Source organism: Mucilaginibacter sp. JRF (assembly GCF_015223065.1).
Lineage (GTDB): Bacteria > Bacteroidota > Bacteroidia > Sphingobacteriales > Sphingobacteriaceae > Mucilaginibacter.
In genome coordinates this window covers 57,672-173,014 of the sequence record NZ_JADFBY010000007.1, presented here as the reverse complement: position 1 = coordinate 173,014, position 115,343 = coordinate 57,672, and the positions used below count along the sequence as shown (strand labels likewise).

Annotated in this window: 94 protein-coding genes and 1 tRNA gene (2 of these 95 cut by a window edge); 32 read left to right on the top strand and 63 right to left on the bottom strand. The window is 44.2% G+C overall.

Annotated elements, in window-relative coordinates; all coding sequences use genetic code 11:
* Positions 1–1,345, bottom strand: the 5' portion of a protein-coding gene (locus tag IM792_RS16660) for a DNA mismatch repair protein MutS (RefSeq protein ID WP_194103030.1). The gene continues 458 nt to the left of window position 1, outside the view; 1,345 of the gene's 1,803 nt are visible here — the first part of the coding sequence; it begins with the start codon at positions 1,343–1,345; the stop codon falls past the left edge of the window.
* A gap of 64 nt (positions 1,346–1,409) precedes the next feature.
* On the opposite strand from IM792_RS16660, the gene rlmH reads away from it, so the two are divergent.
* Complete coding sequence (gene rlmH, locus IM792_RS16655; protein ID WP_194103029.1) at positions 1,410–1,883, top strand: 23S rRNA (pseudouridine(1915)-N(3))-methyltransferase RlmH; 474 nt, start codon at positions 1,410–1,412, stop codon at positions 1,881–1,883.
* Positions 1,884–1,964: 81 nt separating this feature from the next.
* Complete coding sequence (locus IM792_RS16650; RefSeq protein ID WP_194103028.1) at positions 1,965–2,885, top strand: cation diffusion facilitator family transporter; 921 nt, start codon at positions 1,965–1,967, stop codon at positions 2,883–2,885.
* 59 nt (positions 2,886–2,944) lie between these two features.
* Here the strand turns inward: IM792_RS16650 and IM792_RS16645 are convergent, their stop codons facing one another.
* The 3 genes from IM792_RS16645 to IM792_RS16635 form a co-directional block, all read right to left on the bottom strand.
* On the bottom strand, positions 2,945–3,457 hold the full coding sequence (locus tag IM792_RS16645; protein ID WP_194103027.1) for a DUF5606 domain-containing protein: 513 nt from the start codon (positions 3,455–3,457) through the stop codon (positions 2,945–2,947).
* Between the two features lie 129 nt (positions 3,458–3,586).
* The gene (locus tag IM792_RS16640) at positions 3,587–4,048 is read right to left on the bottom strand and encodes a peptidylprolyl isomerase (RefSeq protein WP_194103026.1); all 462 of its coding nucleotides are present in this window, start codon (positions 4,046–4,048) and stop codon (positions 3,587–3,589) included.
* 136 nt (positions 4,049–4,184) lie between these two features.
* On the bottom strand, positions 4,185–4,802 hold the full coding sequence (locus IM792_RS16635; RefSeq protein ID WP_194103025.1) for a hypothetical protein: 618 nt from the start codon (positions 4,800–4,802) through the stop codon (positions 4,185–4,187).
* A 218-nt stretch (positions 4,803–5,020) separates the two neighbouring features.
* On the opposite strand from IM792_RS16635, the gene IM792_RS16630 reads away from it, so the two are divergent.
* Positions 5,021–6,202: an asparagine synthetase B gene (locus tag IM792_RS16630; RefSeq protein WP_228085201.1), complete on the top strand. Its 1,182-nt coding sequence runs from the start codon at positions 5,021–5,023 to the stop codon at positions 6,200–6,202.
* 191 nt (positions 6,203–6,393) lie between these two features.
* Here IM792_RS16630 and IM792_RS16625 read toward each other — a convergent pair whose 3' ends face one another.
* Genes IM792_RS16625 through lpxK form a run of 3 tightly spaced genes read right to left on the bottom strand, consistent with a single transcriptional unit; the run spans position 6,394 to position 10,341 of the window.
* Complete coding sequence (locus IM792_RS16625; RefSeq protein WP_194103024.1) at positions 6,394–8,502, bottom strand: putative porin; 2,109 nt, start codon at positions 8,500–8,502, stop codon at positions 6,394–6,396.
* The gene (locus IM792_RS16620; protein ID WP_194103023.1) at positions 8,502–9,317 is read right to left on the bottom strand and encodes a purine-nucleoside phosphorylase; all 816 of its coding nucleotides are present in this window, start codon (positions 9,315–9,317) and stop codon (positions 8,502–8,504) included. The genes IM792_RS16625 and IM792_RS16620 overlap by 1 nt, the downstream gene beginning before the upstream one ends.
* On the bottom strand, positions 9,280–10,341 hold the full coding sequence (gene lpxK / locus IM792_RS16615) for a tetraacyldisaccharide 4'-kinase (RefSeq protein WP_194103022.1): 1,062 nt from the start codon (positions 10,339–10,341) through the stop codon (positions 9,280–9,282). The genes IM792_RS16620 and lpxK overlap by 38 nt, the downstream gene beginning before the upstream one ends.
* A gap of 171 nt (positions 10,342–10,512) precedes the next feature.
* On the opposite strand from lpxK, the gene IM792_RS16610 reads away from it, so the two are divergent.
* The 4 genes from IM792_RS16610 to IM792_RS16595 all read left to right on the top strand — a co-directional run bounded on the left by IM792_RS16610 (position 10,513) and on the right by IM792_RS16595 (position 14,098).
* Positions 10,513–10,842 carry a hypothetical protein gene (locus IM792_RS16610; protein WP_194103021.1) on the top strand — a complete coding sequence of 110 codons (330 nt, stop codon included), beginning with the start codon at positions 10,513–10,515 and terminating at the stop codon, positions 10,840–10,842.
* Positions 10,843–10,925: 83 nt separating this feature from the next.
* On the top strand, positions 10,926–12,533 hold the full coding sequence (locus IM792_RS16605) for a SulP family inorganic anion transporter (RefSeq protein WP_194103020.1): 1,608 nt from the start codon (positions 10,926–10,928) through the stop codon (positions 12,531–12,533).
* 116 nt (positions 12,534–12,649) lie between these two features.
* Positions 12,650–13,405 (top strand): YoaK family protein, encoded by a 756-nt coding sequence (locus tag IM792_RS16600; RefSeq protein ID WP_194103019.1) that lies wholly within the window; start codon positions 12,650–12,652, stop codon positions 13,403–13,405.
* A 21-nt stretch (positions 13,406–13,426) separates the two neighbouring features.
* Complete coding sequence (locus IM792_RS16595) at positions 13,427–14,098, top strand: carbonic anhydrase (RefSeq protein WP_194103018.1); 672 nt, start codon at positions 13,427–13,429, stop codon at positions 14,096–14,098.
* A gap of 342 nt (positions 14,099–14,440) precedes the next feature.
* On the opposite strand, the gene bshA is transcribed toward IM792_RS16595, so the two are convergent.
* From bshA to IM792_RS16580, 3 genes are all read right to left on the bottom strand, one after another.
* Positions 14,441–15,574 carry an N-acetyl-alpha-D-glucosaminyl L-malate synthase BshA gene (gene bshA, locus IM792_RS16590; protein ID WP_194103017.1) on the bottom strand — a complete coding sequence of 378 codons (1,134 nt, stop codon included), beginning with the start codon at positions 15,572–15,574 and terminating at the stop codon, positions 14,441–14,443.
* A gap of 116 nt (positions 15,575–15,690) precedes the next feature.
* Positions 15,691–16,866 carry a hypothetical protein gene (locus tag IM792_RS16585; RefSeq protein WP_194103016.1) on the bottom strand — a complete coding sequence of 392 codons (1,176 nt, stop codon included), beginning with the start codon at positions 16,864–16,866 and terminating at the stop codon, positions 15,691–15,693.
* A gap of 11 nt (positions 16,867–16,877) precedes the next feature.
* A complete protein-coding gene (locus IM792_RS16580; RefSeq protein WP_194103015.1) occupies positions 16,878–17,090 on the bottom strand; it encodes a DUF2442 domain-containing protein in 213 nt (70 codons plus the stop codon).
* Positions 17,091–17,347: 257 nt separating this feature from the next.
* Here IM792_RS16580 and IM792_RS16575 point away from each other — a divergent pair, with 257 nt between their 5' ends.
* Positions 17,348–19,618, top strand: a complete 2,271-nt coding sequence (locus IM792_RS16575; protein ID WP_194103014.1) for an aconitate hydratase — start codon at positions 17,348–17,350, stop codon at positions 19,616–19,618.
* A gap of 94 nt (positions 19,619–19,712) precedes the next feature.
* Here IM792_RS16575 and IM792_RS16570 read toward each other — a convergent pair whose 3' ends face one another.
* Together IM792_RS16570 and IM792_RS16565 are read right to left on the bottom strand one after the other, a co-directional pair.
* Entirely contained in the window at positions 19,713–19,997 is a 285-nt protein-coding gene (locus IM792_RS16570; protein ID WP_194103013.1) for a hypothetical protein, read from the bottom strand.
* A 58-nt stretch (positions 19,998–20,055) separates the two neighbouring features.
* Positions 20,056–20,937: an NAD(P)H-binding protein gene (locus tag IM792_RS16565; protein WP_194103012.1), complete on the bottom strand. Its 882-nt coding sequence runs from the start codon at positions 20,935–20,937 to the stop codon at positions 20,056–20,058.
* Positions 20,938–21,022: 85 nt separating this feature from the next.
* Between IM792_RS16565 and IM792_RS16560 the strand changes: the two genes are divergently transcribed.
* Together IM792_RS16560 and IM792_RS16555 are read left to right on the top strand one after the other, a co-directional pair.
* Complete coding sequence (locus IM792_RS16560; protein WP_194103011.1) at positions 21,023–21,421, top strand: helix-turn-helix domain-containing protein; 399 nt, start codon at positions 21,023–21,025, stop codon at positions 21,419–21,421.
* Between the two features lie 138 nt (positions 21,422–21,559).
* Positions 21,560–22,471, top strand: coding sequence for an NAD(P)/FAD-dependent oxidoreductase (locus IM792_RS16555; RefSeq protein WP_194103010.1), 912 nt, complete (start codon positions 21,560–21,562; stop codon positions 22,469–22,471).
* Positions 22,472–22,539: 68 nt separating this feature from the next.
* On the opposite strand, the gene IM792_RS16550 is transcribed toward IM792_RS16555, so the two are convergent.
* Positions 22,540–23,277, bottom strand: a complete 738-nt coding sequence (locus tag IM792_RS16550; protein WP_228085180.1) for a lytic transglycosylase domain-containing protein — start codon at positions 23,275–23,277, stop codon at positions 22,540–22,542.
* Positions 23,278–23,543: 266 nt separating this feature from the next.
* Between IM792_RS16550 and IM792_RS16545 the strand changes: the two genes are divergently transcribed.
* Both IM792_RS16545 and IM792_RS16540 read left to right on the top strand, forming a co-directional pair.
* The gene (locus IM792_RS16545) at positions 23,544–24,884 is read left to right on the top strand and encodes a pseudouridine synthase (RefSeq protein WP_194103008.1); all 1,341 of its coding nucleotides are present in this window, start codon (positions 23,544–23,546) and stop codon (positions 24,882–24,884) included.
* 70 nt (positions 24,885–24,954) lie between these two features.
* Complete coding sequence (locus IM792_RS16540; RefSeq protein WP_194103007.1) at positions 24,955–26,088, top strand: lactonase family protein; 1,134 nt, start codon at positions 24,955–24,957, stop codon at positions 26,086–26,088.
* A gap of 645 nt (positions 26,089–26,733) precedes the next feature.
* Here IM792_RS16540 and IM792_RS16535 read toward each other — a convergent pair.
* The 8 genes from IM792_RS16535 to IM792_RS16500 all read right to left on the bottom strand — a co-directional run bounded on the left by IM792_RS16535 (position 26,734) and on the right by IM792_RS16500 (position 40,427).
* Complete coding sequence (locus tag IM792_RS16535; RefSeq protein ID WP_194103006.1) at positions 26,734–28,419, bottom strand: arylsulfatase; 1,686 nt, start codon at positions 28,417–28,419, stop codon at positions 26,734–26,736.
* Between the two features lie 33 nt (positions 28,420–28,452).
* Positions 28,453–29,598 (bottom strand): formylglycine-generating enzyme family protein, encoded by a 1,146-nt coding sequence (locus tag IM792_RS16530; RefSeq protein ID WP_228085178.1) that lies wholly within the window; start codon positions 29,596–29,598, stop codon positions 28,453–28,455.
* Positions 29,599–29,735: 137 nt separating this feature from the next.
* On the bottom strand, positions 29,736–31,745 hold the full coding sequence (locus IM792_RS16525) for a beta-L-arabinofuranosidase domain-containing protein (RefSeq protein ID WP_194103005.1): 2,010 nt from the start codon (positions 31,743–31,745) through the stop codon (positions 29,736–29,738).
* A gap of 14 nt (positions 31,746–31,759) precedes the next feature.
* The gene (locus IM792_RS16520; RefSeq protein ID WP_194103004.1) at positions 31,760–32,776 is read right to left on the bottom strand and encodes a family 43 glycosylhydrolase; all 1,017 of its coding nucleotides are present in this window, start codon (positions 32,774–32,776) and stop codon (positions 31,760–31,762) included.
* A gap of 10 nt (positions 32,777–32,786) precedes the next feature.
* Positions 32,787–34,628 (bottom strand): sugar-binding domain-containing protein, encoded by a 1,842-nt coding sequence (locus tag IM792_RS16515; protein ID WP_194103003.1) that lies wholly within the window; start codon positions 34,626–34,628, stop codon positions 32,787–32,789.
* A gap of 59 nt (positions 34,629–34,687) precedes the next feature.
* Positions 34,688–35,395: a DUF3823 domain-containing protein gene (locus IM792_RS16510; protein ID WP_194103002.1), complete on the bottom strand. Its 708-nt coding sequence runs from the start codon at positions 35,393–35,395 to the stop codon at positions 34,688–34,690.
* A gap of 20 nt (positions 35,396–35,415) precedes the next feature.
* On the bottom strand, positions 35,416–37,278 hold the full coding sequence (locus IM792_RS16505) for a RagB/SusD family nutrient uptake outer membrane protein (RefSeq protein WP_194103001.1): 1,863 nt from the start codon (positions 37,276–37,278) through the stop codon (positions 35,416–35,418).
* 20 nt (positions 37,279–37,298) lie between these two features.
* The gene (locus tag IM792_RS16500) at positions 37,299–40,427 is read right to left on the bottom strand and encodes a TonB-dependent receptor (RefSeq protein ID WP_228085176.1); all 3,129 of its coding nucleotides are present in this window, start codon (positions 40,425–40,427) and stop codon (positions 37,299–37,301) included.
* 258 nt (positions 40,428–40,685) lie between these two features.
* Between IM792_RS16500 and IM792_RS16495 the strand changes: the two genes are divergently transcribed.
* Complete coding sequence (locus IM792_RS16495) at positions 40,686–41,213, top strand: SRPBCC family protein (protein ID WP_347343823.1); 528 nt, start codon at positions 40,686–40,688, stop codon at positions 41,211–41,213.
* Positions 41,214–41,306: 93 nt separating this feature from the next.
* Here IM792_RS16495 and IM792_RS16490 read toward each other — a convergent pair whose 3' ends face one another.
* Positions 41,307–42,596 carry an MFS transporter gene (locus IM792_RS16490; RefSeq protein WP_347343822.1) on the bottom strand — a complete coding sequence of 430 codons (1,290 nt, stop codon included), beginning with the start codon at positions 42,594–42,596 and terminating at the stop codon, positions 41,307–41,309.
* A gap of 95 nt (positions 42,597–42,691) precedes the next feature.
* On the bottom strand, positions 42,692–44,071 hold the full coding sequence (locus IM792_RS16485; RefSeq protein ID WP_194102999.1) for a M20/M25/M40 family metallo-hydrolase: 1,380 nt from the start codon (positions 44,069–44,071) through the stop codon (positions 42,692–42,694).
* A gap of 812 nt (positions 44,072–44,883) precedes the next feature.
* Here IM792_RS16485 and IM792_RS16480 point away from each other — a divergent pair.
* Positions 44,884–48,051: an ATP-dependent DNA helicase gene (locus tag IM792_RS16480; protein ID WP_194102998.1), complete on the top strand. Its 3,168-nt coding sequence runs from the start codon at positions 44,884–44,886 to the stop codon at positions 48,049–48,051.
* 49 nt (positions 48,052–48,100) lie between these two features.
* On the opposite strand, the gene IM792_RS16475 is transcribed toward IM792_RS16480, so the two are convergent.
* The 3 genes from IM792_RS16475 to IM792_RS16465 form a co-directional block, all read right to left on the bottom strand.
* The gene (locus IM792_RS16475; protein ID WP_194102997.1) at positions 48,101–49,462 is read right to left on the bottom strand and encodes a hypothetical protein; all 1,362 of its coding nucleotides are present in this window, start codon (positions 49,460–49,462) and stop codon (positions 48,101–48,103) included.
* A 77-nt stretch (positions 49,463–49,539) separates the two neighbouring features.
* Positions 49,540–49,830, bottom strand: a complete 291-nt coding sequence (locus IM792_RS16470) for a DUF721 domain-containing protein (RefSeq protein ID WP_194102996.1) — start codon at positions 49,828–49,830, stop codon at positions 49,540–49,542.
* Positions 49,814–50,923 carry a DNA replication/repair protein RecF gene (locus IM792_RS16465; protein ID WP_194102995.1) on the bottom strand — a complete coding sequence of 370 codons (1,110 nt, stop codon included), beginning with the start codon at positions 50,921–50,923 and terminating at the stop codon, positions 49,814–49,816. The genes IM792_RS16470 and IM792_RS16465 overlap by 17 nt, the downstream gene beginning before the upstream one ends.
* A gap of 142 nt (positions 50,924–51,065) precedes the next feature.
* Between IM792_RS16465 and IM792_RS16460 the strand changes: the two genes are divergently transcribed.
* From IM792_RS16460 to ytxJ, 3 genes are all read left to right on the top strand, one after another.
* A complete protein-coding gene (locus IM792_RS16460) occupies positions 51,066–51,740 on the top strand; it encodes a tetratricopeptide repeat protein (protein WP_194102994.1) in 675 nt (224 codons plus the stop codon).
* Between the two features lie 103 nt (positions 51,741–51,843).
* Positions 51,844–52,341 (top strand): 6,7-dimethyl-8-ribityllumazine synthase, encoded by a 498-nt coding sequence (gene ribH / locus IM792_RS16455; RefSeq protein ID WP_194102993.1) that lies wholly within the window; start codon positions 51,844–51,846, stop codon positions 52,339–52,341.
* 238 nt (positions 52,342–52,579) lie between these two features.
* Positions 52,580–52,909 carry a bacillithiol system redox-active protein YtxJ gene (ytxJ, locus tag IM792_RS16450; RefSeq protein ID WP_194102992.1) on the top strand — a complete coding sequence of 110 codons (330 nt, stop codon included), beginning with the start codon at positions 52,580–52,582 and terminating at the stop codon, positions 52,907–52,909.
* Between the two features lie 204 nt (positions 52,910–53,113).
* On the opposite strand, the gene IM792_RS16445 is transcribed toward ytxJ, so the two are convergent.
* On the bottom strand, positions 53,114–53,515 hold the full coding sequence (locus IM792_RS16445) for an OsmC family protein (protein WP_194102991.1): 402 nt from the start codon (positions 53,513–53,515) through the stop codon (positions 53,114–53,116).
* A 113-nt stretch (positions 53,516–53,628) separates the two neighbouring features.
* Between IM792_RS16445 and lipA the strand changes: the two genes are divergently transcribed.
* From lipA to IM792_RS16430, 3 genes are read left to right on the top strand one after another with little or no spacing between them, the layout of a single operon-like run.
* Positions 53,629–54,507 (top strand): lipoyl synthase, encoded by an 879-nt coding sequence (gene lipA, locus IM792_RS16440; protein ID WP_194102990.1) that lies wholly within the window; start codon positions 53,629–53,631, stop codon positions 54,505–54,507.
* A 23-nt stretch (positions 54,508–54,530) separates the two neighbouring features.
* A complete protein-coding gene (locus IM792_RS16435; protein WP_194102989.1) occupies positions 54,531–55,079 on the top strand; it encodes a sigma-70 family RNA polymerase sigma factor in 549 nt (182 codons plus the stop codon).
* Positions 55,080–55,087: 8 nt separating this feature from the next.
* Positions 55,088–55,921, top strand: coding sequence for an anti-sigma factor (locus IM792_RS16430; protein ID WP_194102988.1), 834 nt, complete (start codon positions 55,088–55,090; stop codon positions 55,919–55,921).
* Here IM792_RS16430 and IM792_RS16425 read toward each other — a convergent pair.
* The 11 genes from IM792_RS16425 to IM792_RS16375 all read right to left on the bottom strand — a co-directional run bounded on the left by IM792_RS16425 (position 55,918) and on the right by IM792_RS16375 (position 64,706).
* Positions 55,918–56,430, bottom strand: a complete 513-nt coding sequence (locus tag IM792_RS16425) for a hypothetical protein (protein WP_194102987.1) — start codon at positions 56,428–56,430, stop codon at positions 55,918–55,920. The two genes, IM792_RS16430 and IM792_RS16425, sit on opposite strands and share 4 nt — an antisense overlap.
* Before the next feature lie 18 nt (positions 56,431–56,448).
* Positions 56,449–57,414: a hypothetical protein gene (locus tag IM792_RS16420; RefSeq protein ID WP_194102986.1), complete on the bottom strand. Its 966-nt coding sequence runs from the start codon at positions 57,412–57,414 to the stop codon at positions 56,449–56,451.
* A 25-nt stretch (positions 57,415–57,439) separates the two neighbouring features.
* Positions 57,440–58,354 (bottom strand): TIGR01777 family oxidoreductase, encoded by a 915-nt coding sequence (locus IM792_RS16415; protein WP_194102985.1) that lies wholly within the window; start codon positions 58,352–58,354, stop codon positions 57,440–57,442.
* A gap of 12 nt (positions 58,355–58,366) precedes the next feature.
* A complete protein-coding gene (locus IM792_RS16410; protein ID WP_194102984.1) occupies positions 58,367–59,176 on the bottom strand; it encodes a DUF393 domain-containing protein in 810 nt (269 codons plus the stop codon).
* Positions 59,177–59,210: 34 nt separating this feature from the next.
* On the bottom strand, positions 59,211–59,597 hold the full coding sequence (locus tag IM792_RS16405) for a hypothetical protein (protein WP_194102983.1): 387 nt from the start codon (positions 59,595–59,597) through the stop codon (positions 59,211–59,213).
* Positions 59,598–59,668: 71 nt separating this feature from the next.
* The gene (locus IM792_RS16400; protein WP_194102982.1) at positions 59,669–60,175 is read right to left on the bottom strand and encodes a MarR family transcriptional regulator; all 507 of its coding nucleotides are present in this window, start codon (positions 60,173–60,175) and stop codon (positions 59,669–59,671) included.
* Between the two features lie 209 nt (positions 60,176–60,384).
* Positions 60,385–61,890: an NAD(P)H-hydrate dehydratase gene (locus IM792_RS16395; RefSeq protein WP_194102981.1), complete on the bottom strand. Its 1,506-nt coding sequence runs from the start codon at positions 61,888–61,890 to the stop codon at positions 60,385–60,387.
* A 61-nt stretch (positions 61,891–61,951) separates the two neighbouring features.
* Positions 61,952–62,536 carry a sigma-70 family RNA polymerase sigma factor gene (locus IM792_RS16390; protein ID WP_194102980.1) on the bottom strand — a complete coding sequence of 195 codons (585 nt, stop codon included), beginning with the start codon at positions 62,534–62,536 and terminating at the stop codon, positions 61,952–61,954.
* 242 nt (positions 62,537–62,778) lie between these two features.
* Entirely contained in the window at positions 62,779–63,582 is an 804-nt protein-coding gene (locus tag IM792_RS16385) for an ABC transporter permease (protein WP_194102979.1), read from the bottom strand.
* An 18-nt stretch (positions 63,583–63,600) separates the two neighbouring features.
* Positions 63,601–64,500, bottom strand: coding sequence for an ABC transporter ATP-binding protein (locus tag IM792_RS16380; RefSeq protein ID WP_194102978.1), 900 nt, complete (start codon positions 64,498–64,500; stop codon positions 63,601–63,603).
* Positions 64,494–64,706 (bottom strand): hypothetical protein, encoded by a 213-nt coding sequence (locus IM792_RS16375; protein ID WP_194102977.1) that lies wholly within the window; start codon positions 64,704–64,706, stop codon positions 64,494–64,496. The genes IM792_RS16380 and IM792_RS16375 overlap by 7 nt, the downstream gene beginning before the upstream one ends.
* 243 nt (positions 64,707–64,949) lie before the next feature.
* Here IM792_RS16375 and IM792_RS16370 point away from each other — a divergent pair, with 243 nt between their 5' ends.
* A complete protein-coding gene (locus IM792_RS16370; RefSeq protein ID WP_194102976.1) occupies positions 64,950–65,963 on the top strand; it encodes a sensor histidine kinase in 1,014 nt (337 codons plus the stop codon).
* Between the two features lie 38 nt (positions 65,964–66,001).
* On the opposite strand, the gene IM792_RS16365 is transcribed toward IM792_RS16370, so the two are convergent.
* Positions 66,002–66,283, bottom strand: coding sequence for a hypothetical protein (locus IM792_RS16365; protein ID WP_194102975.1), 282 nt, complete (start codon positions 66,281–66,283; stop codon positions 66,002–66,004).
* Between the two features lie 153 nt (positions 66,284–66,436).
* Between IM792_RS16365 and IM792_RS16360 the strand changes: the two genes are divergently transcribed.
* Positions 66,437–67,174, top strand: coding sequence for a LytTR family DNA-binding domain-containing protein (locus IM792_RS16360; protein ID WP_194102974.1), 738 nt, complete (start codon positions 66,437–66,439; stop codon positions 67,172–67,174).
* A 59-nt stretch (positions 67,175–67,233) separates the two neighbouring features.
* Here the strand turns inward: IM792_RS16360 and IM792_RS16355 are convergent, their stop codons facing one another.
* Both IM792_RS16355 and IM792_RS16350 read right to left on the bottom strand, forming a co-directional pair.
* Positions 67,234–67,965 carry a lysophospholipid acyltransferase family protein gene (locus tag IM792_RS16355; RefSeq protein ID WP_194102973.1) on the bottom strand — a complete coding sequence of 244 codons (732 nt, stop codon included), beginning with the start codon at positions 67,963–67,965 and terminating at the stop codon, positions 67,234–67,236.
* A 128-nt stretch (positions 67,966–68,093) separates the two neighbouring features.
* The gene (locus tag IM792_RS16350) at positions 68,094–68,576 is read right to left on the bottom strand and encodes a hypothetical protein (protein WP_194102972.1); all 483 of its coding nucleotides are present in this window, start codon (positions 68,574–68,576) and stop codon (positions 68,094–68,096) included.
* Positions 68,577–68,714: 138 nt separating this feature from the next.
* Between IM792_RS16350 and IM792_RS16345 the strand changes: the two genes are divergently transcribed.
* From IM792_RS16345 to recA, 6 genes are all read left to right on the top strand, one after another.
* Positions 68,715–70,385, top strand: coding sequence for an ABC transporter substrate-binding protein (locus tag IM792_RS16345; protein WP_347343821.1), 1,671 nt, complete (start codon positions 68,715–68,717; stop codon positions 70,383–70,385).
* Between the two features lie 123 nt (positions 70,386–70,508).
* Positions 70,509–71,057, top strand: a complete 549-nt coding sequence (locus IM792_RS16340; RefSeq protein ID WP_194102971.1) for a hypothetical protein — start codon at positions 70,509–70,511, stop codon at positions 71,055–71,057.
* Between the two features lie 196 nt (positions 71,058–71,253).
* Positions 71,254–74,100 carry an excinuclease ABC subunit UvrA gene (gene uvrA, locus IM792_RS16335; protein ID WP_194102970.1) on the top strand — a complete coding sequence of 949 codons (2,847 nt, stop codon included), beginning with the start codon at positions 71,254–71,256 and terminating at the stop codon, positions 74,098–74,100.
* A 220-nt stretch (positions 74,101–74,320) separates the two neighbouring features.
* Positions 74,321–74,518, top strand: a complete 198-nt coding sequence (locus tag IM792_RS16330) for a hypothetical protein (RefSeq protein WP_194102969.1) — start codon at positions 74,321–74,323, stop codon at positions 74,516–74,518.
* A 215-nt stretch (positions 74,519–74,733) separates the two neighbouring features.
* Positions 74,734–75,495 carry an endonuclease III gene (gene nth, locus IM792_RS16325; protein ID WP_194102968.1) on the top strand — a complete coding sequence of 254 codons (762 nt, stop codon included), beginning with the start codon at positions 74,734–74,736 and terminating at the stop codon, positions 75,493–75,495.
* A 109-nt stretch (positions 75,496–75,604) separates the two neighbouring features.
* On the top strand, positions 75,605–76,612 hold the full coding sequence (gene recA / locus IM792_RS16320; RefSeq protein ID WP_194102967.1) for a recombinase RecA: 1,008 nt from the start codon (positions 75,605–75,607) through the stop codon (positions 76,610–76,612).
* Positions 76,613–76,691: 79 nt separating this feature from the next.
* Here recA and IM792_RS16315 read toward each other — a convergent pair whose 3' ends face one another.
* Positions 76,692–77,987 (bottom strand): alpha-L-fucosidase, encoded by a 1,296-nt coding sequence (locus tag IM792_RS16315; protein WP_194102966.1) that lies wholly within the window; start codon positions 77,985–77,987, stop codon positions 76,692–76,694.
* Positions 77,988–78,089: 102 nt separating this feature from the next.
* On the bottom strand, positions 78,090–78,776 hold the full coding sequence (locus IM792_RS16310) for a hypothetical protein (protein WP_194102965.1): 687 nt from the start codon (positions 78,774–78,776) through the stop codon (positions 78,090–78,092).
* Positions 78,777–78,938: 162 nt separating this feature from the next.
* Here IM792_RS16310 and IM792_RS16305 point away from each other — a divergent pair, with 162 nt between their 5' ends.
* Positions 78,939–80,039, top strand: coding sequence for a carbohydrate-binding family 9-like protein (locus IM792_RS16305; protein WP_194102964.1), 1,101 nt, complete (start codon positions 78,939–78,941; stop codon positions 80,037–80,039).
* 58 nt (positions 80,040–80,097) lie between these two features.
* On the top strand, positions 80,098–81,348 hold the full coding sequence (bioA, locus tag IM792_RS16300) for an adenosylmethionine--8-amino-7-oxononanoate transaminase (RefSeq protein WP_194102963.1): 1,251 nt from the start codon (positions 80,098–80,100) through the stop codon (positions 81,346–81,348).
* Positions 81,349–81,538: 190 nt separating this feature from the next.
* Here the strand turns inward: bioA and IM792_RS16295 are convergent, their stop codons facing one another.
* The 12 genes from IM792_RS16295 to IM792_RS16240 form a co-directional block, all read right to left on the bottom strand.
* Positions 81,539–81,847: a hypothetical protein gene (locus tag IM792_RS16295; RefSeq protein ID WP_194102962.1), complete on the bottom strand. Its 309-nt coding sequence runs from the start codon at positions 81,845–81,847 to the stop codon at positions 81,539–81,541.
* 648 nt (positions 81,848–82,495) lie between these two features.
* The gene (locus tag IM792_RS16290) at positions 82,496–82,963 is read right to left on the bottom strand and encodes a hypothetical protein (RefSeq protein ID WP_194102961.1); all 468 of its coding nucleotides are present in this window, start codon (positions 82,961–82,963) and stop codon (positions 82,496–82,498) included.
* A 261-nt stretch (positions 82,964–83,224) separates the two neighbouring features.
* Positions 83,225–84,877, bottom strand: a complete 1,653-nt coding sequence (locus tag IM792_RS16285) for a hypothetical protein (protein ID WP_194102960.1) — start codon at positions 84,875–84,877, stop codon at positions 83,225–83,227.
* 61 nt (positions 84,878–84,938) lie between these two features.
* Positions 84,939–86,297, bottom strand: coding sequence for a DUF3863 domain-containing protein (locus IM792_RS16280; RefSeq protein ID WP_194102959.1), 1,359 nt, complete (start codon positions 86,295–86,297; stop codon positions 84,939–84,941).
* A gap of 70 nt (positions 86,298–86,367) precedes the next feature.
* On the bottom strand, positions 86,368–88,065 hold the full coding sequence (locus IM792_RS16275; RefSeq protein ID WP_194102958.1) for a RagB/SusD family nutrient uptake outer membrane protein: 1,698 nt from the start codon (positions 88,063–88,065) through the stop codon (positions 86,368–86,370).
* Positions 88,066–88,078: 13 nt separating this feature from the next.
* The gene (locus IM792_RS16270; RefSeq protein WP_194102957.1) at positions 88,079–91,480 is read right to left on the bottom strand and encodes a TonB-dependent receptor; all 3,402 of its coding nucleotides are present in this window, start codon (positions 91,478–91,480) and stop codon (positions 88,079–88,081) included.
* A 296-nt stretch (positions 91,481–91,776) separates the two neighbouring features.
* Positions 91,777–92,955 carry a FecR family protein gene (locus IM792_RS16265; protein WP_194102956.1) on the bottom strand — a complete coding sequence of 393 codons (1,179 nt, stop codon included), beginning with the start codon at positions 92,953–92,955 and terminating at the stop codon, positions 91,777–91,779.
* A 124-nt stretch (positions 92,956–93,079) separates the two neighbouring features.
* Positions 93,080–93,700, bottom strand: coding sequence for a sigma-70 family RNA polymerase sigma factor (locus IM792_RS16260; RefSeq protein WP_194102955.1), 621 nt, complete (start codon positions 93,698–93,700; stop codon positions 93,080–93,082).
* Between the two features lie 214 nt (positions 93,701–93,914).
* Positions 93,915–94,178, bottom strand: coding sequence for a hypothetical protein (locus IM792_RS16255; protein WP_194102954.1), 264 nt, complete (start codon positions 94,176–94,178; stop codon positions 93,915–93,917).
* On the bottom strand, positions 94,141–94,710 hold the full coding sequence (locus IM792_RS16250; RefSeq protein ID WP_194102953.1) for a hypothetical protein: 570 nt from the start codon (positions 94,708–94,710) through the stop codon (positions 94,141–94,143). The genes IM792_RS16255 and IM792_RS16250 overlap by 38 nt, the downstream gene beginning before the upstream one ends.
* A 167-nt stretch (positions 94,711–94,877) precedes the next feature.
* Positions 94,878–94,951, bottom strand: a tRNA-Met gene (locus IM792_RS16245).
* 211 nt (positions 94,952–95,162) lie between these two features.
* Positions 95,163–95,549 carry a hypothetical protein gene (locus IM792_RS16240; RefSeq protein WP_194102952.1) on the bottom strand — a complete coding sequence of 129 codons (387 nt, stop codon included), beginning with the start codon at positions 95,547–95,549 and terminating at the stop codon, positions 95,163–95,165.
* A gap of 107 nt (positions 95,550–95,656) precedes the next feature.
* On the opposite strand from IM792_RS16240, the gene IM792_RS16235 reads away from it, so the two are divergent.
* Both IM792_RS16235 and IM792_RS16230 read left to right on the top strand, forming a co-directional pair.
* Positions 95,657–95,860: a hypothetical protein gene (locus IM792_RS16235; protein ID WP_228085173.1), complete on the top strand. Its 204-nt coding sequence runs from the start codon at positions 95,657–95,659 to the stop codon at positions 95,858–95,860.
* A 196-nt stretch (positions 95,861–96,056) separates the two neighbouring features.
* Positions 96,057–96,320 carry a transposase gene (locus IM792_RS16230; protein WP_194102951.1) on the top strand — a complete coding sequence of 88 codons (264 nt, stop codon included), beginning with the start codon at positions 96,057–96,059 and terminating at the stop codon, positions 96,318–96,320.
* 1,143 nt (positions 96,321–97,463) lie between these two features.
* On the opposite strand, the gene IM792_RS16225 is transcribed toward IM792_RS16230, so the two are convergent.
* The 8 genes from IM792_RS16225 to IM792_RS16190 all read right to left on the bottom strand — a co-directional run.
* Complete coding sequence (locus IM792_RS16225) at positions 97,464–98,039, bottom strand: HEAT repeat domain-containing protein (RefSeq protein WP_194102950.1); 576 nt, start codon at positions 98,037–98,039, stop codon at positions 97,464–97,466.
* A gap of 2 nt (positions 98,040–98,041) precedes the next feature.
* Entirely contained in the window at positions 98,042–99,505 is a 1,464-nt protein-coding gene (locus IM792_RS16220) for a putative toxin (protein WP_194102949.1), read from the bottom strand.
* Between the two features lie 720 nt (positions 99,506–100,225).
* Positions 100,226–101,656 (bottom strand): RHS repeat-associated core domain-containing protein, encoded by a 1,431-nt coding sequence (locus IM792_RS16215; RefSeq protein WP_194102948.1) that lies wholly within the window; start codon positions 101,654–101,656, stop codon positions 100,226–100,228.
* A 720-nt stretch (positions 101,657–102,376) separates the two neighbouring features.
* Positions 102,377–107,710, bottom strand: coding sequence for an RHS repeat-associated core domain-containing protein (locus tag IM792_RS16210; protein WP_194102947.1), 5,334 nt, complete (start codon positions 107,708–107,710; stop codon positions 102,377–102,379).
* Between the two features lie 24 nt (positions 107,711–107,734).
* On the bottom strand, positions 107,735–113,158 hold the full coding sequence (locus IM792_RS16205) for a hypothetical protein (RefSeq protein ID WP_194102946.1): 5,424 nt from the start codon (positions 113,156–113,158) through the stop codon (positions 107,735–107,737).
* A 15-nt stretch (positions 113,159–113,173) separates the two neighbouring features.
* Positions 113,174–113,776, bottom strand: coding sequence for a hypothetical protein (locus IM792_RS16200; protein WP_194102945.1), 603 nt, complete (start codon positions 113,774–113,776; stop codon positions 113,174–113,176).
* Positions 113,748–114,320 carry an OmpH family outer membrane protein gene (locus IM792_RS16195; protein WP_194102944.1) on the bottom strand — a complete coding sequence of 191 codons (573 nt, stop codon included), beginning with the start codon at positions 114,318–114,320 and terminating at the stop codon, positions 113,748–113,750. The genes IM792_RS16200 and IM792_RS16195 overlap by 29 nt, the downstream gene beginning before the upstream one ends.
* A 314-nt stretch (positions 114,321–114,634) precedes the next feature.
* Positions 114,635–115,343 carry the final stretch of an acyltransferase family protein gene (locus tag IM792_RS16190; protein WP_194102943.1) on the bottom strand. It continues 1,169 nt past the right edge of the window, so only the last 709 of its 1,878 coding nucleotides appear in the window; the start codon falls outside the window, past its right edge; its stop codon occupies positions 114,635–114,637.

Here is a 115,343-nt window from a genome sequence, read left to right as displayed (position 1 = left end):
GGGCCAGTACGGTGTTGATACCTATGGTTCGCAAAAAGGTACTCTTGCCCGCCATGTTCGACCCGGTGATGATATCAACCTGGAATGTATCGCGCAGCTCATAGCTGTTCACCACCCTTTTATACGGCTGTATAAGCGGGTGACCGATGTTTTGCGCCGCCAGGGTATATCCCTCGCCATCTGCAATTTGTGGTATGGCCCAGTTGGGATAATTGGTATGCAGGCTTGCCAGGCTAATAAGCGCTTCATATTCGGCCAGTACATCAAAGGCATCCTCCAGGTTTTGTTTGTTGGCGCGCTTCCACTCCTCAATGGCAATGATCTGTTTCAGATCCCAAAGAAAAAAGATGTTCAGCACCGAGCCTACCAATAAGTTAAGCCTGCTGTTGAATTTATTGATCAGGCGCGATAATTCCTTTATTTCTTCGGAGGTTTGCTTCTCCTTTAACTGGCTCGACAGGCCTGCGCAATACGCCGACTGCCATTTTTCGTCCTCCGCTTTTTTAAAGGCCTGCGCGTACTTGCCCAGCGTGTCGCCTATTTTGCCAATAACCAGATCGGCTTTTTTAATTTGCGCCGCTCTTGATGCCACCAATCCCAAATGCGCTACCGCCACAAGTACCGGCAATGCCTTCGCATCAAAAAAAGCCGATAATAAAATAGCTGCTACAGTTACAAAAGGCGCCACATGGCAATACTTTTTTATCCAGCCCTCGCCGGGTAGGTTAAGCGGGAGGCCAAGGTATTTTATCAGGTTGCTTAGTTGTAACAGATCGGCCGTTTTGGCGAACAACAGTAAGGCCTGTAACTCAAGCTTCCAGTTGCTTTTAACGGCTAATTCGCGTACGGCTTCCTGCCTTTGTAAAATGGTTGGCTTATCAGTCGGGGCGCTTAACCATGCGGCCAGTTTATTATTGCCCGGCACGGTAGCTGCACGGTTGATCAGGTTAAACAAGGATGCCTTACCGAATATATCCAGATCAGAAGTATAAAAATGTTTATCGTTACTGTATCGATCGCCGTTATAGTACAGGTTTTCGTAGTATTCAATACTGTCTATCTCGTTTTTATTGATGCTTACCAGGTCGGTATAATAATCGCGCTCGCGCTCAAATTCGCTTTGGCGTTTTACCAATGCTACAAATATTAAAACTAACAAAATGGTAGTTATGGCTATCACGGCAAAGTTGTTGGATGCCACCCCAACACTCACCCCGGCTATAAATAAGGCGAATATGCCCAACCGCATCAGCGAATAATTGTTAGCCTGCTTTTTAAAACGGTCGGCCTCGGCCTGGGCTACGTCGGCATTTTTGCGATAGGTGTTCAGTATATCCTGCTTCATCAGTTAAAAACAAAAGGGTAAAGTAAGGGCTTTATTTTAAAATTAACGTTATTTGTGCTGTTTTATGAAGATAACGCTTTTAACCGTTGGCAAAACTGAAGATTCGTACCTGCGCGAGGGTATCGAAAAATATGTGAAGCGCCTTAAGCATTACATTAAGCTTGAACTGCTTGATCTTGCCGAGTTAAAGAACACCAAAGCCCTCTCGCAAGATCAGCAAAAGGCGCGTGAGGCCGAGATGATCCTCAAAAAGATCACCCCGCTTGACCATGTGATATTGCTGGATGAAAAAGGCAGCGAACTCACCTCAACCCAGTTCGCTAACACCATTAATAAACACATGGTAGGCACGGCAAGTCATTTAGTGTTTATTGTTGGCGGGCCTTATGGTTTTGATGCCTCGGTATACCAGCGGGCTAATGATAAGCTTTCGCTTTCGCGGATGACGTTTTCGCACCAAATGGTACGCCTGTTTTTTATTGAGCAGTTATACAGGGCTTTCACCATTATTAAAGGCGAGCCGTATCACCACGAGTGATCAGGCAATATAATATCAGGTAACGGTCATACGAGTTGATCATCTGCCGTTAGTAGGTATAAAATTTGCTACATTGCAGGCATGGGAGCAGGACACGATCATTCTCATCATCACCACGATCACGGCGTAAAGCTTGATCATCTGAATAAGGCCTTTATTTGGGGCATTGCCCTCAACATTACCTTTGTTGTGGTTGAGGCCGCGGCAGGTTTGTACAGCGGCTCGTTAGCCTTACTTACCGATGCCGGCCATAACCTGAGCGATGTAGCCAGTTTGGCTTTAGCCTTATTGGCCTATAAACTCACCAAGGTTACCAGCAATAAGGTATACACTTATGGCTATAAACGATCGACCATATTAGTTTCCTTTTTTAACGCGGTGATATTGTTCGCGGCCATTGGCGTTATTGTTTATGAGGCTATTGAGCGCCTTACCCAACCGCAGGCCGTTCCCGGTGATACCATTATTTGGGTAGCGCTTACCGGTATAGCCATTAACGGGTTTACCGCCTGGCTGTTTATGAAGGATAAGGAAAAAGACCTGAATGTTAAGGGCGCCTACCTGCACATGGCGGTTGATGCCATAGTATCATTAGGGGTAGTAATATCGGGCGTTATTATTGCCTATACCGGCTGGTTTTGGCTGGATAGCGCAGTGAGCATAATTATAGCCATTGTTATTTTAATTGGCACCTGGGGACTGTTTAAGGATAGCCTGCGCCTGGAGATGGACGGCGTACCAAAAGACATGGACATTGCCGCCATAAAAGCCGAACTGTTAAAAGCCAACGGCGTGCTTGATATACACCACATGCACGTATGGGCGTTAAGCACTACCGAGAATGCCCTCACCGCGCATTTGGTTATAGCTCCCGAATCTATCGACAATTTTGACAAGATAAAGCACGACCTGCGCCACCGCCTGGAGCATTTGGACATAAACCACAGCACCTTTGAGCCCGAGTTTAGCGAGAAAAAGTGCGACGACCCGGTTTGCTGTTAAATAAAAACGCCATTGCAGATGACCGCAATGGCGTATTTTATTTTTAAAGCTCGCTGAAATTACTCAGCTTTTTTAGCTCTTGGCTTTTTTGCCTTTGGTTTTTCTTCGGCTGGGGCTTCGGTTACTTCAGCCTCGGCAGCGGGTGCGGCCGGTGCTTCTTCGGCTACCGGTTCGGCAGCAGGAGCGGTTGGCTCAGCCTCGTTAAACTGTGGCAGATCTTTCAGGATGTTGAACCATGAAACGATCTTCTTCATATCCGAAGCATAAACCTTATCCTCGTCATGATCCGGCGCTACTTCTCTGAAGTATTCGCGCAGTTTTTTGCCGTCGGCTTTTGCATCCGGTGGGGTTGATGTTTTCATGCGCTCAAAAATATCTTTAAGCTTAATGTCATCATCCAAACCAAAAACGGTTATTTCCTCTAATGCCGCCAGTTTAGCGGTTGACAGGTTTGCAACCAACTTTGTTTTTTGCGCGTCAAGGCTTTCCAGTATAAAACCGGTTTTGTTTTGCGCCAGGGCTTTCCATAAACCCGGCTTGCCCGATACCGCTACTATTCCGTATAAATTCATATAGTGAGTTGTGAGTGGTTAGTAGTGAGTGGTGAATAGTGAATGGTGAGTTAAATAAATAGAAAAGTTATAAGATTTACTATTTAATTTTTGCTTCATTCACTACTCACAATTCACCACTCACCAAAATTATTCCTCAATTACTTCGATGGTAGTTATTTTATCGCCCTGGCGAATGTCGTCAACCACGTCAACATTTTCAACAACCTTACCAAAGCAGGTGTGGTTACGGTCAAGGTGAGCGGTGTTGGCACGGCTGTGGCAAATGAAAAACTGTGAGCTACCGGTGTTACGACCAGCATGCGCCATTGAAAGTACGCCACGATCGTGGTATTGGTTTTCGCCGGTTAATTCGCAATCAATGTGATAGCCTGCACCGCCAGAACCTGCTTTGTAAGCCGTTGCCGGATCTTTTGAGAACGGACAACCACCCTGTACCACAAAGTTAGGGATAACACGGTGAAAGGCTATACCATCGTAAAAGCCCTCTTTGGCCAGCTTTTTAAAATTAGCTACTGTATTAGGTGCATCATTATCGTAAAATTCTACGGTCATGTTGCCCTTTTCTGTTTTTATGATCGCTTTACTCATCTCTTTACTAAATAGTTTGCAAAGGTAGTAAAAAAGAGTTAAGCCGAAAGGTTAAAGCGAAAAGCGGAAAGGTGGTTAACTATGCTGATAATTTACTGCTAATCGTCCAACCAATCTTCCAGTATTCCCTCTGCTTTTATTTTGAACAAATCATCAACATAAGCACCTTTAGAGGTTTTGCTCGCTTTTTATCTTTTACATCAAAATATGGAGCTAAGTATTTGTCAAAAGCTTTTTGATTGAAAGCTGAAAGATCAATCATAACTGATTCTTTGAACTTTATATCTTGAATTTTAACATCTCTTTCATCCTCTTTAAACCGACTTTCATCAAATCTATATGGGTCACCGGGGCTTGCCCATTGCCCATCTGATGTAGGGTAAACATCGAAGTATTGATATTTAAAGTGATAGAGCTTTCCATCAGCCTCAAGTATCACAAAAAGCAGAACATTTTTGTAAGCAGCAAAACTGGGTTTACCCATGTGATCGTATACGTCAAACTCAATAGTATCTTTATCAAATTTGTTATGTACGTTTTTAATTATCTTGTATTTCGCCTTAAATGCATAATCTGAGATAATAGGTGACAAAAAATCGCCGGGCGGCAAATCAGGGGGACGTGTTGTATCTAATACCGGTTTAAATTCTTCTACGCTGATCTTTTCTCCCACAAAAACATACAGGCTGTCATTTTGAGCAGAGCAAACATGAGTTGTTAATAAGAAACAAATCAGGAAAAACAATCTGTGCATAAGATGAATTGGTTTACATTGAAGATAGCAATTACTCAGCACATTTATCGTTACATTTGGATATGAACGCACACCAAAAAAAGCTTTCACCTTTCCGCTTTCGCCTTTCAGCTTTCACCTCTCGCCTTTCGCCTTTCACCTTTCAGCTTTCGGCTATAATTATTCTGCTTTTAGCTTTCGGCTTAAACGTGGCCAGAGCATCATCGTTGCTTATACCGATGGATGAGGAGCAAAAGGATCACCTGAAATCGTACGGAATTGCTTTTTGGATATTGCAGAATGGTGGCGAGGTTAACTGGCTGCTTAATTACCGTGGAGGTAGCTTTATGATGGCCTACAGCCAAAAAACCGAGGCGGAGTGCAAAATACGTGGCGTAAGCTACCAGGTTATTGCAGATGCCGCCGCTACCGGCATACTAACCGAGGTGAGCGATCCATCAGTAAATATGGATGTGGTTAAGCTGCAAAAAGCACCTAAGATTGCCGTGTATTCACCCAAAAGTAAATTACCCTGGGATGATGCCGTTACCATGGTGCTTAAGTATGCCGAGATACCTTATACCGTTATTTACGATGAGGAGGTAATAAAAGGCGAGCTGCCCAAGTACGATTGGCTGCACCTGCACCACGAGGATTTTACCGGCCAGTTCAGCAAATTTTATGGCGCTTACCGTTACGAGCAATGGTATGTTAACGATGTAAATACGCAGCAGGCCACGGCCAAAAAGCTGGGCTTTAACAAGGTATCAAAAATGAAGCTGGCCGTGGTGCAAAACATACAGGCCTTTTGCACCGGTGGCGGGTTTTTATTCGCCATGTGCGCCGGTACCGATACGTTCGACATAGCCTTAGCTGCCGCCGGTACCGACATTTGCGAGGCCATGTTTGATGGTGATGGTGCTGACCGTGCCGCGCAAAGCAAACTGGATTTTAGCCAAACCTTCGCCTTTCAAAATTTCAGGCTGGATATGAGCCCTATCTCGCACCAGTTCAGTAATATTGATGTGAGCCAGACACGCGCTGTTGAGCGCAGCAAGGATTTTTTCACGTTGTTCGATTTTTCGGCAAAGTACGATGTGGTGCCCAGCATGCTTACCCAAAACCATGATAAGGTGATCAAGGGTTTTATGGGCCTCACCACAGCCTACAATAAAAGCGTGCTTAAACCGGGTATAACCATTATGGGCGAAATGAAAACCGCCAACGAAGCCCGCTACATACACGGCGAATACGGCAAAGGCCAATGGACATTTTACGGCGGCCACGACCCCGAAGATTACCAACACGCCGTAGGCGACCCACCTACCGACTTAAAACTCCACCCCAACTCGCCGGGCTATAGGTTAATATTGAATAATGTGCTGTTCCCGGCAGCTAATAAGAAGAAGCAGAAGACGTAGGAGCGCAGGCGTAGCCCCCCGACCCCCTAAAGGGGGAGATTTTAGCAGATTTTCAGACAATATATATATATATATATACTCCTCTTTAAGAGTCAATAACAAAAACTCCCTTTAGGGGCTGGGGGCAAACTCCCCCTTTAGGGGGCTGGGGGGCTACGCCTTTAGGGGACGGAAGAGGCTTGGCTGTTGGTTTACTGAAAAAACGTCCAGCTAACGCCGAGTTTCAGCATGGCATCCTGCATGGGGTAGCGGTTAACGGTGTAGAAACCTTTGCTGAACAGCCCCTGGTTCACATAATCGTATTGTACAAACAGGTTCACGTGGTCAATAGTGGCTTTCATAAAGGCGGTTGCAACAGGGTACGAGCTAAAGGTAACATCGGCACCGTTGTAAAATTGACCTAAACCTGTAGCGTATGATGGCGCAAGGTAGCGTGTGTTGTACCGCACCGTTACACCTAAATTATTGTAAAGCACTTTAAACCATGTTGAGGTAAAGTACAGGCTGCCGTAAGCATATATTTCGGGTGTGCGTAAAATATCCTGATAGTCGGTTTTTTGGTAAACGCCGTAGGCATCAAAGTGCCATTTGCGCCAGCTAAGGTTTTTACCCAAGCTCACCTTTATCATGTTGATCGGTGTGCTCAGCTGCGCCGGTTGCACATCATTACCACCTGATGCGGATGTATAGTATATATAGTCGTTAATTAAAAAATACTCCGCTTTCAGATCCAGCTGCAAGGGTGTATTCACATAATTGAACGATAGATTGGTTGTTTTAACGTTGCCAAAGTCATTATTAAAAATATAGTGGTTTGATACCCACCGGGTAGCCATTAACGGCGGCGAGGCATTTTGCTGGTAGGCTCCCAAAATAACTTTGCCTACCTTGTCGCTACCGCCAATCATCAGCTTGGCATCGTATAAAAAGTTACCAAAATCGCGCCCGGCAACAATCTGCCTAACATCGCCCTCTAACAACACACGATCGCTAAGGCGGTAACCTATGCGGCCCTTAATGGTGATGTTTTGGAACAGCACGTTCTGCATTTTATTATTGCGGATGTACAGGTTACCAAACTCGTTGGTACCGGTATCTAACACATGCTGTGTATAGTTATATAAGTCGTGCTCCAGGCCAATATCCAGCTTAGCCTCGTTTTTGGCCGATTTGCCGCGCAGGTAAAAACTGTACGCAAAATCGTTATGCATGCGGTTAATGGTCAGCGAGTCGTTCGATCGGCGCGAGCTGAAATAATAATCGGGGAATACGTTGTAGGTATCAATATCATCCTGCAAAAACTGGTACCTGCTGCGGGTATAGCTAAAGGTATGCGTTACCCTTTGGGTAGGCCGTAATACGGCTTTTCCTTTGGTTTTTACGCTATCAACATGCCCAATAAAGTACGATTGCCGCAGGTGTATACCCGCCGTTTTCCACTGTGTAAAGCTTTGGGGCAAGCGCACCTGTTCCAAAGTTTTATCGAACGTGGCATTGGCGTCGGTAAATATAATGTCGTTCTTTATTATCGCGCCACTTTCCGGAGCCTTGAGGTTATTGTATATAATGTTGCCGAGCATGTTGTAACGCTTGCTCTTTGACTCGTACCAGGTAAAAAGCGCTACGTTAACATCGCTCACGTTTTGCCGCAACACACTGCTGGTACTATAATAACCCTTTGAACCATTAAAGTTGAGGTTAAAGCCCACGTTGAGTCGCGGATTCACGTTTTGGCTGTGGGTTATTTTTACAAATTGCTCTGCCGAGCCGCCACTTACATAATTCAGGTTGGTGTACTGCACGCGTGCCCGGTAGTAGTTAATATCTTCCGGCCTGATCATGTATGGGTCCAGCGTGTGCAGGCCGGCATCAAAGCCAATAGTTTTTGCAGGTTCAAAAAGTAGTGGCCGTTGCTGTATACCTACGTAACCGCCCAAACTTATGCGCGGGCTGCGCGGCTGATAAAGCGGACTATAATTTTCATAATTACGCAAGGTGGTATCTAACGAAAAATCTTGCGTGCTATCGCCCATAAAACGTTCGGAGCTTACCCTTATCCACGAGGCGTCAAAAACAATGGAATCCTCTTTTTCTTCTTCACGCTTGCGCAGGGTATCCATCAGCTCATCGCCGCTAAGTTGTTTTTGCTGGGTATTCTTGCTGGTATCGCGCATGTAATTGGGCGTACGCTGGCCGGGGTATTGGGTGTTACCATTACCGTTTGACGGAAACTGCGCGAACACGGCCTGAACGCTCAGGCTGAACAGTAAAATTAATATGTATCTCAGCTTTGCAAGCATTAGTTTCCTGCTATCAGTTCCTTTAAAATCAGCGTCAGTTTTGGTTCGGCCTCCTGTGCCACGGCAATTATCTCATCTAACGATACTGGTTGCAATACCTCCGGGAAACCCTCATCAGTTAATACCGAAATAGCGAACACCGGCAGCCCCATGTGGCGGGCCACAATAACTTCGGGCACAGTGCTCATGCCAACCGCGTCGCCGCCAATAAAGCGCAGGTAGCGGTATTCGGCACGGGTTTCTAAATTAGGGCCGGTAACCGCAACATAAACTCCCTTATGGCAAATAATATTGTTGGCCGATGCTATGTTAAGCGCCTTTTCAATCAGATCGATACGGTAAGGCTGGCTCATATCCGGAAAACGCGGACCAAGCTCAAACTCATTCCTGCCTATCAGCGGGTTTTGCGGTTGCAGGTTAATGTGGTCTTCGATTACCATCAGGTCGCCTTTCTTAAAGCCCGGGTTCAGTGATCCGCTGGCGTTTGATACATACAGGGTTTTGATGCCCAGCATTTTCATCACCCTAACCGGGAAGGTGATTTGCTCCATGGTGTATCCCTCGTAATAATGCAGCCTGCCCTGCATAGCCACCACGTTAACGCCGCCAAGCTTACCAAATATCAGCTTACCCGAATGGAATTCAACAGTAGATATCGGAAAATCGGGGATGTTGGCATACATCAGTTGTTTTTCAACCTCAATTTCGTTAACCAAACCACCCAGGCCGGTACCTAAAATAATGCCTGCTTCGGGTACAAAATCGCCGATACGGCTTTTAATGTATGCTGTTGTGCGATGAATATTCTCTAACATAATTTTTTATAAGGCCGGCAAACTCCTGTTCGCCATCAATAAATTTAACACCTATGGGCAACACTAAAAAGGGCAGTTTGTTAACCAGTGGCAGCAGTTGCTGTTCACCTAAACGTTGCGCGTCCTTTTCTGTTGTGATAAGCAGTTTTTTTTCTGCCACGCACGCCTCAAATTCATCAGCAAGTTTACTTATATTTTTTAAGCTGAACTGATGATGATCGGGATATTTGTGATGAATAATTTTCGATGTAAAACCATGCAGATACTGCACAAGCGGCGTGGTATTGGCAATGCCGCTCAGCAAAAACACAGTGGTATCGGCGTCAATAATATCAACAACCTCACTACCATTTAAACTTTGCAATGGCTGATAAGCTATCGATGTAAAGTAAACCTTTTGAAACGGGAATGGCTTTAAGCGTTCGGTAAGCTGTTGCTTATCCTGATCGCTGAGTGTTGGTGGGCATTTGCTTACTATCAGTACATCGGCTCGCCAGCGGCCCAAAAATGGTTCGCGCAGGTTACCGGCGGGCAGCATTAAGCGCGGCTCATTAATGCGGTTATAGTCGAACAATAAAACACTGAAACCCGGCTTAACCGCGCGGTGCTGGTAGGCATCGTCCAACACAATAACATCATGCGCGGGCATCAGCTTTTTAATACCGGTTACCCTATCGGCACATACCGCAACGGTTACATCAGCGAATTTATTTTTGAATTGCGCGGGTTCATCACCAACTTGGGTGGCAGTGGCGTTAACCTCGGCTTCGAGGTAGCCGGTTGTTGAACGGCCGTAGCCCCGGCTCAGGGTAGCTACCTTGTTATCATCTTTAAGCAGGCGGATGAGGTATTCGGTCATGGGGCTTTTGCCCGCGCCACCTACATCCAGATTGCCCACGCATATAACCGGAAAGTTGAACAGCGTGCTTTTAAGTATACCGGCATCATAACACCAGTTACGTATGCTTACCACCAACCCGTAAATGAGCGATAACGGAAATAATAACCAGCGCAGGTATTTCATATCAAGCCGTAAAGATAAATAAAAGCCCTTGTTATAGCATCAATATGCCTGTTGCCTTAGTTTGGCTTTATTAATTTGCATACCAGTACATTAAATAATTTTTAATGTATAAATTCGTTTATATTTCACAACCAATTTAATAAGGCCTCCCGTTTTTATATTTATAGTAAGATGAAAGTGAGGGATTTTAAGATTCTGACAGCCATGCTATTCATCGCTATCTTTTTTTCGAAGATGGTGATATCAGTTGCGCCTGTTATTTTTCATCTGGACAATAAGGTTGTGAAAGCGGTGATTATGCAGCTGGAAAGCGAAAGCAAGGAAAAGGACACCGCAGAGAAAGACATCTGCAAAGAAAAAAAATCATTTGACGAGTATTACACCCAGTTGGTGCGCTTTAACCTGCACGTTATTGAGGTGAACATACTCCACAATCAGGAAACCCTGATATACCATTACGCTTACTCATCAAACATACTTACGCCTCCTCCAAACGCGTAAACCTTTTTAGCCTGTATTTTCCTGGCCGGAAGATGCCGGGCTTACTTCTTCTTTTATAACACACCAAACCATTTTACTAATTTATGAATCAGCATGACCATAATGTCGGCAAGGCAGGCTTTTTTGACCTGCACAAGTATTTTTTAGGCAAAAATCTGAAACGGGACCTCCCGGCCAGTATAGTAGTATTTTTAGTTGCCCTGCCCCTTTGTTTGGGTATCGCGCTGGCATCGGGCGCGCCGCTTTTCGCGGGTTTGTTAACCGGCATAATTGGCGGCATAATAGTGGGTGCGGCCAGTGGTTCGCAGCTTAGCGTTGCCGGGCCGGCCGCCGGACTTACCGTTATTGTGCTCAATGCCATTGCCACCCTGGGTTCGTACGAAACTTTTTTACTGAGCATCATTATTGCCGGGGGAATGCAGATCATTTTAGGGCTGATCAAGGCCGGTACTATCGGCAATTACTTTCCATCGGCTGTTATTGAGGGCATGCTGGCTGCTATTGGTATCATTCTGATCATGAAACAACTACCCCACGCGGTAGGTTACGATGCCGATTACGAGGGCGATGAAAGTTTTTCGCAGGCCGATGACCATAATACCTTTTCGGAGATCATGCACGCCATTGCAAAGATCAATTACGGGGCGGTTATTATTAGCGCGCTATCATTGCTGATACTTATCTACTGGCCCAAAATTAAAAAAGTAGCTGTTGTGCCTGCTCCACTCATTGTGGTGATAGCGGGCATAGCTTTGAGCGCCGTATTTATGGGTACCGATTTCGCCCTGCTGGATAAACAATTTGTTGCCATACCCATTGTTAAGAACGGTGAGGAATTCTTTAACCTTTTCAGATCGCCAAACTTTAGCGCCATAACCAATAAGGATGTTTGGATAGTTGCCGCTACCATTGCCATTGTGGCCAGTCTGGAAAGCTTACTGAGCCTGGAAGCGGTGGATAAGATAGACCCGATAAAACGCGTGTCGCCCACCAACCGCGAACTTGTGGCGCAGGGACTGGGCAATGTAATAAGTGGCATGCTGGGTGGTATGCCCATGACGGCCGTTATCGTACGATCATCAGCCAATGTAAATTCAGGGGCACGTACTAAGGTGAGCGCTATTGTGCATGGGGTGTTTTTACTGTTGTCGCTGCTATTTATCCCGGGGCTGATTAATATGATACCGCTATCGTGCCTGGCAGCCATCCTGTTGATGACCGGCTATCGCCTTACCCGTGTAGAACTGTTCAGGCATGTATGGCACAAAGGCCTGTCGCAATTCATCCCCTTTGTAGTAACTATTGTGGCCGTGGTATTTACTGATCTGCTTAAGGGTGTAGGCATAGGTATGCTGGTAGGTATATTTTATATACTGCGCACCAATATGCGTAACCCGTATTTTTATAGAATTGTTAAGGACGACGACGGCAAAAAGACCATCCATATCAGGCTGGCCGAGGAGGTATCGTTCTTAAATAAGGCCGCCATACAAATAACCCTCACCAGTTTACCCGAAGGCAGCGATGTACTGATTGACGGATCGAACTCAAGATACATTGACCCCGATGTGCTCGAAACCATCCATAACTTTAAGCATAACGCCTACACCAAGGGTATTATAGTACAGTTGCAAGATGTTAAGGACAGGTATGATGTGCCCAAATTAAAGGAACTTATATACAAGCCCTGATATTTAAAACAGAACAGTTGATGATTTTGCATGTTAACATATGGTACAATGAGTGGTTGCCGCGTAATTGGAAACATTTGCCGGTAATTCGCTGTTCATCAACTCAAAAAAACTGTATGCTGCGTCAACCCAAGGAAGAACGTTCTCTAAAACAAAATATGCTGCTTGCCTCATCTACCGCGTTTGTGGCAGGTGTAACCAACGTAATAAGTATTATTGCCTTTTTCGCCTTTACCGCAAATGTTACCGGCCACGTGGCCAACCTGGCCAAAGAAATTATGGAGCAGGATTACAGCAGCATTGAGGTTTTCGTGCTTTGGCTGCTGCTGTTTTTCATCGGCGCGCTGATAGCCAGTTTCGCTATTAAGAGTTTTGAGGGCAAGAGTAATTACCGGGCCAATGCAATACCTATAGTTATTGAAATTATAGTGCTGCTTTTTGTGGCTATTTACGGCAACAACTTTTACAGTGGTACTGAAAATGAACGCGAGATAATTACCGGCTGTATATTATTTGCCATGGGCTTGCAAAACGGCATGGTATCAACAGCATCGGGCGGGTTAATAAAATCAACCCACTTAACGGGTTTATTTACTGATCTGGGCACCGAACTGGCCGATTATTATCACCCCAAAACACCACAGCCGGTTGAGCTGCGTAACAAGATCATCATCCGCATTACGGTACTTGGCTTTTATATTTTAGGAGGTATTATCGGGGCGTATTTTTATAATAAATATCATTTTGTGGTTTTCTACTTTTTACCGGTAATTTTGCTTACAGTATTATTTTACGATCTGATACCTATGATCATTCATCGTATAACCCGTATATTTTCAACAGATACAAAAACTAATAAAGCAACATCATAAAACCCATTAAACATTTACACCATGTGCGCAAATACAATTCCTGAATTACACGACACAAGTCACATCACTTACGAGGGCTTACTTGAAGGCAACAAAGAGTTTGTGGCCAATACATTAAAGATCGATCCGCATTATTTCGATAAGCTGGCCAATGGCCAAACGCCACCGGTTTTATGGATTGGCTGCGCCGATAGTCGCGTACCAGCCAACCAGATTACCCGTACCATGCCGGGCGAGATATTTGTACACCGTAATATTGCCAACATGGTGATACATACTGATATGAATATGCTCAGCGTGCTCGATTACGCAGTGAACGTATTGAAAGTAAGGCACGTTATTGTTACCGGTCATTACGGTTGTGGTGGTGTATTAGCCGCTATGGGCAACAGTTCGGTAGGTATAATTGATAACTGGCTGCGCCACATTAAGGATGTGTACCGCCTGCATGCCGAAGAACTTATTGCCATTGAGGACGAAAAGAAACGTGGCGACAGGCTGGTTGAGCTGAATGTTTTTGAGAACGTAGGCAACCTCTGCAAAACATCCATAGTACAAAACGCCTGGAAAAAGGGACAAGACCTGAGTGTACACGGTTGGGTTTACGCCATCAACACCGGCCTCATCACCGATCTCAAGATCAGCCAAAACTCAAACTCAAACCTTGAGAATGTGTTTAAGTTTGTTTTGTAAGGTTCTTTAAAATCTAAATAAAAAAACTTGTCATTTCGAACGAGGTACGAGGAGGAATCTGTACGCTTAATTATGAAAGGTGTGCAGATTTCTCGCTATCGCTCGAAATGACAAGGAGTATTAGTTAAAAAAACCACGTCATTGCGAGGAACGAAGCAATCTCTTTAGGAAATTCTACAAGACAAGTCGCTCGAGGATTGCTTCGTTCCTCGCAATGACGCGTTTATTAGAAGTCCTCCCCCCGGGGAGGATTATTCGTATATTATTATCTGTTTTTCAGTGGAGCTCATGAGGGCTCCGCAGTTTAGGAGGGGTTATCAAAGAGATAAAAAAATAACAGTATTACCCTTTGCTGCGCTCTACCACCTCGGTATAATAATCCTCATACAGCGGCAGTATGTTCTTAAGTTCAAATATCTTGGCGCGGGCAAGGGCGTTATCCTTAAAGGTGTTCAGGCGTTCGTCATCTTCCAGTATATATATTGAGGCTTCGGCCATGCCTTCAACATCGCCTACGTCTTTTAAGAAACCGGTTTCGCCGTCAACATTAAGTTCAGGCAAACCACCGGCGTTACTGCTGATCACGGGGACTTTGCAGGCCATGGCTTCCAACGCGGCCAAACCAAAGCTTTCGGATTGTGACGGCATCAGGAACAAGTCGGCTACTGAAAGTATTTCTTCAATGGCATCCTGCTTGCCCAAAAAACGTATCTGATCGGCCACACCCAGATCGCGCGATAGGTGCTCGCAACGCGAACGCTCTACGCCATCGCCTACCATAAGTAGTTTGGCCGGTACTTTTTTCACTACCTCGGCAAAAATGCGCACCACATCCTCGGTACGTTTTACCTTACGGAAGTTAGAGGTATGCACCAAAATACGCTCACCGTTTGGCGCTATGGCCTTGCGAAAGTGATCCTTCGGTTTAAAGCTAAAGCGGTTGAGGTCAATAAAGTTAGGTATAACCTTGATCTCGTTCTCTATATCAAAAAAGTCGTATGTGTCTTTACGTAATGATTCGGATACGGATGTTACACCGTCTGATTTATTGATGGAGAAGGTAACAACAGGTTTAAATGTCCTGTCTTTACCCACCAGGGTAATATCGGTACCGTGCAGGGTAGTTACTACCGGTATGCTGATGCCATAAGTAGCTAAAATCTGCTTGGCCATAAAGGCTGCCGATGCATGTGGTATAGCGTAATGAACGTGCAGTACGTCCAGTTTTTCAAAACGCACCACATCAACCAGGCGACTGGCCAGGGCCAATTCATAAGGCTGAAAATCGAACAAAGGATAGTTTGATACCGATACCTCATGGTAAAAAAGGTTCTCGGAGAAAAGATCAAGACGCACCGGCTGGTTATAGGTAATAAAATGTACCTGATGACCACGCTCGGCAAGTGCCTTGCCCAACTCTGTAGCAACAACCCCGCTACCGCCAAAGGTTGGATAACAAACAATTCCTATTTTCATTTCGGTTGCAATGTTAACAGCAATTTATGTCAAAAGTGTTATCGCTTTGTAAAATCGTTGGTACAGTGCGCAGGCGCTTTAAATAGCGTGTTTTGCATGTTCAAACAAGTATGAAACTACTCGTTACCGGCGGGTTTATCACCGCTTGTTTTTGGCGGGCCGGTCGTTCGGAAACGTGGCTTAAAACCAAGCTTCGGCTCAGCCGCTTTTTCTTCAGCAGGTTTTTCTTCCGCAGACTTATCTTCAATGGCAGGAATTTCCTCTGCTTTAGCTTGAACTGCCTCCTCAACAGATTTAGGTGGATTAGCTGCTCTGAACTTTGGCGTAAAGCCTAATTTTGGAGCTGCTGGCGTTTCTTCCGTCGGTTTATCTTCAACGGATGGTGCTTCTTCTGTTATAGGTGGAGCCGCTTCCTCAACTGGCTTAGGCGGATTGGCCGCACGAAATTTCGGCGTGAAACCTAATTTCGGAGCTGCTGGCTTTTCTTCTTCCGATTTATCCTCAACAGTGGGAGCCTCCTCCGCTTTAGGCTGAGTCGCATCCTCGACAGGTTTAGGTGGATTAGCCGCACGGAATTTCGGCGTAAAACCCATCTTCGGTTTCGCGGGTACTTCTCCTGCTGGTTTATCCTCAATTACAGGAGTTTCCTCTACTTTAGGCTGAGCCGTATCTTCAACAGGTTTGGGTGGATTAGCCGCTCTGAATTTCGGCGTGAAACCCATTTTTGGTTTTGCGGGTTCTTCTCCTGCCGGTTTATCTTCAATGGCAGGAGTTTCCTCTGCTTTGGGTTCAGTAGTATCTTCAACCGGTTTGGGTGGATTAGCCGCTCTAAATTTCGGACTGAAACCTATTTTCGGTTTGGCGGCCGGAGTTTCTTCGGTTGTTTGTTCCGTTGCCGGGGTTTCTGCCTTGGATTGTTCGGTAGCATCCGCAGGCTTTGGCATGCTTGCCGCGCGAAATTTTGGGGTAAAGCCAACCTTTGGTTTTACTGCCGGTGCATCAGCCACACCGTCTGCTTCTTTTGGTGCCTGTACAGCCGGGGTGCTCAGGGTTTCAACTATGGTTTGTTCTGCAAGCTGATTTTCCTCACGTAAACGTTCGGCCTTAACTTCGGGTGCTAAGTGATATTGGCGGCGCAGTTTGTTGAACCAGTACTTCTTGGTATGGTCAAAACTCTTTTCGCCCATGGCCTCATAATGGTTCCTGAATTCGCCATACAATGCCGGTTCGCCTTGTTGCAGGGCGGCAATATCTATTTTCTTCTTTTTAAAAAAATCCTCAAACGTTAGCATCCGCCTGCAAATTAAAGCAAAATATCCACATCCAGCTTATTCCAGCGTATGCTGTTGCCGGTAAGTTCCCAATCGTCCTGTTCCTCCTCGGTAGCATTAAGCAGTTTGGGGTACCAATCCAGCGGGAATGCCTGGCTTTTGCCATCGCTCTCTACATAAAGCAAGCCTTTATTAAAGCTCACCTTAATATCCTTCTTTTGCTTTCGCGATGTAAACAGCGCCATAATATCTCCCTCTTTTATATCCCAAAGTTAATTATTTGTATTGACAGGTAATTGCCATAAACCACGGCATTAACCGTGGCGGCAACCATCCTGCGTTTTGCCTGATATTCAAAACAAATTGCCGATTATTTAGAATATATCCAAATAACATTTGTACAAACCGCTGACAGCAAATAGTGTTTATATTTTGTAAATTCGCCGCTAAAAGCAGCGAGGGTTGATCCTTGCTATTTTACTCACCTTAAGATCAAATTAGAATGGCTTTTGATATTGATATGATCAAAAAGGTTTACGAGCGTTACGGAAGCCGCGTTGAGGCTGCCCGTAAAGCTACTGGTAAACCACTTACTTTAACCGAAAAAATTCTATACGCACACCTTTCAGGCGGAGAAGCAGCACAGGCCTACACACGTGGTACTGATTATGTTGACTTTGCACCTGACCGTGTTGCCATGCAGGATGCTACCGCGCAAATGGCGCTTTTACAGTTTATGCAAGCAGGTCGCCCGCAAGTGGCTGTACCTTCAACCGTACACTGCGATCACTTGATTCAAGCCAAAATTGGCGCTGTTGATGACCTTAACACCGCTAACAATGTAAATAAAGAGGTTTACGATTTCCTTGCGTCAGTATCTGACAAATATGGTATCGGTTTCTGGAAAGCCGGTGCGGGTATCATTCACCAGGTAGTGTTAGAGAACTACGCTTTCCCGGGTGGTATGATGATCGGTACTGACTCACACACGCCTAACGCGGGTGGTTTAGGTATGATAGCTATTGGTGTTGGTGGCGCTGATGCCTGCGACGTTATGGCCGGCCTGCCTTGGGAGCTAAAATTCCCTAAGCTAATTGGTGTTAACCTAACCGGTAAATTATCTGGCTGGGCTTCAGCTAAGGATGTTATTTTGAAAGTTGCCGGTATACTTACCGTAAAAGGTGGTACAGGCGCTATTGTTGAATATTTTGGTGAAGGTGCACGCTCACTTTCAGCTACCGGTAAAGGTACCATCTGTAACATGGGTGCCGAGATTGGTGCTACTACCTCTATCTTTGGTTACGACGAAAAGGCTGCCGCTTACCTTAAAGGTACCAAACGTGCAGATATTGCCGACCTTGCCGACGCTATTGCCGAGCACTTAACCGGTGATGACGAGGTTTACGCTAACCCTGAGCTATACTTTGATCAGGTTATCGATATTAACCTGAGCGAACTTGAGCCGCACGTAAACGGTCCATTCACCCCGGATCTGGCATGGCCTATCTCAAAATTCGCTACCGCGGTTAAAGAGAATAACTGGCCTACTACATTAGAGGTTGGTTTGATCGGTTCATGTACCAACTCATCTTACGAGGATATTACCCGCTCGGCATCTATCGCCCAGCAGGCTATTGATAAAAAACTGAAAACCAAGGCTGAGTTTACCATCACTCCGGGCTCAGAGCAGGTACGTTACACGGTTGATCGTGATGGCTACCTGGATACCTTCGCTCAAATGGGCGGTGTGGTATTGGCTAACGCCTGTGGTCCGTGTATCGGTCAGTGGGCCCGTCATACTGATGATCCTACACGCCGTAACTCAATCATTACTTCCTTCAACCGTAACTTTGCTAAACGCCAGGATGGCAACCCGAACACACACGCGTTTGTGGCGTCGCCTGAAATTGTTACCGCGTTTGTTATTGCCGGCGATTTAACTTTTAACCCGCTTACCGATACCCTGGTAAACGAAAGCGGCGACGCGGTTAAGTTTGATGAGCCACAAGGCATCGAGCTACCGGTAAAAGGCTTTGACGTTGAGGATGCCGGTTACCAGGCACCAGCCGAAGATGGCAGCGGTGTTGAAGTAATTGTTAGCCCAACATCAGCACGTTTACAATTGCTTGATCCGTTCTCTCCGTGGGAAGGTTCAGACCTTAAAGGCCTGAAATTGCTTATCAAGGCAAAAGGTAAATGTACTACCGACCATATTTCAATGGCTGGCCCATGGTTAAAATTCCGTGGTCACTTGGATAATATATCAAACAATATGCTTATTGGCGCTATCAACTACTTTAACAACAGTGCTGATAGTGTTAAGAATGCGATAACCGGCGAATACGGCCCGGTACCTGCTACCCAGCGCGATTACAAAGCGCATGGCATTGGTACTGTAGTGGTAGGCGACGAAAACTATGGCGAAGGTTCATCACGTGAGCACGCGGCCATGGAGCCTCGCCACTTGGGTGTACGTGCCATACTGGTAAAATCATTTGCCCGTATTCACGAAACCAACCTTAAAAAACAAGGTATGTTGGGTATCACCTTTGCTGATCCGGCTGATTACGAGAAAATTCAGGAGGACGACAAGATCGATATCCTGGGCTTAACCGAGTTTGCACCGGGCAAACAGCTTACCGTAGTGCTACACCACACCGATGGCACTCAGGATAGCTTTGCTGTTAACCACACCTACAACGCTCAGCAAATTGAGTGGTTTAAGGCTGGTGGCGCGTTAAACATCATCCGCAAGCAACAAGCTAAAGCTTAATTTTTTTTAAGCCGAAAGCTAAAAGACCAAAGCATAAAGCTTTTATAATAAAAACGCCGCTCAAATTGAGCGGCGTTTTTTGTTTTATGGTTTGCTATTGGCAAACTTTCTTAGCCCTCTTGATTATTGATAGTGCGATTATTAAAATGCCTCCTAAAAGGGCAGTTGAAATACTGGCAATGATATTTAAAGCAAGGGGGCCGTAGGCAAACATTTGTACTTTAAATATTTGTAATAATGCAAGTATTGTTACTGATACAAAATGAAACAGCACTACCATTATTAATCTTGGTAGAAATCCTATCCCTCGGTAAAACAGCCATAAAAATGGCAGTAGAAACCAAATGATTTGAATAATCGCAATAATAAATACCATCATGGTAAGGTTAGCTTATATAATATATATGCAAGATAAACCTTATTGGCTTTGATATCTATTAACCATTAAACTTTTCAGCAAACTCTTTCGCGAAATCCTCCAATTTACGGTCACGTAGTTTTGGTTTCTGTTGATCAAGATCTGTCCACAGAATGCCTTTGCGTACCGCTGTTCCCATCTCTAAGTAGTTTTTGGCTACTTCGAGTGGCATACCGGCTTGTACCATGCCCTCGTAGGCCTGCTCGTCGGTAAATTCAACCCAGGGTAGTTCGGGCTTGCCAATGGCGGTACCTAATACTTTGGCTATGTCGGTAGTAGTACGGTCGTCGCTGGCTACGTAGCTAATGTTTTTGCCCTCAAATGGTTGCTGCAATGCTTCGGCTACGGCATCGGCAATATCGGTAGGGTGTACCATCACCAGCCTTGTACCTGCGGGATAGTTCGAGCCAATGATACCGGCCTGTTTAATAAGCGGTATATCATGGAAAAAATTAAAATAGAACATATTAGCACGCAGATATTTTATATCCACCCTATCAAGCTTGTTTAATAGTTGCTCCACATCGTGCAAACCTGCTATCGGCCCGGTACCGCCATCCAGGTGGGCGCCTATGCTGCTCAAAAATACCACCTTGCTAATGCCCGATGCTTTGATGGCCTCGGCATAGGCAAGGCCTACTTTGTTCATGCCCTCGCGCATGCTGCTGTTTCCAAAATTAGGCGGCACCATACCGTATATGGCATCGGCGCCGGTAAAGGTTTGGGTAAGAAACGCGGCATCGTTCAACGAGCCGATAGCCGCCTGTGCGCCAAGCTGTTCTATCCCGGCTGTTTTATCATTATTACTGCTGATTATAGTTACCTGGTGCCCTGCGGCGATAAGTTGTTGAGCCAGTGGTTTACTGATGTTTCCTAATGACCCTGCTACAATGATTTTCATGATATTTTATTTTTTGTTTTTGATGAAACAAAGCTATATTAGTACTTACTTTTATACAAGTACTTACCCTAAAGTATGTATCATCATGACAGCAATAAAAGAAGCATCAACCATACAGGAAAACAAGGGCTTTGCGCTGGAGCAATGCCCCGTAACTTATATTATGGAAAAGATAGGTGGCCACTGGAAGCCTATCATATTATATCATTTATTATCAGGTACAAAGCGTTATAACGAATTGCGCCGTGCCATACCCGCCATTACCGAAAAAATGCTGATACAGCACCTTAAACAATTAGAGGCTGATAAGCTGCTGATTCGTGAGGCTAAGCCTGTGGTGCCACCTTACGTTACCTACACACTTACCCCGGCAGGACAAAAGCTCAAAAAGGTTCTATATGAGATGGCTGAATGGGCTATTGAGGACAGCAAGAACAACGCCCTCGAAATTTATAAGGATTTAAATGGATCATCGTTGCAATAAATCGGGGCGGTAAATCGTTCATCAATCAACAATAAAAAATACGAACCAAAAACTGCGGCATGGCTAACCCCCATGCCGTATTTTTTGGAGTTCGGTTTTATCAGATCCACATCATAAACTTTCTTATACCTGTTAAACATGGAACCACAAACAAAATTTGATGTCATCATTATTGGTGGCAGTAACTCGGGGCTGTCTGCCGGTATGGCTTTGGGCCGGGCGTTGTACAACACGCTGATCATCGATAGCGGCAAACCCTGCAATCGCCAAACACCACACTCGCACAACTTTATTATGCACGATGGCTGGACACCTGCCGACATGCACGCCGCCGCCAAAAAGGATGTACTGGCTTATCCTACTGTTCAATACCTCAACGGCACGGCAACAGCGGTTACAGGCAGTACCAATAATTTTGAATTGACCATTGCCGAGAGCGATACCGTTTATCATACCAAAAAGATAATTATAGCTACAGGCATTAAAGATACATTCCCTGATATTGAGGGCTTTGCGGAGTGTTGGGGGATATCCATCATCCATTGCCCTTACTGCCACGGTTATGAATACAAGCACGAAGAAACGGGCATTTTAGCCAATGGCGATATGGGTTTTGAGATGGCCAAACTCATATCAAACTGGACAAAAAAACTCACCGTTTTTACCAATGGCAAAGCTGATTTTACTGATGAGCAGCGTGAAGCAATGGGCCGAAACAACATCAATATTGTGGAAACAACCATCAGCAAATTCGAGCATCAGGATGGGTATATCGATCAGCTGATATTTAGCGATGGCGAAAGCTTTTCACTAAAGGCATTATATGCCCGTTTACCATTTACACAACATACCGATATACCCGAAAAACTGGGCTGTGAGTTTAATGAGCAAGGATACATTAAGGTTGATATGATGCAGAAAACCAACGTATCCGGTGTATTTGCCTGCGGCGATAGCACATCGCCAATGCGGGCAGTTTCGGCAGCTGTTGCCAGTGGTGGCATGGCAGGCGTAGTGGCGGGTAAGGAGATACACGAGGAGCGGTTTTAGCCCTAAATAAAAAAGCCGGCCCTATATATAAGGCCGGCTTAAATTGTGCTCCGTAAAAATGGTAATAGTTAATTGAAGGCCATTAAGTTAGCAGGGTGAAATAATACCTGCGCCATCAATTCATCATACCCATACTTTTCAGGGTTTTCAATAACCTCTTTCATGGCTACCAGCTTGTAAACATACATGCCGGTTTCACGATTAAGGCGCATGCGGAAATAATTATCCTCATTTTGTTTGTGCATGGCTTTCACAATTCTGATCGAGCCATTGTTGTAAGCGGCGGCGGCCAACGTCCAGCTACCAAACTCGTCAAACAGCTCGTTTAAATACTTACAAGCCGCAACGGTTGATTTGCGTAGATTAAGGCGCTCGTCTTTTTTGTTGCCTACCTTTAAGCCAAAGCTGCGCGCGGTACCCGGCATAAACTGCCATGGGCCACGTGCCCCCTTACGAGAGGTGCCTTCGCGAAGGCCCGACTCAACCAGTGGGATGTACTTAAAGTCTTCGGGAATGCCATACTCCTCGAGTATCGGTTCAATCACCGGAAATAATTTTTCTGCTTTGATATGCAGAATGTTTGACTGAACTTTTGTGTAGGAATGCATCCTTAACGAATAATTCAGTTTGCGGTTTACGCGTTTGCTGTTTTCAGGCAAATCCTCATCAGCAAAACTAAAACCTGCTGCCTCCTCATTTGGCGCCTCAATAAGGGCGAAACGGGCTGCATTTTGTGCGACACTTGGTCGTTTAACTACTGTTGCATTAGAAAGATCAAAAGCCGAAATGATTACTACCACCAACATTACGGAGCACGTAATTAAGTGTTTTTTTGTCATTCGTTTTTCTATCATTTAGTGTACAATATGTAAAACTCGCTGCAAATGTACGATATATAAATCACATTATCAAGCACTTGCAATTTGCTTAGTGTTTTGAGCAATTTTTTCACACTAAAAAAGCTACCCTAAATAGCTGTTAAACACTGTTTTTGCGCTGAAACAAAAACTTGTGAAATCCGTACAAAAAACCTAACTTTGTCCCTCCGCTGAGAAGCGTAAAACAAAAAATTATGGTATTCAAAAGACCAGGGAACAGTCGCGACGACAAGTCCAACAGATCACCTAAAAAGTACTCAAAGGGTGATGACTCAAAAAGACCATCATCAGGTCCACGCGGTAAATTCTCCGCAAAAAGTGGCCCGAGTGATAACTACAATCCCTCAAAAAAGTTTGATAAAGACAAAACAGGCGACCGCAAGCCCTTTTCGGCACGTGGCGACAAACCGTTTTCACCCCGTGGTGATAAACCTTTTTCGCCCCGCGGTGATAAACCTTTTTCGCCCCGCGGTGACAGGCCTTTCTCAAGCCGTTCTGAATCAACAGACAGACCGAAACGCAACAGCGAGGGTAATGACTTTGGCGATAAAAAGCCATATTCATCATCACGCCCAAAACCATACAGTGGCCGCCCTACCGATGGCGGCGACAGGCCAAAAAGAAGCTATGGCAGCGATAGCCGTGGCAAAGGCCGTGGCGAGGGTGGCTTTAAAAGAGATAACTCAGGCTTTGGCGATAAACCATATCGTGATGACCGCCGCACCCGCAACCGTGACGACCACGAGGGTAATGATGCGCCGGTAAGAACCATGCGTGGTCGTAAAAACCCGAGCGAGCCTAAAAAAGAAAAAGAAAATGACGGCCTGATCAGGCTTAACCGTTACATAGCCAATGCAGGTATATGCTCTCGCCGTAAGGCTGATGAGCTGATCGAGGCCGGTGTGGTTTCTGTTAATGGCGAAGTGGTATCAGAGCTTGGCTTTAAGGTTGACCCGGCTAAGGATGTTGTTCGCTACAACGGCGAAACCCTGAAACGCGAAAAAATGGTTTACGTTCTGTTGAACAAACCGAAAGATTATATTACCACTACCGACGATCCGCAGGAGCGCCGTACCGTAATGCACCTGGTTGAGAAAGCCAGCAAGGAGCGCATTTATCCGGTTGGCCGCCTTGACCGTAATACAACCGGTTTACTACTGATGACCAATGACGGCGATTTGGCCGACAAGCTATCGCACCCGCGCAGCAATGTGGTTAAGCTTTACCAGGTTGAATTAAGCAAAGGCCTTACCCAGGGCGATTTGAACAAGATAGAATTTGGCGTTGAGCTGGAAGACGGTTTTATTAAGCCCGACTCAGTATCGTACGTTCAGGGTGGTACCAAGCGCGAGATAGGTATACAGATACACAGCGGTAAAAACCGTATTGTGCGCCGTATATTTGAATCGTTAGGTTATGAGGTAGTTAAACTGGACAGGGTGGTGTATGCCGGCCTTACCAAGAAAGATCTGCCACGCGGCCGCTGGAGGCATCTCGAAGAAAAAGAATTGATACAGCTAAAGCACCTGCTATAAAATGAGCCCCTTTTAAGGGGCTTTTTTGTTGTTTTTACATAACTTGCATTAACAAATACCAATAATAGTTATGAAGAAGATGCTATTGGCACTGGCCTTGCTTGCCCCGATGATGATGAACGCACAGAACAAAAAGAAAGGCCCCAAAACTTTCGACCTTATTGTGGGTGCTTATAATACCGATAACAGCAAGGGTATATCTGTATTTCGTTTTTATGCCGAAACCGGCAGACTGGCCTACCTAAGCCAGAGCGATGATGTACCCAATCCATCATACCTGTGTGTTGACAAGACCAACAAGTTTGTTTACGCCGTAAGTGAAACCGATAACGGCGAGGTATATTCATACAGCTTTGACCCGAAAGGCGGCGCACTAACATTCATTAACAAACAAAAAAGCGCCGGCGCATCGCCATGCTATATCTCGGTTGATGAGGACAGGAAGCATGTGTTTGTCGCTAATTATTCCAGCGGATCATTCGCAGCGTTGCCTATTAGTGAAGATGGCTCATTGAAACCCGCGGCGCAGGTTATACAGGATAAAGGCACCGGCGTTAACAAGCAACGCCAGGAAGGCCCGCACGCGCACGGCGCATTTTTATCTCCGGATGAAAAGTATTTATTGCTCACCGACCTGGGTACGGATAAGATCAGCATAAAGAAATATGACAAGGGCGATTCAAAGCCTTTAGAGCCTGCCCCGGTTGATTTTGTGACCGTATCGCCGGGCAGTGGCCCCCGTCACCTTGATTTTACGCCCGATAAAAAATACATGTACGTAGTGCAGGAACTCACCGGCGCGGTAACCGCCTTTGAGTTTAACGGTGGTAAGCCCAAGCAAATACAATCAATAACCATGCTGGCTGATGGCTTTAAGGGCGCGGTAGGCGCGGCGGATATCCATGTATCGCCCGACGGTCGTTTTGTTTATGCATCAAACCGTGGCGATGCCAACGAAATTGTGACCTACGCCATCAACAGCGAAAACGGTATGCTCACCTTTATTGACCGTACCCCAACCCGCGGCAAAGCACCTCGCAACTTTGTGATAGACCCAACAGGCGCTTTCCTGCTGGTAGGCAATCAGGATACCAACACTATCAACGTATTTAAACGCGACCCGGTAAGTGGCAAGATCGGCAACATGGTAGCATCAACACCTGTTGATAAACCGGTGTGTTTGAAGTTTACCCCGGCGATGTAACCCCTCCTAAATCCTCCCTGAGGGGAGGACTTTAAAACATTTTTGTCATTTCGAACGAGGTACGAGAAGAAATCTGTCGCTTTGATATTGAACGCGTGCAGATTTCTCACTATCGCTCGAAATGACAAAAAATAAAAGCACAAGCTGTAAATAACCTATCCCTACCGGCATCAGAAATGCCCGGAGCAGCACAAGCCCTGCCAAAGTAGAAACTTTCACCGGGCAGGGCGTAGCCGGCAGTTTTTGCTTCTTTTGTCTGCACAAAAGAAGTTTAGGATAAGTAATGAAGCGATTTTTAGATAGTGCTTTATTAGGTGGTTGTGCTCTTACGAATGTCAGCCTGCTCTTGGCCGCAGAGGCCAGTTACTTTACCTTAGATGCAAAGTAACCAAAAGTCAAGGCAGAAAAAACCTTCCACCCACAGGACATACTCCCTGGCCCGGTTTTCTGCCAGCCCTACGCGCTTTTTTTGAAGAACATAATATATATTAAAGTCCTCCCCCTCGGGGATGATTTAGGTGGGGTTGTACGAGGAGAAATCTGTCGCTTTGTTATAAACACGTGCAGATTTCTCGCTACCACTCGAAATGACAAGTTTTTTTTCAAGCCCTCCCCCTCGGGGAGGATTTAGGAGGGGTTGAACTACTACGGTTTCGGATACACAAAATTATCCTCAGCCCATTGATGCCAGCGGGTAGTGAGTTGCGCTACTTCTGTTGGGTGCGAGGCGGCAAGGTCGTTAAGCTCGGTTTCATCTTTGTTGATATCGTATAGATGCCATGCAGTGTCGCGACCGCTGTGCGATACCATTTTCCAGTTTTTGTAGCGAACATAACGCGCACCGAAATGCTCGTTGAACAATGGTTCATCAGCTGTTGGTTTGCCTTTGAATGAGCTGGCGAAGCTATGGCTTTGCGATGGCATAATATCGTGCCCTTTATAGGTTTTAGGATATTTAGCCTTGGCCAGATCCATAAAGGTGGCCATAAAATCCTTAACATGGCCCATTTGTGCCGATACACTGCCGCCTTTCATCTTTATGCCTTTTGGCCAGTAGGCTATCATGGGTGTACGTACCCCACCCTCGTATGATTGTGCTTTCCAGAATTGGTATGGCGTGTTGGCCACATTGGCCCAGCGCTGTCCTATGGAGGCGTACGAGGTTTGCTTGCCCGGCATGATGGTCTTTTTCATATCATACACTATGGGTTCGCCGGTACGGGTTTGGTCGGGGCGGTCAAAGCCGGGGCCGTAGGCGGTACAATTTTCATTGCTCGCACCGTTATCACTCAAAAAAACGATCAGGGTATTTTCCAGCTGCCCGGTTTCCTTTAATGCCTGTATTACGCGCCCGATTCCCTGATCCATACGATCGATCATGGCGGCATGTACGGCCATAGCGGCGGCATCCCACTCCTTGTCCGGGTTGTTCTCCCATTTTAAATCAGCACCCCAGCGTGGCGAAAGCGGCGTGGTTTTCGGATCTATCAAACCGGCTTTCACCATCTTATCGTACCGTGCCATGCGGATGGCATCCCAGCCTGCTTTGTAGGTGTCTTTATATTTAGCAATGTCTTCGGGCAAGGCCATTAGCGGCCAGTGCGGCGCGTTCTCGGCAAGGTAGAGGAAGAACGGCTTTTTAGCTTTAGCCATTTGCCTGATGTATGATGCCGCGGTATCGTTTATTGCATCGGTATGGTAATAATTTTTTGGCACTTCCTTAACCGGTTCGGTGCCATTTACCAGGCTGAACGGGTCAAAAAAGTCAACCACACCCCAAATAGTTCCGTAAAACCGGTCAAATCCTCTGCTTGTTGGATATTGTTCAATAGGCGAAAATGTAGGCTGATACGTTTGGTGGTTCAGCCATTTCATTTGCTCTTTCGGGTCTTTTAATCCCGGCGTGTTTGATACATGCCACTTGCCCGACATAGCCGTTTGGTAGCCTGCCGATTTCAGCACCTCGGCAATGGTCACCGAGTTTTCTGACAGGTGACCCAAATAGCCCGGCTCATCCTCAGTGTCCGTCATGTTACCAATGCCCGCACGCTGGTTGTATAAGCCCGTTAGCAGCGAGGCGCGTGTAGGGCAGCAACGTGATGTATTATAGAAACGCGTATAGCGTATGCCATTCTTAGCCAACTGATCAATATTCGGTGTACTGATCTCGGAGCCATAACAACCCAGGTCTGAATAACCCAGATCATCAGCCATGATCACCACAATATCGGGGCGTTCATCGGCAACCGGCGCTTTGGCAGTCGGCACCCTAAAAAACATAAAGGTTGAAGCCAGCCCTATCAGCAAGGCCGATCCTAAAAACCATTTCATAGTATAGCGTTATAGTTTAACAATAATTGTTTTCTACCTATCACTCACACATCTAAAACCCGCATGCTCGGTGCTGCTGTCCTCGGTATTTTTCATTCGGCGTGCCACACGGTAACCCGAGCAATAACTATCGTTACATAAAAACGATCCACCGCGAATAACCCGCTTAACAGCATAAGGCTCGTCCGGGTCGTAACTTTTGGCCGGGCCTTTGGGGTTTGCAACTCCCTGGGGCTTGTTTATGGTTTGATAATAGGTGTTGTTGTACAGATCAGCACACCATTCCCACACATTGCCTGCCATATCAAACAACTTATAAGGGTTGGGCGCAAAGCTGCCCACAGGTGCCAGGCGCTCAAACTTATCGGCCACGGTATTCTTCCACGGGAATTCACCCTGCCAGCTATTGGTTTTTGGCGCGCCACGGTCAACCGGCTCGTTACCCCATGGGTAAATATTGTTTTGCCTGCCGCCACGTGCTGCCCACTCCCACTCGGCCTCGGTTGGTAAACGTTTGCCTGCCCATTTACAATAGGCCTGCGCATCGTAATAACTAACGTGCACTACGGGGTAATTATCCTTCCCTACAATACTACTGTTAGGCCCTTGCGGATGCTTCCAGTCAGCACCCGGCACCCAGGCCCACCATTGGGCATAGTTATCCAGTTTTACCGGATGATCGGGCGGGGTAAACACCAGCGATGCGGGTACCAGCATGCTTTCATCAGGTTTGGGGGTACCCGGCGGCAATTGCTTTTTCAGCTCGTTCCAGTCGGGCTTACGTTCGGCAGTGGTGATGTAGCCTGTTGCCTTTACAAATTTGGCAAATTGGGCATTGGTCACCTCTGTAGCATCCATCCAAAAGCCGTTAACGGTTACCTTGTGTTTAGGGAATTCATCTTCAGATGCCTGATCATTATCGCCACCCATACCAAAGGTGCCGCCTTTTATAAACACCATACCATCATGCCCCTTAAGCACACCCGTATCGGCAATTTTTTGATCGCCCGTGCCCGCCATACCAAAACGCGATGGCATGTTCGATTCGCAGCAGAGCGCCTTTTTTGCCGGAGCTTTTTTCTGCACCACCTTCTTTTTCTCTGTTTTGGATGTACAAGCACCCAACAGTAAAAAACAAGCCGCTGCGCCTACAAAAAACCGGTGTTTTGCCTTATTCAATTCGTATAGTTTAGTTTAACACTAAGGCTAATATATAAAACCAAGCGCGTTTAACTTATGCCGGCAGTGTATTTATACTGTTACGCTGAGCAAAAGAAAGCAGGCGTTATATTCACCTGCTTTACTTCATCATCAAACTATCGCATCTGCGGAAATTGCGATATCCGCAGCCTGCTGCAACCGTAAGGTATCAGCGTTATTTCTTCTTCGGGCTGATTTGGCATACCTTCGTTATATATCACGCTGAACGGTATTGGGCCGGTCATGTCGTTATATAATTGCCAGTCGGGTATGCGTTTGGCTTTGGCCTTTAATATCAATGGGGCATTATCGGGCGTCCATGGGTATAGTGGTATCGTTTTTTTATCTATCGAAATGCTTTGCTGAAACTTGTTATCATCCAAAGCTATCAAGCCATAATTCCACGGGGTGGTTGGCCTAACCTCTATATACTCCTTGCCGTAAGCGATGGGGTCTTTATCATTCTTTACCAGTTTGCTTTCCTCACCTATTTTAAGCGCGTACACCAGCGGACCGCGCTCAACCGATACTGAGTTTTCGTACCAAAAGTTTTTGTAGATATGCATAGGTAATTGCAGCTCAACCACATCGCCGTTTTTCCATTCGCGGTCTATCTTCACTATCTGGTTACCTTTGGCTTGTTGCAGTTCCTGACCGTTAACCTTTACTACGGCGTTTTTGCACCATGCCGGTATACGCAAATGGAACGGGAACGATAGCTGCTTGGCTTTTTTACTGGTAAGCGTGAACTTAATATTTTCATCAAACGGATAATTGGTTTCCTCCTTAATGGTCACTTCCTTTCCATCAGCTACTTTGGCCGTAACTTCGCTGGCCGAATATACCAGCGCGGCTATGCCCCTATCGGCAGTTGCATACCACAGGTTTTGCGCGAATTTAGGCCAGCCCTGGTGCATGTTTGATGTGCAGCACGGAAAGCCCGACAGCAAACCATAAACCACATCGGTACCGGCGTGGTTAACATCAAAATTATGTACGTGGCGGGTAAGCATCACCTGGTTAGCCTGCTGAAAATACTGGCGGTTCAGGTAATCCTCAGTAGTTTGAGTTGGCAGGGCGTTAAAGGCTATCTTCTCCAAACGATCGGCATAATCAACATCGCCGGTAATTTCGAGCGAGCTTTCCAGCGTGAACATCATCTCCACTGCCGAACATAACTCCGAACCCTGGGTTGGGTTATTGCCATGCAAGGCCTCATCACCGCCGTAAAGGCCGTGCGCCATACCGTTGTATTTGGTGAGATCATGGAAACCCTTTTTCATGGCCTCCACATATTTTTGTTCGGGGTGATGCTGATAGTAGATCAGCGGCTCTTTCATTCCCTGCGCCAGATTAACCCCGTGAATGCTGCCCATGCGACTAAGCATATCGGTATCTAAAAACTCACCGGTAAAATTATAGGTTTGCTTATGCAGCAAATCAGCCAGATCTAACAGGAATTTATCGCCCGTAATATTATATAGCCAATATACCACCATCAGGTTATCGCCGCCGCGCAGGCGTGCCCAAAACGTCCAGTGATCAAGCGGTTTGGTGGGTAATTCCTTTAGCTGATATTTAAAATAATTGGTCAGCAGACCTATCACCCGCTTATCGCCGGTAGCCATGTAGTACTGCTTCAATACTTTCAGCATTACCATTTTTGGCCACCAATCGCGGCTATTATCGCGCTGTATGCCTGCCTCGTACGGGTAATCTTTCGATGGGCCGAAGTAACCATCGGGCTGCTGGCTTTTTATAGACCACTCTACCCAGGGCTTTACTTTGGCAATGAGTGCTTTATCCTGTAATATATAGGCCAGCGGCAGCAAACCATCTATCCAGTATGGGCCTCGCTCCCACTGGTCGCCATCTCCGCCCAGCCAGCCGTTGCGCTTGTTCATCACCAGCGGATAAAGTTCATCTAACTTACCCGTAGCGCCATTTTTTTGGCGAACAAGCATTTCGCGCAGCCAGCCTTGTGGCTTTATAGCGCCAAGGGGCAATTCAATATAAGGGTTTTGACGCAGCGGCGCACGGCTGGTGGTATAGTTTGCCGGCTGACTATAAGCCGAGGCCGCAATACCCAATGCCAGCACCGAAACCATTAAAAACTTAGATCTCATAGTAACATTATTTTTTAAGGCAGATAAAAATCAAAAGGTTTATCACGATCGCACAACAGAGTACCATCGTTGTATTCCAGCTCGGCTACGTGTATTGATGTGCGCTTGGTTGAATAGGTAAAAGCGTCATCAGCATCGTGCCCGCCATCATCCTGGTGCGATTTACGGCCGGGATGCGTAAAGTAAACAATATAGGCGTGCCCGCCGGTTACCACTACATCAGCATGGGCGCCGGTTGGGGTATCCTCGGGGCGATGGCCGGGCTTATCCAACACCATGCCCTGGCGCTCCCAGGTTTTGGCATCCTTTGAGCGGTGTACCCGCTGGCCGTGCCACTCGTCGGTTATCATCCAGTAATAATCTTTAAACCTGAATATCTTGGGGCCTTCATGCTCGGGGCCACCAATGGCCACTTTAGGGTCGGCTTTCCAGTTTATCAAATCGCTGCTTTCGGCAGTTAGCGTGTTGGCATTAGGGCCTTTGTACCATATATGCCATTTACCATCAGGCAGTTTCATTAAGGTAGGGTCGATAATACTACCCGCCAGTTTCAGGTCGCCCAAAAACTTCCAGTCCCATAGGTTTTTGCTGGTGTAGTGCACCAACCGCGCGTTACCCGCCCAATGGTTATAAACACCCTGAATATAGGTAACGAACATGTGGTACGTACCGTTATCATAAATAACCTCGGGCGCCCAAAAGGTGTTGGTACCACGCTCAAAATCTAACTTAAGCGTACCCCGGTATGCCCAGGTTTGCCCATGATCCTTAGAGGTAGCCACGCCGATAGGTGTACCATAGCAATACGCCACATCCTGCGTTTGGGCATTGGCCCGGCGCTGGGTATACAGCATCATCCACAGCTTTTCGTCCTTGTTATAAACCACAATGGGGTCGGCGGCGCCATCATACATCGGGTCACGGTACAGGGGCGACAGCGCCTTGTGGGCTACCTCGCTATTTTGCGCAAAAGCCTGTCCGCATAGTGCGAACAGGCCTGCCAAATAATAAATTATTCTTTTTAATACCATCAACTGATCATTATTTAACCAATGCCGGATCGTATAATTTAGTGTTTACTTCGTGCAGTTTATCAACCGGCATTTTATCAACCGCGCGGTCATAGGTCATAAAGCCGTTGGTTTCACCCTCCACATCGGTAGTTTGGGTGTATACTGCGGCTGATAATCCCAGCGGGATCAATTCCTCAAGGCGTTTGGTGAATGTGGCATACTTATCAAACATCTCCTCCTTGGTTTTAAATGTTTGGTAACCCCAGTTTTTCTTTTGCCAGGTATGGCCATCAAGCGGTAAGCCCAGGCCACCAAACTCGCCCAATACCAATATGCGTTTTTGGCCAAATACATCAGGCGCAGGCATGGCAGGGTGAGGGTAATTATGTAAATCGACAATGTGACCGGTTAAGTAGAAGTTACCACCGCTGGCGCTATTCACCAGGCGAGATGGGTCTTTCTTCATGGTCCATTCGGTAATTTCAATAGTTTTAAACTGTCCCCATGCTTCGTTGAACGGAGTCCAAACTACGATGCTTGGGTAGTTGTGCAGCTCATCCATAATGGCGGTCCACTCCTTGCGGTAGTAGCCTTCTGATTCGGGGGTACGTTTTTGATCAGTACCGTGATCTAACACACCCGGGCGATTTTCCCAACCGTTGCCTAAGTCGCCGCTTGGCATATCCTGCCATAACAGCATACCTACCTTATCGCAATAAGTGTAGTAAGTAGCAGGCTCAACCTTAATGTGCTTACGTATCATGTTAAAGCCCATTTTTTTAAGCTGATCAATATCGTATATCATCGCCTGGTAAGTTGGCGGGGTATACAAGCCATCAGGCCACCAGCCTTGGTCAAGCGGACCATACTGAAACACGAATTTGTTGTTCAGCATCATACGCTGTATACCATTGGCATCAGGCGCCATTGATATTTTACGCATAGCAAAATAGCTGGTGATAACGTCAACCGCCTTGTTGTTACGCAGCAGGGTAATTTTCAGGTTATACAAATTAGGGCTCTCAGGCGACCATAGTTTCTCATTCTTCAGCGCGATAACAGCTGTTTCGGCAGCGTTTTGTTGCTTTTGGGCGATAACGGTTTTGCCATCCAGCACCTCTATCTTCAAATTATCACCGGCTTGTTTGCCGGCAATATTGGCTGATATGGTAATAGTGTGCGCATCAATATCAGGCGTTTGCTTGGTTGATACGATGTATGACTTCGGCACAGCCTCCAGCCAAACGGTTTGCCATATACCGGTAACCGGTGTATACCAAATACCTTCGGGCTTTTTCATTTGCTTGCCGGTTGGCTGCGGGCCATCGTTGGTTGGGTCCCACACGCGTACCACAACCTCTTGCTTTGAGCCACCTTTTAAGAATGGTGTAATATTAAATGAAAAAGGATCAAAACCACCCTCGTGCTTGCCGGCGCTTTTGCCGTTCACAAATACCTCAGTTTGCCAATCAACCGCTCCAAAGTGCAGCAGCACCTCTTTGCCCTTCATTGATGATGGTACGTTGATGGTGTTTTTATACCACAGCAGGCTATCCTTACCCACGGTACGCCCCACGCCTGATAGTGCCGACTCGGAAGCGAAAGGCACCAATATGCTACCCTCAAACTTTGATGGTTGGGCGGCATCCTTCGGGGTGATGGCATAGCTCCAAAGGCCGTTCAGGTTTTTCCAGTTGTTGCTGCGCACCAGCATAGGGCGCGGATACTCAGGTAGCGGGTTTTTAGGGTCAACCTTTTCGGCCCAGGGGGTAACAATGCGGTCTTTAATTAAATGCCATTGCCCTTGCTGGGCCATAACAAGCTGCGAACTGCATAGTAAAGCAAGCGAGGCTGATAGTAGTTTTTTCATTTAAAAAATTATATAAGATAGAAAGAAAAAAGGCCGCCCACTATGGGCGGCTTTCTGTTTTAGTTTCCAATTGTTACTTTTTGCAACGGCGAGAATATCAAATCCTCTACGTTAGCAATCTTTAATCCTACCCTTGCAAACACATAATTCTGGTTACCCACAATCGGGTCAAGCGCGTCGGTAGTTAGCGTTACGCTTGCCGGGTTGGTAATAGCGCTACCTGCAACAGAGGCGCTCTTTAAATTATCGCGGCCCGATACAAATTGTGTTTTGTTCACAAACAAGGTAACACTCTCAATATCGCGTGCGTTGGCATCGGTAATGATCTGGTCGATACCGAAGGTTGCCGATATAGCCCTGCCATTAGCGCTGTATTGCGCATTAGTGATCAGGTAAAAAGGCGTAACTTCCAGATCGAGGGTTTGATCGCCGTTTACCGTTACATTGAGGGTATCGCGGCTGTTACCGGTTTGGTTCCACCTGAATGGGCCCTGGTTGTTAGGTATGATGAGCTGATAGTTACCATCAAACAACAGGAATGAGTATGAACCATCCTGCGCTGCGGTACCGTTAATATCCCCAACAAGGCCAAAGCCCTTTTGGTATAGCTCTATAGGCACCCTGTTTTGCTCAACGTTAATTGCCTGCCCGTTGTAAACCAACCGCCCGGTTAGTTTTGACTTGGGCGCCTCAAGGGTATCCTTTTTACATGATACCGCCATCACCGTTAGCGCTATCAATATGATATAATGAAACTTTAATTTCATGATGCTGTAATTTTAATTAATTATTGATTAGGCTGTCTAACAATTTCCGGATTTCTTGAGATAATATTGTTATTTATCTCTGAATAGTAGTTACCCATCTGGAAAGTATTGGCGCCAGTTACCCTGCTTAGCTTAACCTCTCTGAACATCCATTTACCATGGTTGGCATTACCCGGATTTTGGTACAGGTATGGCCACAAGCTAAATGGCTGCGTATTACGTTTGGTAGCCGAGCCTATGTTTGCTTTTAGTTGAGCAACGGTCATGATACCGCCATCCCATACTACGTGGGCTAATCTCCAGCGTTTCATATCATACAAAGTATGGCCTTCAAATACCAGCTCAACACGGCGCTCATGCACTATCTTATCAAAGGTAAGTGTTGTTAACGCGGTTGTTAAACCAGCACGTGAGCGTACCTGGTTAATATAACCAAGCGCTTTGCTTGTTTGTCCAAGTTCAAAGGCAGCTTCGGCGCCGTTTAACAGTACTTCGGCATAACGGTAGCGTATAAAGGCTACATCGCTACGACGGCCGCGACGACCTGAACCTGTAACCGGATCAAGATACTTACGGATGTAGAAGCCTGTTTGTGTACGGAATTCCAAACCATCTGATGGGCCATCCAAGCCTATTGAAGGGGTTGATGTACCCGGTAAGTTACCATTAGTAACTATATCGCCGGCTGCATTTTGGTAACCTGCCCTAATATCAATGGCGGCACCTTTAAAAATAGAGCCCGGCAACATAACTGTACCTGCCAAGCGCGCGTCGCGACCGGCAAATATATCCTGCTGGTTGGTGTAATAGATCGGGTTGCCGCTGCCATCAACAGTAGGTATCGGTGCGTAGGTGTTATCCAACAACTCAAACGACTGTACTATATTCAGCGATGGATTTAAACGGCCGGCATCAGCACCTTCTTCTGAACGTGAGTATGGCTGATTGTTTACTGTAAAGCTATGCACTTTGTTAGTACCTACCCTAAAGTCTTCAATAAAGATACTCTCCCTATTAACCGAGCTTTTATCAGTAAAGATGGCCGCGAAGTTGTCAGACAGGTTAGGCAATGAACGGTACAATGAATAGCTACCAGCCTTGCCTTCAATTATTGAATCGGCCGCTGCTAATGATTGCTGGTAGTAACCATTAGCCAATGAAGCCGGAATGCCTACTTCATCACCCGGTAAAGTAACGGTTGGCGTAGTAGCACCGTATTTGGCTATTGAACCTGCATAAAGCGCCGCTCTTGACATCATGGCGAATGCCGCGCCTCTGCTGGCTCTTGATTTTGTATCAGGATTGGCAGGCAAATCACCTTTAATAGCGGTAAGTTCGCTTATCACAAAATCATACACTTCTGATTCCTTCGCGCGTGGTTTGCGTAAGGTCAACACATCGCCATCATAGGTTAATGATGATGTAATGATAGGCACACCGCCCATACGTTTAACCATTTCAAAATAATACGCGGCACGTAAAAAACGGCCTTCGGCAATAAATCTCCTTTTATCGGCCGCGTTAAGCTCGGTTGAGGCTGTAGCGCGTTCAATAAACAGGTTCATATCGCGTATGTAAGCGTAATCCCAGGTGTTCCATTCACCAAAGCCCCAGTTGGTACGCTGCACAAAAAATGAGCTACCGTTTTCTGAAGGGAAAGCCTCGCTAAAATCAACAAAGCTTGCCCAGCCATTATCAAGGCCTGAGAAATCAAGTTGCCTTTGGTACAGATCGGCTACTACCGATAATACCAGCGCCGGGTCAGAGAACATCCTGTCTGTCGGAACTACGTCCCTCGGATCGATGTCCAAATAATTATTGTCTTTGCACGAACCTGTAATTAACAGCGCCGCGCTCATGGTCATTATAAATATCTTTTTCATCTTGTAATCAGCTGAGTTAATTAGAAGGTTAAGTTAACACCAAAGTTGACGATCTTACTTTGCGGGAACTGTAAACCATTGTCATCCACAACTTCCGGATCAATGCCAAACTCCCTCAAATTGTCAAACGAGAACAAGTTGTAGGCATTCACATAAAATCTGGCTCTTTTAATTTTTATTTTAGATAGCACTTCACCCGGCAAACTGTAACCTAACTCCAGGGTACGCACGCGTAATTGTTTTACGTTGTGCAACCAGTATGTTGAGTTACGCTGACCGCCAACTTCGTAGTTACTGCTACCTGAGTGACCAGGGTTATTACGGTTAGCAGGGTATTTGCCCGGAATCCACTGGCTGTTCAGATCGTACGGATCAGCACGGTGCCATCTGTCTTCAAAAATGGTGTTAAGGTTACCATTGTTTTGGAATGCCCAGCGGGTTTCCCAGTTCTGGAACCAGGTATAGCCTGACGCGCCAGAGAAATCAGCATGAAAATCAAAGTTTTGGTAAGCCAGTGCAATGTTAAAGCCAAAGTTGATGTTAGGCTGTGTACCATAACCGAAACCGATAGGGCGCTCGTCATACACGTCAATTTTACCGTCGCCGTTCTGATCTTTGTAGATGATATCGCCCGGTAGCAAAGTTCTGTTACCTGCACCATCAATATCTACAGGATAGTTGTTGATCTGATCGAAAGACTGGAACTGGCCAATAGCTTCGTGGCCCCAGTCAAGGCTTTTGTAACGACCCATACGCTGTCTGCGGTATTGATCCCATGAGTTCTCAAAACGCTCTTTGTAGGTTTCTTTCCATTTTGCGCGGGTGTAAGCAATGTTACCACCAACGGTATAGTTTACCTTACCTATTTTATTGCTGTAGCTTAATGATAACTCCTGACCGTATTGCAGATCGGTTTCAAGGTTTGCCAATGGCAGGGTGTAACCAAGCTCAACCGGGGTAAGGATATCCTCCTGTGCTGCAAGCAAGCCGCTGCGTACACGACGGAAGTACTCGATCGAACCGTTCAGTTTGCTGTTAAATAAACTAAAATCGGCTGCTAAGTTCAGGGTTTTACTTTTTGACCAGGTGATGGTTGTTACCGGGATACCTTTATCGCGCGATACGCTGATGGCCTGATCATCAAGGATAGCCAGGATAGGGTTATCACCATCGCGAATAGCGTAGTTATAGCCCGGCAGGTATGCAAAGTAACCTACAATAGGCTGGCCGGCATCATTAGGGTTACGGTCATCACCCATCAAACCGTATGATCCTCTGAATTTCAGATCATTCAGTATGCTGTTGTCGCCAAGCAGGTTTTTCATGAATGATTCCTCAGTGATACGCCAACCGGCTGATACCGCAGGGAAATAACCTACACGCTTGTTAGTGATGAACAACGATGAAGCATCGCGCCTTGCTGAAACTTCTAAGTAGTATTTGTTAGCGTAGTTATAGTTAACACGACCAATGTAACCCACACGAGAGGTTGCCAGATCGTAATCGTCATAACGGTCCATGGTCGAGAACTCGATCAAAGGCAGGTTATTTGATTTTGGAATAGCGTGCAACCAGTTACGTAAGCTACGGGTTTTAATACGCTCAGCAACCAAGGTACCTGATACGGTGTGTTTACCAAAGCTGTTGTTATAGTTTAACTGTAACTGCATATTGGTATTGAACTCCTTACGCTGATCGCGCTCGCGCCAAGGGTTGGTTGCACCACCGGTACGGTCGTAAGTATCAGTTTCGGGGCGATAAGTAAACACATCATAAGTATACTCGTGGTTGTTCAATACGTTATCGGCCAGGTAGTATGAGTAAATACCTTTAAGCGCTAAGCCTTTAATACCCGGAATTTCATACTCGGCATTAAAGTTGGTTTGTAACACCCTCCAATCGCTACGGTAAGTACCTGATATGGTTTTGTTCAGGAATGCGTAGTTTGATTCGATATTGTTGATCTGGTTAAGGTAGTTAGGGTTATCATTAGCATAAGGCCTTTCAATAGGTGTATTACGCAAAACGGCAAAACGGGCCAGGAAGTAGTCGTCACCACCTGGTACACCCGGGTTTTCACGGCTTTCAACACGGCCGTTAATATTTACACCCACACGTAAGCCCTTGGCAACCCTTGCCTGAATGTTCGACTGGATGTTTGTACGGCCAAACTCATACTCCTTACCAATATTTGAGTTTTGGAAAAAGTTGGTTGCCGATACATAATAGTTAACCTTATCGCTACCACCGGTAAAGTTTACGTTAACCGAGTTTTGCGGAGCGTTAGGGTTGCTGCCTAATACGTACTCGCGCCAGTCAAAGCTTTGGTAGCCACGCTCAGTACCAATGCGGTATTTTTCAACCTCCTCGGCAGTAAATGAGGTAGTACCTGAACTGTTCATTTGCGCTTCAGCTTTGTAACGCGCAAAATCGTACGAGTTACGCAGTACATCCGGGAAACGGAACCAGTTTTGGAAACCCATGTAGGCATCAACGTTGATACGGCTATCGCCTGAGCCTTTTTTAGTAGTTACCACCACAACACCATTCGCCGCACGTACACCGTAAATAGCTGCCGACGCATCCTTCAGTACTGATATACTTTCGATGTCATTCGGTGCCAGGTTATTGAACTGGCCTGCATCCTGCTGCACACCGTCAATTACGTACAATGGCGCGCCCATGTTACGTATCTGGATGTTAGCGCTCGCACCCGGACGGCCATCAGCCATACGGAAGGTAACACCCGGAATTTTACCGGCCAAAGTAGTACTTACTGTAGCACCACCATGCACACGGTCAATATCCTTTGACGTTACCGACGCGATCGAACCGGTGATTGATTCACGTTTTTGCGAACCGTAACCGGTTACCACCACTTCCTGCAAATTCTCATTGGCCGATTTCATGCTAACCTTAATATTGGTTTGCGTACCTACGGTTACCTGTTGCGATGCATAGCCCACAAATGTAACATCAAGCACGGCGTTAGCCGGAACATCGAGCGTGAATTTTCCTTGCCCATCTGTAGCGGTACCAATGGTTGTGCCCTTAACCCTTATGGCAACGCCGGGTAATGGTAAATTGGTTTCATCAACCACCGTACCGCTAATTTTTGATTGTGCAAATACGGTTGTAGTGTTGATCATGAAAGCTATCAGAAAAAAAACGAACGCGGCTCTGATTAGCCGGGCTCTGCCAGGGGGGCAGGCTGAAACGGATAGTGCACCCTGTTTCAAGAGTAAAGTTTTTCTCATAAAATGCTATAATTTGGTTAATTGATTTAAACGTCAGTACGACGCTTATTTGATGGAGTAAAAAACGGTGTTTTTTACATCAACCTATTCGCCTATTTGTATCAATACTTCGCTAAATTGTATCAATGTAACATTTGTATTGCAATCATTATGAGTGCCATATCGGGCTATATGGCTTGTATTACCTCTTTTTTTGTCGCATTAGGCCAGCACGGCGTAGGTGGCTATGTACTACATTTGTTATATCATCATATAAACAAAAAACAAATGGAAACCATTACTGTACAAGCAACTGTTAACGCCCCTGTAAATAAGGTTTGGAATTACTGGAACCTACCCGAGCATATTACCAAATGGTGCCAGGCATCTGCCGACTGGCATGCACCCTATGCCGATAACGACCTGCGCCCCGACGGTAAATTCAAAACCACTATGGCCGCAAAGGATGGCAGCTTTAGCTTTGATTTTGAAGGCGTATACGATGCCGTTGAGGAGCACAAACTAATTAGCTATACCATGGCCGATGGCAGGCAAGTTAGCATCACTTTTAATGGCGATGCAGATACTACTACCGTTACCGAAACCTTCGACCCGGAAAGCACCAACCCTATTGAAATGCAACAAGGTGGCTGGCAGGCTATATTGGATAGCTTTAAAAAGTATACTGAGGAGAATTAAGTAAAATATCTTATCAATACCCTCCTAATGCAAAACATCCCCCAAGGCTTTTCTGCGGGATGTTTTGGTATATTATTAAATGATGCAACGTTGTTATGCTGCCATTTCGGGTTTCTTATTAATATCGTACAGGGTAAGCGGTACCAGCTTTTTGGTTTTAAGGTAGGTGATACTCACCACGATCAAAGTCATGGTGCCGCCAAATAATACCGCAGGAACGGTATCCAATAGTTTAGCCGCTACGCCTGATTCAAATTCGCCGATCTCATTAGATGAACCGATGAACATTTGATTTACTGCCGATACCCGGCCGCGCATTTCATCAGGCGTAAGCATTTGCATAATGGTACCACGTATCAACACGCTGATACTATCGAACGCGCCCTCAGTAAACAGGAATACCAGCGACAAGTAGAAATTCCTCGACAGGCCAAAGCAAATTATCGACATACCAAAACCCGCCACCGCAATAAGCAAATTACGCCAGGGCTTACCCATAGGCGAAAAGCGGGTCATGGTAAGCATGCTCAGCACCGCGCCCAATGAGGTAGCGCCACGCATTACACCCACACCTTCGGGGCCAACATGCAGAATATCCTTGGCGAATACGGGGAGCAAGGCTACCGCGCCGCCAAAAAATACCGAGAACATGTCAAGGCTTAAGGCACCCACCATCATTTTGGTATTGAATACAAAGCGTATACCTTCTGAAAGGCTTTTCCACATACCCTCTTTAGGTTTAAATACAGGCGGCACCTTTTTCAGCAAACATACCGACACAAAGGCCACCGCTAAAAAGAGTACGATGGTAGTAAATGCGCCTGTTATACCCATGTAGGCATATATAAAGCTACCCACAACCGGGGCTATAATGGAGGCTATCTGCCAGCTCGAACTATTCCAGGTGCTGGAGTTGGGGTATACCTCGCGTGGTACGCTGTTGGCCAATACCGAAAAAGCCGCCGGTGCATAAAATGCCCTCGCCAACCCGTTAATAAACAACATACCATATATAATAGGTACCACGGTGTGCATGTGCAAATAATCGCCCGCGCCTTTGTGGGTGGCGGCCATCATCACTACTGATGAAAAGAATATGGTACCGAAGATAAGCAGCAGCATTTTACGCTTCTCCAGTTTATCGGCAATATAGCCGCCGTAAAGCGATAGTCCGATGGCCGGTATAGCCTCGTACAAACCAATTAATCCCAGCGCAAACTTATCGTGTGTAACATCATAAATGTAGATACCCAGCACTACGTTCTGCATTTGGTAGGCGAACGTAAAAAAGAAACGCATGGTTAAGTATGAGCGGAAATCTTTAAACCGCAGAGCGGCGAACGAGTCGGTTTTCGGGGGTGTAGTACTGTCAGCTTCGGGCACTTGTTACTGTTTTTATTGTTGTGCAAAAATAGCGATAAATGAAAAAGGCAGAACCTGTAAAATGTTCTGCCTTTGTAATATTATTATGGTGATGATTATTTCAGTCCATGCTGATCTATCAGAAAGATCAATGATGCCATAGCAGCCGAACCCAGCTCCAGCTCGCGTTTGTGCACATTTTCAAACACATCATTAGGTGTGTGGTGAATATCAAAATAACGTTGCGAATCGGGCAGAAAACTGATCAGGGTAATATTAGGTACGGTTTCCTTTAACGGTTCAATATCGGTACCCCCTTCGCCTTTTACCAACCTGTCGGCCTCGTAAGGTTCAAATAAACCCTTCCAGTTTTTGTTGATATTTGCCACAACTTCCGGCGATGCATCAAAGCCAAAACCGCGAGGCACAAAACCACCCTCATCGGTTTCAATAGCGGCTATATGGTCTTCCTTGTTTTTGGCGGCAAGCTCGGCATATTTTAAACCGCCGCGGGTGCCATTCTCCTCATTCATAAAAAACACCGCTCGAACAGAATTTTTAGGTTTATACTTCAACGCCTTTAAAATACGTAACGCCTCGGCCGATTGTACAATGCCTGTACCATCATCATGCGCGCCTTCGGCCAGATCCCACGAATCCAGGTGACCGCCTACGGTGATCACTTTCTTAGGATTTTCGGTACCGGTAAGCTCGCCTATTACGTTGTATGATTTTGCATCGGGCAGTGTTTGGCAGCTTTGCTTGAACCAGAATTTTATCAGCGGCAATTTGCGCAGCCTTAACATTCTGCTTAGCTTTTCGGCAGCCATGGTTGATATGGCCGCGGCAGGTATCATCTTGGTGCCGGGCGCGCTCAGCGTACCACCGGTGTGCGGATAATCATCCAACGCCGGACTTAAAGAACGTACTATAGCGCCAACAGCACCCAACTTAGCAGCCTCAGCCGGACCAACAAAACGCTGATCGCCGGCAGCACCATAACCCTGGCCGGTTTCAATATATTTTGGATCGAACGGGCGGTTAAAGAATACTATCTTGCCTTTTATAACGCTCTCGCCCAGGTCCTGCATTTCTTTAATGCTCTTTACCTCGATTACGTTGGCCGTGATACCGGCGGCAGGCGTAGCTATCGACATACCCAGCGCGCAGATAGGCACCGATATTTTCTTTTTACCATCAATAATAGCGCCCTGCTCCTTCGCCCCGCGTACCCAATGCGGCACCATTACCTCTTGCAGGTAAACACGATCAAAGCCGTATTCTTCCATCAGTTTTTTGCCCCACTCAACAGCCTTTTGGGCATTAGGCGAACCGCTTAAACGCGGACCGATCTTTTTACACAGGTAACGCAGGTTTTCGTACCCCTGGCCGTTAACCAGGGCTTCATCGTAAATTTTACGCATCATCAGCGAGTCCTGCGCCTGTAGCGACAAGCCACTGAACAGTATAGCAGCAGAGAGTAAGAGTTTTTTCATGTGTTGAAGTCAGTTTCAACAAATATAAATAAATAAGCAAAAGCCCTATGTCATTTCGACGAGGTACGAGGAGAAATCTGTCGATTTGTTATTGAACCCGTGCAGATTTCCTTGTAAAACCCCACCTAAATCCTCCCCGAGGGGGAGGACTTTTAATAATCACGTCATTGCGAGGTGCGAAGCAATCTCTTTAGGACATTCTTCAGGATTAGTCGCTCGGGGATTGCTTCGTTTCTCAATGACGCGTTATTTTATAATAGGCTCCCTGTCATTTTGATGTAGGTACGAGGAGAAATCTGTCGCTTTGAAATGAACGCGTGCAGATTTCTCGCTATCGCTCGAAATGACAAGTTAAAAAAACAAACGCACAACCCATAAATAGCCTCTATTACCGGCATCAGAAATGCCCGGAGCAGCACAAGCCTTGCCAAAGCACAAACTTTCACCGGGCAGGGCGCAGCCGGCGATTTTTGTTTCTTTTGATCGCTCAAAAGAAATTGAGGACAGGTAATGAACTTTGCTGTAATTGAATGAGTGAGGGTGCTTTAATTAAGAGGTTCTACTTTTATTATCGTCAGCCTGCTCTTGGGCGCAGAGGCCAGTTAATTCCCTTGGTGCGAAAGTAACCAAACATCAAGCCGGAAAAAACCTTCCGCCCACAAGGCCATACTCCCTGGCCCGGTTTTCCGGCAGGCCACCGCGCTTTTTTTACTATAATTCAAGCTATTTACAAATAAAGATAATCGGTCAATCTAAAGATGGCCATTAATCGCTAAATACATTACTAAAAATCTTCGTATTTTTACCTACGTATGCAAAACCCTATATCAGCAAAATATAACGCTAAATTTCAGGAGGCTTTGGCTTCGTTAAACCCGGAGCAGTTATCGGCCGTAAATAAAATGGATGGCCCTGTGCTGGTAGTTGCGGGGCCGGGTACCGGCAAAACGCAGATATTGGCCGCGCGTATCGGCAAGATACTGACCGATACCGATGCCCAGCCTAACGAAATTTTGTGTTTAACCTATACCGATGCAGGCGCGGTAGCCATGCGCAAGCGCTTGTTTGATTTTATTGGCCCCGATGCTTACCGCATCAATATATATACCTTCCACGCTTTTTGTAATGAGGTGATACAGGAGAACCTGGAATACTTCGGCAAGCTGAACCTCGATCCGTTGTCGGATCTGGAATCGGCCATGCTTTTCAGGGAGCTGATCGATGAGTTTTCGAACGATCATTTATTGAAGCGCTTTACGGGTGATATATACTATGATTCGCCACGACTTAAAAGCCTGTTCTCGACCATGAAGCGTGAGAGCTGGACCATTGAGCGGATTAACCAAGCTGTTGAAGAATACATTGCCGATCTGCCTAACAGAGAGGAATTTGTTTATAAGCGTGCCATGCCATCAAAAGGCGTTAAAGTTGGCGACCCAAAACAGGCCGATATTGACAAGGTGACCGAGCAGATGAAAAAACTGCTTGCCGCCGTTGCCGAGTACAAGAATTACGATGCCAAAATGAAGCAACAGGGCCGCTATGATTATGACGACATGATCATTTGGGTGCTGAAAGCTTTTCGAGAGAATGCCGATATATTGCGCCGCTACCAGGAACGTTACCAGTATATTCTGGTTGATGAGTTTCAGGATACCAGTGGTTCGCAAAATGCATTGCTTAAGTTTTTGCTGGAGTACTGGGATACGCCCAACGTATTTGTGGTGGGCGATGATGATCAGTCGATATTCAAGTTTCAGGGTGCCAACATGGAGAACATCCTTGATTTCGCTAATGATTATGTGCATGCCCTGCATACCGTGGTATTGAGGCGCAACTATCGTTCAAATCAACACATTCTCGATATTTCAAAGGCGCTGATAGATAAAAACCTGAAACGCCTTACCGCGCAGCTCAACCTGGATAAAAACCTGAGTGCATCACACCCGCGTTTCGCTACCGATATGGTTGAGCCAACCATACGCGAATACGAAAACCCCGATCAGGAACTGGCCGATACGGCACGCATCATACAAAAACTGATAGAAAGCGGCGTGCCTGCTAATGAGGTAGCTGTTATTTACCGCAACCACAGCCAGGTGGAAGATCTGGTGCATTTTTTAGATGCTCAGAAAATTGCCGTTAATACCAAACGTAAAATAGATATACTTACCCTGCCCTTTGGCGAAAAGATGATCAGCATACTGCGCTACCTGAGCATGGAGCTTGATTCGCCTTATAGTGGTGATGAATTGCTGTTCGAAATTATGCACTATGATTTCTTCGGCATACCACCCATTGAGGTAGCCAAGGCCAGCATCGCGGTAGCAAAAGCTAATTATGGCACCTTTAGTAACGATCAGCCTAAAACCTCGCTGCGCCGGTACATAAGTGAACTACGCGCGCCTGCCCAACCGGGTTTGTTTGATAACGTGCAGAATGTGGAGATGAAATTCCTGATGAATGATATTGATTATCTGCTCAAGGCATCAGTAAGCTTAACGGTGCAACAGCTGTTTCAGCAGGTAATATCAAAAATGGGCATCCTGAAATTCATTATGCAGCAGGCGGATAAGGGCACATTTATGCAGGTGCTCACCAACTTTTTTGATTTTATTAAGGATGAAAGCCGCAAACAGCCCGACATTACGCTGGCCGAGCTGATCGCCACTATCGACCTGATGAAAAAGAACAAGATCCGCATGGAGCTTAACCAGGTTATATTTTCTGACAATGGCATCAACTTCCTTACGGCGCATGGTTCAAAGGGGTTGGAATTTGAGCATGTGTTCTTCATAGGTTGCGATAAAAAAACATGGGATAGTAAAGGCCGCAACTCCGGTTTCAGCTACCCGGATACATTAACCGGTGCGCCCGATGATGAGATATCGCAAAGGGAAGAAGCCCGTCGCTTATTCTACGTAGCCTTAACCCGCGCCAAGCAATGCCTCAACATATCATACGCCCGTAAGGATAAAAGGGGCAAGGATCAGGAGTCGTCACAATTTGTGGGGGAGATATTAGCCGAAACGCATTTGCAGGTTGCTTACCCGCAGGTTGCGGCTGATGCAATGATTGAGTTTATGGCCACCCAATTTACCGAGGCCGATAAGCCACAGGTTGAACTGCTGGATACCAAATACATTAACCTGCTGCTGCAAAACTACACCCTGTCGGTTACGCACCTAAACAATTACCTGGATTGCCCGCTGCGGTTCTATTTTCAGTGTTTGATCAGGGTGCCATCGGGTAAAAGTCCGGCGGCTACGTTTGGGCAGGCGGTACACTGGGCACTGAATAAGGCTTTCCGCAGGTTAAAGGAGAATGATGACGAATTTATAACCACGGAGGAATTCATGAAAGAGTTTCGCTGGTATATGTCGCGCAACCGCGATTCGTTCACCAAGGATGAATTTAAGCTTCGTTTGGCCTTTGGCGAGAAGATACTGCCGCCATATTACGAACAAAATGTTAACGTATGGAACAAAGTAGCCGTAACCGAACGCAGCATTAAAAACATTGAGGTTAATGGCGTGCCGATAAAGGGTAATTTAGATAAGATTGAGTTTGATGGCAAACACGTAACCGTGGTTGACTATAAAACAGGCAAGCTTAAAAACGCTACCGACAAACTGAAAGCCCCAACCAATGATAACCCCAACGGCGGCGACTACTGGCGCCAGGCGGTTTTCTACAAAATACTGGTTGATAACGACCGCACTAACGATTGGCAGGTGGTAAACACCCAATTTGAATTTGTGGAACCGGTTAAGGATAACGAATATCATAAAGAGAAGATAGCCATATCGCCGGAGAGTGTGGAGTTGGTTAGCGAACAGATAACTTCGGTATACCAAAAAATAATGAACCACGAATTTAACACCGGCTGCGGCAAAAAGGAATGCGACTGGTGCCACTTTGTAAAAACCAACTTTAAACAAGCCGAAGGCATTATGATAGATGCCGATGTGGAGGAATAGTCTAAAAAAGTAAGAAGGCCTTTCGGTATGTCCGAAAGGCCTTCTTACTTTAATTCGCTTTAGGCTCAGCAGGCAAGCCAACTGATTTTCGGAGGCGGGCCATGGCCCAGCACCACCAGGCGCTTTGCTCGCCATTGCCGGCATCTTTGGTTTTCCATTGCGCGGTTTGTAGTTTCGCTATGTCGGTATCCTTAATAATGTTGGCAAGTGTGTAGCCGCTACCTTCCAGCCAGCCACCCTCCATGTATATGGGTTTGCTGGCATTTACCACCTGTATCAATTTTAGTATCTGTACAATTCGGGCGTAATCATTTTCGGTATTGCTGAAGTCGATCTCCCAGCCTATACCTTTGCCAATAATCTCGTTAGATACAGCACTATCCGGGTACATATCAGTAGGCATCCAATACAGATCGCCGCTTTTTTTGAGGGCGGTTTTTTGCATGCGCTTTACCGTATTCTTTAATACCTCATGATCCGCGCCTTCCCAACCTGCCGCTATGGGCGATAATGTTACCCAGCCCAAACCATAATAAGGTGTTCCGCCGTTTGAATTGGGCAGCAGCATTTCAACATACACCGGATCGCCAAAGCGTTTGGTTACTAAATGTTTGTTGATGCCTTGCTTTAAAATATCCAGCTTTTTATTCCAGGCTGATGCTAATGCCTTTTCTCCGCGGCGGTTGGCAACCGTAGCCATGTCCTGTAATGATGCGCCTACAAAACTTTGGGTCAGCAGATCCCATGTATCCCACATCCGGCTTTCTTTGGAATGCTCAAAGGCGATGTTCCGCACCAGGCCAGGTTCAATTGACCATGTGCCGTACTGAAAAAAGGCACGATCGCAAGTGCGCGACATGATGGCCCGTACCTGCGGCCAGGTATCATCCTCAAACTTTGTGTGCCCGCGTTTTAAGGCCAGCCTGGCCCATGCCAGTATTACGTGTGCCTGTCCGTCTATCTGGTGCTGATCGTCAACAATTACGTATTTACCACCCTTTTTACCGATCACACGGGGAATGCGCTCCATGTCGTTTTGTTTTACCGCATCAAGCACTGTTTTTATGTTCAGCTCCGCTTCTTTTAGTCTGCCGGTTTCAATAAATAATGATACCAGGGCTCCGGTAGTACGTGGAAACATACCCTCATAAGCACCGGTTAGGGATTCTGGCAAAAAGCCATCCTTATGCATGCGGTTAAGCAAGCTATGATAGGTGGCCGAGTATAATTTAGAAAAGTAAGGCGATTGCAGCATTTTCCTCACCTCAGCCTTTGCGCTATCCGCGGGATCGGTAATTGTTATTTTGTTGGGGATGATGTTAGCAAAGGCCGGAGCTTGCAACATACTGCACACAAACATCAGCGCAGCAAAAAACAGCGGCCTAACTAAAGCGGACTTTTTATGATTCATGATTAGCGAAAAAGAGTAATTTTCGCTAAATATAAGCCAAACAGGGGGTATTTGTATTTAGAAACAGCAGCCGTTTTCTATAAAAATATCACTTCTTCAACCACCACTTCCTGCGCTTCATCGTTTATTTTTTGGATGATCTGGGCGCGTATCAGCATCAGCTCGTGTTTTATTACGGATGATTCGATGCGTACAAAAAGCTTTTTATCACTGATGTATATCTCTTTGGTGCGGTTAGCTACCGATGTGCCCACCAGTTGCGGCCAGTTAGCTATAACCGATGTTTCGTTAAACTTGCGCTTAAGCTTATAAACCTGCATCATTTGTTCAATGGCATCCTTTAGTGTTTTATCATTCGCTTTGCGCATGGGCTTCTCCTTTCGCTATTTCAAAAATTTTAACATCAACATTAATATCATCAAATACATTTTTTACACGGCCGGCACTGGTATCCGTTATAAAAACCTGGCCAAAATTATGTGCCGATACCATTTGCATCAGCTTGGTAACGCGGCTGTCATCCAGCTTATCAAAAATATCATCGAGCAACAGCAGGGGTTTAAACTTTTTCTGCTCGTGCAAATAACTGTACTGCGCCAGCTTCAAGGCTATCAAAAATGATTTTTGCTGCCCCTGCGATCCAAACTTTTTCATGGGCATGCCATGTATTGAAAATGCCAGGTCATCCTTATGGATACCTGCCGTGGTACGCTCCAATACGCGGTCCTTCTCCAATGTTTTTTTCAGCAACGAGGCAAAATCATCCTGCAATAATTGCGACTCGTACACCAGCGATACCTGCTCGGCCTGGCCGCTTATAAAATCGTAATGCTTGTTAAACACCTCGGTAAAGCTTTCCATAAAAGCCTTACGCTTGGCAAATATGCGGTTGCCTGATGCTACCAGTTGCTCGTCCAGTATCTCTAACAACACCGGGTCATATCGGCCCGTATCGGCAATAGTTTTTAACAGAGCGTTCCGGTTGATCAGCGCCTTGTTATAGGCGATCAGCTCATCCAGGTAATGATTATCCGTTTGCGATATTACGTTGTCAATAAACTTGCGCCGCTCCTCGCTACCCTCAATAATAATGCTGATATCATACGGTGATATCATAACCAGCGGGAACAAACCAATATGATCGGCCAGGCGCTGATAATCCTTTTTATTGCGCTTGAACTGCTTTTTTTGGTTACGCTTAACCGAGCAGGCCACGGCTTCGTTGTTACTATTTTTATCAAAAGTGCCGGTAACAATAAAAAAATCGCCACCCTGGCGTATCTGCTGGCTATCTATCGGGTTAAAATAACTTTTACATAACGACAGGTAGTGTATAGCATCCAGCAAATTGGTTTTGCCGGCACCATTATCACCCACAAAGGCGTTTACGCCATCGTTAAAGGCAAGTTCGGCCTGTTCGTAGTTTTTGAAGTTAATCACAGATAGTTGTTGCAGATACATATTGAGCCTTCAAAGTTAACACAATCGGGCCGATGGTTGGGGCATTGTGGTAACAAAAATCGTGGCATAATTATTTAAGTTAAAAGATGTTGATAAAAACTTTGAAAACTGTATTTTTGCAATCTTAATTTTTTGAATAAAAATGTCGACAACCCAGGCAAATACCAAAATTGTGAACGAAGATAAACCGGTAAAAAAGACAGGGAGTTTTGTGAACGAGAACAGAAAAAGCTTATTATTTATAGCTGCGGCCGTTGTAGTGCTGATAGCCATATACTTTATTTACCTTAAAGCGTACTCAGGTCCGCGTGAGGTAAAAGCTGCCGACCAGATGCACGTAGCTCAGGAATTTTGGCAACAAAAAGAGTGGGACAAAGCCATAAAAGGTGATGCCGGCTACCCTGGTTTTGAGAAAATCATATCAGAATACAGCAACACTAAGGCTGCCAACCTGGCTTATTATTACCTGGGTATAGCTTACCTTAACAAAGGCGATTTTGGCAAGGCTATTGAAAACCTTAACAACTACCGTGGCGACGATTACATGGTTGCTGCCGAAGCTTTAGGGGGTATTGGCGATGCTTATGTTGAGCAAAAGAAATATGAGGATGCCGCAAACTATTATAACAAAGCGGTTGATAAGGCATCAAACAGCTTTTTATCGCCATTGTACCTTAAAAAATTAGGTTTGGTTTACGAGGCTACTAACGATAAAAAATCAGCGGCCGACGCTTACAACAAAATTAAAACAGATTACCCTACAAGCGGTGAAGCACAAAACATTGACGCTTACATTGCCCGCGTAGAGGGAAACTAATAACACCTTAAATAATGAGGTTGCAATAATAAAGGTTGCAATGTTGAAAAATGAGTTATTGCATTTCAACATTGCAGCCTTTTTAAATTTAACAAAACTTGAAATGGCTACACAACTAAAAAATCTGTCCGATTTTTCGGCGACCGAAATACCTAACGCGGCCCCATATACCTTTGGCATTGTAGTGGCCGAATGGAATGCCGAGATCACCAATGCCCTGTACGAAGGTGCCTACCAAAGCCTGGTAAACAATGGCGCACTGCCCGAAAATATATTCAGCTACAGCGTACCCGGCAGCTTCGAGCTAACATCGGGCGCGGACCTGCTGTTGAAGAATAAACCGCACCTTGATGCCGTAATTTGCCTGGGTTGTGTTATACAAGGCGAAACACGCCATTTTGATTTTATTTGCGATGCAGTTGCAAATGGTGTAAGTAATGTTGCTATAAAATACTCAAAACCTGTTATATTTGGTGTACTTACTACCGACAACCAACAGCAGGCTATTGACCGCGCTGGTGGCAAACACGGCAATAAGGGCGACGAAGGCGCCATTACAGCCATTAAAATGGCCGATATGGCAAAAACGTTGCAGGCTTAAACTTTATCAGGTTATAAACGTTAATTACTTATATGAAAAAGTTAGTATACATAGCTTTGGTTGCCTTGGCCATGAGCACATTTGCTTCATGCTCAAACAAGCTTTGCCCTGCGTATGGCTCTTACCCTAAGCGTGGCCGTTAACAGCAAAATGTCATATTTAATACTGTAGGCAAACATTTACAGGCCTTTACTGTAATTTTGTATCAGTATAAATAACATAAAAAGGATTTTTTGCAATGAAGTGGATAGCGCTGGAGTCGGCAGATCAAATAAATGAAATAAAGCAGCACCCGGGGTATAGCATTATTTTTAAGCATAGCACCCGCTGCTCTATCAGCATGATGGCTAAAAAACGTTTTGAGTTGGAGTGGGATGATCTGCCTGATGAAATTTCGTTGTATTTTTTAGACCTGATCAAGCACCGCGACCTGTCAAACCAGATAGCATCTGATTTTCACGTACATCATGAATCGCCACAAATGCTGCTTATTAAAAGCGGCGAATGTATACTCGATCAATCCCACGGCGGCATCTCGGTAGACGAGGCGTTGACGATGGTGGAGTAGATTTTTAGTCCGGAAGACGGAGAAGTCGGAAAGTCCGGAAGTTTTTTAAAGCGATATATAATTCTATAACATAATAAGAAAAGCGGCCATTAAGCCGCTTTTCTTGTTTAATATCAGATACAGATCATCCCATCCGTCTTTCCAATTTCACAAACTTATCCGTCTTTCGGACTTTCCGACTTCCCGGACTTGCGGACTCCTCAACTACCACCCAAAATCCACCGTCTTCTTAACATCTTCGCCAAGGCTTATGTGTACGGGGCAGGTAAGGGCGGCATGTTCCAGTATTTTCTGTTCCTTGTCGGTATACTGTTTCGGGAACTTAAAGTTTACTACCACCTCGGCCACACGGCGCGGGTTGGCAGCCATAATTTTGGTTATGGAGCATTTTGTATTGTCGATATCAATACCGTTGGTATTGGCGGCAATGCCCATAATGGTCATCATGCAGCTGCCTAATGATGCAGCCAGCAGGTCGGTTGGCGAAAAAGCTTCGCCCTTGCCGTTATTATCAACAGGCGCGTCGGTAATAATTTTTGTGCCCGATTGCAGGTGGGTAGCCTCAGTGCGCAAACCGCCCAGGTATGTTGTTTCAATTGTTGCCATGAGGCTAAATTAGATAAAACCATTGCTAAACCAAACACTCCCTTTATCAATCCACTGTAATATATTATTTGGCGCTGTAGGGCGTTAAATGGTTTTTACTTACTTTTGTTGTTATGATTGATTTGCCGGTAATTCCAGCCACACAAGTACAGCGTAAACCCGATTGGTTAAGAGTGAGGCTCCCTGTTGGTAAAGAGTATGCACAGGTGCGCAGCTTGGTTGATACGCATAAGCTGCATACTATATGTGAGAGTGGTAATTGCCCTAACATGGGCGAGTGCTGGGGCGCAGGTACGGCAACCTTCATGATATTGGGTAACATTTGTACCCGCTCGTGCTCGTTTTGCGCGGTAGCAACCGGCAGGCCGCTGGCTGTTGACCTTGACGAGCCGAACCGTGTGGCCAACTCGGTGAAATTAATGCAGGTTAAACACTGCGTTATTACCTCAGTTGACCGTGACGACCTGAAAGACGGCGGTTCAATCATCTGGGCCGAAACCATCAACGCTATCCGCAGAGAAAGCCCTGAAACTACACTGGAAACTTTATTGCCTGATTTTAAAGGCAACTGGGATAACCTTGCCCGTGTGTTAGAGGTAAGGCCCGAAGTAGTATCGCACAATTTGGAAACTGTACGCAGGCTTACCCGCGAGGTACGTATACAAGCCAAGTACGATCGTAGTTTGGATTGTTTGCGCCGCATATCTGAAGCCGGCTTGCGTACCAAATCGGGCATTATGCTGGGTTTGGGCGAAACCGAGGCCGACGTTTTGGAAGCCATGGCCGACTTGCTTGATGCCGGTGTACACATACTTACATTAGGCCAATATTTGCAGCCTACACGCAATCACCACCCGGTGGTTGACTGGATTCATCCCGATCAATTTAACTTCTACAAACAAAAAGGCCTTGAAATGGGTTTCAAGTATGTAGAGAGCGGACCGTTAGTTCGTTCATCATATCATGCTGAAAAACATCTTTTTGATTTTTAATAATTATTTTTACCTTGTAGCCAGTGAGTAGAAGGTCAAAAATAACACTGACTGAGGAAGAATTAGTTAGAGGACTGCGCCAGCGTGAAAAAGTGGCGGCAGAGGCTTTGTACAGCATGTATTCCGCATCGTTGTACGGTGTTATTCTGCGCATCATTAATGATGAACCTTCGGCAGAGGACGTACTTCAGGAAGCCTTCATAAAAATATGGCAATCTTTCTCAGGCTATAGTGCCGAGAAGGGGCGTTTATTCACATGGATGGTGAATATTGCGAGAAATCTGTCTATTGATAAGGTACGATCTAAAGATTTTAGGAATCAAACTAAAAACCAAGGGCTTGAAAATAACGTAACTTTTATTGACGAGCAAAGGAACACGGTTTATAAACCTGAATTACTGGGTTTAAAGGATCTTGTACAAACACTGAAGCCTGAACAAAAATCAATACTGGATCTGGTATATTTTAAAGGGTACACCCATGTTGAGGTGGCAGACGAACTTGACCTGCCGCTGGGTACAGTGAAAACAAGATTAAGAATGGCCATTCAACAGCTCCGGAAACATTTTTAATAAAAAAATTGGAAGATATAAGAGCATATATTGAATCTGGAATACTTGAACTTTACGTTTTGGGCGATGTAAGTCCGACTGAAAAGCAACAGGTAGAAGAAGCCGCTTTAAAACATCCGGAGGTGAAAGCCGAACTGGATGCCATTGAAGTAGCCATGGAAAGCTATGCCCTTGCCCAAGCCATTGAACCATCTGAAAAAGAATACGACCGCGTTTTAAACAGCCTGCTGGTTAACCTTGGCGATGACCGTACTTTCAGTAAGGCCCGCACCCATACGGACGATGACCATAAGGTTGTGCCGATAAATACCCAGCGCACAGTAAACTTTTACAAATATGGCTTTGCCGCCAGTGTGTTTTTATTACTGGTAAGCGGCGTTGCCCTGGTTGGTTTATATAGCAGGCTGCAACAATCAAACGAAATAATATCATCGTTGCGAAACCAAAATCAACACTTTGCCAATCAGGTCAATTTAATGGATGAGCAGATCAGCATATTTCGCGATCCTTCATTCCGTTTTGTAAAGTTGAAAGGCACTCCAAAATCACCTGCATCGGGCCTTACCGTGGCCTGGAGCCAAACCAAAGGCAAGGTGATGATCGACATGGCTGATATGAAACTGCCCGCTAACGATCAGCAACACCAATACCAGTTGTGGGCTATTGTTGCCGGCAAACCGGTTGACCTGGGTGTGTTTGATGCCGAAAGCAAGAGCGATACATCAGGCATGAAAGAAATGAAGACCGTTGAGCAACCGCAAGCCTTTGCCGTAACGCTTGAACCCCGCGGCGGCAGCGTTAACCCTACCATGGATGCCATGATGGTGATGAGCGCCATTTAAATTTCCGCTACGGTAATTCCCTTATTGGCGTAATACTCCCTCAGTTTTTTAATGTTTTTGTAGGCGATGCTTAATGGCAGCATACAGATAACGCCAAAAGAGCAATCAATAATCTGCCAAAACAAAGGTACACCCCTGATGCCGCCCGCTATAAATGCCAGCGGAAATATGGCCACACTTGCCACCATACCAAATTGCACCACCCATAAATTTTTTACCGGATGCCTGTACGGCCCGATGAACAGCACAGCCAACACCAGATGCGCAAAGGCCAGCCAATCAGTACCGTAAGCCAGGTAGGGGTATTGCTGATTAGTATTGCGCAAGGCATTGTAAATATTGCTTAGCCAATGTTGCAGCGGCAAAGGCAAGGCCTGCATATTAGCCGCTAACCAGCCCAGTTCCGTTTCTAAAGGGAAAGCCGTAGCCCCGCTGATAAACAGTCCGCCAATAATAACGACCATACAAATACGGATACGTGTTAATGCTTGTTGTTGTGGAGTTTTCATGATGATATGTGATAAGGTTTAAATATTCTCCGCCCGTTGCTTAATTACCTGGAGGATTTTGTTCTGTATGTCTTTCATTATCCAGTCGGCCCAAAGGCCGGCGTAAAAGTTAAAGGTGGTGGTTAATTTAAAGTGGCTGTACAGGTGCAAGCGGTAGGTTTTGCTGTTCAACTTCTCCAGCTCGTAAGTCCCGTCGATCACGTCAAAGTATTCGCCGCCTATTACTACGTGTTCATCCATGGTTGTTGAGGGTATCTCGTGCGGGTTGGCCTGAATGGTAAAGCGCATAAATTTTTGATCGGTATAGTTGGTTACCTGTTCATGAAATATCAGTCCCTTATCAAATATGGCTTTACGATAACCGCCCACGCCATTGTAATTCAGTTCGGCACGCAACGGGCGCGGAAAGCCGAGGGTTTCTGTGAGCCAGCCCTTATCTTCGGTTGATGATATGCCCCTAACACGGGTTACATTATTCCAGATGTTGGCTTTATCGGCATCAATATCTATATAGGTGTAGGCTTTATAAATTGAGGGATGATCGCCAATGTAACGCTCAACAGGCGAGATAAAGAAAGGCAGCAGTACAAGCAGCGATATTTGCAAACGCTCGTTTTTGTGCTTGCGTAATCTTGTACGCCCGGCCACCCAGCCGCCCAAGCTTGCCGCTCCAAAAAATACCGGCATTATCATTAACCAACATGCCCAACCCTCAAAGCCAAACAGCATCGTTATAAAAAAGAACACCATAATTACAGCCCAGGGCATCATCAGCCGGTACGACAGGCTTTTTACCTTTTCAATATTCGAGAAATAAATGGTAAGCACCCCGATACCAAATGGAACCAACAAAATAAAACTGATAGACATGATGGTAAATAAGCCATTGAGGCTATCAGTTCTGAATACAGCGTAGGATAGCAAGGCAAATAACGTTGGTAATCCAACGATCAGTAACAGGCGTTTAAGGGTTTCAGACATCATAATAATATGTGATAAGGTTTAGGTGTTAAATACTTTTTTCAATGGCTTGTTTAATATCCGGAACTTTAAAGGTGTAGCCTGCTTCGGTTAACCGGGTAGGTAAAACCCAGCGACTTTTCAGTATCAGTTCGGTTTCGGTGCGTAGCAGCCATGTGCCTATTTCCAGCATCCATTTGGTGGCTGGCATACCGAATGGAGCGCCAACCGCTTTGCGTATCACAGCCATCAATTCTTGGTTTTGTATGGGCTTGGGCGATGCTATGTTAAAGGCTCCATCCAGGTGCGGATTATCCAGCAAAAAGTCGATACTGCCGGTTATATCATCCTCGTGCACCCAGCTGAAATATTGCTTGCCATTGCCCTGTATACTGCCCAGGCCGAAACGTGCCAAATTAAGGTAATAGCTGGCCACTCCGCCGTTACTCCCAAGCACTACGCTTATACGCAGTACTATTTTGCGTACACCCGGTACTTGCTGATCGGCAAAGGCTTGCTCCCATTGCTTGCAAACCTCTATTGAAAAGCCACTGCCAACCTCGCCATTGTATTCATCCTGCGGGCGATCCTCGGCATGCCGGTATATGGTAGCTGATGCCGCGTTGAACCACACCTTTGGCTTGTTAGTAGTCAACATTAAAGCCTCGCCCAATACACGGGTAGCATTAAGGCGTGAGGCGAATATTTCGGCCTTATTTTTTTCGTTATAGCGGCAGTTCACGCTCTTGCCGGTAAGGTTTATCAGCACATCACTATCTTCCAGGTGGGTTGCCCAATCGCCCATGGTGCGGCCATCCCAATAAACCATTGTGATGTTACCATTGGCTGGTTTGGGGTTGCGGGTAAATATTACCACCTGTTTAGCCAGTTTGCTAAAGTGCGCGGCCAGCACTATGCCTAAATAACCGCTACCACCTGCAAGTATCACCTTATTGTATTTCATAACGCTTCAGTTTTAAATGATGATCATTAACACAGCCAGCCTGTACAGCATCCACGTTGCAGTTAGCAACCAACCCAATTTAAGCAATTTGGTACGGTGGATATGCTCTAAAAACATCAGCCCTGCTATCAGCATGAAATAGAGTGTACCTATTAGTGCAGGTATGATTATGAATTGCGCCAGTATTACCACCGGCAGCAGCAACAAGGCTCCGGCGAAAGAAATGGTCATCATGTTACCCAGATAATCCCACCTTTTGTCGGCAGCGTACAGGCTTACTATCAGGCCTTGAAACAGTATTTGTCCGCCGCATATCAAATACTCGCGCCAGCTGTTACCGGCAGTGATCATGGGTACTAACAACCCTGCATATTGTGTGAGTATGGCGCCTACAACCATCCATGTAAACAACAGGTAGGTCAGCCTCCATCTGAGTTTAAATGTTGGTTGTATACCATAATTATATTGATTGCCCGGCACAATAACCCTGCGGTTGTATGATATAAAGGCGTAACATTTAGCCGCTATCCACACAAAGGGTTTAAAATTGAACAACCCCTTAAACACCGGGAATGAATTGCCGATAACCTTAAACAAACTGGCAATGCCGTATTCAACCTCGCCGGTCTGGGTATTTACCAGCGCTATCTCGTTAACGGCGCGCTTACGGTCAATCAGCGGACAAAGCATTTCAGGAGCTTCCTGGTAAGCGGTGCGGCCGGTGCCATCAAGCATGCCTGTGTTTACAAACGCCCTGGTGTACAGGTTGCACATAGGGCATTCGGCATCGTACAAAATAATATGGTTATGCAACGTTTTCATATTCGTGATGATTTTAAGGGTAGATCAGTAGTAATTATTCGTCAAATGGTTTATAGCGCTCCATCAGCACCTTGGCACGATTGGCCCTGTTGCGCATCTTAAAAAATATGCCCAGGTTTATAAAGTGCATACCGCCCAGTATAAGTATAATGCGACCAATCTTGTAGCTTAGCACCTCTACCACTACTTGTGTGTTGCCTATGTTACCGGTTTCCTTTAAAGCCAGTACCATGTAGCCTATGTTAACCAGGTAAAAGCCTACCACCAATAGCTTGTTCACTGAATCGGCCAGCTCGGTGTTGCCATAAAATATATCCACCAAAAAAACACGACCGTTATTGAATAATACCTTTGCTACCCAAATGGTAACAGCAATGCTTACAGCCAGATAAAACGCGTAGGTTATAATAAAGTAGTTCATGATAATTGATATTTTATTTATTGATAAGTTTTGAATTTTCAGTAACTAATGAAATATATAGACAAATTTTTTTACTTAAATATTTTAAGGATAGAACCCCAAAACCAGTTTTCTTCAGCCTTTATCATGGTTTCTAAAGTTTTGTTAACGTTTGCCGATAGTTTGTTGATACCCTTAACGGATGTTTTAAAAGTTTTATAAGCCGGATCTTTCTCGTTTCCTTTAACTTCTGATAGCTCGTTCAAAACTTTCAACAGCGGATCAAGCTCGCGCTTTTTGCGTTCCTGGGCTACTTGTTTGGCTATGGTCCAGGCATCCTTTTCGGCAAAAAAGTATTCCTTACGTTCGCCGGGCTTATGTTGCTTTTCTACCAATCCCCAGCTGATCAGGTCGCGCAGGGTCATGTTGGCATTACCGCGCGATATGCTCAGGGCTTCCATAACCTCCTCGGTAGTAAGTGCCTCGTGCGATATCAGCAGCAAAGCATGTACCTGGGCCATAGTGCGGTTTATACCCCACTCAGATCCCAGCTTACCCCAGGTTTCAATGAACTTTTGCCTTGCCTCAACCAATTCCATACAACAAATGTATACATATTTTCAAACTTTCAAAAATTATTGAAAATTTATTTATTCAATGATCGCATTTATTTTCAAAAAAACGCCACATAGCTGTAACGTATTCAATGTCGACACGTCTTATAGATAATAAAGAGAGTATTTTGTTCTTTATAAGGTCAGTTAATAGTTTAAAGAGAAAAGCGGCTGCATACTCCCTGCCGCTTTTTTTATGCCATCAACTTTGCCATAGTAACCGGCAGTTGCTGTGCCAGTTTGCCTGGTAATACCACATTCATGCGGTTGGGCAGGGCCAGTTCATCACCCGCTTTACCATGTATATATACGCCGGCAATACATGCCTGCTGCGGCGTATAACCCTGCGCAAGCAGCGATGCCAATATACCCGTAAGCACATCGCCCATACCTCCTGTAGCCATAGCCGCGTTACTGCTCGAATTAAAGTAGAGCTTACCCTCCGGCGTTGCAGTTATAGTGTAATCATTTTTTAGTACGATGTAGAGGTTACGCTCAGCGGCCTGTTGCTTTGCCGTTTGCAGGCGTGCCCACCAGTTGGTGTGTGTGCCGAACAAGCGATCAAACTCCTTCACGTGCGGGGTAAGTATACTACCCGCCGGAATAGCCTGCCACAAAGTAGAATTATTAGCCAGCAGGTTGAGCCCATCCGCATCAATCACCATAGGCTTTTTATAGTTGGCGAGTACGTAAGCGAACAGCTCAAGCGCTTTTTCATCCGTTCCCAATCCCGGCCCGAAGGCTATAGAACTAAACTTATCCCAGTCAATTTTCGGTAAGGTATCACCATCACGAATAATGGCCATTAACTCCGGCAAGTAGCTATTCAAAGCCGTTAAGCCGCTACCCGGTATACAGGCCGTGGTAAGCCCGGCACCGGCATAGGCCGCACCGGCAGATGATAGTAATGCCGCGCCCATTGTTCGTGCTTCGCCTGCTATAATAAGCGCGTGTCCGTAGGTGCCTTTATTACTAAACCGTGTACGGTGCTTCAATATTTTCCGTATATCTTTTTCTTCTATATATTGATAGGCCGAGTTAAGCGAATGGGTATACTCCTCGCTGATGCCAATGTTAACGGACTCCCAGCAGGCTATATAGTTTTTTGATTCGGGCAACAAAAAATTGATCTTGGCTTGCTGAAAGGTAATCACCAGGTCGGCATGTAAAACGGTGGCATCCTGCGGCACTTCGCCATCAGCAAAAAAACCAGTAGGTACATCAACCGCTACCACGGTTTTTTCAAGACCATTCAGATGATCTACCAAAGTTTTGTAATCGCCTTCCAATGGTTTATTTAAACCGCTGCCTAATAAGGCATCTATAATTATGCTGCTATCCTCGGCAGGTGGCGCATCGCCTTTATTTAGGGTGATGATATTGATACCGCAATCCTGCAAACGTTGCAGGTTAGCATCAAAATCAGTTGTCGACCGTTCGCTGAACCTTATTACCTTAACACTTACATGCTGGTATTTATGCTGATGCAGCATACGGGCAATAGCCAAACCATCGCCGCCGTTGTTGCCGGTGCCGCAGTAAACGCTTACACGCTCGTTCCGTTCCGGAAAATGATTGATGAACCAGCCCACAAATGCCTTTGAGGCACGCTCCATCAGGTTGATGGATGATATGGGTTCGTTTTTGATGGTCCAGGCATCAGCTTCGCGCACCTGGGATGAAATGAGTAAAGGCAGCATATTATACTAATTTATAACATGCTGCCTTTGTTTTTCGGGCTTATCGAAAATATTTTTGCGCTTAGTTTTTAATGCTCATCTCCTTAGCCTGCATCATTTTACGCAGGTTATTAAGGGCATAACGCATACGGCCAAGGGCGGTATTAATGCTTACATCGGTAATATCGGCTATCTCTTTAAAGCTCATATCACCAAAGTGGCGCATAATTAACACCTCTTTCTGCTCTGATGGCAGCAGCTGTATCAATGTTTTTAAATCCTTGTGGGTTTGCTCGCGCACCATGCGATCCTCGGTACTTTCATCGTAGTTACCAAGCACCTCGAATATATCAAAGTCGTCGCCATTGCTAACCATAGGCGCACGCTTTTCACGGCGAAAGTGGTCAATAACCAAATTATGCGCAATACGGGTTACCCATGGTAAAAACTTACCTTCCTCGTTATATTTTCCGGCTTTTAAAGTGTTAATTACTTTTATAAATGTATCCTGAAAAATATCTTCGGCGAGGTATTCGTCTTTAACAAGCAAATAAATAGAAGTATATATTTTGGTTTGATACCGGCGGATAAGCTCTACAAGCCCCCCTTCATCGCCCGAAATATAAAGATGGATTAGATCCTGATCACTTTGCAATTTTAAATCCATAGAAAACCTTACTACTTAATTAAGTTTACTTAAAATGTTGTTTAGTAAAGTCTATTCTATAAATCTTTGCTTTAGGGGTTATACAAACGTTAAGTCAAATAAAACAAATTAAACAATAAAATGCAAATTTATTTGTTTGACCATCTACACTTAGATACGTTTAATTCGGGCAACAAGTTTTTTTCCGAAATAATATTGCCGGCCTGAAGATAACGATAATCAGGCAAAAAGTGATGATATGGTTATTTAATGCTTCGCTTTAGCAAAATAAAATACCCGGCAAAAAATACCACTACGGCTACGGCAAGGCTCACATAAACATCATCAGTAAGAATATTGATTACCAACTGCTTCCCCGCCCCGGCAGATTTGGTGCGGGGCATCATGGTGGTAAGCGCCAGCATGGGGTGCGAGTAAGGGAACAGGTAGGCATGTTTCCAACCTACTGATGCCATGATAACGCCCGATATGGTACCCACAAAGCCGATACCCATCGGCTTCAAAAAATCCTTCCACAACAGGCTGAACAAAAACTGTAACGACAGCATACCCAATGCCGAAAGTAAAAGCTTGAAGTATACCTGTACCAGCGTAAACTCCATATGGTACTCGTTAAACCTTAAGCCCGGCTTTATTGCCGATAATAAATTGGCAAAGCCGATAGTGAATACCACAAACAATATCAGGCTGACAAGTATAAGTAACAAGGCATAAACGTATTTTGCCGCATACACCGCGAATTTGGGTAACGGCAGGCTGAACAGCATTTTCCAGGTATCGGCCTTGTGCTCAATATTATTGACCGAATAAGCTGTAAAAACCACAAACATGGGCAACAATAATACTCCCATAATATTAAGCACGCCACCTACATAGCGAATCCACAATAACTCGCCCGACCAACTGGTCATGTTATTGGCATTGGTTAAAAAACCGATGGTCATTAACAGGCAAATAAGCAGGGGCAGCAGTATGGCGCACCAAAAGGCCAGCGTTTTGCGGGTCTTGTAAAATTCGGAGCGCAGGGAGAGTAAAAATGCTTTCATTGGGGTAGAGGTATGGCCTTAAGCTTTTTGGGTGATAGATAGAAATAGGGTTTCGAGATCCTGCTGTTGTTTACCGATGCTGTAAACCGTATAACCGTTGTTGATCAGCAAGGTATTAATATCGCCGCTTTCCTGTTTTGATACATAAGGCAAACCAACCAACGTTTCGGTAACCTGCGCAACCTCATAATGATGGCGCTTTAGCAAATTGGCGGCATCAACTGTATTGTCAATCTCAATCAGTAACAATGCCTGGTTCAGTGCTTCCAGCTCGTTAATACTACCCTGAAACAACATGCTGCCGTTATTTATAATGCCCACATGGGTAGCCATACGTTCAATTTCCGACAGTAGGTGGCTGCTGATAAACACTGTTTTACCGTGCTTACGGGTAAGGTTTATCAGCAATTCGCGTATCTCAATAATACCATTTGGGTCGAGGCCGTTGGTGGGTTCGTCCAGTATCAGCAACTCCGGGTCGCTTAACAAGGCCAGGGCAATACCCAGGCGTTGTTTCATACCCAGCGAGTATTGGCCTGCTTTTTTATTGGCAGCTTGTTTAAGCTGTACCAGCTCCAACATTTCATCAACCCGGCTGGCGGGCAGTTGCAGCAAGCCCACACGGTTAACCAAATTTTCGCGACCGGTTAGGTGCAGGTAAATAGCGGGTTGCTCTATCAGCGAGCCTATTTTTGAAAGTATCTCGATACGGTTACGGTTCAGATCTTTCCCAAAAACAGAAATGCTGCCTTCATCCGTTTTTAGCAGATTGAGCAGCAATTTAATGGTGGTTGTTTTACCGGCGCCGTTTGGCCCTAAAAAACCATATATGCTTCCTTGCGGAACTTGTAGTGACAGGGAATTGACAACCTTTTGGTCGCCAAAATTAAAGGTTAGTCCCTCGGTATTGATTACCATACGTTTTCCTGGCTAATACCGCACACTGTTTTAAAAAGGTTTACACCTTTGTAAAATAACGAGGTAGCTTGTTTAGCTTTAGCGCTGGCTCCTTTAATATTTTGTTGCTGCTGAGTAAACTGGTAAGCAACACCCATCACCAGGGCGAACATTACCGGTACCAGTAGCATTACAAAAGGGTTTGAGTATTTGATTAACTTTTTCATTGCGATTGATTTGATGAAACAAAGAAATAGTAAAAAATCAAGCCTCTAAAAAGTATTAGACCAACAGGTTGTATTTATAGATAAACGCCCACGCCGGGCTGCAAACCCGTTCGTCGAAGAAAAAAGCCAGTTCATCGAAAAAACTACACCCTATATATAATACCCACCCAAATAAAGCCGCCAAAACATTACTTTAGAAGGCAGAATAAATAATTTAAAACATTGAGCAGCGCGATATAAGGGATGAAGAAACAGTGGCAATTTTTCTGGCATGTGTTTGTGTGGATATGTTTAATATCCTTCTTCTTTTTTATAGCTAAAACCAACAGCAAAATGTCTGTAGAGGCATTGTTTGTTTTGTTCGTGCTGTTCGGCCTGGTTAATATCAGCTTGTTTTACATTAATTACCTGTTGCTCATCCCCCGTTTTTTAGATAAAAAGCGGTATGGCACCTACATCATCATCGCCCTATCAGTAATATTAGTCTATGGTTTTATTAAGTATGGCTTAGCCTATGTGTATAAGGAATACGCACTTGTAAAACATAAAGGCGAAATGATCAGCTTTGCATCATACTACCTGAGCGCGTTTTTTACCAGTTTAATATTTGTATTCCTCAGCATTGTACTCAAATTCTCGACGGATTGGTTTTTGAACGAGCGCATTCAGCGCGATTTGGAAAACCAGCGCCTTACGGCCGAACTATCCTTTTTGAAATCGCAGGTTAATCCGCATTTTTTGTTCAATTCCCTTAACAGCATCTACTCGCTGGCCTATCAACGGTCAGAAACCACGCCCGAGGCAATCCTTAAGCTGTCGGAAATTATGCGTTATATGTTGTATGAAAGTAATGACAACAAGGTTGACCTGGAAAAGGAGATACATTACCTGCAAAACTACATCGACCTGCAAAAGATACGTTTTGGCTACAAGGCATTTGTGGAGTTTGAGGTTAAGGGCGATGTAAGCACCCAGCGCATTGCGCCGCTGCTGTTAATATCATTTATTGAAAATGCCTTTAAACACGGTGTAGCCAATGATCCGGAAACGCCTATACGCATGAATTTATCGGTGGAGAACGGCGTGCTCGATTTCCATATCGAAAATAAAAAACATAATAATAACCGTGATGCTTCGGGCGGTATCGGTTTAAATAACGTGCAGCGCAGGCTTAATCTATTATATCCTAAAAAATACACGCTGGATATTGATGATACTGATGCCTGCTATGTATGTAACTTAAAACTCGTTCTTTAACAAAAAAAGCCGTTTGATGTAAACGGCTTTGGGCGGAATTATTTTCGTTTCTGCTTTTGCTTGGTTTTGGCGGTATCGCTTGCGGCCGGTGTAGCTAAAAAGGTGGAGTTATCCTTCTTTTTATCGGCATCGCTCTTGAGCCAATCGGGCGTAGAGGCAGGCTGCACCGGGTTAGTGGTAGTAGTTGTAGTAGTTGTAGTAGTTGTAGTAGCCGACGAACCAACCGTATCGGTTTTTTTAGCCGGAGCGGTTTGTGCCGAGGCATTTTGAAAAACGCAGGCAAATGCAATAGCAACAATAGCTGCACTAAGTTTTTTCATGGGTAGCTAAATGTTTGGTTAATATTATAAAGCTAACGTTGAATTTTATTAACTTGTTTTGCTGGTGGTTTCTTTTTTTGATATTATGGCTGATGATGGCACATAAACAAGCATCATCATATTAATTACTGTTTTTAAAAATATACTTATACAATGATACGGTGCCTGGTTGTTGATGATGAGCCTTTGGCTTTGAATATACTTGAGGATTATATTGCCAAAATGCCTTTTTTACAATTGGTAAAGGCTACCACTAATCCTATTGAGGCGCTCACGTTGGTACAAGGCGGCGAGGCCGATCTGGTATTTTTAGATGTGCAGATGCCCGAGCTTACCGGCATTCAGTTTTTAAAGATAGCCAACGGCAAAGCCAAGGTCATACTAACCACCGCCTACCCGCAATATGCCCTGGAGGGTTATGAACTTGATGTGGTTGATTACCTGCTAAAACCCATAGCGTTCGATCGTTTTTATAAGGCAGTGCAAAAGGTGCAGGGTATAATAAACCCCACAGCAGCCGCTAATACCCCCGCACCGGCCGCAGCACCGGCACAACAGCAACCCGATTTTTTAAGCGACTTTATCTTTGTAAAAACCGAGCATAAGATACAGAAGCTTTACCTGCACGATATTTTGTTTATTGAAGGGTTGAAGGATTATATATCCATATTCACCACTAACGAGCGCATCATCACCCTGCAAAACATGAAGAAGATGGAAGATGCCCTGCCCGAAAAGCATTTTATACGCGTGCATCGCTCATACATCGTATCGCTGGATAAGATCGACAGCATCGAGCGCAGCCGCATCTTCATAGGCGACAAGATCATCCCCGTAGGAGATACCTACCGCGACGACTTTTTCAGGATTATTGACGGGAAGAATGTGTAACTGCCCCTAACCCCTAAAGGGGAACTTTATTTTATAACTCCCCTTTAGGGGCTGGGGGCTTAGCCTACTTTTTCCCTTATCCGCTCCTCGGCCAGTTTTACCAGCTCATCTATTGGGGCGGTGCCGGGTTCAATGGGTTCGAGTACTTCCCAGGTCATGGGGGTAAAGGTATTTAGCGGGAACAAGCCATAACGTACCATCTCCCACGATTTATTGATAGCCACCGGAACCAGTAACGCGTTAGGGCATTTTTTAAGCAGTGTGGCAATACCTGCCGATTGAAAGGTTTTTACCTTGCCATCCTTTGAGCGGGTGCCCTCGGGGAATATCATGGCCGACCATCCCTGCTCCTTCATGCGTGTACCCAGCTTAACCAGTTCCATAATGGATTGGCGAGGATCTTTACGATCAATGTTAGCCCCGCCACCCACACGCAGGTTATATGATATGGATGGTATGCCCTTAGCCAGCTCAATCTTCGAGATAAACTTGGCATGGTACTTCCTGAAAAAGTAGATCATCGGCGGTATATCGATCAAACTCTGGTGATTAGCCATAATGATCATCGGCCTGCCTTGCGGCAAATTTTGCTTGTTGATAAACTTAACCGAATTGAACAGGATATAGTAAGTACTTAACAAACAAAAGTTAAGCGCGTCAACCGAGCGTTTATGCGCCGAGTAGCCAAAGGCACGGTAACTTATCCACTGTATGGGCTGAAAAATAACCAGCACCAAAAAAAACGCGACAATAGCAAATGGCGAAAGGATGTATCCTAAAAACTTTCTCATAATGGGATGACAAAGTTAATAAAAGCCTGTAAATGTTCAGCCTCTGTTCAATTATCCGCAAGGGCAAAATCAAGCACAAAAAAGGCAGAGCCAATGGCCCTGCCCTTCTCATATATATTCAGGTTCAATTACTTTTGCTTGCTGAATGAGTATACCACGTAACCCATTTGCGCGCCAATCGGCACAGGGGTTTTTAGTACAAGGGTTTCTTTATCGGCCGCGCCAACATCCAGGCGATAACCTTCGGCTACGTTTTTGGCCTTGTCGCCCTCGTATATCTTTTTGAACTGGAACTGCGTACCATTCGGGCCTTCGTAAGCCGACCAGAAGATGGATTGCGATGTACCGTTGCTCAGGGTATACATACCGTTACCGCTGTTGGTCAGTTTCCATACGCTGCCTACAAACGCGCTTGGTGGCGCCTGGTCAAATGCTGATTGTACGGCGTTTGATAGTAAACCGCCCTCGTAAGTTACGGTGTTACATACCCAGGTATTAACAAACCTATCGCGCGGAACGTGTGATGATGTAGTACTGCGTGCGCCCGAACAGGCCGAGAGCACTATGGTAAGGGCTAAGATAGCTAAGGTGTATTGAAATAGCTTTTTCATGACTTCAGTTTTATTATTTGTTGTGTATAACATAAGTTTTGTCAAAAGGTTGACAGTTTTTGTGAGCCGCTGCTTTTTTGCTGCCGCTTTGTTTTGGATTAAGCCCTATATTAAAGGTTTAATTACCCGTTGCTAAAAATGCGTCGCAATATTATACATAATAACCCTATAGCCAAATGCCTGTTTAAAACTTGTTTCGGGCTTTTTTGCCTGCTGGTGATGGCGGGCTGCGGCAATGGTAACGGCACCGGCAACCGCACGGTTTTTAACATCAACCTGGAGGATGGCCTCACCTCGCTCGACCCGGCTTTTGCCCGTAACCAGAACGCCCTGTGGATGGACAACCAGCTATACAACGGCCTGGTACAAATAAATGATAGCCTGAAAAGCGTACCCTGCATTGCCAAAACTTGGGATATTAGTACCGATGGCCTGCAATACACCTTCCATTTACGTAACAATGTATTTTTTCATAACGACCCATTGTTTCCGCAAGGCAAGGGGCGCAGGTGTGTGGCTGCGGATTTTGCTTACAGTTTTGGCCGGTTGATAGACCCGAAGGTAGCCTCATCAGGCTCGTGGATATTTAGTGATAAGGTAGATGGCAAGCAGGCATTCATCGCCCAAAATGATAGCACATTTATCATCAGGCTAAAACAACCCTTCCCCCCGCTGCTGAGTTTGCTTACGGCGCAGTATTGTTCGGTAGTGCCGCACGAGGTGGTTGAGCATTATGGCAAGGATTTTCGTAGTCACCCTATAGGTACCGGCCCTTTTAAATTTAAGTACTGGAAGGAGCGCGAGGTATTGGTGCTGTTAAAGAACGAGCATTATTGGGAAAAAGATAACAACGGCCAGCCCCTGCCCCATCTGGATGCGGTAAAGGCCGGCTTTATCAGCGATAAGCAAACCGCCTTTATGGAATTTATTAAGGGCGATCTGGATTTTTTTAACGGCATTGATGGCAGCTATCGCGATGATATACTCACCAAGGCAGGCAAGTTAACCAGCAAGTACCGGGGCAAGTTTGTAATGAACATCAGGCCGTATTTAAATACCGAATATTTGGGTATACTGATCGATACCAACATTGCCATTGTACGCCGATCGCCATTAAAAATGCTGAAGATACGGCAAGCCATTAACTACGCCATTGATAAGCAAAAAATGATCAAGTACCTGCGCAACAGCATAGGTACGCCGGGTTACGCGGGTTTTATTCCGCAAGGTATGCCGGGGTTTGATGGTAAGCAGGTTGCGGGTTATAGCTATAATCCTGAAAAGGCCCGCCGCTTATTGGCCGAGGCCGGTTTCCCTAATGGCCATAACCTGCCCGAAATTGTGCTGAACACCACCACCACTTACCGCGACCTGATAGAATACATACAAGGCGAGCTGGACCGTGTGAACATTAAAACCCGTGTTGAAGTTACCCAGGGCGCCAGCCTGCGCGAACTGATCGCCAAAAACGGGGTTAACTTTTTTCGTGGATCGTGGATAGCTGATTACCCGGACGGGGAGAATTACCTGTCGGTATTTTACTCAAAAAACAAGATACCCTTTGGCCCCAACTATACCGGCTTTAACAACAAACAGTTCGACAGGCTTTTTGAGCAAACCTACCGGGTAAATAACGATTCGGCACGCTATGCCCTGTACCGCAAAATGGATAACCTGGTAATGAGCCAATCGCCGGTGGTGGTATTGTATTACGATAAGCTGGTGAACCTGTATCAAAACAACATAAGCGGCTACGCTAAGAACGCGCAAAATTTACTGGTGTTGAAAAGGGTGAGGAAAGGGAATTAGCTAAATTTTCAACACTATATACAAATATTGCCACGTGATATTTGCACCCATATTAAAATGTTAATAATTAGATAGTTACAACAAAAAAAAGGAGACATATATTTGAATACTTAATCAAATTATATGGAAACATTATTTGCCATTGTAGGTATAGTCTTAGCTGCTATACCTGTTTACTATTTCTTCAAAGAAAAATCCTCTCCTAAATTAACAGTAGAAATATTTAAAGATAACACATCGAGCTCTCCAATAGGCCCAAGTAATAAAAATGTACCTATCGATGGCGTTATTGAAATGAGAAATGCAATAATGATTTTTGAACTAACTTGGAACATCAAAATTATTATCCGGAACAATTCAGAAAAGACAGCATTCTATCCCAAAATATACTTCAAAAACGCACAACCCTACTTTTTGCGTATTGATAAGCTCAATGAATTAGAATCAATAATCAGCAATGAGACAAAGACACTAAATGCAGCTTACCAGGAATTTGAAGAAGTAACAGGCAATGAAAGAAACGACATGTTAGTGTTACCTGAAACAATCATGAGAATTGAGATTTTACTTGAATATCAAGATGGAAATCAAAAAAAATATTTTACTCACTTTAAACAGGTTAATAAGGAGAACAATTTTATGACCAAAAAACCAAAGGCTTTTAATGATTAACTACCCGAATTTCTATTCCTCTATTGTTTTCCACCTTTATCGTCAACCATAATTAATTTTTTCAACTTATACATTAGCGTGTATTACCACCTTATTAAACCACAGGCTTTTTACTTATATTTGCAAAAAATTTTAGCAAAACAGATCGCGGCAAACCAAGCTGTATGTATGCGGTTAATATTGTTCAATATACTGTATGACTGAAAAAACTGTTGACCTGGGCGAACAAAGCGAAGTAGAAGTTTATGGCGCACGGGTGCATAACCTCAAAAATATTGATATTTCGTTTCCGCGCAATAAATTGGTGGTGGTAACGGGGCTAAGCGGCAGCGGCAAATCGTCGTTGGCGTTTGATACCATTTATGCTGAGGGCCAGCGCCGCTATATGGAAACATTTTCGGCCTACTCGCGCCAGTTTATGGGCGGTATGGAACGGCCTGATGTTGATAAGGTATCGGGCCTTAGTCCGGTAATTGCCATTGAGCAAAAAACTACCAGCAAAAATCCGCGGTCAACAGTAGGTACCATTACCGAGATCTACGATTTTATGCGCCTCTTGTTCGCCCGCGCCGGCGAAGCCTACTCCTACTCTACCGGCGAAAAAATGGAGCGCATGAGTGAGGATCAGATACTGCGAACCATCAGCGAAAAGTTTGATGGGCAGCCGGTAAACATCATGGCTCCGGCGGTAAAAGGTCGTAAAGGCCACTACCGCGAACTGTTTGAGCAGATACGCAAGCAAGGTTACCTTAAGGTTTGGGTGGATGGCGCCATTATGGACGTTAGCCCCAAAATGCAGGTTGACCGTTACAAAATACACGATATCGATATTATTGTTGATCGCCTTGTGATCAGCGAAAAGGACAGCAAGCGTTTGTACAGTTCGGTACAGGCGGCGCTTAAGCTGGCCAAAGGTATCATCCGTATTGCCGATAAGGATAACAACGTAGCCTATTTCAGTAAATATTTGATGGACCCGGTGTCGGGTATATCGTATGATGAGCCGCAGCCAAACACCTTTTCGTTCAACTCGCCTTATGGGGCTTGCGAAAAGTGTAACGGCCTGGGTTATATTTTTGAGGTGGATGAAAAATCTGTCATACCCAACCCAAAACTCAGCATACAAAACGGCGGCCTTGCCCCATTGGGCGAGTACCGCGAAACATGGATATTCCAGGTGCTGAAAGCGCTGGCCAAAAAGTTTGAGTTTTCGCTCACCACGCCTATCGAAAAACTTGAGCGCGACAAGCTGGATATTATATTAAACGGTACCGAAGAAAAAATAAACGTAGCCGTTGAGTACAATAAATGGAACGTGCAAAACTACTCCATCAACTTTGATGGTATTGTTAAGATGCTGGAGGAGCAACAGGAACGCCGTGGTGATGACGATCTGGACGATATGGAAAACTATCGTGTGCTGCGCACCTGCCCTACCTGTGATGGCGCGAGGCTAAAAAAGGAATCGCTGCATTTTAAGATAGACGAGAAGAATATATTTGAACTGGCCTGCATGGATATCAACAACCTGCAAAGCTGGTTTGATGGCATTGAGGACAGGCTGAGCGAACGCCAGAATGTTATTGCCCGCGAGATACTGAAAGAGATACGCGCCCGCATCGGCTTTTTGCTGGATGTAGGTTTGAGCTATTTAACTTTGGATCGTACGGCCAAAACCCTTTCGGGTGGTGAGGCGCAGCGCATCAGGCTGGCTACGCAGATAGGTTCGCAGCTGATGAATGTAATGTACATTCTGGATGAACCAAGCATCGGCCTGCATCAGCGCGATAATGAGCGCTTGATAAATGCCCTCAAAAACCTGCGCGACCTGGGCAATACCGTATTGGTGGTTGAGCACGATAAGGACATGATATTGGAAGCCGACCACGTGATAGACATGGGCCCGGCAGCCGGTGTACATGGAGGCCAGGTGGTAGCGCAAGGCACTCCGCAGCAATTAATGGCCGAGCATACGCTCACCACATCATACATTAATGGCGAGCGCGAAATAGCTATCCCCAAAAAACGCAGGGAAGGTAACGGCAAAAAACTGGCGCTTAAAAAAGCTACCGGCCATAACCTTAAAAATGTATCGGTGGAGTTTCCGCTGGGTAAGCTGATCGGTATTACCGGAGTATCGGGCAGTGGTAAATCAAGCTTGATAGCCGAAACACTGTATCCTATACTCAACCATCATTTCTTCCGCGCTAAAAAGCAACCCTTGCCGTACGGCAGCATTGAAGGGCTCGAACATATTGATAAGGTGATCGAGATAGATCAAACCCCTATCGGCCGTACACCACGTTCAAATCCATCAACGTATACCGGCGTATTTTCGGATATACGCAACCTTTATGTACAATTGCCCGAGGCCAAGATACGTGGCTACAAGCCGGGTCGCTTCTCGTTCAACGTAAAGGGCGGCCGTTGCGAAACCTGCCAGGGCGCGGGCATGAAGGTGATAGAGATGAACTTTTTACCCGATGTGCAGGTACCTTGCGAGGAGTGCGGCGGCAAACGCTATAACCGCGAAACGCTGGAGGTACGCTACCGCGGCAAATCTATAAGCGATGTATTGGATATGAGCATTGAGGATGCTACTACCTTTTTTGAGCATATCCCGTCTATCCACCGTAAGGTAAAAACATTGTTTGATGTGGGTTTGGGCTATATCACCCTGGGGCAATCGTCAACTACCTTATCGGGGGGCGAGGCACAGCGCGTAAAACTGGCTACAGAGCTTTCAAAGAAAGATACAGGCAATACCTTTTATATACTGGATGAGCCTACCACCGGTTTACACTTTGAGGATATCAACGTGCTGCTGGGTGTACTTTACCAATTGGTTGATAAAGGCAATACCGTTTTAGTGATAGAGCACAACCTGGATGTAATTAAGGTGGTTGACCACGTGATAGATCTTGGGCCAGAAGGCGGATCAGGCGGCGGTAAAATACTATTCTCGGGCACGCCCGAAGGTTTGTGTAAGGTTAAGGAAAGCTTTACCGGCCGCTTCCTGAAAAAGGAAATGGGTATCAAATAAAATAAATACTATTATTCTATATAATATTGCAACTAAATAACGTTTAATACGTACTACTCCATGCTTGCTACTCAGGCAAATAAGCATCCAAATCCATTCGGGAGGCGGGTTCTGAACCCAAGATGAAATTTTGATGAAATTTTTTTCATGTTTTTATAAAAACGTAAAATATTTCACATAGGGTTGCGTTATTGAATTATAAAAAAAACGAGAACGGCGTATGGACGAAACTTCTACAAAAAACTTATTTGCGGTCACTAACAATTTTATAGTGAAAGAGAAAGGGCATACAGAAAATTTGAGCGCGGATGATGTGATATTCTTCCATTCATTGCGCACCGATCTGAATCAGCTGGAAATGAAACCAAGGCTGCAGACCATTCACCGCATACTTGATTACTCAAAAAGCATCAAGTAGAAAAAAACTTCAGGTTGATGGCTCATAGTTCACGCGTACCGGTAAGGTTATTTTAAATCTCTAAACTAATAGTACCGGTGGCAAACGGAGTGAACTATGACCCATCAGCCAAAATCTTCCCTGTAATTTTCAGCAAATTTTATTTATTCAGTTTAGTAAACTGAATACCTTTGCTGCTTGCCAACATTTTTGTGTTGGTTAGTATTTACACACCCATGTTAAAAAAGGAACGCTACCATCATTTTGTAGATTATTTCTCAAAAAACCAACCCAATGCGGTTACCGAGCTGCATTATAACTCGCCCTACCAATTGCTGGTGGCGGTTATCCTATCAGCCCAATGTACCGATAAGCGCATTAACCAGGTTACCCCCGCACTTTTTGAGCGCTATCCGGATGCGGAGAGTTTGGCGGCATCAAATGCCGATGAAATATTCCCTTACATACGCAGTGTGAGCTACCCTAATAACAAGGCCAAGCACCTGGCAGGCATGGGCAAAATGCTGGTAGAACAATTTAACAGCGTGGTACCATCATCTATTGATCAGTTGCAGAAGATGCCGGGCGTTGGCCGTAAAACCGCCAATGTAATAGCCTCAGTAATTTATGATGCCCCGGCTATGGCTGTTGATACGCATGTGTTCAGGGTGGCTAACCGCATTGGCCTTACCAACAATGCCCGCACCCCGCTGGCTGTTGAAAAAGAGCTGGTAAAATATTTGCCGACCGAAGTACTGGCCATAGCGCACCACTGGCTGATATTGCATGGCCGTTATATATGCGTAGCACGATCGCCTAAATGTGATGTTTGCCCCATTACCTGGTTTTGCCGCTACTACGAACGCTCCAATACCGAAAGCGCTTTGCTTAAGGCCGAAGCCGAAAAAGCCCGCAAGATAAAGGATGCCGCCAAAAAGAAAAAGCTGAACACCATAGCTAAAGAGCTTAAAAAGCGCAGTGTGGATAAAGATATTTGATTACGCTTTGCGCGTTAGGTATGTTTACATGATAATTATCAATAAAATAAATACTAATTTTTTTAGTATTATAAATTAAAGTTTTATATTTGGTACATAATATTTTAAGATGAGTAACGCAGATAAATTGAAGGCACTACAGCTTACACTTGATAAGCTGGAAAAATCATACGGAAAAGGCACCATTATGAAGTTGGGCGATACCGTTGTTGAACCAACCGAAGTAATACCAACCGGTTCAATAGGCCTTGATATAGCTTTAGGGGTTGGCGGTTTACCCAAAGGCAGAATAATTGAAATATACGGACCTGAATCGTCAGGTAAAACAACTTTGGCCATACACGCTATTGCCGAAGCACAAAAAAAGGGTGGTATAGCCGCGTTTATTGATGCTGAGCACGCCTTTGATAAATTCTACGCTAAAAAACTGGGTGTTGATGTTGAAAACCTTTTAATATCACAACCTGATAATGGCGAGCAGGCCTTAGAGATAGCCGACAACCTGATCCGCTCGGGCGCTATTGATATTTTGGTTATTGACTCGGTTGCCGCATTGGTACCAAAGGCCGAGATAGAGGGCGAAATGGGCGACTCGAAAATGGGCTTGCAGGCTCGCTTAATGTCGCAGGCGCTGCGTAAGCTTACCGGTACCATTAGCAAAACCGGCTGTTGCTGTATATTCATTAACCAGTTGCGCGATAAAATTGGTGTAATGTTTGGTAACCCCGAAACTACTACCGGTGGTAACGCCCTTAAATTCTACGCTTCGGTACGTTTAGATGTACGCCGTATGTCGCAAATTAAAGATACCGATGAGGTATCAGGTAACCGCGTTAAGGTAAAGATCGTTAAAAACAAGGTTGCGCCGCCGTTCCGTTTGGCTGAGTTTGATATTATGTTTGGCGAAGGCATCTCAAAATCGGGCGAGATCATTGACCTTGGTGTTGATTACAACATCATCAAAAAAGCAGGTTCATGGTTCAGCTACGGCGAAACCCGTTTGGGTCAGGGTCGTGACGCGGTTAAGCAAATAATACTTGACAACCCGGAACTGATGGAAGAACTGGAAAAAAAGATAAAAGAAACCGTAACCGGCGAAAGCATGGAAGAAGCATAGGCTTCACGGTATTTTACAAACAAAAAAGAGGCTGCTTTATTCAATTAAAGCAGCCTCTTTTATTTTCAGCGCGATGATACTAATACGTGATCTTCACTATCCTGTCAATATCATCAGCCGGTAACTGATCAATGTAAACAATCAGGCCGGTTTTATCTTTCTTGTATTTCAGCTTAGCGCCGCCGGCAAAAGCGGTTACTGTTTTAGGTTTAAATTTAAAATCGGGGATCAATATCTGGCTGCTCTCCTTAACCGGGTTAAGCACGTGGGCATAAACAGTTTTGCCCTTAGCTGTAACTGTACCCCATGTTTGGCCTTTAACAAGGTTACCACGGGTACCATAAACGGTTTCTCCATTCTTATCAATCCAGGCGCCTATCTTCCCCAGTGTGTCAACAAACTCCGGCTGTATCTTGCCGTTTGGCATCGGGCCTACGTTCAATAAAAAGTTGGCATCTAAACCGGCGGCATTCACCAGGTAGTGCACCAGCTCTTTTACCGATTTATAATTCCTGTCGTTAATATTAAAGCCCCAGCTGCCATTCATGGTTTCGCAGGTTTCAAGTGGCAGATCGCCAATTTTGGCTTCGCCGCTAAAACCGGTTTTGTTGTTGCCCGGCAAATCCTTTTCAAAAGCCTGAAAATCCTCACCCGGTATGGGCTCCAGGTGGTGGTTATTGCCTATCATTATATCAGGGCCTAATTTGTGTATCAGCCCGTATATTTCATCATAATGCCAGTTAGCGTTTTTGCGCTCCCAATGCCCATCAAACCAAATACCTTTAATAGCGGGGTAATTAGTGATCAACTCCGTTAACTGCGCTTTCATAAAATTGATGTAGCTGTTCCAGTCGCCCTTTTCGGGTGCACCGTTCACTATCGGGCTTTTGTAAGCGTAGTCCGGGCGGCCCCAATCTAACAATGAGTAATAAAAACGCAGCTCGATGCCTTGTTTTTGGCATTCTTCGGCCAGTTCCTTTATAGGGTCTTTTTTGTAGGGAGTAGCCTTTACAATGTTATAGTCCGACTGCTTGGTATCAAACATACTAAAACCATCGTGGTGGCGTGAGGTAATGGTGATGTACTTCATACCGGCACGCTTGGCCAGGTCAACCCACTCCTTGGCGTTAAATGCCTGCGGATTAAAAAAATCGGCCAGGCGCTTATAATCGTTATAAGGAATTTTTTTGACATCCATCACCCACTCGCCATCGCCCAGGGTGCTGTATATTCCCCAGTGGATGAACATGCCGAACTTCATGTCCTTAAAATGCTCGCGGGCTTTGAGGTTTGATGCCGATGGCTGGTAGCCTTGCTGCGCCTGAGCAACCGAAATTGTAAGCAGCAAAATAAGCAAGTACAGATTTTTTTTCATTGATGTGCAATTGGTTATTCCAAATTTACAGCAATGCAAGCCCGTAACTTAAATTATTCTAACGTATAATTAAGCTATTTTGGCAATGGCTACGAAACAATGTTACACAACACGCATTTCGGGCGAATCGGCAGGCAAAACCCTGTCAGTGCCTAAAATGAGTTTTGTGGCACCCCGCTTTACAAATAGCAGAAACTCTACCGAGGCTATGGCTAGTATGGTATAACCAAAAAGTTCGATGCATTCTTCCGAAGCATTCTTTACCGCACGGAAGTAACGATCTTCCATTACCTCCTGCCAAAACTTACCACGGCCATACAATCTCGAAAAAACATAGGTGGTTAAAAAGCCGGTAATGAAAACGCCGAAGGCCGGAGTATTTACAAAGACATTAATGTTATCTAAAAACTGCTGCCAGTTGCGCCACAGGTAATACACCATAATGCCAAACAAACTGAACACGCCTACCTGCCAGGCACCATCAAAAATATTTTCATCCAGATACGAATCCTGCTCGCGGATGAATGATGCCATAGCGAACGAGAACAGGAAAAAAGCGATCGCCTTAAACTTAGGATGTTTAATAAAAATGCTGATATATACCCCGGCAGCGATGAGCAATAGTATACTCTGCCCAAGCTCGGTAAAGGAGTCTTCTCCAAATTTTGATTCCTGGCCATGCACCAAGGTAGCATCCCAACGGATAAATTCGGCTACGCCAAAAATCAACAATCCATATATAATGAGCCTTAAAAAGCCTGACTTAATTCCGGTAAAATTTGCCTTCATACAGCTAAAATAAAGGCCTTGTGAATAGCCATGGTTTAAACAATGTCATTTACCAACCATTTTACAATTAACTTACATTTTATATCGCATTAACATATAATTAATTACGGGTGTGTAAAATTTTCAGTTATCGATTGCATAATTGATTATCTATATTTAGGCATGCTAAAACAACTACTCTGCTGCGCGGCCTTGGTAATAGCCGCAACCGCCGCCAAAAGTCAATCGGCATTTACGGGGATGGAAAATATGTTCACCACGCCCGAACATTACATAATAACCCACACCAATAAGCCCCCGGTTATTGACGGCGACCTGAACGACAAAATTTGGGAACAAGCCAAGTGGACCAGCAGCTTTGTAGATATTGAGGGCGATGCCAAACCAAAGCCTCAGTACAACACCCAGCTAAAAATGCTTTGGGATGATACCAACCTATACATCGCCGTAAAAATGGATGAGCCACACCTGTGGGCTTACCTTACCAACCACGATGATATAATTTTTCATGACAACGACTTTGAGTTTTTTGTTGACCCCGACAACGATGGCCGCAATTATTTTGAGGTAGAGGTTAACCAGATCAACAAGATATTCGACTTGTTTTTGCCCAAGGCTTACCGCCACGCCGGTAACGCGCTTATCAGCTGGGATACGCCGGGTATGCGTTCGGCAGTAAAACTGCAAGGTACTTTGAACAACCCGAAGGATACCGACAAGGGTTGGACTGTTGAGTTCTCGGTACCTTTCAAAGCTTTAAATTTTGGCTTTAATCATGATAAACCTGCCGAGGGCAATATATGGCGCATCAACTTTTCGCGCGTGGAGTGGGATACTAAGGTAGAGAATGGCAAGTATGTAAAGCTGAAGAATGCCGAAGGCAAAGACCTGCCTGAGCGTAACTGGGTATGGTCGGCACCGGGACTGATCAGCATGCACTACCCTGAGCGTTGGGGCTACATGCAGTTCACCGAGAAAACTACCGATGCGGGCATCACATTCAGCGTACCTTATACCGACCTACAAAAGCAATACCTGTGGCTGGTGTATTATAAGCAGATGGAGTATTATCAAAAAAACAAAGCCTACGCTACCGACTTAAAAGCACTTGGCATCGCAACTGCCGAATACACCGTATCGGGCAAAAAGAATACGCTAAGCATCGAGGCCACCAAACAACAATACACCGCTACCATTACCGACGATGGCGGCAGCATAATATCCATTAACGAGGACGGATTGTTTAAGCAGCCAAAAAAGTAAACAGTTAACAAAGCACAGCAATTTTTTGCGCCATATATTTGCGGCTTAAATTTGCCTTATGCTTTGGTACCCTTATACCCAAATGAAACACGTTGACCGCGTACCCAAAATGGTAGCGGGCAACGGTGTAATGATGGAGCTGGAAGATGGCCGCAAACTTATTGACGGCATATCCTCCTGGTGGTCGGTTATACATGGGTACAACCACCCGGCGCTTAACGCAGCGCTGGCCGAACAGGCCGGCAAATTTGCGCACGTAATGTTGGGCGGCTTAACACACGAGCCTGCCCTACAGCTTGCCGAAGCCCTGGTACGCATTACTCCGGCAGGATTAAATCACGTATTTTTTTCGGATAGCGGATCGATAGGTGTAGAGGTTGCCCTTAAAACAGCCATACAATATTGGAAGAATTTGGGTTATGATGGCAAAACCAAGATCATCTCGTTGAAGAACGGCTACCATGGCGATACCTTCAAGGCAATGGAGGTGAGTGACGATTCGGATTTTAGTCGCGCCTTTGCCGATGTGTTGCACCGTGGTTATGTATTGGAAATTCCCGGCGGAGGTTTTGATGCCCCGGCCGAAACAGTACAACCAGCCATTGATGACCTGGAGCAATTACTCATCAGCCATAACCAAAACATTGCCGCGTTTATTGTTGAGCCGATAGTGCAATGCGCGGGTGGCTTCCACATATATTCACCCTTGTACCTTAAAGCTGCCCGAGAACTTTGTGATAAATACCATGTGTTGCTGGTATTTGACGAGGTAGCCACAGGTTTTGGCCGCACCGGTAAACTGTTCGCTGCCGAACATGCAGGCGTAACGCCCGATATTATGGTGGTTGGCAAAGCGTTAACCGCAGGTTATATGGGCCATGCCGCCACTTTAAGTACCGATGCCGTTTACAATAGTTTTTTAGGTGCCGATTATGAAAAGGCCCTGATGCACGGCCCCACCTTTATGGCCAATGCCCTGGCCTGCACCGTAGCGCTGAAAAGCATTGAGATTTTTGACCAGGAGGATTATCTATCCAATATAGAGCAGATCAATAACATTATTGAGCAGGAGTTCAGCACCATCAACTCCCCACTCACTGCCGGTAAAAGAACCATCGGCGCTATCGGCGTAATAGAGTTTAAAGATGCGGATACACTTAATGGCTTTAAACTTTTCGCGATGGATGAGGGTGTTTGGTTACGACCTATTGGCAAGGTGCTTTACCTGATGCCGCCTTATATTATTAAGCCCGATGAACTGGTAAGCATTATTAATGTGATGCGTAAATGGATAGATCGCGCAGGGTAAATGCATAGAGTTTACAAGCGTTACGGACTGACCCTGTGGCTACCATAGTTAAAGCTATCCGACAACCGGACAGCAAACAACTGCTCAAAAGGCGGGGAACTGAATGCGAGTAAGTGATAAGTGGGTTGAGATAATACAACTGATATATAAAAAGCAGCTACAGAATTGTAGCTGCTTTTTATATTGTAGATCAACCGTGGCTTCCTGAACCACCACCGGAAAATCCATTTCCAGCGCCATTGCCACTGTTTACAACTCCGTTTCCTACACCTCCATCTTTAGCAGTTCGATTTCCTCCAACATGTCCACCATCTTTAAAACCACCTCCATGTACCCCACCACCGGTAAATGATTGTGGCCTTGCTCCATCATTTCCGGTTTTTGCATAAGGCCTTGAACCTTCACCACCAGTAAATCCATTCCCGGTTTTATCACCAAAAGCTTTAGCTAAAAATAAAGCAGATGCAATAGCTCCTGCTACAAAAAGTATCTTTTTCATAATCATGATATTTAATAATACAATTTACTTATTTATCTGATTATAAGCGGGTTAATTTAACATTCTATTTCTCGTTTTGGTTACACTTTTCGACTACAGATATAGAGATTACGGTTGTTTATAATCATCGGCAGAATCGTAAAGCATATCCACAAGCGGGACGCTTGCGGTAGCGGGGATATTAACATCAATAAATACCTTTCCTATATACAAGTTGAAGCACAATAGTTATTACGAAGCTGACTATGTAAGGTATAGTTATGTATTTAAACAAATCAACATATTCAAACAAATACCTTATCTTATAGATAAGTGAGCCGGGTTCAGCAACTAATCCGGCCAGTAACATAACCAATATTGGATAACTTAATAAAATTACAGTTGCCACTCTCCAAACTGGTATTAGTACAACTCGTTTTAAAAAGAAATCCAGTAGAAAAATCACAAAAAATAATGCTGCGACCCAAATCGTGAAGAACAATTTAAAACTCCATGAATTTTCATTACTGTTATCTGCAATAAAAAATATTAGTATATCTAATAAAATAAAAATAGAGTAAGATAATACTGATTTCATGTTGTAAAATTAGCAACTCCATTCGCTAATGTAAGCGTCCTTGCGGTAGCGGAAGGCAATGAGTTGTCAATTCAGTACATACTTTCTCCGCGCTTTATTCTTTCCATTCTTGAATCACAAAGCTGAGAAAGCGTTTTGCCCGTTGTTATATTCCACTGAATGCTAATGCTCTTAGAAAATGATACACGATTCACATATGGATCTTCACCCTCATCTAAATAGACAAACAGAAATTGATCGCCACCATTTATTACTTCAATTACAAAAAACGATCGACTAATTGATCTATTTTCATTTCTAAGCCATTCCCGGGCTTCATCTTGTAATTCCTGTTGACTTTCTGCATCTCCATAATCCAACACTAAACAGAATGCACCTGCAAGAAATAACAATTCACGCAGTGCAATTGGAAATGGGCGCCCACTATTATAGAGTACTTGCAAATTAACAATTGAAGCCACAGATATGGATTCATTTTTCAAATTCAGATCTCCAAGGCTCGGAGTATCCCTAAAGCTTTTTAAATAACTGATTTCCATATCCGATCTTATTAAACTACTATTATTACCACACACACAAGCGGGACGCTTACGGTAGCGGAAGGCTTATAAGTTTCTTCATAAACAGGCTCAGCTTGATCGGGCTAAAGAGATAACCCAATAAAAGGCTTAGTTAACGTATAAACTTACTTAATAAATGCTTACTAAACTATTTGCGTCAGTAAAATACTTGTTATCAATTCAACCCGATTCAGCCTAAGTAAGCAATCTGTTTATTTTGAGTATCCTTATCTGTCGGTACTATTGATCGGCCAACTTCAGCACTATACCTTGACCTTTTGGTTTGATACGGTATAATCCTCCGTTCTCTCCTTTTTCAATAGTGCCACTTGTTGTGGCTAATTTATAGGCATGGCCATCAAACTCGTATTTAGCGGTGTTATCGCTCACCGCGCTAAAAGCTGTTTTTGCAGCTTCGGCTACATTAAGGTCTAAATACCAATTTGCAGCAGCAATGTTTTTGGCAGTGATAATGAGTGAATTTTCTTTGATATCGATCTCGTACGATCCTGAACCTACAGGCCATGATACATGGGCCGTATTTTTGTCAACGTTGGTGAATACCGGGTTGCCGCCTTGCACGGGTACTTCTTTATCGCCATCCTTCATCATCAGGCGCATACCGGCGGGTGCTCCACGTTTGCCCCATTGAAAACCATCAACAACCGGCAGGGTATAAAAAAAGCTTTGGTTAATGGTGGTTACATCTGTCAGGTACTTGTCGGGCACTGTTTCGTTAAATAAATGGATGTCGGCAATACGCATGGTGCCATTCTCCCACAATAGGTTAAGTCTGTAAAAGCGGCTATTATACCAGATGGTTTTCTTGTCGCTTTCGCCCAGATCCTTACTCACGGTGAAGGTAGTAGCAGGCGTTACCTTATAGGTCTTTTTAAACCACTCGCCCGATTTGGCCATGGTTTCAACACGTACCTTACCTTGCTCCTTTAGTTTGGCGATGATAGGGAATTGCATTTCAAGGCCTTTCTTCATACCACTCCAGGTAAATGAATTTTCCTGACCGGCCTGTGTATAGTTAAAGCCAAGGGCTGTATCATTAGCAAATGTTTGCAAAAACCAATCGATCCATTGTGCGTTTCCGCCCGCGTGCGAATAAACCGGCTCTAAGGTAGTTACCGATCGGCCGTCGGCATATTGCCTGATCGGGTCGCTGCCCAGCATTCTGAATACCGGCACCGGTAGTTGCTTTTCGGCATGCTGGGCAGGCATGTAGGCATTAAACCGGCTCGGGTAGTAAGCCTGGTTCCAGTAACCTCCCCATAGGGTAAATCCATCCGTACCTACCTGATCCTTACAATTGGCCGAAGCTACTATCTTGTACTTATCATACATATAATTAAGCGAATGCGCATCAATTACCCACGAGGCTACTGATTTGGGGTAGTACCCGAATATCTTTTTAAAATCGGCAAAGTAAACGTCGATGATCTTTTCACGTTCGGCCGGTGTATACCCTACCGAGAAGCCAACATCTGAATGCCAGTCCCAGGCATATTTACCACGCCATTTGATGCCCGCCTTTTCGATCAAGGGTTGCGGTAGCTCCCACCAGGCTCCTATTTCAAATTCGTTTTTAGGCAGGGTTTTCAGTAACTCCTGGTAACGCGGATCAATAAGGGCATCGTACTGTAATAAAAAGGTACCGCCTAAATGATATTGCTTCATCAGCTTTACCTGGTTCACCACCGTTTCATACAGCACATCCTTTGTTACATCGGCCTCACGCGGTTCAATGTCGCGTATAAAATTTACGATGTTTACAATCTTGGGTTCGGTGGCTTTGGCAGGCTTAGCAGGTTGCGCTATGCTGTTAAAAACCTGTAATACACACATCAACACTAAAACCGGGCGAAAAATGGATATTTTATTCATCTGGGATGTTTTTCAATTTTAATAGGCATAAGGCAGCTATCGCCTTTACGCACAATGTTAATTATTTCTGTTTTGATTGACGAAGCAGATATGGATAACGACGACCTATCAGTGCCCGGTTATTTTTGGCTAATGAGTCAATAACCATCGGTTTATCCTGCGGGCGTGTTTGTTTTTGATTGATATCTCCTAAAAGGCTCCACTTGCGTGTCATCTCCATCGGCTCCCTGGCGGGTAAGGTATAGTTGGTAAAATCGATCACTTTGGCCGGAGCGCTGTTATCTATATTTTTCAGCATAGCCAGGCGAAAATCCTTATTCATGAACCAGCTGATTTCCTTATCAGCATCTGAGCCGCCAATGCCCGAGCCCTGCTCTACAAAACGGTAATTAAATGTATTGCTTTTGTAATACGCGCGCCAGGCAAGTCCGAAATCGCCCTGTGTTACCAGTTTTGTATCGGGCCAGCGTTGTCTTATCTGTGTTAACCATTCTTTTAAACCCGCGACATCTATGGGTAAACTAACCTCCCAGCAATTGGTTACCCAGCCAAAGCCATTTAACTCATACCCCTTATCAAAATGGATGGCAGTTGTGTGCATCATCTCTTTTAAACCGGTGGCTTGCCCATACTTGCCAATGGTTTCAATGGGCCCAACACCCATGCGACTGTTAAAGCCTTCGTTAAAACCAGCCCTGCGGCCTGCCAAAAAATCAACCGACCATCCATCAAGATTTACACAATCCACAAAATCGGCCTTGCTTTGGGCGGGTTTACAAAAATGTTGTTTTGAGGGATAGAACGGGTAGCATATTGAACCATCACCATCCTGATTATCTATACTAAACTGGCTCCATATATTGCCCTGACATACGTGTATGCCTTCCTTTTCGGCCAAATACTGCTGATTTTCGGACGACAGGAAACCCGCCACTATACTTTTAGGCCGGTAACCATTGCCTACCATTTTGCTTACAAGCTGTAACGCATCGTGCAAATCGCGGTTCACCTGTTCGGTTTTATTGTAGGCATTGGCAAAGTAGGCGCCGGGTATAAAGGTGATCTCATCGCCATACTGATGATGGTAGCTTACCACCAGTTGGCGTATCTGTTTATAATCCTCGCTGGTATCATTAAGTGCCAGCCAGCTAAAGGCCCAGGTCATCTTTCCTCCGGGGAAACCCTCGGTAACCGCTTTTCTGAAAGCCTTTACCCTTTCGGGCGTATGCAATGCCCTTTCATCTTCGCCCACATTACGGGTTCTGGAAACTTCTATCTGGTTAACCCTGATAATCGCATTAAAGGTTAAAAACCGGGTACCCATCAACTTTAAATCACTGTTTGCCTTTTGTTGCGCTTTCGCGCTGTGGCCAAACAATACCGCTAAAGCCGTTAATAACAATACTGATCTTATCTTCATAAATATATCTTCAGTTATACAAAACAATAACCTGCCGGGCCCGCGAATTACAAGCCCGGCAGATCATCAATTACCAGCCCGGATTTTGTGCTAATACCTTACCGTTGGCGGCGTAAAACGCGACCTCGCGTGTTGGCAGCGGTTGCAGATAATCTTTAGCCGGATCAAACTTCCTGTCGCGCTCAGCTATCAGGAAACCGTTGGCATCAACCCTGGTCAAATAACTGGCATCACTGTACGGCGCACGGCCGGCCCAGCTTGTACCGGTAATTTTAATACCCTTAACATCCTGCGGCAATTCTGTTTCAGCGGTTTTCCACCTGCGCAGATCATCGTATCTAAACCCTTCCAAACAAAGCTCTACCGTACGTTCACGACGAATCTCTGTACGCATATTGAGGCCGTTGGCTGTTACAAACGCGTTGGTGAGTGCAGGCATACCAACCCTTGTGCGTAGCTGATTGATGGATTGATTCAGATCATCATCCGTAACAGTACTATTGCGCTCGTACACGGCTTCGGCATAATTCAATAAAACCTCCGCGTAGCGTATCAGGTGCCTGTCAAAATCAAACAAGCTGGCACTGCCTAACCTGCCGGAGTTATTCGCCGCGGCATCTTCAGACATATATTTATAAAGGATATAACCTGTATTAAAGTTACGCTGAGGCCTGTCGGGCCAGTTCTCTACCTTGGTTACCGGGAAGAACACACGGTTGGTAAGCGTACCCGGGATGATCATCGTCATGCTCATACGCGGGTCGCGATCCTGAAACTCAGATGTAAAGGTACCGTACCCGTGAAATACCGAACCCGCCGATGTAATAGGCAGTCCGTTTATATCCAGGTACATATCAACCATTTTGCGTGTCGGGTTATACCCATCCTGATCGTACATATATGGTGCATCGTGGCCAAATATGTTTCGCGCGTAACGCCTGTCAAAAATGGTTTCCTTGGCATCATCGCCTGCTTCTAAAAACAGGTAACGGTAGCTTTGCGCGCCACTGCCGGTATACAGGCTGTAAACACCGCTTGTTATTACCTGGCGCGAGGTGCTGATGGCTCTATCCAGATACTGATTGGCATTACCCTCGCCCCTGTATTTTTCCCACGTACCCTCAAACAAGGCTACGCGAGAGGCTAATGATAATGCCGCGCCTTTGCTTACCCTACCCACATCGGGCGCTGATACATCTGATTGTACCGGAAGATCAGCCTGCGCCTCCTCAAGATCCTGCAATATCAGGTCGGCTGTTTGCTGACGGGTTGAACGCGGTGCGAATAACTCCGGGTCATCCAGCTTAAGTACTTTGGTGATAAGGGGCACACCTCCGTATATTCTCAGTAAACGCCAGTAATACCAGGCTCTGAAAAATTTAGCTTCGGCCACATACTTTTTGATCTCAGCGTCGGTAGTACCGGCACCCTTTTCAATAATATTATTGGCAGAGCGGATATTATTATAACTGGTTGACCATTGCGATGAGGTTTCGGCAGGTTGCAGGTTGCCGTTACTCACCACATTAGGCGTGTTAAATGCAATGTCCGATTCTGTATCCTCTGTACCAAACCCGTTCAGATCCATATATAACCTGTTGGCGGCCAACTTAAAATCATTGCCCGTTTTCCAAAAGGTGGCATCGGTAATGGTATCTTCTGAATACAGGTTCAGATCTTTTTTACAACCTGCCCAAACCATCGAGCCTAACGCCGCAAGCGTTAACAGCCTCAATTTTATATGATAATTTATGTATTTCCTTTTCATGATGATCTGCTGATTAAAAACTAACATTAAGCCCCAGGGAGTAAACTTTATTGAAAGGATAGGTACCCTCATTGCGGTAACCATCCTCCGGATCAAAATTGCCCCCTAATGTTCCCTTTGATATGGTGAACAGATCCTGACCGCTCACATATACACGGGCCGACCTTACCTGAAGTGATTTAGCCACACCGACAGGCAAATTATACCCCAGCGTGATCACCTTGAAACGCAGATAGGCTACACTGTGCAGTACGTTGGCTGATGGGCGATAATTATAGCCGTTTATATCATCAAAGCCCAGGTTGCCGGGTATGTATCGTGGGTATTGAGCATCGGTACGTTCGGGGCTCCAGGTTTTGCCGTAATAATATTCAAGGCTTGGCCAAAAGAAAGTATTTGGGCGACTGATGTTACCTTCGTAAATAACATCGCGCTTGCCTACGCCCTGTAAAAACACAGCCAGATCGAATTGCTTATATCCCAGGCTGATGTTTGACGAAAAAGTGTATCGAGGGTTAACGTTACCCAGGTAAACCATATCACCGGCCAGGCCTCTTGTTCTGTCGCCAAAGGCGGTTAACCGGCCATCGCCATCAACATCCTTGTACATTACATCGCCAAGCGCCAGGCGCGATGGCACACCCTGCAACTGTTTGTAAGCATCCAGTTGCGCCTGTGTTTGAATAATGCCATCATACACATAACCAAAGTACGAGTAGATAGGATAACCCTGACGCGTGAAGTTCAAACCCTCGCCATAATTATCGGAGTTTTTAAGTTCAACCAGTTTATTGCGGCTATCGCTGATTTGCACAGCCACACTGTAACGAAAATCATTGATCTTATCTTTCCAGGTAGCTGTAGCCTCAAAACCTTTGGTAACCAGTTTACCCAGGTTGGCTGATGGCGGCGTAGCACCGAAAGTAGCCGGTACTGCCACATTTACCAGCATATCGTTGTTTATCTTGTTAAAATAATCGAACGAGAACGACAGGCGTGAATCCAGCACGGCTACATCAATACCAACGTTACGGTTCTCAATGGTTTCCCAGGTACGGTTGGTTGATGCCGGCCCGGCGTTTGCGCCCGGTACACCCGCGTTTGGTGATCCTATAGGATACGTGCCGCCTACGGTAACCAGCGGAATATAATCGTACAAACCTAATGCGCCTATCTCCTGGTTACCCATTCTGCCCCATGATACACGAGTTTTTAACTGGTTAAATATGCCCGTTTTTTTGATAAAGCTTTCTTCGGACAGATTATATGCGATGGCAGCCGACGGGAACAGCGCGCTCCAGCGTTGATCGGGAGCGAATTTTGAGCTACCATCGGCACGAGCCGTTAAGTCAACTATCAGCTTGTTTTTGTACGAATAGCTGGCACGCCCAAAGTAAGAGGCCAAAGCCTGATTGTTCAGCAAGCCCGAAAAGTTAGCGTAAGCCGCCTTGGTACGGTCGGCAAGGTTAAGGGTGAAAATATCATTACTGGCAAAATTATAGCCTGTTACATTTTGCCCCTCATTGCGGGTTTGCTCTAACGAGCCACCACCGGTAAGGTTGATGTGATGATCGGTACCAATATCTTTATTGTAATCAAAATATAACTGGTACAGCTTATTTAAGCGCTTGCTATTAGCATAAGCTGCCGAGTTGGGGGTTTGGCGTATATCCTGCACGCCACCGGCATAATTGTAGCGGGTTATTGTAGGGCTGGTAGCGCTGGTATTATTATACTCAAAACGGAACGCGGCCTGGCCGGTCAATTTTAAACCTGGTAGTACGGTGTAATCAAGCTTAAAATTAGTGGCAAACCGGGATAAGTTACCTTTTGCCGTGCCGCCTTCTTCAAGGTATTGCGCCGGATTTTCGTAACCCTGGTACCCATAAAACTGCCCCTGCGGATTATAAACCGGCGCATAAGGGAACTGCCTTGTAACATTGGTTAATGCGCTACCTAATAATGTAGGGTTTACATTAGCCTGGTTATCAAAATTGGTTCTGGTTTCAATATTAATTTTGCTGCTTGGGCGAATATCATAGTTAAGGCGCAGGTTATAACGGTCTGAACTATTATCACCATACCTTACTATACCATTATCGCGGTTATAGCCTACCGAAACCAGGTAGTTATTATTATCTCCACCACCCGAAACGGACAGGCTGTGCAATTGCTGGGTAGCGTTTTTATAGATGGCATCATTCCAATCGGTATACCCATAAAAGCCCGGAAAGTTGGTTACACCGTAATTCCAACCCTGCTCCAGATCGGGTGCTGCATTGGCCCTGATCTTATCAAACACTTCTTGCGAAAAACCATTGATACCGGCATTACGCAAACCTTCATCCATAAACTCGGCAAATTGCAGGGTATTCTGCATCTTACGCAGATAGGTTGGGGTTTTTATACCGAAGTTACCTGTATACGTTATTTGAGGAGTACCTTTTTTACCGCGCTTAGTGGTTACAATAATAACACCATCCGCAGCGCGCGCGCCGTAAATAGCTGCCGCGGCATCCTTTAATACGCTAACATCAGCAATATCATTGGGGTTAAGTGTAGCAAATGTGTTGATGTCGCTCGGTACATTATCAATAAGCACCAGCGGGGCATTACCGTTAATTGATGAGTAACCACGAACCTGAAAGCCATAGTTACCGCCCTGTAAACCAGGCTGCCCGCTTGGGCGGGTAATGGTTAGGCCCGGTATTGTTCCCTGCAAGGCGTCAACCGAACTCGTCATGGGGCGGTTCTCAAAAACCTCCGATTTAACGCTCGAGATAGCTCCTGTTACAGCACCTTTGGCTCGGGTACCATAACCTACAACTACCACCTCGCTCAACTGCGCATCAGCCTTGGCCATGCGGATATCAAATACCGTTTTTCCGTTTAGCGGTACGCGCTGGCTTTTGTAGCCAATATAGGTTAGCACCAACACCGATGTTGGCGATGGAACATTAAGCGTGAAAGCACCACCATTATCAGATATTACACCCAGCGTGGTACCTTCCACATTTACAGATACGCCGGGCAGGGTTTCGCCGCTAACAGAATCGCGCACTACGCCTGTTATCCGTACATCGGCAACAGGCTTTTCGGCTGCGTGAGTTGGCTCCGATACTTGTTTGCGGTTAAGCACAATTACCTTGTTCACTATACTGTAAGTAAAAGGCTGGCCTTTAAAACATTGATCAAGCACTGTTTTCAGGTCAAGATCATTGGCACTGATGGTAATGGGTTTGGCTCCCTCAATAGCCGAATTGTTGTACACAAAATCGTAATCGGTTTGTACCTTAATTTGCGTTATAATGGTTGATAACGACGCGTTTTTAACCGACAGCGTAACCCGTTGAGCCATTGACTTAGCTTGTACCTGCAACAGGGCTACAATAATGAAAAGGCATGTAAGCTTCATTTTTAAGATCAGATTGGAAATTACATAGGAATCCCTCCTGAAAAGCAATTCAGTAAATTTTTTATACATTTGATTGTTAGGTTATTGGTGAAATTGGATAGCTTCAATAATTAATTACCTGATATCAGCTTTGCTGATCAACCAGGAACGGTGCAAACGTTCCTGGTTTTGGTAAATCCTGTTCGCGTTAGTTTATCTCCTATAAGCGTGTTTCCTTTCTTTAATTAGGTTTTTGAACTTTACTTAATTGTGTGGTTTTGGGTTTAAATAATTGGCTGCTGACGCACGGCATGGCATCAGTTACTTACAATGATCTTTTTATCTTCAATTTTGAAACGCGCGGCTCCAAGGCTTTGCATGCTGCTAAGTATATCGGCAAGTTTTGATGAGCGCGAAAAGGTGCCGCCAAACGTTTCATTATTATTTTTATAGTTCTTATACTCCACATCTACATCATACCAACGGCTCATTGAATTCATGATGCTTGTAATTTTTTGATCGTTAAAGATGAAGAAACCTCTTTTCCAGGCTATGGCCGCGTCAATATCAACCACCGCCACTGCTACCTGTCCGTTAGCTTTGCTAAACCTGGATTGCTGGCCCGGCACAAGCAACCTTGTTTTACCCGAAACAACATCCTTCACCCGCACGCTTCCCTGTAACAGGGTGGTACAGATGGTGTATTCATCATCATAAGCCTTTACGTTAAAATGCGTGCCCAGCACATTTATCTCCTGGCGATCGGTAACTACCTTAAACGGTCGTGATCTTTGATGCGCTACTTCAAAGTAGGCCTCACCGGTAACATGCACCACTCTTTCATTCCCGGTAAATTGGGTAGGGAAGGTTACTGATGACGCCGCGTTTAACCATACCTTGGTACCATCCTCCAAAATAAGCGGGTATGGCGATTGCTGTCCCCGGGCGGTAGTAAGTGTGTTCGATGAATTTTTGATAGGCACACCAGTACGGGTATTTTGGTACGATACACCATCATTGGCATGTGCAACCACCACGGTGCGGCCAAATCGGGCAAGCGTACCATCTACCTGCTGCCCCAAAACTATTTGCTGGCCATTAGCCAGTTTTAATGTAGCCTGTAATGCGCCGGGCTTAATAACCGCAGCTACTTTTGTAGCCTTTACCGGTTGATGGCTATCCCGCGGCCACAGCATAACCGCTGATGCTATCATTACAACAATGGCGGCCGCTGCGCTGAATTTTATTACAAGTGATCTTAACTTATGCCTGCGGGAATGTATTTCGCTTTTTACCAGCTGACGTACAGCTTCCAGTCGTTCGGTTTCGTATTCGCTTGCCGGGCTTTCGTTTTCTGACAGCAATTCATCTTCAATCAATTTCCTTAACACGGCTTCGTCTGCCGTGCCGAATAGATCAAACAGACGCGAAAGCTCCTCATCGCTGCATGCGTTGTCAAGAAATTTTTGATATAAAAGATGTTGGTTCTGCTCCAAAATATGCTGATAGTTTAATGCTAATACGCCTGGAAAAAGGGCGGCATCTAATGGAGTTGAAAAAATATTTTTTGATAGTTATTCTGAAGAAGGAAAAGAGAGGAAAGTTTACTGCGAAAAGCTATCAAACTTTGCTATCCATAAGCAATATTACCGCAGGGAGTATCAGCGAGAAGTGAATATGATCGATTTGAAACATGAACATTTTTACCTTTTTGGTTGCCCTTACTATATGCCCGTTTATGGTTGATGTGGATAGGCCGAGCAATTCCCCCACTTCCTCATAACTCTTACCCTCCTGCTTGCAAAGCCTGAATACCAGTTGCTGCTGTTGCGGCAATTGCTCTATCGCTTTTTCAAGTAATTGGTGGGTTTCCTTAAGCAATAGTTTTTCGGCTGTATCTTCGGTCATGGCATTGCCGATGGCGTGTTTAACCGAGGCCATCAACTGTTCTTCGCGGGCGAGGTTGCGGTAAAAATCGTAAACTAAATTTTGGGCTATCTGGTGAAGGTATGCCTTAAGGCCTTTGTCGGGATCGATGAGGTGCCGCTTTTCCCACACCTTTATAAATACATTTTGAAGTATCTCCTCGGCCACAACATCTACCTTAACCATTTTAAGCAATTTGCGGTAAACGGGCAAACTATACCTGTCGTAAAAAAAATCAAAAGCCCTCTCATTGCCGGCAAGTAATTTTTCCAACTGTACACGTTCCTGATCAGGGGTTGGCAGGTACTGAGTCATTTTTGATGGTTAGTAAAAAAGCGTTGCAGAGTGTGGTTTAACACTGTCCGATAAAATCGAAAAAGCTAAGTTACAAGTAAAGGGTTTTGAACTGTCCTTAACTGTCTGTTGGGTTAAAGGGGGTTTGATTTAGCTCTCTATTATAATAAATGTGACCATCAAATTCACACTACTAACAGGCCTAACCGTAAATTATCCGTGTATAATTGTTTTGTTATTGCAAGCAGTTTTTATCTCTTCTCAACACCTTTGTGGTTAGGTCTAACTCACCAACCGATTCATCACTAAAACGCTGCAATGATTTGACCCTCAAATTTATTAGTTCGGCTTTATCAAGCGTTTCAATAAAATCTGTTTCTTCTTTGCTTAATTTACCATGTTCTATCACCTCTTTTGCAAAATCCCTAACCTCTTTACTAAACGACTTGTCATTTACGACTTCATTTATTAAAGCATCCCCTTTTGCAATTGTAAGCAAACCACAAAGTCATAAGAATAGACTTTTGGGCAGCAGAACTTGATCTTTTAAATATGGATATCAAACTATCAACATATGACATTGATTTCTGCGGCAGCAGTATATAAGTAAGCGCATAACCTTGATTGACTGTAAAGACATGCTGCGGTATAAAAAATGAAAACTTGTCGTTATCCAATATCTTTAAAGCGGCATCCGTTACATCAACACCATCATTAGCGAGTTTATTTAACATTCTGGTGTACATTTCAGGACTAAGATCTTCCAGGTCGGCCTTTATTATTACATTGGCAATTAGTTGCTTATCATCAAACTTATCAGATAACGATAACAAGAATGCACTACCATCATAATAAAAATAAGGGTTGTGCCCGTGAGCTATTAATTCACTTCTTAATTCAGGTAAATACTTAGCGGTGTCATCCTTAATTTTATTGAATAGTTTATCCATTGCCGGAAATTTTTCCAATTGCTCTGCCCTGGAAAGTTTGCTGGGTTTAAAATTATAGGTATTGTCGATTTCTGTTTTCAATGACTGACCTGATACCAAAGTACTGCAGAAAATGAATGTCAGCAATAAATAAATTCGCATCGTATAAAGATTTAGGACTAAGAAATGCCGGTAAGCATTTCGTGAGTAAGATATATAAATTTCATTAAAACAGAAAAGCCACTCTATCGAGTGGCTTTTCATTCAAGTAGCGGGGAGCAGGATCGAACTGCCGACCTTAGGGTTATGAATCCTACGCTCTAACCATCTGAGCTACCCCGCCGGATTGTTTTTGTGGCTGATAATCAGCTTTTTGCATTTTAAAACACATTTGCTTTTTTCAGCTTCCAAATCTTGTTAACGGTTTTGTTAACGGTGCGCCTTTCGGTGCGTGGAGCGCAAAGGTAAGAAATAAACTCATTTCCCCCAACACTCATTTAATAAAAATTGCCCCGCACCATAACCAAACTTTCTTGCCCGTATTATCCTGACAATTATAAAGCAGTCTCTAATGTTTTTAAGGTCACGACAGAATGCCAAACATGCGTCATTAAAACTTCGCAAAGTTTATCGACCTCTTGTCTGTTTGGTGATTCCTCGTACCGGCTTTGCAATTGCAACAGACAATCCGCATCATTCAGGATGGATTTGAATGCTAACATGTGGTGCTCATCCGATACCACCCAATCGAAGAAATCCAAGCGCGAGAAAATGCCATTGACAAGTTCGGGAACAATCACACTATAACTCTTAAAGATTTGCTCGTGAAACGTCCTATCGGAGTTTAACTCAAGCCGATCTTTATTCTTAAGATATTTAAATCTGATATTTTCCGTCACGTTAATTGCCGACACAATTTCGAATGGGATATTTCTTTTCATGGTAATTTAAACTGTATAACTAAACACAATTCCTTCGCCAATTCCCTTTCATTCGTAAATATGGCCGTAAATTGTATGGCTTAGCAAAGGATTAATTATCTTGTTGCATGGAAGTTACATGCTTTGAAGACCGCGCTTTTTATGCGATGATTGACAAGCTTGAAGCCTATATGACAGCAAAAAAACTAAGCAATCACAAGTCGACAAATGGGTGTCAGGCGAAGAAGCCATACGCATGTTACGCATTACCTCAAAAACCAACATTGCAGAAGTTTCGCGATGAAGGAAAAAATACGCTACAGCCAACCTGAAAAGAAAATCATCCTTTACGATGCCGATAGTATTCGGGATTTCATTGAAGATTTTACGTACGAAACATTTTAGCCATGAAAGAAGAAACAGACCCATCAGCTAAAATATTGTATAAATAATATTGAAAAGAATTTGTAACCCCTCCTAAAAGTCGGACTGCTTAAAGGGCGAAAAGTCTTAACTTAAACAGTCAACATGAAGAATTCTTTTATTATTGAAGCACAGATTGTAAAAGTCATCAAAGAGTATGGTGGCAGAGAACTCATCGATATTTGTCGGGAACCGGGTATTCACGAATCAACCTTCTACAACTGGCGGAAAAAGTATGCCGGCATGGACAGCCAGGACCTGAAACGGCTGAAAGAGCTGGAAGAAGAAAACCGCAAGCTGAAGCACATGTATGCCGAACTGGCGCTGGACAACAAGATGCTGAAGGACGTACTATCAAAAAAGTTCTAAAGCCCTGCCAGCGCAAAGACATGGTTGCTTACCTGATGGAAAATTATAACGTAAGCATCAGCAGGGCTTGACGGATAGTAAAACTACCCAAATCCATGCATTACTATAAAAACGTCAGAGACGATTCAGAAATGATCGATAATTTATGGGAGCTGTCCGAAAGTCATTCTATCTAAGGTCAGGATCTGTATTACAGTCGTATCCGCCAGCAAGGGTTGCAATGGAACTTATAAACGTGTAAGGCGGGTCTACCTGCTACTGGGCATGAATTAGCGCCGTAAGGTGCGCAGGCGTGTACCGACAACGGTCAAGGTCTCACTGATCGTGCCTGAGCAGGCTGGAGATACATGGTCTATGGACTTTATGTGTGATGTGCTGATGAACAAATGCCGTGTGGTCGGCTTTTGAGAAATTTTTTAATAAAAAGTCGAGGAAGTGCCAGAACGGCTGACCTGAAAAACAACTCAAGCAACTCATCCATCATACAACACTGGCGACAGCCTGGGTTCTAAAGCCGGAAAGCGACGAATCTCAAATACTATTTGATACGCAGTTGCCATAGATGGCAGATTCAGCGAAAATTAAAATCAGCTCCTCTATATGCTCAGGCGGTACTTAGCTTTAGATTTTCAGGGCATGATTTGATGTTAATCAGCGCTGTTTTCCACCCTCTTCATAAGCTCTCTTCCACTAATAATACGTTTCTCGGGAATGCCATAATACCGGCAGACCTAAGCAATGCTATTAGAACTTCTAGTTACGGCGAATGTGTGATTGTGCTTTGGCATTCAATTAAATATAGACTTTGAATTAAACAATTTATAACTCAAACTGTAATAGTTAAACCTAGTGCTGATCTTGATAGTTTAATAGATGTTTCTTGATTTTCGTTCTCTTCAAATGCTCAAAGCTCGCAATTAAAATCCTTAGAAAGGACGTCCCAAGTTTTACTTAAAACAAACACCTTTTGCTTTTGTCTCATAAGTTTTTAAAGAATTTTGGGCCCATCTATTCAAAAAAAAACTTGACTTCCTTTCGAATAAGATACTGGCTTTTCTTTCGGTTTAGGACCTTTGTAGCTAGGTGCTATTAATTTGATACCTAAGTAAAAGAATCATATGTTTAATCGATATAAATTTAAATTTATGAAATTTTTTTTAACGCTTTTAATGCTTCTTTTCTTATAAGAGATCTAGGATGATCTGTCAAAAGTAAAATTCTTTTTTTTGCCTTATTTGATTTCATTTTACCCAATGCGGCTAAAGCATGAGGAGCTACCTCATCTTCATCTAATAAAGAAATTAAAACATTTTCGACTTCCTCAGACTTAAACTTTCCTAATGCAATGACAAACATTTGTCGTGACATGCAATTCGACCTATCTTTAACAATTGAAATGACTTTTTTTACGTCAGCGGTAGTAATGACTTTGGAAATGGTATTTCCGATAGCCCACCTGTACAACATTTCCTCCTTGGGGGTTTTGTGATACTCATCTAGCAAAACCGGACCAGCAATACCAACTGCCTCTTTAACGGCTAACGCCCTTACAATACCTTCCTTGATTCTTAAGTCTTCAACGCCTCTGATTAGAAAATCCAAAAGCTTTGCAATTGCTTCAGGATAAGGCCTATATGTATTTGCTAAATCAAAAATGCTATCAATTGCTATCCCAACTTCAAGTAATTCTTGTTTGATCTGGTCTTTATTTACTGCCATGGCTAAAATTTAATAAATTCTTTTACAATACTTCCATTATCAATAAGTTTCTGTAATGGAGCTGAAAACGTTGTAGACCATCTTACATGAATAACCATCTGTAATCCTTTTTGCTGTGCATAAAGGTAAAAATCTGTTAATTGCTTTGTCATGCTTAAATGTCCAACGTTTTTAACTTCCTCAAGAGTTGTTTCTGTTAACTTGTCTGGAATTCTATACTTAGCTGATCCTGTTATCGATGGAATTCTAAGTTTGGTGCCCACACCAACGGCTTTCTCGACTGCAAGACCTAACGCTCTTGCACGAGCAAGCCCTAAACTGGAATTAGCTAACACTCTTGAAGCTCTTGAAGCACCATTAGCCAATAAGTTTTCAGCTACCATTCCAGGTTGAATCAAATAAGACACGCCTATCAGAGAATACTTACTCGCATTCAGCATAGGCATCATAGTTTCAACGCCATGTTGAAGATCAGCAGAACTATGGTCAAACTCCCATTGTGCTCTAACTTCCGGTATATTGTTATTTAAATATAGCCCATCTGCATAACTGACATTAAGACTTCCGACCGCGCTTAATTTCCCATCGTTCCAATTTGATCTATTTGATAAAATATTTTGAGCAACGGTGATATCGACATTTATATATCCAGATAATGAATATGCATTATCTCCTTTGTCTGCAACTAAAGCTCCTGTTTGTTTATCCCAGTGCCAATAGCTTTCCCCGCCTGTCGGGTCACTGCTTATTACTGGATTATTTCCCATCCCGTTGTAGGGCGACCAGAATTGACCTTCAGGATCAACCGATAACCATCTGCCAATCTTGCTATCATATAAACGCAGATCAAAATTATTAAACCCCGTAGCCAAGTCTTTTTCCGCATAAGCACCTTGATATTCAAAACGATAACCATTACCACCTTGACGGGCAATACTACCAAACGGATAATAATCATTGTACTGCATTACATCCAAGGTACCGGTACTTGTGCGGTTGCGGTTGATTACTACTTTTACACTACCGACATTATCCCCCATCTCATAGGCATATCCTCCACCACTAACGGTGAATATACCAAGGCGTTCGCTACCGTAAACAGAAACTTGGCTGAAAGTTGTTCCCGCTGTTCCTGTATAAATCGCAATGCTGTTTCCCATAGCGTCGTATACATAATATGTGGAACCATTAGCATTAGTCATACTAATACGATTACCACTCTCATCATAGCCATAAGTAACAATCGGAGTTGTCATCGCTTCGTCGTTGTATATTCCGATTACATTTCCTCGGACATCATATCTAAGATACGACGCCACAACACCTTTTATTTGTTTCTCTACAACATTACCATTAAAGACTACAACTGCCTGCCGTCTTTGAAATATTACAGTGTTGCCACTATTATCCTTACCCTCTATATCATAAGTACTACCTTCATGCGATAGCAAAGTAGGATCGCTCACGCCATCAGTAGAACGAAGGAAACTATCCTTCCATTGGGGTCTATGCAAAGCATAGTTTTGGTAGCAACATAATTATATTGCGAGTACAATAAACGTGGTTGTCATCCTAATGTATGACTATTATTACCCCCCTGTGGAGTACCGCTAATTAACTAATTAAGACCAGAACGATTAGGGATCTTGTCAACAATGACTTCAAGAAGTTTACCAAGCCATTAGGTGATGTTCAAAAGAAAAAACTCACCACTTTTCAACTATCTGACTAAACTTTCTCTTTGATATTTCACTGTCCTAGTAATATAAACCATTACTTCAGTATAAAATACTTATCAAGTGAATAAAAAAAGAATAAATATTTGCGCAACAAATGAAAGTAGAAAAACAAATTTTACCATTACATTATTTAATAAAAAAACATGTAATGGATTATTCCCAAATGGCCCTTTGGACGAAATCAAAAACCTTATTCCATAGTTGGCGAGTAGTATGTAGATTACCGAAATAGTTAAAAGTGCAAATCTTTCACCATGCATTAAAAATCCGATATTTAAAATTTTCAAGTGGATTAAGAAAAAAATTAAGATTGAAATAAAAGTGATTCGCTTTAGTTCTTCACTTTTATTAAATAATTTGGACACTAATGTTAAATATAACATTATATCAATACATATAAACAGTATAAAATAAATGATATTCTGCATCAAGCAAATATATATATAATTAGAAAATTGAGTCTAATATGTCACCTAATGGGAACTCCACTTCCGTCTCATATTCAACACCTTCTTCAAAACCAGCGTCGAAATTACTCCTCAGATGAACTTTTTTAGTACTTTTGTCATAATCGATTGCACCACCACCACCAATGTGAGCTGATAAATACGTATGATGCACCGAAGTTATAATTTTAAACTTCCCTAGTGTGAACGTATGCGTTCTACCGATCTTAAATACCGCTGCACCTACATGCGCTTTCAGCTCAACGATTTTTTTATCCGTAAATGCTGCGCCTTTGAGTTCTGCATCGGCTACCAACACATTTCCAACCAATTCATCTTCATATTGAAGCCCTCCTCCATTAGGGCTGATTTTAGTTTTAAGAGAGCCTTGTAAGAACGTCCATTTCGCTTTCATAGATGCACTGCGCTTTTTGACCTCATACTCGTGCTCACCAGTAAAACCAGTTATATTTCCTTCCAAAGATGCTCCCGGTACAAATGCGTTAAATCCAGCTGTAAATCCGGCAAAACCCTTATCCCAGCTATAGCTACCTGATCCATAAGTTTTTATACCCCAAACATGGACTGGATCTTGTAACACACTCCACCCTCTCTCTGTATTTATATAAGTGGTGTTTCCACTGCTGTATGTTTCTCCAATTTTTTGATTTTTGGGGCACTCATCACATTCTCCTCCCGTTGGATCGCTTCCTGTTACAGGATTATTACCCATACCATTATAAGGTGACCAGAATTGTCCTTTAGGGTCAACAGATAACCATCGGCCTATTTTACTGTCGTACAATCTTAAGTCGAAGTTATTAAATCCTGTGGCGGGATCTTTCTCTGCATATGCTCCCTGATACTCATAACGATAGCCATTACCACCTTGTCTTGCAATACTACCAAACGGATAATAATCATTATACTGCATCACATCCAAGACACCGCTACTTGTTCGATTGCGGTTGATCACTACTTTTACACTACCGACATTATCCCGCATCTCATAGGCATATCCTCCACCGCTGACCGTAAACATACCCAGGCGTTCGCTACCGTAGACTGGAACCTGACTAAAAGTTGTTCCTGTCGTTCCTGTATAAGTCGCAATATTGTTTCCCAAAGCGTCGTTTACATAATATGTGGAACCATTAGCATTAGTCATACTAATACGATTACCACTCTCATCATAGCCATAAGTAACAATCGGAGTTGTCATCGCTTCGTCGTTGTATATTCCGATTACATTTCCTCGGACATCATATCTAAGATACGACGCCACAACACCTTTTATTTGTTTCTCTACAACATTACCATTAAAGACTACAACTGCCTGCCGTCTTTGAAATATTACAGTGTTGCCACTATTATCCTTACCCTCTATATCATAAGTACTACCTTCATGCGATAGCAAAGTAGGATCGCTCACGCCATCAGTAGAACGAAGGAAACTATCCTTCCATTGGGGTCTATGCAAAGCATAGTTTTGGTAGCAACATAATTATATTGCGAGTACAATAAACGTGGTTGTCATCCTAATGTATGACTATTATTACCCCCCTGTGGAGTACCGCTAATTAACTAATTAAGACCAGAACGATTAGGGATCTTGTCAACAATGACTTCAAGAAGTTTACCAAGCCATTAGGTGATGTTCAAAAGAAAAAACTCACCACTTTTCAACTATCTGACTAAACTTTCTCTTTGATATTTCACTGTCCTAGTAATATAAACCATTACTTCAGTATAAAATACTTATCAAGTGAATAAAAAAAGAATAAATATTTGCGCAACAAATGAAAGTAGAAAAACAAATTTTACCATTACATTATTTAATAAAAAAACATGTAATGGATTATTCCCAAATGGCCCTTTGGACGAAATCAAAAACCTTATTCCATAGTTGGCGAGTAGTATGTAGATTACCGAAATAGTTAAAAGTGCAAATCTTTCACCATGCATTAAAAATCCGATATTTAAAATTTTCAAGTGGATTAAGAAAAAAATTAAGATTGAAATAAAAGTGATTCGCTTTAGTTCTTCACTTTTATTAAATAATTTGGACACTAATGTTAAATATAACATTATATCAATACATATAAACAGTATAAAATAAATGATATTCTGCATCAAGCAAATATATATATAATTAGAAAATTGAGTCTAATATGTCACCTAATGGGAACTCCACTTCCGTCTCATATTCAACACCTTCTTCAAAACCAGCGTCGAAATTACTCCTCAGATGAACTTTTTTAGTACTTTTGTCATAATCGATTGCACCACCACCACCAATGTGAGCTGATAAATACGTATGATGCACCGAAGTTATAATTTTAAACTTCCCTAGTGTGAACGTATGCGTTCTACCGATCTTAAATACCGCTGCACCTACATGCGCTTTCAGCTCAACGATTTTTTTATCCGTAAATGCTGCGCCTTTGAGTTCTGCATCGGCTACCAACACATTTCCAACCAATTCATCTTCATATTGAAGCCCTCCTCCATTAGGGCTGATTTTAGTTTTAAGAGAGCCTTGTAAGAACGTCCATTTCGCTTTCATAGATGCACTGCGCTTTTTGACCTCATACTCGTGCTCACCAGTAAAACCAGTTATATTTCCTTCCAAAGATGCTCCCGGTACAAATGCGTTAAATCCAGCTGTAAATCCGGCAAAACCCTTATCCCAGCTATAGCTACCTGATCCATAAGTTTTTATACCCCAAACATGGACTGGATCTTGTAACACACTCCACCCTCTCTCTGTATTTATATAAGTGGTGTTTCCACTGCTGTATGTTTCTCCAATTTTTTGATTTTTGGGGCACTCATCACATTCTCCTCCCGTTGGATCGCTTCCTGTTACAGGATTATTACCCATACCATTATAAGGTGACCAGAATTGTCCTTTAGGGTCAACAGATAACCATCGGCCTATTTTACTGTCGTACAATCTTAAGTCGAAGTTATTAAATCCTGTGGCGGGATCTTTCTCTGCATATGCTCCCTGATACTCATAACGATAGCCATTACCACCTTGTCTTGCAATACTACCAAACGGATAATAATCATTATACTGCATCACATCCAAGACACCGCTACTTGTTCGATTGCGGTTGATCACTACTTTTACACTACCGACATTATCCCGCATCTCATAGGCATATCCTCCACCGCTGACCGTAAACATACCCAGGCGTTCGCTACCGTAGACTGGAACCTGACTAAAAGTTGTTCCTGTCGTTCCTGTATAAGTCGCAATATTGTTTCCCAAAGCGTCGTTTACATAATATGTGGAACCATTAGCATTAGTCATACTAATACGATTACCACTCTCATCATAGCCATAAGTAACAATCGGAGTTGTCATCGCTTCGTCGTTGTATATTCCGATTACATTTCCTCGGACATCATATCTAAGATACGACGCCACAACACCTTTTGTTTGTTTCTTTAATCTGCCGATCTCATCGTATAAATAATTCCCGTAGGTTCCAGGCGCCGCTGTACTGCCAACCGCGCTTAACTTATTGGTTGAGGCTTCATATTGATAGTTGTTAAAATTTTCACTAATCGCACCATCCCCATCAGTTCTTACAATACTTTTGATGTTGCCATTGGCATCATAAGTCAATCCGTATTCTTTGAAGCGACCTTCTGGCGTGAAAGTATTCGCTGCAAAATTAGGAATCCCCCATGTTGCTGCACTTAACTGATAATTTGGGTCATAACTGTAAGTATACATCGACGGCGTTTCGATAGCACTGTTTCCAGCTGTCTTTTTACTTTGCCAGCTTATGCCATTTACGTTACCGTTGTAGTAGTTAGGTTGCCCAGTAGCTATGCTGGTGATGGATGTACCAGGCCTGCTGTAATCATTCGGAAAATATTCTAACTGCATACCGAAAGCATCAGGCAAAAACGCGCTGCTTCCATAGCCATCTTTGCCAGGATCTTTTGCCGGATCTCCACTACTATGGTTAATGCTTTTCAGCATACCATCTGCGGTATACACATAGTCAATTCCCTGTAAATTATCCCCTAATTCAACCCGCTTTAGCGACCCATGAGCGTAATAGTAATATTTAGCATGCTGAATTTTGTTAACGTCATCCCGGCTTGTCTTAACGTTAACTAACCTGCCATCAGCATCATAGTCATAATAGTGGATAAATCGCTCAGCAGCTATATTTTTTTGATAATCTACTTTGCTTACATTACCTTGAGCATCATAGGAATAATCAACTGTCTTTTTCGCGCTCATTCCGTTAATTTGCTTAACAACCCAGGTCACCCTGCCACGGTCATCGTAGTTGAACCAGGTATAGTTATTTCCGTAGCGCGTATAGCTTACTGCCCCTTTGAGAAAAAAACCATCCTGGACATATCCGCTCACCCCGGTGCTATTTGGTGTATCGTAAAACGTACTAATGTTTTGTGATTCTGTGCCACCGGACAAGCCACCAGTGATTGAATTACTTTCCAATACAGTTGTGTTTGTCCGTAAATTCTGAAACGAAAAAGCGCTACCTGACGGAACCAGATATTCGCCGGATTTGATTGGTCGGCCATATCGGTCGTAGTTTGTAAATGAATATTTTTCAACATAGCCTGTACCTGCATTCGAGGGATTCCTTTGTAAGGCATTTTGCGAAAAACGTATTTTTCCATCCTTTCTATAGATGTACTCGGTTCGTCCCCCATCTGTAGAAGTGCCTGCTATCATCCGGCCTTCACCGTCGTGTTCGAAAGTAGCAATAAAGGGGATGTTTGTTGCATTAGTGTAACTACCGGGACTGACAAGATATGCTTGAACACCATTCGGTGCAACAGTAGCAACCAATTGATTTTCCCAATTATAGAAATTGTAACTGATATCACTATACTTTTGAGTGTAACTAACAGATACATTTGTCCCGGGAAGGGATATCACTTTGTAGTATCCTGCTCCTAAAGTATTTCCACTAGCAAATGAGCCTGTAATATCTTGTTCCGACTGCATTTCTATAAGTTTATAGGTGCCGCTTATATTTACCGGTGCCCCATAAGCCAGTTGGAAATACTGTATCGTTGTTGCAGGTGATTCTTCAAGTAAACCAGGAAAGTTACCTACTGTGCTTTGTGGCCCATACGAGTTTGTTTTAGTGTAGTTGTAATAAAAAGTGTTGGCTGATTGAACTACAAATTCCGCATTGTCATTTGATGCTGATATGGCAAGATTGAAATTATCACCTGCACCGGAATAAAACAGATTACCATTTTTATAAACCTCAATCTGATTACTTGAACGTACAGCTAAGCCAACTATGTTATCTTCAGCGGAGGTGTTCGCTAAATAACCAAATTTGATGGTTGCTTTATAATTTTGGGGGGGAGTTGTGATAGAAAATGAGCTACTAACTGTCAGTATGCCATTCGCATCCGCCCGGGCATTCATCAACAGGTTACCAGCCAAATCAGTAATAGATAATGCAACACTTCCATTTGGGTCTTTATTAAAGCTCAATAACGACCTTTCAGCTAAGTTTGATGGCAATTCGCCAAGGGGGATGCTCGCGTTGATCTTATTTCGCATTTCGAGATAACGCACTAATTCACTTCGTACCGGAAAACTATTACTGCTGCTCTCGCGCCCCATACCCATTTTTAATTCATTACCCACTCCTGCTGAACGCTTGCTGGCACCTGAACCGTCACGGTAAAAATCTGTACGGCTGTATGGATAAGCGCTTGCTGCGACGTTGGGCTCCAATGTATTATTATTACTGTAGTACCATCCTAATGTTGATGGTTGAGTATTTCCTACCGGATCAGGATTATTGGTTTTCTCATTTGGATTATAAGGAAGATTACCATCAAAATTTTTGTAATCATATGCTGTCCCGGAGGCAGTTTGGACAAAATTAGGTTTATAATCAAATGTAGACTGCCCGATAGGCGCGCTGAGCGTTGAGCCTATGGAGCGTCCCTCCGCATCATATAAAGGCTGGCTGGCCAAAACACGTGCATCGGTTTCACTTTTAACTTGCGATTGCAACAATTTACCGTTATTATCGAAAAAGCTTTTGCTCGCGCCTATTTCATTACCATCTTCATCATATTGTAAAGTGTTAACCCAGTTCATGTTGTTATTATCCGGCGATATAGCAGGCATTACCGTTATGCTTAATGAATAGGACGATGTTCCGTTGTCATTATAGGCCGTTATCGTGTAATAGGCTTGAGAGGCTACAGCAGATGGTGTTCCAGTGATTGCTCCTGTTTCTTCGTTAAAAACCAGTCCCTCGGGCAAGGCCGGTTCTATACTATATTTCAGTCGTTTCACTTTACGAATCATATGGTTATTGTAATCCGCAACGTAAATATCTCCTGCAGCATCGAGGCAAAGTCCAAATGGGCTATAGAAACGTACGACTGTGCCTGTACCATTAACCATCCCCGACGTTTGATTCCCTGCGAATGAACTTACTACACCGGAAGATGTAATCCTGCGGATCATATGATTATTCTGATCAACAACGAAAACGTTTCCGGATGCATCGACTGCGGTACCATTTGGCGTGTTAAAACTTGCGGCAGTGCCTGTTGCGTTGTTGTAACCGGCAGTCCCATTACCCGCAAATGTACTCACGCTCCCACCTGATGTAATTTTTCGGATCAGGTGGTTCAGACGGTCTGCTACGTAAACTGTGCCGGAACCATCAATACATAACCCGATAGGGCGGTTAAAAGTCGCGGCTGTCCCATTTCCGTTGGCCGCCCCCTGACTTCCGCTCCCAGCAAAATTACTTACCACGCCTGCCGGGGTGATCTTTCGGATTTTGTTATTAGCATAGTCAGCCACAAAAACATTACCGTATTTATCGACTGCAACGCCTGTTGGATTATTAAAGCTTGCTCCTGTACCTGTTCCATTAGCGGAGCCGGCAGAACCACTACCTGCAAAGGTCGTTACCACGCCTGAAGGCGTGATCTTGCGGATTAAATGATTTTGTTGGTCTGCTACATATATGTTTCCGGAAGCATCGATAGCCAAACTTGCAGGGTGACGAAAACTCGCACCAGTACCAGTTCCGTTCGTTGCTCCCTGACTTCCGCTCCCCGCAAACGTGCTGACTGTGCCTGATGGACTAATCTTCCTGATCAACTCATTCTCAGAATCGGCAACATAAATGTTGCCGGAAGCATCCGCCACCGTTGATAGCGGCCAGTCGAATTCTGCTACGCTTGACGGGCCATTTTGCCAGCCTGGCGAACCTGTTCCCGCCAATGTACTTGTCCGCTGCCCTGAATTAGTCACCGCACCTCCCGTATTCGTTGGTGACAACGGGTTGATAGTAGTTCCTACATAATATGTTTGCGGCCCCGGATAAGAAATGTTCGGTGCCTGTCCGTAGCTTTCACTTATTAATATTATTAAAAAAGGCAGAACTATCGACTTTGTTCTTCTTATTTTAGAAACTGCACTTAATAACTTATTCATGTGATAATAGTGTTAAGGTTGATGCTATTGATTGTCTTTTCCGTAATTATATCTCACAGACTTTATCAATGGAACAGTTGATTTCCCCAATATCTCCTTGTATGTACGTACCAATCTTCCGGCAGCATCATACTGGAAACGGGTATATAAGTTATTGCCTCCTAATACATAAGACAATTCCCCGGTCACGGAATCGTATACATAAGCTGTCGTCGCCGATGACAATGGCTGGAATCTGAAATCGTCAAAATACAGGTCTCCGCTTGCTCCATTATTTTTACAAGCCACTTTCAAAATATCCGATGCCCCCATGGATGTGATTGCACTTGCGGGAATCGTCATTTCCAGCAGATACCATCCGGCGGCAGCCCTATTATAGTTTTGCGCAGGAACAATTGCAGTATTGCTACCTATCTGATAGTAAAGAACAGCTTGATTTACATTAGAACTTGATGGTTTAACCCATACCGCCAAATGGTAATCCCTTGCGGACGATGTCAAGCTGCTTCGTGCTACGGAATAGGTGAAACCAACCTGTCCCGCACTTACCCGAAGACTTTTCCGTCCTGTGTGAACCTTGGTAGTATCGTTAGATAATATGGCACCTCCTTCATTCATTATGTTACTAGCATAATTTCCGGAATTGATCATCCCATCCTCAGCTCCTGAATAAGCTATCTCCCAATACTGGGCAAGGCTACCGTTAAATAGCACCTTATTGTTATAATCTGTACGGGTTGCGCTGTAATAGCCATTTACATCGAAAGCTTCCAGCACATTGGAATACACGTTATATTGGCGAATATCTGATGTACGCTGCCAGTTATTGTTAGTACTACCTCCGGATGAATAATAATCTACGAAATTACTATAAGCCCCATGATCAAGCCAACGATAAGCACGTTGCTTCCGCCAGACACTTTGGCTCACACCAACGCCATTCTCATCTCTTATGGTGCCTGTTTTCGCCCACGTCTGCGCATTAGCAGAAATGACCTCGGTCGGTTGATTAGCGGCATTTACGCGAAATGTATAATTTGTTGCTTCTTGGGTCAACATATGCTTATTCAATGGATTATTAGTCTTTAACCCCATCTCGGCAAAAGAAGATACCCGATAGGCAGGCTTCACCTCATTAATAAAACGGTTACCGTAACTATCTGTGGTGAGCGTCTTGATAACTGCCCCACTATAAAAATCATAACCTAAATTCCTTTGCACAGCTCTTGTGCCGTTTTTATAATCGATCTGGGTTACTCCTGTTTGAATCGAAGGATATGTTTCTTTAGCGCTCATGATGAACTCCTCATTACCCTTTACTAAATATTGTCCTTGAGGGGCTTCCGTAGCATATATTCTGGAGTTTCCATAACGCTCCTGAATTACTCCTTGATTTTCATAACTAACACTGTTGTAATTTCCCATCCTCGATTCATAACTTGAGGATTGCTGCTCAAATGGCTGATCGTTAAGATCGTCGTGTAAATAGTTGTTGATCGTTTCTGTTAGTTTGTTGCCTGTGGCATCATAGCGAATCACACGCTTTAAATTCCCTACGCGCGATGTAAAATCTTTAATAGACATGTTTTTTCTGCTGGACGCATAAATGTATGCCTGTTTGGTGACACCGCCATAAGTTAAACTTCTGGAAGTGTTTAGATTAGACACGTAATTTGTTCCAGCGTCATCTTTAATGCCCAGCATGTTTGATTTGAATACCTCATACTGATATAAAGTACTTCCTTCGACCGGCACTTCTGTCCCATCTGGAAGTACTGTCAAATCCTGAACTTTCACATATTCATACATTACTCCCGGCGCCGGAGCTTCTCTTGCTATTGCTAACAAATAATTCATACTTTTATATAACAATCGCCGATAATCCTTAATAACATTTGAATAATCAATCTGGGAATTATTTAATGTGGCACCAACGTTGTCTGTTGGTAACCCTGAAGGATCATAGGACGTAATCCCTGAACTCCCCTGTGAAAGAATGTCCGTAGTGTATCCTGGTAAATTATATGTATAGCTAGTACGATTAGCGTTTCCACTGAATGAGTTGACTGTTATATCTTTTACCCTTATCCCACCACCATAACTTTGATTGGTATTGGTAGTCAAATTCCCTGTTACGATCGTATGAGAATAATTATAACCGCCAACATCTTCTATCCAGTCCGCAAATGCCTGCGGCACTTCAATCATTATCTCATTATCACTGTAAATCTGCTCAATCTTGGTGTCCTCATTATACTCTTCACTGGACTTCACTGAATAACGGCCAACATGAATATCTTCCTCTTTAATAAACTTCAGCAAATAGATAGGAACTTTGCGACCGACGGTAAATAGTTCAGAGGCGGAATATTCTGAGGATACCGTGGCGATATATGTTCTGCCAAATGCCTTGGTAAAAGAATTAACTATAATCGAGTTATTTTCACTCAATACAGCTCGATTATATGTATCCCCTTCATAATTAACGTCGATCTGTCCGCCTAATGAAGTTTTAATCCGGCGTAAGGACCATACATCCGTGCTCTTGTTTGAAATGGCAGAGGTTCGCCTTGCCATAGTCTCATTATTGCTGTTATTAGCTCGATAGTCAGATTTATAAGCTCCCCAAATGTCATAAGCGTCTTTATTATAGGGCGGATTTTTCGTTTTATATGCAAAAATTGATGACTGGATGGCTGCAGAAGCGGCTCCTATGTATTTAATTGTAACAAATCGAATTGGGGTCATATCTTTTTTTGACAGAACTACTCCATAATATTGTGAACCAGGAAAACCCGGATTAGTGAATGTCAATATATCGCCAATTTGAATATTTGAATATTCCTCTCCGCCTCCAGTTACCTGTAAGGTCACCTCTCCATTATCCTGACCAGACCCGACTAAAACTGAAACTTTATTTTTTGCCTCAGAGCGATCTAGATCGTACTCAAACTCTGTTAATGGCTGAACATGACTACCCCCTTTACCCTGAAAATCTATTGACGTTAAGGTAAGTTTGCCTAAATTATCATCGGGATAAGCAGCTGGCTCCATTTGATAAATAACGCCATTCGAGTCATAACTATTAGGCAATCCTTTACTTAAGGAATAATCATAATTTAACTGAATTTTCCTTAAGCATTTAGTTTTAATCGCTTCCGGAATATCATATTTATCTATAACATGCTGTCCAAAGTGAATTTTTTGGTCACTATTATAACAATCTGCCGGTCCTTGGTAATAAAAATGGTGATTATAATTTGCACTGTTCTGCCTGATAGAGCTTATTGTTAAGCTTCCTAATTGATCATTATTAATTAAATAAATATTATTTAGCCGAAGAGTAGCTACTGGATGTGTGTAATAATTTAACAAAAATTCGTTCCCTCCATATTCTAAAGGTATTGGACATTCTTGTTGATACGTTGGCTTGTAATTTGGTTCCTCATCAGAAAGGCGATTCCAAAATGATTTCCCATCTGCTCGAAGCTCTTTTTCAAAAATCGCAGTATGTGTTTTTGTGACTACAGCATCGAGATAATAAACATCTTTCCGACCATTTGAATAAGTTTTAAACTCGTTATCAATGTCCCTATTGAAACCTTGTGACGGATTACGCCAATTATATTCTTCAGCCCATTTACCATATTCAAAACTTACCCAATAACCCCAATCATCATTTGTAAGCCCATTACTTGACCGATCCACATAATCCGGTCCGGTAATAGCAGTTAAATACCACGTATAAGCATACGGTGCATTTTTTCTAAGATCGTTAAATCTTTGACCGTTTTTATCTTGCTGTGTTCTAGTTCTTTCTAAAGAACTGTAAGCCGGTAATGCATAATGATAAGTAACTCCCGAGGCATTCGTAATCATGAAACCGCCAATCTGATCTTGCAAGCTATTTTGCGTACTACGAGTAAACCCTGCTGCATTGCAATCTATAAACCCTTTGCTTGCAGCAGTTCCGTTTATTATCTCTCCATTAGTAAAATATTCAATGTGCTTAGAGCCCTCTAGCCTGTTGTCTATGACACCACTATAGCCGTTAACTCCGCTATATCCAGCAGTTGAAGTTCCGGTCGTTGGTGCTCCGAAATTATACCATGTATTTGAAAATGCAGTTGTTGATTGCTGGTATGTATTTGAAAAGTCATTAATAAATCTAAACTGTCTTTTACGATTGACAGTTGAAAGTCCCGTTTCTATTTTTTGCTGATATACATTCTTTTCAGATGCCCCACTAAATATTTTATTTTGGCTGTAAAGAGTTCCTTGAAATAAATATGGACGAATGCTACCGGATAAACCTTGCGCTGTGACTGAATAGTCATCAAAATTGGGGTATGTGCCCCCAGTTAATTTTTCAGCATCTGGATTATCTACAATATTTCCTCCCTTTGCATCCAATAAATAATAAGTATCATCGGCTGTTTCATCAAAATCCTTAATATCAGTAGTTGAATTGTGCCCATACAACACTCCGTACGTATGTACCGTTGCCGTTTCATCTGACCAATATCTTACATTTTTATAACTAACACCAATACTAATTCCTGGCAAAGGTATTCCAAAACCCCAGCCAGAAGATTCTGTTTGGATTTTCCCTGTGTTAGCATTGTGCACAGATGCAGATCCTCCGCCTACCGTCAACGATGCCTTTCCCCCTGAACTGCTGATCGAGCTGCCTAAAAGTGATGTGCTCATTCCCCCCCCATCAGAATAGCTTACTCCCGCTCCCGCTCTAACATTCACTGTTTTGAAGTTCGTAGATATACCCACACTTCCACCAATTCTTAAACCCTCTTCTCCATTCTTTCCACTTCCAGCACTTAAATTTACTCCCATAAATGATTCACCAAATGGAGTGATGCCAACCGATGTACTCACACCGAATGGTGTTCCTTTAAGCCCTAAGGTAAAGCCTACCGACCCTCCTACTCCAAATCCCTTATAAGTATCTTGGGAAAATGAAAGACCAAAATTCACCGAGCCAGCGCCAACTCCAATGCCTACATCAACGCCAAATGTCTTGGTACGCCCCCCTGACCAAAAAGTTCGCTGAACACCGTCCACACTATCCCAATCGTCAGCGTACCCATTTACATTTCTGTTAATCGCCCCCGGATTCAATGACCAGCCCAGCCCAACCCATGACGCTTCCTCATTGGGCTGAATTCCGGCATGATAGGATAAAGATAAAGGGTACCCTCCGGCAGGTCCCGGAACTTCTAATAATGGTAAATTATAAGTAAAATCCCCGGTTAAAGGGTTTACCATATCCGTTGTATCGATCGGTTCAAAGCTGGTTGCTTCCGGGGCTGTTGGTCCTGAAGTTAAAGCATATGCAATTGTCGGCGCCAGTGTTTGATTAAGTATCGTCAATAACAAAAAAGTAGCCGTAGTTCTTTTCAGCTGTAGTAGTCTTTTTTTTGTGAAAGGCATAGAGGATGGGGAGTATTAGTTTAGGGAATTATCTATTTTAATTTTGTCTATCTTTTGAATTTCCTTGCTGTCGAACCTGAAAAGCAGATCCCCGGTTCCTAAACCAAATTCGTTCACACGAATAAGCCAGTTGTTACCATTTGTGATATTTTTCTTTTCGAAGCTAATTAGCAGTTCATTTGCATGACCTACGCCATAAGTAGGTTGATAATAGCACCCTTTCGGGTTAATGCTTTTACCTGATGATGTCAGCGTAATCAATTCGTTCATCCGAAATGAGAATGTCTGTATAATTTCGCTGTATTTGCTAAAATCAAGCTGGCGAAATACTTCTTTATTGTTCGCCGATAACCTCAGCACAAAATATATTTTGTCTCGTCCATTATCTTTGCGTTGGTTTTTATTTTGCTGGAGCAGTTGTTTAGGTCTGTAAACCAAATCAGCGTGTATATCGCCGATCTGTTCCGATTGTACTAAGCCGTTATCAGCGTCCTGAATATAGGAGATTAACTCGGTTTTATTCTGAAAAGAAGGTTTACATGATGAAATCAGAGCCCCCGTTACAGATAAACCCAGAATTAATATAAAATTATTTACTACCCTCTGTATATTCATCATTCAGCTCTTTAACGACCTCATCAGTGATATCCAAACCCTCTCTTGCATATGCAATTGTGCCGGATTGATTGGCAATAAGAATCATTTTATAATTATGCTTCTTTCCGTATCTCGTCAAAAACGAATTGATTTGAGTCACTACGGTTTGGGTGAGCTTAGCATCCTCTTGGCGAGCATTGTCCTGTATCGCCTGCTGATAATCCGACATTTGCTTCTGTTTGGAGCGTATCAACTCTTTAGCCATCGATTGCTCTTTTGCAGACATTCCTGCCAACGTTTTCTCGTAATTTCCGATAGAGGCTTTAACCTCATTTGTCATGGTGTCTATGTTAGCCTGCCATGCTTTGGCTTTCGTTTGGAAATCTTTCTTAGCTTTTTCAGACCCTTTAAACTCATTCAGCACCTTACTGGAGTCTACGTATGCAATACGATCATTTTTAAAGGCGGTTTGATATAAAAGAAAAAGCACTATGATCGAAATCAGAAATTGATAAGCGTAGAAGATCCATGATGTTCTACCGACATTTGAAGATTTAGAAGGCATGCAGAAGTGATAATTATTATTAAATTTTAGATAGTTTTGCCACATGATGGCTAAAAAGACTATAGTTAACTTTAGTACACAAAGCAGAGAGCTTTGTACTTGTTGGAGAAAAATTCATGTGATAAGGACTAATATTTACTGATTGCTAAAATAGCGATTTTGCCGCTTTTTACAAATATTTTGTAATTTAAATTGCTATCAAAATATGATAGTTGTGGCGTTGCAATTTATCGTTGCAAAACTTGTGATATACTATAACAATTTGGAGTATGTAAAGATTCGTTTGAAGATAAACTTCACCTAACATCATATTATCAATTCTTATTATTATCGCTGATAAAATCTGCTCCTATGCTACTATGGAGTATTTTATTGACTATCATATCAGCCGCAGGCTTACTATAGTGATTACGATCAAACATATAGGGGACATTTCCGGGTAAAACACCGTCAATTATTTTGTAAACATTAATATAATTATGAAATTTAGGTTTCAGGTAGTCGTTCAGCTGAGCAGCTCTTTTGTTAAGATATCTTCCGGCGAGTGCATGGCCATACTCATATTCCTTTGCTGCTATGAGCGGATAGCTCAATTCGTAAAGCTCATTCTGACCAATAATGATGGATTTAATGTGGTGATGCCGGAAATAGTCAACCGTCGCATTTAAATCTTTTAAGAGCCTGGCCTTGTCATTACCATTATTGATCCAATTCGCACTGATAATTACGCCGTCGATTTTGTCGCTTTTTAACGCTACAAAATGTTCATACACCTCACTCATGATTATTTTGCACCGACTTTCGCCGTTTGGTCTTACAATTGGCAAGCAACCACTTGCCGTCGCTTGCAATAGATTAATATTCATCTTGGCAAAAACTTCCCGCAATGATTGTGAAAAGTGCGCGGCATGACTGTCGCCAATCAGCAATATATTTTTCATTTTAGGCCTTAGTCTCAAGCAGTTGCTTTGATTGAAAGAATTATCCTTGGAATCAATAAAACAGCCTGTTCCTTTGAACTGT

Excerpts from the sequence above, each read along its gene's own strand:
- IM792_RS16355 (WP_194102973.1), bottom strand. The coding sequence starts at position 67,965 with ATGAGAAAGTTTTTAGGATACATCCTTTCGCCATTTGCTATTGTCGCG.
- IM792_RS16275 (WP_194102958.1), bottom strand. The coding sequence starts at position 88,065 with ATGAAAAGGAAATACATAAATTATCATATAAAATTGAGGCTGTTAACG.
- IM792_RS16465 (WP_194102995.1), bottom strand. The coding sequence starts at position 50,923 with ATGTATCTGCAACAACTATCTGTGATTAACTTCAAAAACTACGAACAG.
- IM792_RS16555 (WP_194103010.1), top strand. The coding sequence starts at position 21,560 with ATGGAACCACAAACAAAATTTGATGTCATCATTATTGGTGGCAGTAAC.
- IM792_RS16525 (WP_194103005.1), bottom strand. The coding sequence starts at position 31,745 with ATGAGATCTAAGTTTTTAATGGTTTCGGTGCTGGCATTGGGTATTGCG.
- IM792_RS16210 (WP_194102947.1), bottom strand. The coding sequence starts at position 107,710 with ATGAATAAGTTATTAAGTGCAGTTTCTAAAATAAGAAGAACAAAGTCG.
- IM792_RS16470 (WP_194102996.1), bottom strand. The coding sequence starts at position 49,830 with ATGCGCAAAGCGAATGATAAAACACTAAAGGATGCCATTGAACAAATG.
- IM792_RS16540 (WP_194103007.1), top strand. The coding sequence starts at position 24,955 with ATGAAGAAGATGCTATTGGCACTGGCCTTGCTTGCCCCGATGATGATG.
- IM792_RS16370 (WP_194102976.1), top strand. The coding sequence starts at position 64,950 with ATGAAGAAACAGTGGCAATTTTTCTGGCATGTGTTTGTGTGGATATGT.
- IM792_RS16260 (WP_194102955.1), bottom strand. The coding sequence starts at position 93,700 with ATGACTCAGTACCTGCCAACCCCTGATCAGGAACGTGTACAGTTGGAA.
- IM792_RS16225 (WP_194102950.1), bottom strand. The coding sequence starts at position 98,039 with ATGGCAGTAAATAAAGACCAGATCAAACAAGAATTACTTGAAGTTGGG.
- IM792_RS16600 (WP_194103019.1), top strand. The coding sequence starts at position 12,650 with ATGCTGCGTCAACCCAAGGAAGAACGTTCTCTAAAACAAAATATGCTG.
- IM792_RS16350 (WP_194102972.1), bottom strand. The coding sequence starts at position 68,576 with ATGAAAAAGCTATTTCAATACACCTTAGCTATCTTAGCCCTTACCATA.
- IM792_RS16360 (WP_194102974.1), top strand. The coding sequence starts at position 66,437 with ATGATACGGTGCCTGGTTGTTGATGATGAGCCTTTGGCTTTGAATATA.
- IM792_RS16495 (WP_347343823.1), top strand. The coding sequence starts at position 40,686 with ATGAGTGCCATATCGGGCTATATGGCTTGTATTACCTCTTTTTTTGTC.
- IM792_RS16305 (WP_194102964.1), top strand. The coding sequence starts at position 78,939 with ATGCTAAAACAACTACTCTGCTGCGCGGCCTTGGTAATAGCCGCAACC.
- bshA (WP_194103017.1), bottom strand. The coding sequence starts at position 15,574 with ATGAAAATAGGAATTGTTTGTTATCCAACCTTTGGCGGTAGCGGGGTT.
- IM792_RS16515 (WP_194103003.1), bottom strand. The coding sequence starts at position 34,628 with ATGAAAAAACTACTATCAGCCTCGCTTGCTTTACTATGCAGTTCGCAG.
- IM792_RS16565 (WP_194103012.1), bottom strand. The coding sequence starts at position 20,937 with ATGAAAATCATTGTAGCAGGGTCATTAGGAAACATCAGTAAACCACTG.
- IM792_RS16415 (WP_194102985.1), bottom strand. The coding sequence starts at position 58,354 with ATGAAATACAATAAGGTGATACTTGCAGGTGGTAGCGGTTATTTAGGC.
- IM792_RS16195 (WP_194102944.1), bottom strand. The coding sequence starts at position 114,320 with ATGCCTTCTAAATCTTCAAATGTCGGTAGAACATCATGGATCTTCTAC.
- IM792_RS16635 (WP_194103025.1), bottom strand. The coding sequence starts at position 4,802 with ATGCACAGATTGTTTTTCCTGATTTGTTTCTTATTAACAACTCATGTT.
- IM792_RS16520 (WP_194103004.1), bottom strand. The coding sequence starts at position 32,776 with ATGGTATTAAAAAGAATAATTTATTATTTGGCAGGCCTGTTCGCACTA.
- IM792_RS16345 (WP_347343821.1), top strand. The coding sequence starts at position 68,715 with ATGCGTCGCAATATTATACATAATAACCCTATAGCCAAATGCCTGTTT.
- IM792_RS16290 (WP_194102961.1), bottom strand. The coding sequence starts at position 82,963 with ATGGAAATCAGTTATTTAAAAAGCTTTAGGGATACTCCGAGCCTTGGA.
- IM792_RS16280 (WP_194102959.1), bottom strand. The coding sequence starts at position 86,297 with ATGAAGATAAGATCAGTATTGTTATTAACGGCTTTAGCGGTATTGTTT.
- IM792_RS16545 (WP_194103008.1), top strand. The coding sequence starts at position 23,544 with ATGGTATTCAAAAGACCAGGGAACAGTCGCGACGACAAGTCCAACAGA.
- IM792_RS16395 (WP_194102981.1), bottom strand. The coding sequence starts at position 61,890 with ATGCTGCCTTTACTCATTTCATCCCAGGTGCGCGAAGCTGATGCCTGG.
- IM792_RS16380 (WP_194102978.1), bottom strand. The coding sequence starts at position 64,500 with ATGGTAATCAATACCGAGGGACTAACCTTTAATTTTGGCGACCAAAAG.
- IM792_RS16270 (WP_194102957.1), bottom strand. The coding sequence starts at position 91,480 with ATGAAGCTTACATGCCTTTTCATTATTGTAGCCCTGTTGCAGGTACAA.
- IM792_RS16340 (WP_194102971.1), top strand. The coding sequence starts at position 70,509 with ATGGAAACATTATTTGCCATTGTAGGTATAGTCTTAGCTGCTATACCT.
- IM792_RS16390 (WP_194102980.1), bottom strand. The coding sequence starts at position 62,536 with ATGGATTTAAAATTGCAAAGTGATCAGGATCTAATCCATCTTTATATT.
- lpxK (WP_194103022.1), bottom strand. The coding sequence starts at position 10,341 with ATGAAATACCTGCGCTGGTTATTATTTCCGTTATCGCTCATTTACGGG.
- IM792_RS16485 (WP_194102999.1), bottom strand. The coding sequence starts at position 44,071 with ATGAAAAAACTCTTACTCTCTGCTGCTATACTGTTCAGTGGCTTGTCG.
- IM792_RS16375 (WP_194102977.1), bottom strand. The coding sequence starts at position 64,706 with ATGAAAAAGTTAATCAAATACTCAAACCCTTTTGTAATGCTACTGGTA.
- IM792_RS16385 (WP_194102979.1), bottom strand. The coding sequence starts at position 63,582 with ATGAAAGCATTTTTACTCTCCCTGCGCTCCGAATTTTACAAGACCCGC.
- IM792_RS16550 (WP_228085180.1), bottom strand. The coding sequence starts at position 23,277 with ATGTTGGTGGTAGTAATCATTTCGGCTTTTGATCTTTCTAATGCAACA.
- nth (WP_194102968.1), top strand. The coding sequence starts at position 74,734 with ATGTTAAAAAAGGAACGCTACCATCATTTTGTAGATTATTTCTCAAAA.
- IM792_RS16500 (WP_228085176.1), bottom strand. The coding sequence starts at position 40,427 with ATGATCAACACTACAACCGTATTTGCACAATCAAAAATTAGCGGTACG.
- IM792_RS16535 (WP_194103006.1), bottom strand. The coding sequence starts at position 28,419 with ATGAAATGGTTTTTAGGATCGGCCTTGCTGATAGGGCTGGCTTCAACC.
- rlmH (WP_194103029.1), top strand. The coding sequence starts at position 1,410 with ATGAAGATAACGCTTTTAACCGTTGGCAAAACTGAAGATTCGTACCTG.
- lipA (WP_194102990.1), top strand. The coding sequence starts at position 53,629 with ATGATTGATTTGCCGGTAATTCCAGCCACACAAGTACAGCGTAAACCC.
- IM792_RS16310 (WP_194102965.1), bottom strand. The coding sequence starts at position 78,776 with ATGAAGGCAAATTTTACCGGAATTAAGTCAGGCTTTTTAAGGCTCATT.
- ribH (WP_194102993.1), top strand. The coding sequence starts at position 51,844 with ATGGCTACACAACTAAAAAATCTGTCCGATTTTTCGGCGACCGAAATA.
- IM792_RS16200 (WP_194102945.1), bottom strand. The coding sequence starts at position 113,776 with ATGATGAATATACAGAGGGTAGTAAATAATTTTATATTAATTCTGGGT.
- IM792_RS16400 (WP_194102982.1), bottom strand. The coding sequence starts at position 60,175 with ATGGAATTGGTTGAGGCAAGGCAAAAGTTCATTGAAACCTGGGGTAAG.
- IM792_RS16365 (WP_194102975.1), bottom strand. The coding sequence starts at position 66,283 with ATGAAAAAACTTAGTGCAGCTATTGTTGCTATTGCATTTGCCTGCGTT.
- IM792_RS16475 (WP_194102997.1), bottom strand. The coding sequence starts at position 49,462 with ATGAATCATAAAAAGTCCGCTTTAGTTAGGCCGCTGTTTTTTGCTGCG.
- IM792_RS16480 (WP_194102998.1), top strand. The coding sequence starts at position 44,884 with ATGCAAAACCCTATATCAGCAAAATATAACGCTAAATTTCAGGAGGCT.
- IM792_RS16405 (WP_194102983.1), bottom strand. The coding sequence starts at position 59,597 with ATGAACTACTTTATTATAACCTACGCGTTTTATCTGGCTGTAAGCATT.
- IM792_RS16640 (WP_194103026.1), bottom strand. The coding sequence starts at position 4,048 with ATGAGTAAAGCGATCATAAAAACAGAAAAGGGCAACATGACCGTAGAA.
- bioA (WP_194102963.1), top strand. The coding sequence starts at position 80,098 with ATGCTTTGGTACCCTTATACCCAAATGAAACACGTTGACCGCGTACCC.
- IM792_RS16460 (WP_194102994.1), top strand. The coding sequence starts at position 51,066 with ATGTCGACAACCCAGGCAAATACCAAAATTGTGAACGAAGATAAACCG.
- IM792_RS16595 (WP_194103018.1), top strand. The coding sequence starts at position 13,427 with ATGTGCGCAAATACAATTCCTGAATTACACGACACAAGTCACATCACT.
- IM792_RS16330 (WP_194102969.1), top strand. The coding sequence starts at position 74,321 with ATGGACGAAACTTCTACAAAAAACTTATTTGCGGTCACTAACAATTTT.
- IM792_RS16230 (WP_194102951.1), top strand. The coding sequence starts at position 96,057 with ATGAAGAATTCTTTTATTATTGAAGCACAGATTGTAAAAGTCATCAAA.
- IM792_RS16420 (WP_194102986.1), bottom strand. The coding sequence starts at position 57,414 with ATGATGTCTGAAACCCTTAAACGCCTGTTACTGATCGTTGGATTACCA.
- IM792_RS16295 (WP_194102962.1), bottom strand. The coding sequence starts at position 81,847 with ATGAAAAAGATACTTTTTGTAGCAGGAGCTATTGCATCTGCTTTATTT.
- ytxJ (WP_194102992.1), top strand. The coding sequence starts at position 52,580 with ATGAAGTGGATAGCGCTGGAGTCGGCAGATCAAATAAATGAAATAAAG.
- IM792_RS16625 (WP_194103024.1), bottom strand. The coding sequence starts at position 8,502 with ATGCTTGCAAAGCTGAGATACATATTAATTTTACTGTTCAGCCTGAGC.
- IM792_RS16630 (WP_228085201.1), top strand. The coding sequence starts at position 5,021 with ATGGATGAGGAGCAAAAGGATCACCTGAAATCGTACGGAATTGCTTTT.
- IM792_RS16575 (WP_194103014.1), top strand. The coding sequence starts at position 17,348 with ATGGCTTTTGATATTGATATGATCAAAAAGGTTTACGAGCGTTACGGA.
- IM792_RS16585 (WP_194103016.1), bottom strand. The coding sequence starts at position 16,866 with ATGCTAACGTTTGAGGATTTTTTTAAAAAGAAGAAAATAGATATTGCC.
- IM792_RS16650 (WP_194103028.1), top strand. The coding sequence starts at position 1,965 with ATGGGAGCAGGACACGATCATTCTCATCATCACCACGATCACGGCGTA.
- IM792_RS16560 (WP_194103011.1), top strand. The coding sequence starts at position 21,023 with ATGACAGCAATAAAAGAAGCATCAACCATACAGGAAAACAAGGGCTTT.
- IM792_RS16425 (WP_194102987.1), bottom strand. The coding sequence starts at position 56,430 with ATGAAAACTCCACAACAACAAGCATTAACACGTATCCGTATTTGTATG.
- IM792_RS16570 (WP_194103013.1), bottom strand. The coding sequence starts at position 19,997 with ATGATGGTATTTATTATTGCGATTATTCAAATCATTTGGTTTCTACTG.
- IM792_RS16620 (WP_194103023.1), bottom strand. The coding sequence starts at position 9,317 with ATGTTAGAGAATATTCATCGCACAACAGCATACATTAAAAGCCGTATC.
- IM792_RS16605 (WP_194103020.1), top strand. The coding sequence starts at position 10,926 with ATGAATCAGCATGACCATAATGTCGGCAAGGCAGGCTTTTTTGACCTG.
- IM792_RS16315 (WP_194102966.1), bottom strand. The coding sequence starts at position 77,987 with ATGAAAAAAAATCTGTACTTGCTTATTTTGCTGCTTACAATTTCGGTT.
- IM792_RS16205 (WP_194102946.1), bottom strand. The coding sequence starts at position 113,158 with ATGCCTTTCACAAAAAAAAGACTACTACAGCTGAAAAGAACTACGGCT.
- IM792_RS16235 (WP_228085173.1), top strand. The coding sequence starts at position 95,657 with ATGGAAGTTACATGCTTTGAAGACCGCGCTTTTTATGCGATGATTGAC.
- IM792_RS16510 (WP_194103002.1), bottom strand. The coding sequence starts at position 35,395 with ATGAAATTAAAGTTTCATTATATCATATTGATAGCGCTAACGGTGATG.
- IM792_RS16505 (WP_194103001.1), bottom strand. The coding sequence starts at position 37,278 with ATGAAAAAGATATTTATAATGACCATGAGCGCGGCGCTGTTAATTACA.
- uvrA (WP_194102970.1), top strand. The coding sequence starts at position 71,254 with ATGACTGAAAAAACTGTTGACCTGGGCGAACAAAGCGAAGTAGAAGTT.
- IM792_RS16285 (WP_194102960.1), bottom strand. The coding sequence starts at position 84,877 with ATGAATAAAATATCCATTTTTCGCCCGGTTTTAGTGTTGATGTGTGTA.
- IM792_RS16445 (WP_194102991.1), bottom strand. The coding sequence starts at position 53,515 with ATGGCAACAATTGAAACAACATACCTGGGCGGTTTGCGCACTGAGGCT.
- IM792_RS16580 (WP_194103015.1), bottom strand. The coding sequence starts at position 17,090 with ATGGCGCTGTTTACATCGCGAAAGCAAAAGAAGGATATTAAGGTGAGC.
- IM792_RS16240 (WP_194102952.1), bottom strand. The coding sequence starts at position 95,549 with ATGAAAAGAAATATCCCATTCGAAATTGTGTCGGCAATTAACGTGACG.
- recA (WP_194102967.1), top strand. The coding sequence starts at position 75,605 with ATGAGTAACGCAGATAAATTGAAGGCACTACAGCTTACACTTGATAAG.
- IM792_RS16610 (WP_194103021.1), top strand. The coding sequence starts at position 10,513 with ATGAAAGTGAGGGATTTTAAGATTCTGACAGCCATGCTATTCATCGCT.
- IM792_RS16645 (WP_194103027.1), bottom strand. The coding sequence starts at position 3,457 with ATGAATTTATACGGAATAGTAGCGGTATCGGGCAAGCCGGGTTTATGG.
- IM792_RS16410 (WP_194102984.1), bottom strand. The coding sequence starts at position 59,176 with ATGAAAACGTTGCATAACCATATTATTTTGTACGATGCCGAATGCCCT.